Raw genomic sequence first — 115,343 nt, 5'->3', positions numbered from 1 at the left:
GTTTACTGACTCCTAAAACTATGTCTGAAGTTCTATCTTCTGCGATACCCTCACATACAACTGTGCACTCTTCAAGATTTGACACACCTTTAGAAGTTATAGCTTTCGACTCAAACATCACATCCACTAAGTTTTTAGACAATGTCTCTCCCGCACCATTCCCATTAATATTATTCTTGGTATAGCCAATACCAGTGCCTTTGGTTTCAGGGAAACGAGGACACAAGTCGTGAGCCTTTGACCTTTGATTGGTCCTGACTAGATTTAGCAGTTCATACATATACACATTTAAAGTTTTGTTAATGTTTGATATGTAAGAGTTTTCTTTATTTTGAGACAAACGATAAGAGTCTATAAACAACTTAGTATCTTTAGTTATGTCCAAATCGAAAAACTCAAAACCGTTCTCAGGCTCATTTAAGCCCATAGCTTCTGAAAATCTCATGTTTTTTACCTTTTGTTCATGAGGTTAAAATTCACGAAAATCCCCAGTCACTCAATTTTATTGAAAAACTGCTTATAATTAGTTAATATCATAGTCCGCCAAAGATGCTGATATTCCTAATTAGGGATATTTCGTATCGACTAGGGGTAGCTGTTTTAGTTACCCCTTTTTATTTCAACTAGTTCAAGGTTTTACCCTCCACTTCGTAGAAATCTTTGTATAACAACTCAAAAGTTTCAGTTGTTAAATCCAGTTCATTCAGTAAGTTGTCTAACTTACCTCCTGATAAATCTTTCAATAGCTTATTAATTCTATGTGGTTGCTCTAACTCAATAGGGTATGGTTCAACCTTTCTAAATCCATGCATAGCCATCTGCTTCCACAAACTTGTTGACTGATTTGGAGTAATACAACCTAGCGTTTTTGCTCTAAAAATTAAAGCTGCCATCGATACTTTCCAATACTTCTTCAATTCAGCATAGTCGATTAATCGTGTTGTATGTAAGCTAGACTTTAATTCGTCTTCTGGCATTAGTAATTCAGCAGCAAAACTATTTGCTTCATCTTCCATCTCTTTAGTACATATAGGCTCATTAGAATGCTTTAGATAATGACATAACTCATGGGCTAAGCTAAATCGATAGCGGTCACCAGGTTGATTTTTATTAATAAAAATCGCTTTTAATCCATTTCTACCTTTAGAAGTCACCCCGTCAACTTGTGCATCAGCAAAATCACAAAGAAAAATATCAATACCCATGTCTTCAATATGTTTTGTAAGGTTTGTAATAGGATTATTACCTATCTTCCAAAGCTTACGCAAACTATGAGCAAGCTCTTTATCCGTTAAACTTACATACTCTTTGAAATCTATAGTTTTTCGTTCTTCTCTATTTACTAATTTTTCTTGATGGTCTGTCTTAATAGTGATTTCTGCAAGAATCTTATTAACCTTATATATAGGAACAGAGGCCTTTTTACGATACGCATGGAAACTAAGGGCGGATACTCCACCAACGTGATTAGACGTCATCAAAAATGATTTGGGGAAACATAGTACCTTCATAATAGTAGTTAATGTGTCCTCAGATGGAATCAAATCACCCTTTTCAATTTTTGATAAAGATGATTGAGAAACACCCGTTTCTTCAGCTAATTTTTTTTGACTAAGACCTAGTAACTGTCTAGCTAAAACAAGCTTTTCGTAATTTAAATTGTTCATGAGCTCCCCCGCATAAAGCAGTGCCGCTATTATTATTCCCACAATATATTTAATGATAGTATCTGTCAAGTTATATCGTGATTTTTTACCATGAAATATTCCTAGATATTATACCTATCCCATATTTTAAAGTGATAATGACAAGGTTTGTAATTCAATCTCGTGGTTCAACTTATCTGTACCAAATGCTAGTTACACCTTCAATGTAATATACGTGACCTAATTGTTCTGTTAGCTTTTTACTCATAACTTTCTCCACTTCAATATAATTAATATTGCCTTATTGAGGAGTTTAGCCCCGATAGAAGCGGATATACTGCTGGGGTTAGCAAGTTGTGGACGCTTGGTATTGGGTGGCTCGCGAAGCAAGAGACACTCAATGGCTTAGCGCACCGCCTTGCTAAGACGAGCAGATAGTAGCGGATAGCGGGATTGGCTACTTATTATTCACTGGGTTTATGTTGTGAAAGTTTAGATGGCAACAAACCTCTGCTTACCCCCAAAACAACACCAGCACACAGACCACGGCCAACACGATACCTAGCATATTGAGCTTACTCAACGTCTCTTTAAACGCAAACACACCGACTAAGGTTGCTACCGCAATCACTCCGACATTCATACCGGTAAATACCACGCTTGGCGATTCAGCTAACAGTTGATGGGCTTTGATGTAGGCGTAAATATTGCCCATATTCAGTGCCCCTAACAGCAAACCTGAGGCCAATGCCTTGCCACTCCATTTGGTTTTATTAACCAGCAAATAGATAAATAGCAACCCGCCAGCCAAGCCAAATGCCAAAAATAAGGTCAAGGGAAAAGCAGCGCCTTGTTTGGCCACTTGCTTGAATAAGATATCAATCACCCCATAGCCAAGCCACACACTGATTAACCAGATGCCTACTGGTAACGGGGAAGGTTTGGTTGTGATGTGTTTGGCAATGACGTTTGGTGCGACAATCTTATTAGTTTCAGGCGTAGGTTGACGATAGACTAAGGCAATTAAAGCCAGAAAGCCGATAGCAATACCTATGGTGCGCTGTGTGGTCAGTACCTCGTTAAATAACACAAACGCTGCTACAATCGGGATAATCAGCGACAGACGCTGGGCGGCATCGGTGGCAATAATGCCAACACTTTCAATCGCTCGACCTAAAATAACAAACACTAACGGCAATAAGATGCCCAACAGTAGTATGATAAGCCAAGCACTGCCTAAGTCTGCAATCGTGCTGACGTCTGGCTTTAATAACACCCACGTCAGCAAAAATGCGACGGGGTAGCCTGCAACAATAGTCTGGCGGATATCAATGTGGTGTTGGCGCAAGACTTTAAGTAGCACCGATACGGCAACACTACAAAGTACTGCGATAATAAGATAGGTCATAGAGTATCGTCCAATGTTATACCAATGTTATAAAGGGAACCGCTGTTATAGATAGAGCCGAATATTAGGGGCTTTATATTATAGGATATCCGGTTGTTTCCAAAGTGAATTAGCCATTTATTAGAGCACACGTTATTTAATCGCCATTTTTTGAAGCACAAGTTTTAGAACACAATTTATGAGCGCCTATATATGGCGTCTTTTGAAAGACCTCTTACGCCGCAACTACCTTAGACCAAATCTTAACCCTATCATTAGCTAAATTATGACGTATCCTTTTGACTACCCAAATTCAATTCCCGCTTATCTTGCGTCGACGCCACGCTTTGATGGTTTGCTTTAGGCTGTCAATGCAATAAGTCCAACACCCATCGACTCGTTAGAACTATTAATAAGCCAGCCTGTTTCTGGGGGTGATATCAATGAGGCAAGTTTACTGACCCTTAATGACACCAAACAAGGCGATGTGCGGCTGTTTTTAAAACAAAACAGTCTTGATAAGTACCCTCTGCTACTGTCTGAAAGCATAGGACTGGCCGCACTACAACAGGCGGGAGTAAGGACTTGTCAGCCGCTTGCTGTCGGACGCGATACTGATATCGGCTGTGGATTTTTGCTACTGTCGGTGATTCACTCGACTAAAGGGTCAAAGTCTGCAACAGGCTCTGAGGACTTGGCAGGGCAACTGGCGACGTTACATCAAGCGCTACCACCCCAACCTAATATGACGAGTAACAAAGAGGAATTATCAGTCCCTGAGAAGTTTTCGACTCATAAAAACCAGACTCATTGGGTTGCTGGCTGGTTTGAAGACAACTATATTGGCAGTAGCCCGCAAAGCAATGACTGGACAGCCGACTGGCATGAGTTCTTTGCCTCTCAAAGGTTGGGACCCCAAACCAAAATGGCTTATGATCAGGGGTATTTAAACCGCCAAACGCTACAACGAATTGAACGCCTTCAGCACAAGCTTGATCACTATCTCCCGAGTTATTCGCAATTGGATAGTCAGGGTAATCCAAGACCAAGTCTGTTACACGGCGACTTATGGTCGGGCAATGCTATGATGGGCAATACCTCTATTACCTCTAAGGACTGCCATGAAACGCTGGGCTATTTGATTGATCCCGCAGTCTATGTCGGTCACCCTGAGACAGATCTGGCGATGACCCATTTATTTGGTGGCTTTACCCCTGAGTTTTATGAGGTCTATTTGGCACACTGCCCGGTTGCAGATGGGTTTACAGAGCGCATGGATGTGTATAATCTTTATCACTATTTGAATCATTTAAATTTATTTGGCACCGGCTATTTGACAGCGGTGCAGCGTATTGCACAGCGCTTTGGTGGATAACCGTTATGAATAAGCTTTTCAATTTCTTTGAAACTCGACTTACCGCCTTTCCTGAGAATAAAATCCCCCTACCCAAAGAAGGCTTGGTAAAGTTTTTGTGGGCGTGTACTTATGGCCTGCGCAAGTGGCTAGTGCTATTTATGATATTCACCGCTGGTATCGGGGTGTACGAGGCACTGCTCTATGCGTGGATTGGCGATCTTGTGGATTGGATGGGGATTTATACGCCTTCGACGCTATGGGCTGAGAAAAGCGGCACGTTGAAAATTATGTTTGCGGTGTTGATACTCAGTCCTTTCTGGGTAGCATTGGCCTCATTGGTACACTTTCAGGTCATCCAAGGGGTATTCCCGATGCAAATGCGCTGGCGGTTTCATAAGCGCATGTTGGGTCAGTCGATGGAATTTTATCAAAATGAATTCTCAGGCCGCGTATCTGCTAAGGTAATGCAAACGGCGCTAGCGGTGCGGGATACAGTGATTACCGTCGTCGATATGATGACCTATGTGCTGGTATTCTTTGTGACCAGTGGCATTATTTTATTCAAGCTCGATAGTTTGTTATTGATACCCTTTGCCATTTGGCTGGTGATGTTTGGCCTGACACTGTGGTACTTTTTACCGAAGCTTAGACAGACGGCCAGCACTCAGGCCAATGCGCGTGCCTTAATGACAGGGCGTATCACCGACGCCTATGCCAATATTATGACAGTCAAGCTATTTAGCCATTCACGGCGTGAATTGAGCTATGCCAAGTCGGCGATGAAGCAGTTTTTACAAACGGTTCATGGTCAGATGCGCTGGGTAACTGGTCTTGAATTTGTCAACCATTTGGTAAGTGTGTCCTTAATTGGTAGTACGGCTGCGATTGGGCTGTATTTATGGCAACGTGGTGATGTTGGGGTCGGCGCGCTTGCGATGGCGACAGCAATGGCGCTGCGCCTGAACAGCATGACCCACTGGATTATGTGGCAGATGGCGAGTCTATTTGAGAGTATCGGTACCGTGCAAGATGGTATCCGCACCTTATCGGCACCACAAAAGGTAGTGGATGCCCCAAATGCCAAGCAAATGGTCGTCACCCACGGTCATATTGCGTTTAAAAATGTTGACTTCGGTTATGAGGGCAAGGGTAAAACGGTGACCGGTCTAAAAGTCGCTACTGCCGATGATGCGCCAGAAGATTCGCTTAATACAGACACATCCTCTAAAAATCCTTCATCCAATCCGTCATCCAACCCTAATTATGTCAAACTGTTAGATAACTTTAATTTAGACATCAGACCAGGTGAGAAGATTGGCCTAGTTGGACGTTCAGGCGCTGGTAAATCGACCTTGGTCAATTTGCTATTGCGCTTTTATGATGTCGACTCCGGTAAGATCACGATTGATGATCAAGCCATTGATGACGTGACTCAAGAAAGCCTACGTCAGCAAATCGGCATGGTGACGCAAGACACCTCATTGCTACATCGCACCGTACGTGAAAACATCGCTTATGGTCGACCCACGGCCACCGATGAAGAGATTATCGCGGCTTGTAAAGAGGCGCAAGCGTGGGACTTTATTCAAGAGCTACATGATGCGAAGGGCAACAAGGGGCTTGATACCCAAGTTGGGGAGCGTGGGGTTAAGCTCTCTGGCGGTCAGCGCCAACGTATTGCCATTGCTCGGGTGATGCTAAAAAATGCGCCGATTCTATTGCTTGATGAGGCCACCAGTGCGCTCGACTCTGAGGTAGAGCACGCCATTACTGAGAGCTTAAACAGCATGATGACTGGCAAGACCGTTATCGCTATTGCGCATCGACTCTCAACGATTGCCGCACTTGATCGACTTGTGGTGATGGATAAAGGACGTATTATTGAGCAAGGCTCGCATGATGAACTCATTGAAAAACAAGGCGTGTATGCCGGACTGTGGCAACGTCAAAGTGGCGGCTTCTTGGGCGATGATGAATAAGAAGAATAACCACAAAAAGCATGGCCTCAGTATCGGTGCCCCTTAATCACTCACAAATCAGCGGGTCAAAGGCTTATGCTTTTAAAACACTCAGCTCGGTGCTCGTCCCTCGCACAACAACAGTTCACGTCTTGTTTTTCAATAAAGCTGTCTGTGATTTAGTCTATGTTGGGGACTATATTATTAAGGTCACTCTCACATTTATTTAAACCTATTAATGTAGTACAATGTACTACTATGTATAACATAAGAATACTCTTATAAGAGGCTGACACCATGAAATCGATGACGATAAGCACTCGTATTGACGAACCCACCAAAATTGCCTTTTCTCAAGTTTGTGAAGAAGTTGGGTTAAGCCCTTCTCAAGCAATACAACTATTCGCTAAAGCTGTGGTAAATTATGGCGGTATCCCTTTTGAGATAAAAGCACCAAAACCTAATGCCACCAGCATCAAGGCTATGCAGGCTTTTGATAACTCTGTTGTTGATGACTCAGATGCCAATCAAACTTTAGAATCCGCTGAAGACTTTCCTCAGCTTCTAAAAAATCTAGAGATAGATATCCAAACTCTTGAGACACAAGACAGTAAATCATTTGATAATCCCACTAAAGCCGAAGTTACCAAAAAAAGCAATGCTTAATGTATCCTATTGTTTATGAGAACCAATTTAAAAAAGACTTCAGAAAGCTTGTTAAACGCAACTTATTAGATGTTATTGAAACAGGCAATGTAATCGGTCAACTTCAACGCGCAGAAGTATTAGCGCCAAAATATGTTGATCATGCTTTAGTTGGAAACTTCAAGGGCTTTAGAGACTGTCATATTCGTCCAGACTTAGTTCTAATTTATCGCATTCACAATCAACAGTTGCAATTAGCTCGGATTGGTAGTCATGCGGAATTGTTTATCTAATAGCCTATAAATGGCTCTTTTAGCATAACCGTAGCTTGTGAATACAGGTGCGATACTATAGAGAAAATCATATGCAAATCCCTGAATTCGCCATAACCCTATCTGGTAAACAAGCCCGATATTACGATTTCAACCCCCTAAAAAACACCTTATCCGATACGCCTACCCAACAACCTATCGCACACTTTTATGGGGGTAATGGTTTCCCCGTTGGCGTTTATGAACCATTACTCACTGAGCTCAGTCAGCAATTTGAGGTTATCAGCTTGGCGATGCGAGGCTATTGGGTTGACTTACCAGCAAATAAGGTATTAACCCGTGAACAAGATGCAGATTACCTCATTGAGTTTTTAGAAAAAACGCAAGATAAACCGGTGATCGGTATCGGTCACTCACAAGGCGCCACAGCGACCGCGATGGCAGCAGCCCAACGTCCTGATTTATTCTCTGCGCTGTATTTGATTGATCCAGTGACGTTTACCAAAGCTCAATATCTGATTTACAGCCGCCTTCCGCGCAAGATATTATTAACTCAAGAACCCTTTAAGAGTACTCAGGTTAAACAGGCAGATTGGGCAAACGTGGACGACTACTATCAGTATTTACGTCAGCATCGTGCGTTTAAGCGTATCAGTGATGAGCATCTGATGATATTTGCCCAAAACAGTTTGATTGCAACAGAACAAGGGGACTTTACCTTACTGTTTCAACCCAAGTACGAACTTGCCAGCTACTTTGGCACGCCTTATATCACCTCAGCATTGAAAACGCTGAATAAAAACAACACACCTTATCATCTCATACTGGCAAAGCCCTCGGTATTTAACAGTGATAAAGTACGTCAAAGCTGGAAACATATCGTGCCAGATGACCACATCACTATTTTGCCAGAGTATGGCCATTTACTGCCGATGGAAGCGCCTGAAGCCTGTGCAAAGATTATTTTTGACCTGCAAACGAGCCGCTAAACCTCACGTCAAAAGGTAAATATGCCTGATTTATTTGCTCCCGCTCCGACCGATAACCTATTGCCATACGACGGTATCGTCAATGATCTCGGTTTCGTGATTGAAAACCCTACTGAGTTATATCAGCAGCTGCTTGATGAATTGCCGTGGCAGTCTGATAAGGTAACCTTATTTGGTAAAACCCATATCACCAGCCGCAAGATTGTGTGGATGGGCGGACGCAACTCAACAACTAATGCCAGTCACGAAACAGATAATGGCTTAAATAAACAGACAAATGACGCATTAGCGTATGCTTACTCAGGGCATACTCGAGCGATTCATCCTTGGCATGACACAGTGTTCCACGTGAAACAAGTGGTTGAACACAAGCTTGCAGACATAGGAGTCGATGTCAGCTTTAATACTTGTCTATTGAATTACTACCCGACGGGTATGGATGGTATGGGCTATCATGCTGATGATGAGTCTGTGCTTGGGCCACAGCCGATTATCGCATCCTTATCTCTCGGTGCGACGCGTAAATTTGTACTCAAACATCAAGCAAAGAAGACGAACGTTGAGCTGAACCTTGAATCAGGACAACTCATCGTCATGCGCGGTGTCACCCAACAGTACTGGAAGCACACCGTTACCAAAACCAAAGCGGTAAGTGATGGGCGAATTAGTTTAACCTTTCGGCAGATGCTAACTGCCAACCACAGGGCAGGTTAAAGCATTAACTTATCAAACGTCTTAGATGAATTTGAGCAACTATATTTGACCTGAATTCGGGATCAATAATCCTCTAATTCATTATTTTAATTGAGTTTATTGAATCCCTCCCCAGCCCTCCCTTTACAAAAGGGAGGGAGCTGACCTTTTAAAATATAAGGAAGAGTTGACTTATATATCTGAAAAGTTAAGGTAATTGTACGGGTTGTATTGAAGTCAAAGCTGGAACCGTGAGCGCGTTTTAGCCCTGACAGTAGCGGGTATCCTTGGAAAAGCACAGGGTTGCAGGCGCTTGGTTAGAGGCAGTCTCGTGATGCAGGAATGACGCTAGCCTTAGTGCCTGCCCCAGTGCAAGCCAAGATATGAGCGGATGGCAGGATGAGCTACACCTCAAGCACTATCTTGCCAAAGCTATCCCCTTTCTCAATCTCGCGGTGTGCTTGCTCGGCTTGCGCTAACGGATATATGTTTTGAAAGTGCAGCTTAATCTTGCCAGCGGCTATCATTGCCAGTACTTCGCTTAAGTCCTCGCCATCGGGATTGGCTTTAAATCCTTTGACCGTGATGTTTTTATCTGCGCCCGCTTGTTGTAATTTATCGACCCAGATTGAGGGCAATACCACCACTCGTCCTTGCTCTTTAAGCACCGACAATGCGCGCACGCCTGCCTCATTACCCACTAAGTCCATTAGCAAATCAGCTTGCAGCGGCGGGAAGTCATCCTCTTTGGTATAGTCAATCCAGCCAGCCAGTTTACTCGTGTCGATAAGGCTTTCCAGCTTTTTGTATTTCTCCGGGGAGCAAATAACCGTCAGCTTGATACCTTGTTCGTCAACTTTTTGTATCAGCATTTGCACCATGAGATGCCCAACACCACCGGCAGGCGCATTCATGACCACATGATCGCCAGACTTAATATCGGCCATGTCAAAGGCAAACTTGATAGACTGATAGGCGGTCAACCCTACACAAGGCAATGCACCCGCCGTTTTTAGGTCGACACTGTCAGGCACCTTAGCCAATAACTCGGCATCGATCGCAGTGTACTGTGCATAACATCCGCCACCAAAGCTGAGCGAGGCGACCTTATCCCCTGCTTCAAAGCCATCAACGTTGCTCGCCACGACTTCCCCTGCCATATCAAAGCCTAGTATGGCGGGCTTGCCGTTGGCAAATTCGTTATTCTTGATATTATCCGCACCCCAGCCGAGTCCTTGACGGGTTTTGTAATCGACAGGATTGACACTGGCATAGGCGATTTTCACCAGCACTTGCTTATCGCCCAGCTTAGGAACGTCGACGTCGGTTTGATAGTGTAATACCTCAGGCGCACCAAATTCTTTCAGGGTAACGGCGGCTTGGATCTTTGGTGGTTGAATATCGTGTGACATAACGGTCTCCTTGTTGTCGGTTTGCATGGGCGGTTTATTTATCGTTGTCGCTCGGTTTAATAGACCTCTTTCGAAACTAAATTAAAAGCCTTATATTTAGGACTAATGCATAAATGATCTTTAGCGACTGGTAATTATTTATATACGCTGGCTGTACAGTAGTTCCAGAGGCGCAATAAATAACTCCCAGTCGCTTGTCACTTGCTAAATATCGTGTTTTAAGTAAGTCCTAATACTGTTGTCGCTTACATTAAAATAGGGGTTTCGAAAGATATCTCATATTAATAAGATTTAAGCCTCTTTAAAATTTATAGATATTTATTCTTGAGGGGTTTTATTCTTGAGGACTATTGTTGCTTAACAAGTCCTTGTCACCCGACGCGTCGTTAATTTCTTCTTCCACTTTTTGCATTAGCTTAGGATCTGGGCGGGCATCGAGTACATCCACCGCATCCCGATCGCCGAGCACATGTTTAGCACGCTGCTTGGCGCGTTGCTTCTCCGCACTGTCAGGCTTATTGGAGGTTTTGTCAGTTGTGGTATCCGTGTCAGCCTTGTCAGAATTGTTACTGGAAATGACATTGACCCCAACAGCGGACTGCGATGAGCCGGTGTCTGTTAGCTGAGCGTTTGCCTTCTTAATAGCGTCCTCAACGCCGCCATCAAATCGTAACTTGTAGATAGGTTCGGGCAGGCTAAATCCGGTGTCCTCTAAGGCGTGCTTTGCTTCACGAATGGCAATACTACGCGCCTTGAATAAATCGGTGTCGGATTGATTGACCCACACCTGAAACTCTAACACGATATTTGAATCGCCCACTTCATCGATAATCGCCACCGCTTTAGGGTCTTTAAGAATGAAGTCCAGTTTATTGATGGCGTCCAATCCAACCTTGATGGCGGCAATGGGATCGTCATTGGCATCAACGCCAAGCTTAAAGTCAAAGCGGCGCTCTGGATTTTTGGTGTAATTTAAGATAGTCGCTTTGAAAACTTCAGAGTTTGGGATGCGTAACTGGTTACCGTCTTGGGTCATCAAGATCGTGGCACGACTGGTGAGTCTGACCACAATACCGCTCTTATCATTAATCTGCACAACGTCACGGGCTTGAAAGGGCTGGCGCACACTAAGCATCAGCGAGGCAATATAGTTCTCAATGGTGTCTTTCACCGCAAAACCGACGGCAATACCGACCACCCCTGCACCGCCCAATAAGGTACCGATAATGGCCTCAGCACCCAATAGACTAAGGGCCAATATTAAGCCAAGGATAATAAACACCACCTTCACTGATTGAGACAGAAGCTCCGCAACAAAAGGGTTTGGCGTGATGCGTAGCCACAGCTTATCCCGCCTTGCAAGCCAAGATCCAAACCACACCACGGCGGCAAACACCAGTATCGCTACTAGCAATAAAGGCAATGCTTGGATAAAGGCATGCACTTGTTGCTTAAGACTGGTAATCAAGGGAGTGACGTTGTCTTGTACATCCAAAGTACGACTGATTCGGTCTTCAACTGCGACCACATCGCTCACTCGGTTTGCCAAGCTGATGGCCTGTTGTGCTTTTTTCTCGTTCGGCGCCTCGCCGGTCAAGCTGACCACACCCTGATTAACACTGACGTTAACTGACTTTAAACCCTCAATCTCTGAGTAAATTCCGCTGATGCGCTTTTTGATATCTGCGTCATTGACCTGATTGGCACTGGTTTCGATGACTGTGTCTTTTTCAGTAATGTTGCCTGCTGCTGGGGCACTATTTGTCGCTTTATTAGTTGCCGCCTCATTAGTTGCTGCTTCATTAGACTGAAAGTTTGCTGGCGTGCTTTTAGTAGTGCCTTCTGCTTCTGTTGCAGAATTGGTAGGATTAGAGTCTTTGGGCGCCATATTGACCGATTCATCAGTGCCGACCGTTTGACCATTATTGATGATCGCCTTGCCAGCCGCCACCATATCTTCCGTCAGCGCTTGGGCTGGCAGACTTACCACCAACACCATACACCCTACCAATAGACCTTGCTTGAGCCAAGAGCTTCTAGGCTGGCGCTGCTGTCGGTACATAGAGTCTGCCATGATAAATCCTATGGTTTGTTTGTCTTAATCGGTTAGCCTCTAGATTATTCAATATCTAAAACGCTTACTCAAAGCATGCGTTGATTCTTTAGCTAATTACTTATTGGGTTATTAAAACGATTATCTATTCAATTACTTATCAAGATAAGCCTGCGCTTCTCTTAAATCAAGAGTCCCCTCGTAGATAGCACGACCAGTAATAATACCCTCTAGGCAGTCTCCATAAGGCTTTAGCAACTCTATATCTTTCATATTCGTCACGCCGCCTGAGGCAATCACACGAATGCCGCCTTCACGAGCCAGCGTCACCGTCTGCTCAACATTGACGCCCTGCATCATACCGTCTCGCGCAATATCCGTGTACACAATCGAAGACACGCCAGCATCGGCAAAGCGCTTAGCAAGTTCTACCGCTTTCACATCGGTCACATTGGCCCAGCCGTGCGTCGCGACCATGCCGTCTTTGGCATCAATCCCGACAATAATATGTCCGGCAAACTCACGGCACGCCTCTTCGACAAATTCAGGGTTTTCAACCGCCTTGGTGCCGATAATAATATAAGTCAATCCTGCCGTCAGATAATGCTCGATGGTCTGTAAGCTACGCACCCCGCCACCAAGCTGTACGGGTAATGTAGGATGAGCCGTCGCAATTTGGGTCACGACCTGTTTATGTACAGGCTCACCATCAAACGCACCGTTTAGATCGACTAAATGCAGACGGCGAGCGCCTTCTTCCACCCAGCGCGTGGCCACTGCTACGGGATCATCAGAAAACACCGTATCATCTTCCATACGACCTTGTTTTAATCGCACACATTTACCATCCTTTAAATCAATCGCTGGGATAAGCAATGGCGCAGCATGTACGCTTTGTGGGTCGCTTTGAGGGTTTGATGAGTTCGCTGAGTTGGGTGAAGATGGTGTCGTCATTGGTAAAGCCCTGATAATATAATGGTTGTCAAAAACGCGATGAGGGTAGCAAGAAGTGTCGTTAATTTAATAGATGTCATTTTTCATTTGCTGGTCTTTATTTATTTGCTGTTATGGTGCTAGCAGTATAATAAGGATAAACCGAGTTATTATCCACAATTATGCAATCAAAACCCTAAAGTTATGAAACATACTGGCAATTTTAGGGTAAATTAACGTATAATCCTAGGATATATTGTATATGTATTTTGGTAGCCAGTCGCCACTGTCTTCTATGTTAAGAGATTAGCACAGGTCTATAGGCGCGCAAGTTATTGTCTTTATTTTGCCTATATTTTGCGTGTTATTAGCTCTGTTGTGCGTTTTCTGTCGTACTGCTGCTACACTCTCTTTTATTCAGCACGTTCATATCACGGCCTCTTCGCCGTTCCTGATTTGAGCAAACCCGACGGGACGTCTGGCCTTTCTTCGCTTATGGAATAAGTTCGCTTATGATAACCATTAAAAAGGGGCTTGATTTGCCTATTGCTGGTGAACCCAGCAGTGAAATCACCCAGCATTCGCCAAAGCATGTTGCGCTTATCGGTTATGACTATGTCGGTATGAAACCTACGATGAACGTTAAGGTAGGAGATACTGTTGTTAAGGGTCAACCCGTTTTTGAAGATAAAAAAAGAGTTGGCGTTATTTACACGGCTCCTGCATCTGGCAAGGTCGTGGCCGTAAATCGTGGCGAGCGTCGTGTCTTTGAGAGCTTGGTCGTTGAAGTAGATCCTACTGTTGGCCCAGAAGCTAACGAGGTCACTTTTAATAAGTACAGCTCAAACGAACTGGCAGGTCTTGATTCAGAAGCAGTTGAAGCTCAGCTCGTCAAATCGGGTGAATGGACTGCTTTTCGTACGCGTCCCTATAGTCGTACACCAGAGATTGGATCGCGTCCGCAAGCCATATTCGTCACTGCCATGGATACCAATCCACTTGCCTATGACCCTATGGTAATCATTCAGCAAGAGGAGCAAGCCTTTAATGATGGTTTAGCGGTATTATCGACACTGTCGCCGAAGACATACGTCTGCCACCATGGCGATGCAAATATTCCTAAATCCACTAATACTGCCGCTGGCAATGTTACTGAATATCATGCTTTTACAGGCAAACATCCCGCAGGCTTAGCAGGGACTCATATTCACTTTTTGCATCCTGTTAGCCGTGAAGTAACGGTGTGGACTATTGGCTTTCAAGATGTGATCGCCATTGGTAAGTTATTTACATCCGGTCATATTTATACGCGTCGTCTTATTAGCTTAGCGGGTCCCGCGGCGAAAAATCCGCGTCTTATATTGACCGATCGTGGTGCTGACTTGACTGAGCTTACCAATGGTGAGCTCAATGGTACTGATGTGCGGGTCATTACAGGCTCTGTATTCTCGGGTCGTAAAACTATTGCTACAACAGCCTACCTTGGTCGCTTTCACAATCAAGTGAGCGTCTTAGCGGAAGGCCATGAGCGTCCTGCATTCCACTTCTTAAGTTTGGGTTTTAACCGCTTCTCAAAGCTGCCTATCTATATATCGCAGTTCTTTAAAACTAAAAAATACAATTTCACTACCACATCTAACGGCTCACCTCGTGCCATGGTGCCTATTGGTGTCTTTGAAGAGGTCATGCCACAAGACTATCTACCGACTCAGTTATTGCGTGCCCTTATTGTTGAAGATATTATTTCAGCAGTCGATCTTGGTGCCTTAGAGCTTGATGAAGAAGATTTGGCATTGTGTACCTTTGTGTCCCCCGGTAAATACGAGTTTGGTGACATCTTGCGTGATAACTTAACGCGCATCGAGCAGGAGGGCTAACGCTGATGAAATTTTTACATAATATGTTTGACCGCTTAGAGCCTAGCTTTACCAAAGGCGGTAAATTTGAAAAATACTATGCTGTCTTTGAGATGTTCGATACGTTCCTACGTCAGCCAGACAGTACCACACATTCAGCAGCGCACGTGCGTGATGGTATCGACTTAAAGCGCATCATGATTTTGGTTTGGCTTTGTACCTTTCCTGCGATGTTTTGGGGTATGTACAACGTCGGTCATCAAGCACTGATGGCCATTCAACAATTGGGCCTTCAGCCTGAAGGCTGGCGCACTGCCATTACCGCTATGGCAGGCTATGACCCAAATAGTATTTGGGCAGCCTTTGTCTATGGTGCAATGCAATTCTTACCTATCTATATTGTGACTTTCGCGGTAGGTATTGCGTGGGAAATCCTATTTGCTGTCGTGCGCGGACATGAAGTTAACGAAGGATTTTTCGTTACTTCTGTGCTTTTTGCCTTATGTTTACCACCCGATATTCCGTTATGGCAGGTGGCACTTGGTATCAGCTTTGGGGTAGTCGTTGCCAAAGAAGTATTCGGTGGTACGGGTAAAAACTTCCTTAACCCTGCCCTATCTGGTCGTGCCTTTTTATACTTTGCCTACCCCGCTTATATGTCAGGCGACACCGTTTGGACAGCAGTGGATGGCTTCTCAGGTGCAACACCACTTGGCTTAGCGGCTATTGGCGTCACCCCAGAAAAGTTTACCGATGTGTATGGCAACGCCATTACTTGGATGGATGCCTTCTTAGGTAACATGCAAGGCAGTATCGGTGAAGTCTCTACTTTGGCTATCTTAATCGGTATGGTGATCTTAATTTGGACACGCATTGCCTCTTGGCGCATCATCGCAGGCTGTGTGATCGGTTTGATTATCACCACATTGGTGTTTAATGCGATTGGGTCAGATGATAATCTGATGATGAACCTACCTTGGTATTGGCATCTAGTATTGGGTGGCTTTGCCTTTGGTGCGGTGTTTATGGCGACCGACCCTGTCTCAGCGGCGCATACGAATAAAGGACGCTGGGCTTACGGTCTGTTAATTGGCTTTATGACGGTTGTGATCCGTGTAATCAACCCTGCCTTCCCAGAAGGTATAATGCTCGCCATCTTATTTGCTAACTTGTTTGCGCCCTTATTTGACTATTTTGTCACTCAAGCAAACATCAAACGTCAAACGGCTCGGAGGTTGCGTCATGTCCCAGCAGACTAAAAAAAGCTCAAACTCTAACATGACCACCATTATGGTGGCGTTGGTCTTGTGTTTGGTATGCTCGGTATTAGTATCCGCAGTTGCCGTGGGCTTAAAGTCAGCTCAAGTTGACAACCAATTATTAGATCGTAATAAAAACATCTTAGTTGCCGCCGGTCTATTTGACCCAGAAACGGAAACCAATGAAGATGTTGAGCAAAAGTTCAAAGATTTCGAGGTCAAGCTGGTTGATTTAAAAACGGGCGAATACGCGACTGACGATCAGTTATCAGAAGCGGGCATCTCAGATATCAATGACTATGATGCCAATCAAGCTGCTAAGAACAAAGCCCTAAGTCAAGATTTAGGCAATGAAGACCCAGCGGGCATCGGCAGTGTGCCAAACTTTGCGAAAGTTTATGTTAAAAATGATGCCAATGGCAATCCTGAACTGGTTGTATTACCCGTACATGGCTATGGTCTATGGGGCACAATCTATGGTTTCTTAACCTTGGAGAGTGACCTAAATACCGTAAAAGGTATCAGTTGGTATGATCATAAAGAAACACCTGGCCTAGGCGCACGCATCGAAGAGAAAAAATGGCGTGACCAGTGGGAAGGTGTCAATGCTTATGACGATCAAGGTAACGTCTCGATCGGTGTGGGTAAAGGCAAACCCATTGATGGTATCAGTGGCGCAACTCTGACCAGTCGCGGCGTGAACAATCTTGTTCAGTTTTGGCTAAGCGATCGTGGATACAAACCCTATTTAGATCATTTACGTAGTGGTAAAGCAGATAGCCAAACTCAAGCTAGTAAAGCGAGTGGTACTAAGGGGCAAAAGTCCTTAACCGCTCACACAACTCATTTGGCTAACAGTAAAGCCACTGCGGGCGAGGAGGCATAACATGGCTACAGATACCAAAAAAATCTTAACCACGCCGATCTTTGATAACAACCCAATTGCCCTGCAAATCTTGGGTATCTGTTCGGCATTAGCGGTCACCACGAGTGTTAAAAATGCATTGGTTATGTGTATTGCATTAACGTTAGTGACCGCCTTTTCAAGCTTTTTTATCTCAACAATTCGAGACCGTATTCCATCAAGCATTCGTATTATCGTACAGATGACGATCATCGCCTCTTTGGTTATTATCGTTGACCAAATTCTAAAAGCGGTGGCTTACGACGTGAGTAAGTCCCTGTCCGTATTCGTCGGTCTGATTATTACCAACTGTATCGTGATGGGTCGCGCTGAAGCGTTTGCTATGAGTAATCCGCCTATTCCAAGCTTCTTAGATGGTATTGGTAATGGTCTTGGTTACTCAGCGGTATTGCTATTCGTCGCTTGTATTCGTGAGCTGCTTGGTAGTGGTAGTATCTTAGGTATTACCCTACTGAGTCCTGTCACTGATGGTGGCTGGTATGTGCCAAATGGTCTATTGTTGCTGCCTCCTTCTGCGTTCTTTATTATCGGCTTGTTTATTGCGATTATCCGCACTTGGAAACCAGAACAAGTTGAAGAGCCAGAGTTTGTGATGAAGCCTCAATCTAAAGGTATGGTTCATGGAGGAGGTCACTAATGGGACATTATCTTAGTCTATTTATAACGTCAGTATTTATCGAAAATATGGCGCTTGCCTATTTCTTGGGCATGTGTACCTTCTTGGCCGTCTCTAAAAAGGTCTCTACCGCTATAGGTCTTGGCATTGCCGTTATTGCGGTGATGACTATAACAGTACCTTTGAATAATTTGTTATATCAGTTTATTCTAAAAAATGGCGCTCTTGCGTGGGCTGGCTTCCCTGATATGGACCTAAGCTTTTTAGGGCTATTAAGTTATATTGCCCTTATTGCGGCAACCGTCCAGATTCTTGAAATGTTTTTGGATAAGTTTGTGCCATCGCTATACAATGCGCTAGGTGTGTTCTTACCCCTTATTACGGTGAACTGCGCTATTTTAGGTGGCGTCTTATTTATGGTAGAGCGTGACTATAATTTCACTGAGTCATTAACGTATGGTGTGGGTGCCGGTTTTGGTTGGGCTCTTGCCATTGCGCTTTTGGCAGGTATTCGTGAGAAGCTTAAGTATTCAGATGTCCCTGCCCCACTACGTGGTCTTGGTATCACCTTTATTACTGTCGGATTGATGTCGCTTGGGTTTATGTCATTCGGTGGTATGTCAATATAGCCGACCTACCCTATTTAGTTGACTTATATTGACGACTAAACAAGATTGTAAACATAGATAATAAAGAGACAACAAGCGATTTTAATATTTAAATAAGGACAAGTATCATGGGTTTGTTTGATACATTTGGTACCGCCATTGGCGGCGTCGCCATGTTTACCCTGATTATCATGAGCTTAGTCGCCATTATTTTGGTTGCCCGCTCACGATTGGTCAGTTCAGGGGATGTCACCATACATATTAATGACAATCCTGACAACGACATTGTCACCCCGGCTGGTGGTAAATTACTACAGACGCTTGCAAGCGAGGGGATCTTCTTATCTTCAGCGTGTGGCGGTGGTGGTACATGTGGTCAGTGCCGTTGTAAAGTCATTGAAGGTGGTGGCTCTATTCTACCTACTGAAGAAGGTCACTTCACCCAAGGTGAAATTCGCGATAACATGCGTCTTGCCTGTCAGGTTGCTGTCAAGCAAGACATGGAGATCGAAGTTGATCCTGAGTTCTTTGATGTACAGAAGTGGGAATGTGAGGTGGTGTCAAACCATAACGTTGCGACTTTCATTAAAGAGCTGGTGTTAAAAATACCGGAAGGCGAAGAAGTAAGATTCCGTGCCGGTGGTTATGTCCAGTTAGAGGCACCACCGCACGAAGTCCACTACAAAGACTTTGATATTGATGACGAATACAAAGAGGACTGGGAAAAATTCGACATGTACAGATATGTGTCGAAGGTCGATGAAGAAGTCATTCGTGCCTATTCTATGGCTAACTACCCTGATGAAAAAGGTATTATTAAATTTAATATCCGTATCGCCAGTCCACCACCTCGTGGTCCTGAAGGTATACCGCCAGGCAAAATGTCTTCTTGGGTATTTAGCTTAAAACCCGGTGATAAAGTGACTGTGTCTGGTCCGTATGGTGAATTCTTTGCCAAAGACACTAAAGCGGAAATGGTATTTGTGGGTGGCGGTGCCGGTATGGCTCCGATGCGCTCACACATCTTTGATCAGCTTAAGCGCTTACACTCAGACCGCAAGATTAGCTTTTGGTATGGCGCGCGCTCTGTTCGTGAAATGTTCTATGTCGAAGATTATGATATGCTGCAAGAGCAATTTGATAACTTTGAATGGCATGTGGCGTTGTCTGATCCGCTTCCTGATGACAACTGGGATGGCTATACTGGCTTCATTCACAATGTATTATATGAAGAGTATCTGAAAGACCATCCAAATCCAGAAGATTGCGAATACTATATGTGTGGGCCACCGGTCATGAATGCCGCCGTTATCAATATGCTTCATGAGCTCGGTGTTGAAGATGAAAACATCCTACTTGATGACTTTGGTGGTTAAAAGCAGGGTGGTTAAAAGCAGGGTGGCTAAAAGCAGGGTGGTTAAACTCAATGCGATTAATTGAGTTGGGTTTAATTGCCCTCATTTAATAAGTTAATTTATGCTAAATTAAGAGTCTCAGACGAGGCTCTTTTTTTTGGCTAATCATTTTAGTCCCCCTTCCCTACCCTCATTTATAGTCAGCGAGATACTAAACGGTTGCGGTGTTAACCTCGCTAAGCCTACACTTGTTGTACTTGCGCTCGGTTGCCTTGTCACCATTTTAGACTTCTCTGACTAAAGATAAATAAGAAAGGATGCTTATGAAAACTAAAATCAATATTAAAGATATCACGGTATGGATTACCGGTGCTTCAAGCGGCCTTGGTGAATCGTTAAGTATAGAGTTTGCTCGTCGCGGGGCGACGGTGATTTTAAGTGGCCGCAATACCGAAAAGCTTGAGCTTGTTAAAAGCCATTGCAAAAAGCCCAACAAACACTTTATCATTCCTTTCGATGTAACAGATGCTGAGCAAAGCAAAGAGGCGTATGCTTCAGTAATAGACAAAGCCGGTCATATTGATTGGCTCATTAACAATGCAGGCGTCAGTCAACGCTCTTTAATCATGGAGACCGTAGAGGAGGTTGAGCGACAACTGATGGAAATTAACTACTTTGCTCAGACTCGCCTGACTCGGTTGGTATTGCCGGACATGATCAAGCAAGGTGGTGGTAAAATAATCATGGTCTCAAGCGTCGCAGGCTTATTGGGTACGCAGTATCGCGGTGCTTATGGCGCGGCCAAAGCAGCTATTCATATGTGGGCAAACAGTTTACGGGCTGAATTAACGACCCACAATATTAAAGTTGCTACCGTCTTTCCAGGCTTTATACAAACCAATGTCTCGATCAATGCCTTAACCGGTGATGGCAGCACGCAAGGCACGATGGATGAGGCGACTGGCAAAGGGCTCACTGCGGCCACATTTGCCACACGAGTGGTCAACGCTTTACAGAAGGATGAGACTTACATTATTGCGGCTGGTCAAAAAGAAAAAATAGCGGCGTTACTTAATCGCCTCTCACCGCCGAAACTGTATCAAATCATACGCCAAGTAAAGGTTAAGTAAAGTAAAATAAGAGTCTCTGTTTAAACGTATGACGCTTTATGCTTATCCATTGTCAGTCATGATCAAATTTTGATCTAAATTCCATTCATTTTTTTAATCTTCTTTAATCTTGAAGTTGTGCTTATGGCTATCCCTACTCCCTCATCCTTATTTATCCGTTATAAATCCATTTGCGATAAATCCATCCGAGATAAACCTAACTTTTATAAAAAGCCAGCGCCTAATACATCCGTTTGTGGTTTACAATCACCCTTGTTGACTGGATTTTCTGGCCTCTCAGGATTGCTAATACTCACCTCTGCTATAACACTGACAGCCTGTCAGCCCTCACCTTCTTATGACTATATCGAAGGTGAAACTATGGGCACCAGCTATCATATTAGCTACCAGTTGCCTAAAGGTGTGGATAAAGCGCAGGTCAAACAATCTATCGATGCTGAATTAAAAAGCATTAATGACAGCATGTCGACTTACCAACCAGACTCAACCATTTCTAAATTCAATCGTTTAGATTCAGGTCAATCGATACAAGTTGACCCTCATTTCATTAAAGTCTTACAAGACTCAAAACAGGTCTATGCGCAGTCTGGCGGTGCTTTTGACCCCACGGTTATGCCTTTAGTCACCCTTTGGGGATTTGGGAATGTCATGACTATAGATAGATTACAAAATCCACCAGATGACACTCATATTCAGGCAGCAAAGACGCTCATTGACTTCGATAGTATTCAGCTATCAGGGCACACGTTGAGCAAAACCAAAGATGGGGTCGAACTGGACTTTTCAGCGGTTGCTAAAGGCTATGGGGTCGATACCATTGCCCATGTGCTGCATAACCATTATAAAATCAACAATTATATGGTTGAGATTGGCGGTGAAGTGGCGACCTCTGGTGTCAATCAAAACGCTCAGCCATGGCAGATTGCCATTGATGCCCCCATCCTCGATAGCAGTGTCAGCAATAGACTGACGCTTGCCGTTATCCGTCAGCCCCAATCTTCAAATAGGCTTAATCTGGCAACTTCTGGCAACTATCGTAACTCGGTTGTCTTTGATAATAAACGCTATAGCCATACCATTGACCCCACCACAGGACAGCCCATCGCAGGCGGTGCGCCTTCTGTCTCTGTGGCTGCAGACTCGGTGTCGATTGCTGATGCTTGGGCTACTGCTTTGACAGCCATGACTTATGAAAAGGCCTTAGAGACAGCGATCAAAAACAACATAGCTGCGCTATTTATCATTCCTAAAGATGGCAAGATACATGATGAAGTACCGTCTACGCAGGAGCTCGCCCGCAATAAAGAAGATCCTTTAGCCTATTGGCAAGTCGTTGAAACGCCTGCCATGCACACGTTACGTTCAGACTCTAAATAATATAAGATCCTGAACTCTATATAGATATTAAACAGTCCTCTTACCTACTGTTTAAAATAATTAAATTGCTATAGAATGGGGTATTTTTGTAACAGTGTGTATCCACACTAAGGGTAAGCAATGATTTACGCATTGATGGCAATTGTCTTTGTATTAGGTTATGTCGCGATTGCCCTAGAGCATAATCTTCATATTGACAAGGCAGCTTCAGCCTTACTGACGGCAATTATTATTTGGACCCTACTGGTGTTTGGTGCCGATACCTTACTGGCAGAGCACTTACTCTCAGGTCAGTTGGAACCGTCTCACAGTGTAGAGGTGACGCAGCTTATTAATACTGAGCTTCGACATCACCTTGCAGAAATTGCGGAGATTTTATTCTTCTTGATGGGCGCCATGGTGATCGTGGAGCTCATTGATGCACATGACGGGTTCTATGCTATTACTAGTCGTATTAAAACCACCAGTGCGGTCAAGCTATTATGGACCATTGGTATCCTTACTTTCTTTTTCTCAGCGCTGTTAGACAACCTGACCACCACTATCGTCATGGTCTCGTTACTGCGTAAACTCGTCGCTGATAAAGAAACGAGATGGTGGTATGTGGGCATGGTTGTCATCTGTGCTAATGCCGGTGGCGCTTGGTCTCCCATTGGCGATGTCACTACGACTATGCTGTGGATTGGCAACCAAGTAACCGCTAATAAAATTATAGTCGACTTGATCCTACCGAGTTTGATAGCCGCTATTATTCCGATGATCATATTGAGCGTCATATTTAAAGGCAAGCAGATAGCCCGTCCTAAACCTGCAAAACCTATTGTTCAAGCCTCTAGCAGCAACTATCTTGGTAACGAGGTGGCTTCAGCAAATAATAATGCAGCGCCTGCTGTCATTATGGAAGCCCCATCCTTAAAGGATTCGGAAACGATAACTGCGCATCCTACTGACCTAACTGCCATTGCACAACAAGCAATCACAAGTAAAATGCGTATCAGTGTTCTCGCGTTGGGTTTGTCCGCACTTGCCTTTGTGCCTATTTTTAAAACCGTCACCCATTTGCCGCCGTATATGGGTATTTTATTTGGCGTGGGCGTGCTTTGGATCTTTACCGAAGTAATGCACCGTCATCACGATTGGTACGTTAAGCAACATATGACAGTGGTTGGCGTACTGAGACGAGTTGATATGCCAAGTATTTTGTTCTTCTTAGGTATCCTATTGGCGGTAGCAGGGCTGGCGACAGCCGGCCACCTTACCGATGTGGCATTATGGCTAGACAATACATTGGGTAACTTATATGTCATTAACGTATTTATTGGGTTGTTGTCATCGCTAGTAGATAACGTGCCTTTGGTGGCGGGTGCGATGAAAATGTATCCCTTATTAACCGATGCCTCATTGGCAGGTATGAGTGGTGATGAGCTGGCTCGGCAAAGCTTATTCTTACAAGATGGGGCGTTTTGGCACTTTTTAGCCTACTGTGCGGGCACTGGGGGTAGCTGTTTAATTATTGGTTCAGCTGCAGGTGTGGCGGCGATGGGTATGGAAAAAGTTCCTTTTATGTGGTACTTAAAACGTATCAGCGGCTTAGCGGTGGTGGGGTACTTAGCAGGTGCAGCGGCATATTTTGCTATTCATGTCATCTAAGCTGCTCGTTTTTGGTAGTAACGTACTTTCGTGAATGACGGTTTTGATGCAAGCGTCGTAAAAACAATCCAAACCATCATTACAGTATTTATACTGCAGCGCCTTGAGCTGATACTAATCAAGGTGCGTAAGTATGGTAAAATCCAGTATGATAAAACACTGTTGATACATTGGTCTAAGACAATTTCAAATTAAGTTATAGATAATTTAGTTGTAGATAAAGAACGACAAAGTTATGACTTACCTTTATAAGACTCATTTTATCGTTTGTTAAGTAGTTAAACTTGTTCATCATAATTAAGTGAGGATATTATGCTCGCTCAACTCCTTCCCATTTTAGGCATTACCTTCGCCGTATTCGTGCTGTTCTTTTTGATGATGGGTATTGGTTATATGGTAAAAAAGGAACCGTTACGCGGTTCATGTGGCCGTGTTGCTAATTTAATGGGGGATGAAACGTGCCAATTTTGTGGTGATGATCCCAATAAATGTGAACAGATTAACGATGAAAAAGCTTTTGATAGCAAGAAAGCCGGTAAACTTGGTAAGTCGATTACCTAAGATGCTCAATATAGTTTAATAAGCTTAATCAAACAGTCTACTTAGTACCTCCCACGGCAGTCAACGCCATCCTATTGAATTAAATCTGCTTGTGCTAAATTCGACAATATCTGTAGTCGTTGTGAGCTTAACGCTGTCACACTTTAACAATGAATGGTTTGACCATATTATTTATATTATCCTATAGTCGAAGCCAGATAAAAGTAGTACAAGGCAATCGAGTGCAAGTAGTTCTCAAGTAGTCTTAGCGAGCTTAACACCGTAATTCTTTAGTCTGACTATATCGTGTCAGATTAGGTGATTTACTATGTCCTTGATTCCCTCTAATCATTCTAAAATCAGGTTAGCTCCAGCATTGATGCGACACCAGTGACATTATCAATCAATAGGAAGCCAAACTATAAGACGTTAATCAATAAGACATCAAGCAATCGAGCAATTAGACGCCAACATCACATACTGTGTTTTGGTTGGTGCTCATTGCCATCGTTTTGCTTTCTGCAAATATGCGATCGCCACTAGTAGCATTAGGGTCGATTGCGCCCGTGATACAAGAGTCTTTAAATATTAGTGAGTGGCATATCGGTTGGCTTGTTAGCACAAGCGGATAGTCATGATTTGGTGCATAGGATTTAAACCCTTATCTGTCCGTTATTGCGTCATTAACTGATGAAGTTGGCTAAAAGATAAAGATTGGCTCATTATAGATGAACAGCTGTAGTACACTGTAAAGAGCGCGATTCTCAACGCGAAGCCGTTAATTAGTGTGTTAAGTGAGTCATTATGTACGAAACACCCACTCATACCGCCGCAAATATTGGCGCTTCGAAACAAAGTAGCGCTCATCAAGGTAGCTCCGATAAAGTAAGTAATTCGCGCACCGTTTTTTGGCTGGTTCTAATTGCCATCGTGCTCATGGCCAGTAACATGCGCTCCCCTATCGTTGCCTTAGGATCTATTGCCCCCGTAGTAAAAGACGCTTTAGATATCAATGCCGCCCATATAGGATGGCTTGGCGCTATACCGATGCTCATGTTTGCACTCGGTGCTTTAATAGCGCCTAATATTGGCAAACGAGTTGGCATTGAAAATACGCTTATTGGGGTGGTTTTTTTTATTACCCTAGGTATTATTATGCGCTCTTGGTGGGTGAGCTGGACCGGCTTTTTCACAGGCACCCTTATACTCACGTTAGCAATAGGCTTCGCTAACACGCTAGTCGCGCCTGTGATTAAGCAGCGAACCCCGAACAATATTGCTTTGGTGACTAGCATATTTAGTTTGACGATGTCGGTGATGGCTGGTGTGGTATCTGGCTTGGTGTATCCCTTGACCGAAAAAGTCGGTTGGCAATGGGCGCTCGGCGGCTGGTCTGCGCTGGGTATGGCGGCGCTTGTGGCATGGATAGTTTTGCGACTCAAGCTTGGCTCCTCACATAAGCTACCCGTTGCCACTTTAACCACTGATGAGGCCACCCAAGAAGCGGTCTCTATATGGAAAGCGCCGCTTGCTTGGCAATTGGCCGTGTTTATGGGGTTACAGTCGCTACTATTTTATACCGTCGCTGCCTTTTTGCCTTCTATTTGGATGAGTAAAGGCCTTACTGAGGTTGAAGGTGGCAACATGGGCTCAATTTTTCAGTTTATGGCGCCTATCGCTATTATGGTGATGACATGGCTTATTCGCCGCGGCATTCAGATACAAACAGTGGCCCTGATTGCCTCTTCATTAAATGTCATTGGCTTAGTGGGTATTTGTTATTTATCCTCTTCATTCTCTTGGCTATGGTCGTCGATTATGGGACTAGGCTGTGCTAGTATCTTCACGTTATGTATTATGCTATTTTCACTGCGTACCTATAGTCCAAATCAAGCCAGTAAACTATCAGGCATGGTACAGACGGTTGCTTATCTAGTGGCTTTCGCAGGGCCGTTTGGCGCAGGTTGGCTACTTGAACAGACACAAAGCTGGGAAGTTCCCCTGCTATTTATATTAATTCTGACTGCATTAAATGTCATCATGTCTTGGCTCGCCAGTCGTCCTATAATGATTGACGGTAGGCCAGCTTAGGCATTACGCTAGTTTAATAATCCCTTGCTTAATATAATAAATCTTAAACCAAATCTAGAAATTTATATTTTCACAACTTAAACGGTACTAATATGAAGTTTTCAAAATACGGACAGCAGTTTACCAAACACAGCCCTATCTTACAGCTTATGGATGATTTGGGCGACGCTCTACGCAGTGAAACTCCTGTTAATTTACTAGGCGGTGGTAATCCTGCCCGTATCGATAAAATTAATGAGGCGTATTTGCAGTCTTATCAATCATTGGAAGACGGTGGTATTGAAGGGAGCGCCATAAACTCGGTGGGCAATTACTCGAACCCACAAGGTGATGCGACATTCATTGACACCCTTGTTGAATTTTTTAATCGTCATTATGATTGGCAATTAACCGCTGACAATATCGTTATTACCAATGGTTCGCAAAATGCTTTTTTCTTTTTATTTAACCTGTTTTCAGGTAAATTCGAAGATGATAACGGCTCAACCTTCACTAAGTCTATCTTATTGCCCTTAGCCCCTGAATACATGGGATATAGCGATGTACAAATTGATGGTCATCACTTTATCTCTCTCAAACCTGATATCGAAGAGGTGACTCATAACGATGCAGCCGGGTTTTTTAAATACACCATAGATTTTGAGGCATTAGAGAACTTACCTGCCCTAAAAAATGGAGAAGTCGGGGCAATTTGTTGCTCTCGTCCTACCAATCCAACAGGCAATGTGCTCACCGACGACGAAATGGCGCACCTTTCCCGTATTGCCAAACAGTATGACATTCCTTTAATCATTGATAATGCGTATGGCGAACCCTTTCCAAATATCATCCATCCGGAGGTGACTTTAAATTGGGATGCCAATACCATCTTATGTTTTAGCCTCTCAAAAATTGGTCTTCCCGGTGTGCGTACCGGCATTGTTATTGCCAATCCAGACGTTATCAGTGCTATGACCACCATGAATGCGGTGATCAACCTTGCCCCTTCCCGCTTTGGCCCCGCTATAGCCACCCCATTAGTAAAAGACGATACCTTAAAGCAGCTTTGCGATGATACGATTAAGCCTTTTTATGCGGCCAAGGCCGAGCTCGCCATCCGTTTGATAAAAAAAGAGCTTGGCGACTATCCTGTGCTGATTCACAAGCCTGAGGGGGCAATATTTTTATGGGTTTGGTTTAAAGACCTACCCATCACTACCCTTGAGCTTTATGATCATCTAAAAGCAAAAGCGACCTTGATCGTACCCAGCGAACACTTTTATCCCGGTTTAGATACTAGCACTTATCCCCATGCTCATGAGTGTGTGCGTATGAGTATTGCGGCCAGTGACGCAACCTTGGAGGCAGGGATTAAAGTCATTGGTGAGGTGGTGCGAGAGCTTTATGATAATGCCACAAGCTAACAAGCATCTAGCCTTATTAGATCCTATTTGATATTTACGAGATATGGCAGGATCATATCTTATATTCGTTGGTATTTTCAGAGGCTTAATCAATATTTGCAGAATAAGAGCGGTATACTTATTTAACCAATCTTGGACAAATAATAAAGGCTGATCCTGCTACTATAGGTTATGAAAAACTTTATATAGCAAGGTAATCAGAATGTCTCCCATATCAATAAAACCTCTTGTACTTACGTTATTCACCAGTCTAGCGATGCTAGGCTGTCAGCCCAACACTAAAGACAGCGCTTCAACTACCTCAGTTAACGAATCAAACTCTACCGTCTCAGATGAGTCAGTGCCCGTTACTCAAACGGCTATCACACCTGAGAACCATTCAACCGCTCAAGACAACACGCCAGCACAAACTATCGAACAACCCATCACTATCTTAGCACTCGGCGACTCTCTCACTGAAGGTCTCGGTGTCCCAGAAAATCAGGCATACCCTGCCCAATTAGAACAAGCCCTTAAGAGTGCAGGCTATGTTAATGCCAAAGTAGTTAATTCTGGCTTAAGTGGTGAGACCAGTAGTGGACTGGTAAATCGCCTTGACTGGGCACTAAAAACCAAACCTGATATTACTATTTTAACCATTGGGGCCAATGATGCGATGCGCGGTATCGATGTGGCCACTATTGAGAAGAATATCCGTACCGCCATCGAGCGCTTGCAAAGTGATGGTAGCATTGTGGTACTGGGCGGCATGCAAATCTATGACAACTTAGGTGATGAGTATGTCAAAGAGTTTTCAGCGATTTATCCCAAACTTGCTGAAGAATATGGCATTGCTTTTATTCCGTTCTTTTTAGAAGGCGTAGGTGGTGATCCCAAGTTAAACCAATCAGATGCCATTCATCCCACAGCTGAGGGATATACCAAGATAGTTCATGACAATATATTGCCCGTACTAAAGCCAACGCTTAAAAAATTTGTGGATAGTAAAGAGGCTGAGCCTAATGAGACCGTCCAATGAATAAGTCGATGCGTAAAACAGTGAGTGACACCCATTCGAATAAAACCAGCAAACCCCTATTGTACGCCAGCAATTTAAGCAAGAGCGTGATGATTGGCGAGACTAAGACGGACATTATCAAAAACGTCAATGTGAGTATTGGCGCTGGTGAGTTTGCGGTAATCATGGGTAAATCAGGGTCGGGCAAGTCTACTTTGCTTGGACTTCTTGCAGGACTGGATTATCCTGATAGCGGTGAGGTTTGGCTAAATGGTCAGAATTTAACGGATTTGAGCGAGGATGAACTGGCACAAAAACGTCAACAAGATATGGGCTTTGTATTCCAGTCCTTTCATTTGTTGCCGACGTTAACTGTTGCCGAAAACATTGCGTTTCCGCTTGATATTTCCCGTCAGCCAGACGCCAATCGAGTCGAAGAACTGCTGGTTGCAGTAGGCCTAACCCATCGCCGTGACAGCTTACCACATCAACTTTCAGGCGGTGAACAACAACGCACCGCATTGGCTCGGGCGCTAGTGGCTCGTCCAAAAATCATTTTTGCCGATGAGCCAACAGGTAACTTGGATGAGCAAAACGCCCAGCAGGTGATGAATTTATTGCTAGAGCTACAACAACAGTCCGGCACCGCTTTGGTGGTGGTGACACATGACCCTGCATTGACTGAAAATGCGGATCAGGTGATTACTATTCATGATGGGCGGGTTTTGGGTTGATAATCGTCGTCACTTTAAAACTGGTTATTGTGTGACTGGCGTTATTCTTATAGCTGAGACTAGAAAATCCATCCCCAGCCCTTCCTTTGGAAAAGGAAGGGAGCAATCTTTTCACATTCAGCTTAATATAAACGCTCTAGGCAAACTTTTTAAAAGTTAAAGACGACAATCCTTACGTGAATTTCTAAGGTTTTAGCCCCCCTTTCTCAAAGGGGGGTTGGGGGGATTATACGAGTCTGACTTTACGCTAAAATAAATAAGGACTTAGATGCTACCTGCAAACCCGAATTTAAAAGAGCCTGCCCGTCATCTACGCAGTAATCAAACCGAAGCAGAACTGTTGTTATGGTCCAAAATTCGTAGAAAGCAGGTTGCAGAGGTACAGTTTTATCGTCAACGTCCATTACTGAATTATATTGTTGATTTTTATTGTCCAAAAGCGAAGCTGGTTATTGAATGCGATGGTCGTCAGCATCATACATCACAAGGGCTTGAAAAAGATAACATTCGTGATAATTGCTTAGCTGAAATAGGGATACTGGTTTTACGATATGATAATAGACAGATATTAACGCAAATAGATACTGTTGTTGAGCAGGTTGGTGAGGTTGTGAAGGCTCGGTTGTTAGATTTTTGATGTAGTCTAATAACTCCATTCTCTGCCCTTAGAAGCGTTAATAAAAGCTCTGGGAGACATTTTTAGCTTCGCAAGAGTCAAGCTTGTTTGACCGATTGGAAAAGGAAGGGAGCAATCTTTTGACATTCAGCTTCCCGTGGCAATAGCGTGAATCTGATAATAAACCTGATGCTAGGGGTTAGTTTTTGATGGGTATGAATAATAGATTATTCTTGTTCTTTAAGGTGGCCCATTAATACAATCGTAGAGTAGCTTTGAGGTTGAGTAATCCGCAGAGCCCTTGTTTTCAAAAAAACTTTCTACCATAAAGCCGTATTTTTGAGTCGTGACAAGTAAATGTTCATTGTGATTATTAATACTATCTTTTGTGAGATAAAGCATCCTTGATGCAGGCGACTCGTAAACGGTGTAAGTTTGGTCATTCATAGTCAGACTTATAGAATGCGGATTCGTTAATTCAGTATATGAATAACCCAGCTTTACCGACTTGCCGCTAGCGTTTCTACACTCAACTTCACCCCTCTCATCATTTGACGATGCCGATGCTGACGCTATCTCAGACTCTAAACTGGATGAGGCTGGCTTTGAACATGCCACTAATGTCATACCTATAAAACCCAAACTCAACCCTTGGATTAGTTTATCTTTAACTTTCTTGTCCATGACAAACTACGCCTGTATGTTGAATTAAATTGATGTCAAATGTCTATCACTCTCTTAGTTTGACTTTGACTATAGCATTGTATGCGCTAAAACTTAAGTAGCTATTCCCGAGCTATTCCTGCCGTCCGCTATTATCTGCCTTGCAATGCCATGCAGACTATCGTGACTAGAGGCGTTCCAACATTCGAGCGACCCCCTCTAGCCACAGTCTGCAATGGCATTGACTTCGGCAGGATAACCGCTCCAGTCAGGGCTAGCGGTCACATCGTATCCTTGCCAGTATTTATCGTGTTATGTAATTTTCTATTTTAAACCCCATTCCCCAGATTATTAACGCTATCAAAAGTTGACCACTACCAAACGAAACATAACCCAATACAGAATGCAAAACAGGTAAAATAAAAACATCTATTATTTAACCTACTAAATATACGCCTATGATACCAAACACGATCACACACAAGCCTTCACCTACTTCAACTGCATCCTACCACAACCTAGGTAGTAAATCGCTTAACCGTAGCTGGTGGCGACATTGGGTGTATCCGTTGTTGTTTTTGTTGGCGATGGTATTGTCGTTATCGACCTATTTGACACTGGATTCGATTCAACAGTCGGTGCGCGACTATGTAACCGATAATCAGCGGGCGCTGGTTGGTGGTGATTTGATTTTAAGCAGTAAGCAAGCGTGGACGCCCGATGTGCTAGAGGCGGTACAGGCGTTTGAGTCGGTAACGGATTCAAAATCCGCTGGTTCTGCTAATAGGAATGTTGAATCAGGCGTGGTTTACGATTATCAATTTAATGCGATGGTGTCTAGCGTCAATGCTATTTCTAACGCTAACGCTAACAATGATTCAGACGTGAATACCCTGCTCGCCCGTGTAAAAGCAGTGTCTAACCAATATCCATTATATGGCGAGGTAGTGTTAGCGTCAGGTAAACCCTTATGGCAACAGATGCAGCGCAATACGGTGGTGGTGGAAACACAAGTGTTGACAGGGCTGAATCTTAAAGTAGGCAATAAGGTCAAAATTGGTGATGCGGTGTTTACCATCGCCGATGAACTGGTCACTGAGCCTGATCGTCCGTTGACTGCCTTTGGGTTTGGCGCACGGGTGCTTATGAGCGCAGATGACTTAGAAGCGACCAATTTAATGGGGCAACGTAGCCGAGTTAATTACCGTATTGAGTTGGCGGCTAGTCCTGACGCCATTGCCAGTGAGCAGACCAAACTTAAGCAAATTATCGATGCCCTGCCCGCCTCGCAAGATGTGGAGATGACGAAGGCGGATGAGTCGGATACGTCAGTGACTGAGGTATCGGATAATGTACTAATGTTCTTAAAACTGCTGGTGATTGCGGTGTTGTTTTTGTCGGCTGTGGCACTCTTAAGCGTGGTAAAGGCGTTTGTTGGCCTGCAACAAAAATCAAATGCCATTCGTCGTGCGCTCGGTGAGTCGGTACGTTCGATTAAGAGCAGTTATTATCTGCTATTTTTGGGGATGGCAGTGCTGGCATGTATTGCGTCTGGGCTGTTAAGTTTGGCAATGCTCAATATCGGAGCGCAGTATTTAACCGCTATTTTGCCACCTGATATTCAGCTATCTATTAAGTTGGTAAGTTTGGTCAAAATTAGTATCGTGGCGCTGGTGATAACTATATTAGTGGTACAACAAAGCTTATATGCGGTCACTCATACCAAGCCATCAGCGGTGCTCAAACAGTCTACTAGCAATACCCGCCAACATCCGCCTGTGTATTGGTATGGTTTGGTGTTATTAGCAAGTTATGGGTTACTCGCCTATGAGTTTGGCTCACTGTTGACAGGCTTACAGGTATTGGGCGGTATGCTGGTGCTGGCTGGCAGTTTTTGGTTGCTTGGTAAGGGGTGGTTGTGGCTACTGGCAAAACTTATAGAGCGTGGCTTGTTTGGTAAGAGGCTTGGGGGAAAACAGTCAGGCTGGATGGCACGTATTGCGTTGCATAACTTATCGCGTAAGGGCAATCAGTCGGGGCTATTCTTTGTGACCCTTGCCTTATCGGTCGCAGTCTTGACCATGATTACGCTCTTAAACCATAGCCTGAATAAACAGTTTGTACAGGCGTATCCCGAAGATGCGCCAAATCTGTTTTTGCTCGATGTACAAAGCGATCAGCATGACGCATTGAACACGATGATTGATGCGCCGATTACTTATTATCCTGTGGTACGTGCGAGAGTGACTGAGGCTGGCGGTGTGGCTGCTGACAAGATTGAGGTACCACAAAGTGAGGGCGATGACCCAACTCGAGTGTTTAACTTGAGCTATGCCGATAGCGTGATGGATACTGAATTTATAAAAGAATCGGTTGCGCCTGACCAGCTTTATGCACCGATTGTGGCTGACTCTCTTGCAAATAATAAAGGTGACAGCAAAGAAGAGATCGTGCCGTTATCGATATTAGACAGTGCGGCTGAACTGCTCAATGTGGGTATGGGCGATCAAGTTCGATTTAACATTCAAGGTATCGAAATTGTCGGGCAAATTACCAGTATTCGAGAACGCTACGAGCGTGGTCCTAGTCCATTTTTCTATTTCTTATTTGAGCCTGAAGTGTTGGCGGATGCACCACAAATTCAGTTTGCCACGACCAAAGTAGATGCCACTCAAATTCCACAATTACAAACCGATCTAGTGCGTGCGTTTCCTGCGATAACTACTATTGATGGTGGGGCGATTGCCAAGCAAGTTCAGGGCTTTGTGAGTCAGATGAGCCGCTTGGTGCAGGTGTTTACCCTACTTGCGATGATTACGGGCATTATGGTACTGATTACCTCGCTATTGTCCACTTCGCAAGATCGTTTGCGTGATAGTGCCTCGTTCCGCTTACTCGGTATGCAAAAGCGGGATTTGTATAAAATCAATATGTTGGAGATTGGCTTACTTGGCGTCAGTGCAGGGGCATTTGCGGTAGTGCTGGCGAGTGCTACGGCGTATGTACTGATTACCCAGTGGTTTAATCTGCGCTTTAGTATCCCTTGGGATCGCTTTGCGCTCGGTGCAGTGTTACTAATAGCGGTGTTGTTAATTATTGCGATTGGGTATGTGCGGTTGGTGATTGGGCGTGGGATTATGGCTAGGGTTCGAGGGATGGTTTAGGATGTTTGCTGTTGATAGGTTTGGGTGGGGGTTATGAGAAATTGCTAAAGCGATGGGTAAGGAATTGACGGTGGATTCGTTATATCGAAAACCTGCTTTTCGCTACTATGATTGAGATTTAAGATGATTGCAGTATTACTCATAAATTATTATTTAGCAAAATCGGTAGTTTGGATGATGAACCAAGAATTATACTATTTATAGGTCATCAATCTGATGTATCCACGCTACATTTAGTCATGTTATTTTCACTCAATTTCCGAGTAGATTTGTTACAGCAAATTTGCATTAATATACACATTACAACTTAATATGGCATTATAGATAACACTTAAAATTATTAGTAAGTATCTTCATGGTATAAATTGATGCTTTACACTATATAAGTTATTAAGAAATTTTAAAGGATTTTAAATTATGGACTATCAACAAGCACTAATAGCAGCTCGGAACGGTAACGCAGTATTATTCCTTGGAGCAGGTTTCTCAAGAGGCTTACATTCTGTACAAAACAATAAATTACCTTCTGGCTCTGAACTAGCTGAAATTTTATGCGATAAAGCTAAAGTCAAAATGACAACAGACCTTGGTTTAGCAACTAAACGCTATTTAAAGAACAAATCATCTGATTCTCTCATAGATATATTAAGATCCTATTTTTTAGTCAAAAATACACCTGAATCTTATTCAAGTATTTTCAAATGCCCATGGAGACAGGTGTATACAACAAACTATGATAATGTCTTTGAAGCTGGTGCGCAAAAACATGAAATGCTGTATCAATCTGTCGACTCTACAGATATCCCTAGAAATAGTGCTAACAAAAAAAGAGTCATACATATCAATGGGTTTATCAATAGCGTGAGTCCAGACAAACTGAATACTTCATTTAAGCTTACGAATCCAAGTTACTTAACTGCTCAGTTCAGAAACTCTGTTTGGTCTGAGGTGTTTAAAAGGGACATAAATTCTGCGCATGCTGTATTCTTTGTTGGTTATTCACTATATGATATTGATATACAGGAAATATTGTTTGAAAGTCCAGAACTGAAAGAAAAAACTTTTTTTATTGAACGAGAGGATATTACTGAGGATGAAATTGAGGAATTAGATTTAGATAGTTTTGGAACAGTACTCAATAAAGGTGCTAGCACCTTTGCCAAAGAATTAAGCAATGTTGATCCACTAGCCTTAGATGAAGAAGAATTAATTGTAACTAGCTTTTCACAGCCAGAATACAAAAGTAGGGAATTTATAATTCAGGATACTTTTATATTTAATTTATTATTAAATGGAGATTTAGATACTAATTTACTGTACAACGATCTCATATCAGAGAATTATCGTTATTGTATAACTCGTGAATCCTTCCCTGATATAATAGCTGGATTTAATAAAAATGAAAACTTGCTACTTCATTCAGGACTCGCTAATGGAAAGACTATTTTTGCTAAACAAGTATCAATGTATTTTTATAACAAAGGTTATAAGATTTTCGAAATAAATGATGACTACCTAGAAAAGTACGCATTTAATGAGGTTAATAAAATACTTGAAAAATATGAGAAAGTTTTATTTGTAGTAGAAAACTATACATCAAATCTCCACATCGTAAGTCATATAAACTCTAACAGACGCCCTCAAACAAAGTTAATCCTTACATCCAGAACTTATGAACATGAAAGAGTAGCTAATGAGGTATTTTATTCTAATAGAGTAATCGCTATCGAAGACACTTTGGAATTATCACTAGATAAATTAAGTAAAACTGACCTTGAAAAAATCTCAAGTTATTTTGACTTATATGGAATATGGGGAGACCTATACGCAAAGCATAATAAACAAAAAATGAAGTTTCTGACTGAGGCTGCAAATGGGGAGTTTCATGGTATATTGCTAGGTTTACTACAATCACCTCAAGTCAGGAGAAGATTGGATATATTCTTCGATACTATGCAAAACTCTAATGCATTATTAATTAATATTGTAGCTATTCTAACCTTATCTATGAGTAATATTACGGTTCCAACGTTACATATGGTTGCTGCGTTGACTGATTCAAATGAAATATTTAATAAATCTTTCAGGGAGACTGAGGCTTTTAAACAACTCACTACTAGAAATAATAGTACAGTTATCGCCAAGTCTTCTGCCCTAGCAGAATTTATATTAACTAACTTCCCCAACCCTACTTTACTAGTTGAAACACTTGTAAGTATAGCTAAAAATGCACGGGCAAAGAGTGATGGCAATGAATTTTATTTTCATTTTTATAAGGACTTGGCTAGTTTTAGATACATACAAAAAATGCTACCAAAAAAAGGGAAACGAGAGTCTTTAATCCTATTTTATCAGGGATTAAGAGAAATACCTGAAGAACGTAATAATCCTCATTTCTGGCTTCAATATGCCATAGCTCGACTTAGCCACCCAGATGAAGAAAACTTAAATCGAGCTAAAAGTTACCTCGAAAATGCCATGTCTCTTGCGAGAAATCGTTCTAACTATTGGACGGATGATATCGAAACTCAATTAGCACGTTACTACTTTCAAAGCTCTATTTCCGACTCTAACAGAGAATTAAATAACGCATTTTCTAATTTTGAACAAGGTATTAAACTAATAATAAAGATTTATCGTAATAACAACAGACCTCGTAAAGAGTTGTTTCGTCCTTTAAAACTTACTGATAATTTCTATTTTAAGTTCAAGAGTCAGTTAACACCATATCATTTAAATATAATAGAGAGTTATTTAGACCTATTAAACAACATAATCATTAAAGAGGATATAAAATATAGCCATGATATAAGATTTAGAATGGCTAGAGATGCCATACAAGACACATTGAAAGATATTCGCTTAACGCAACATGTGAAAGAAAACAACTAAAACTGACTGCCATTGATATGCACTTGAAATCTCCCTTATTTGCTACTATTTCAAAGTACTCTAGATTACGTCAAATGGAGATGCGGTTTAGCCCTGATTGAAGCGGATATACTGCCAGTCTGAACAGGATTCAGTGGTCAGATTTGGGGCGGCGCGCGAAGCAAGCGACGGCACAAACTGATACCACTGACCTGTTCAGACTGGCAGATAGTAGCAAAAAGCAGGATCAGCTACAAAATACTAACGACAGAATATACCTGTAAAGCAATCTGTTGAGCTTCCTGCTTGCCAAGGATTAGGGATTTGCAATACTTCATCAACCCGCTGTCTGGCAATATAAATATCTTGATAGTCATCACCATTGGGTTCAATCTCACCAAGGCGCTCAGCATCTGAGGTTTGCATAAACTGTAAGAATTTCTCAGCGTCTTTTGCCAGCTGACTGTTGGGCTGATGCGACAACTCAATCATTGCCAAATTATCTTCTGGTTCATAGAAGTAGTGCATGGCATCGTCTGTCCAATCTGTGTTATCAGAACCATAGATTACAGAGAACCGGTAGATGTTATACAGTTGCTGGGCTTCTTGCTTATGGCGTCCATTTGGATAACGCTTTAAATAATCTTCCCAAAACAAAGCGCGCTCTATAAGGTTTTCTAAAGAGACGGTAATGGATGCATCATTCCAAAAAATATCCTGATTGTCCTTTGCCATACGCTCAAAGAAGGCACGGTCTTGTTTGGTTAAATAAGGGGCAAACCGAGACACCATTGCTGATAAATCATGACTAAAAGTATAGTATCCCTCGCCTATGTGCTTAAGATAAACGTCTTCATCGCTCTGTGATAATGTGAGTAAGTATTTAAGATGTGGATTTAGCGTTGCCTGTTCAGTCTTTGAGAGGGTTTCGCCAGAGTCTACCTTGTATGCTAGATTACTAAAAACTCCGAGGTCATCCCCACCCCGTAAGCCGTTGTCTAAAAAGCGGTTATACATCTTATCGTATTGTGTGAGTAGCTTGAGCGCGGTTTTACTGTCCGTTTGTTTTAGACAAGCCGGAAGCGCTTCATTAACTTGTTTAATAGCTTCTATCTTACTGCTATTGCTGACTTGTGACATCATGGCGCTCACGGCATCGCAGTTCGCCTTAGTTGTATCGACGTTTATCGCGGTTACCGTGCCTTTTTCTACAATGTCTTCTTTTTCAATACTTTCTGCATCATCAGCAGTTTCTATAGGGTTTGACTCAGCTTGGCTGGCTTTTGTGGGCGTTGGTTTAGCGTGAGTTAGTTCGTCGGACTGTGTATCACAGGCGCTCATACTGATTAATAATAACGAGGTGATGAGGTATCGGTTTTTTAGAAGGGTCTTCATTAAATGTATCCAATCTGATTGATGGCTATGGGTTGAGAATAGTTTTAAGTAAGTAGCGTGGGTGTAACGAAGTGGAACCCACGAAGGTTAATACCCACACAGGTTATCACTTACACTCCCAACTTCTATGAGTATGTTATTTGTGTAGAGCCTTGCTTACTACTGCAAACGTCAATTGGAGGAGCGGTTTAGCCGTGTCAGTAGCGGATATACTTGGTTGACCACTGGGTTGCGGTGACTTAGCTAGGAGCGGTATCGAGACAACAGGAACGCAACTGGCTATTAGTCACCGCCCCAGTGAGTAATCAAGATAGTAGCGAATGGCGCGATCAGCTACTCAAAACCCAATCCCTGTGAACTCTGAATCGCACGAAGCAGCTCTAATTTTAAACTCTCTGAATAGTCACGTTGATACAGAATAAAATATATTGGCTTAGACCGTAGGTCTTTATCAATTATATGGGCAGCGACCCAAACGGCAATAGTCTCCATCTTTAACCCAATATAACCTATCAAATAACCACAGCCAGTTAATGGTTAACGTAAAGTGGACTGCCGTCATAGCTGGCGCAATACGCTGATGCAGAATCAAAGCCGATGCTTAGAAGCATGAGTGATAAACCATCATATTTTTATGACTGACCTTATTATTATACTTTGATTAAATTAGTATTTAATAGGTATTAATATAATACACAATCAATATTTAAGGTACTTGATTTAACACCATAAGCTGTTGGCTTTTAAATACGCCAAGATTTGGAACGATTTATAAGGGTAGAGCTAATAAAAATACAACTTACAAAAGTCTCTTCATACACACTATTAATTCATAGTTTACAGTCGTATACTTAAAGAGTAACCCTCAGCGTCTTTCATATGTTGTTTAGTTGCATCCATAAATATGACGGACTCTAATGCAACCAAGGAGAACACTATGAAGGAGCGTACGCAAAAAAATTCAATCAAAAGTGTCAGTAAAGACTGGACCGATGGTAATCAAGACAAAGATACTGGCAAACAGAGCAATGTTGCTCGCATCGATGAGACCTGTCAGCGTCTGCTACAAAATGTCAATGAGGCAATGTACAAGCTCAATGAGGACAAGCTGAATGCATTAACTCATTGTGAAGACAGCTTGGCAGGCTGTGGATGCGGCTCGTCATCTTCTGGCACGCCTAAAGTCGATTTGGTCATACTCATCGATGCCAGTGGCTCAATGTCATCGGCAGCTACTGCAGTTGCCGAAGCGGCTGATGAGGCGTTGCGCAAGGCCGCTGATGAATGTCCATCAGACTTGCGCGTTACATGGCTGGCTGTCGATGGTTCAAAATCTGGTGCCAATCCATCGGGGGATTTGGGAGATATTACCTCAACCCTTGCCGGCACCAATTTTACCCAAACTCATCAACAATACCTTGAGGGTATTGGCAGTTTAGGCCCTTTTAAACAAGATGAACCGCAGCCTGCAGGAGACTCTACCTACCCTGGCGAGGAGGGCGCCGATTCGATTGCTGATATTAGTAATTTTTATGATTGGCGAGACGGGGCGTGTAAAGCTATCTTCTATATTAGTGATACTGCCCTTGATGGTTATTCAGCATTCTACGATGCCTCTGCAACCAATGCGACTGCTGCTGCTTTAGCTAATGGGGTGGTGGTATTTGCTCATAAAATAACGCCCGGCAGTAATAATAGCCCTGCTGTTGTCGCCTCTTATGACAACATGACTGATCCAACTGGAGGCAGCACTTATCATGGCCCAGTCAGTGAGGAGCAATACGTCACCTTATTAATCAATGCTATTTGTAATGCTTGCGGCTCTGAGTGCAACGAGATAGACCTACCGACTATTGAGCCTTGTGTCTCTATCAAGTGGGGGGACAGTGACTGCGACTGCTTTGAGACAGATGATGTGGAAATTGCACTTATTTCGGTGTGTAATTGCTACTCGAACCTTACCTTAAGTAATGTCCACATCGCACAACTGCAAGTGACGATGGAGGATGGCTCAGCGGTCCCTACCCTGCCTGATGGTACGCCTTCTGTTGAAGTGATTCCCAGCGGTGGGATATGCTTTGGTGATATCGGACCCTGTGAGGAAGAAGGGGTTAATTGTGTGTCACGTGAGATAGTCATTCGAACTCGCGGCGCAAAAAGCGGTAAGTATCAGGTGCACGTTGTTGGGCTCTGTTATGACGTTATCTTGACTCAAGATTATAAGACTTGCTTTACTTTAGAATTATGTAAGGACTAAAGTTATATAAGGATTAGGAGTGGCTACCGGTTCTGATAGCCAGTGAATACGAAACTGGTTAATACGAAACTGGTTAATAAAAAGCTGGGTAGTTCCCCGATTCTTATTAACCAGTAAGCGTAGCGTGGGTGTAACGAAGTGGAACCCACGAAGGTAAATATTCACACAGGTTATCACCCACACTTTCATTTTACATAAGCATGTTTTTGATACGGAGCCTTGCTTACCACTACGAACGTCAACTGGAGGAGCGGTTTAGCCGTGACATGAGAACCGTTAAAAATTGCACTGCAATTTTAGGTTCGCAAGAGAAAATGCTTTAACGGGCATTTTCTGAGCGGATATACTTGGTGACGCATAGGGCTGCAGGCGCTTGGTAAGGGTCGTTATCGCTGAGTCAGGAACGACGCTTGCCAGTAGCGACTTTAGAAAATCATAGATTTTCTCATGCGTCGGGGTAAAGCAGTGCTTTACTTAATCCCTCCTCATAGGCAAGCCAAGATAGTAGCAAATGGCGCGATTAGCTACTCAAACGGCAATAGTCTCCATCACTAATACAAAATGACGCACCAAAAACCCACAGCTTTTAATAGTTAAAGGTAATGCCGTGGGTTTCGCCCATCTAAACCACACGCTAGCCTTTCTGCCTACTATGACTAATATATACATTCGACTATACACTCTCCTACTGCCTCTCGAAAATCTGACCATCAAAATAGCCCCGCATTCCGCAGTTCACTTTTGCATATTGGTTGTTAAGGTCTCTGACTAGCATTTGGGTTTTACCCTCTTGAGAGACCGGATAAAAGCGCAACTCGGTCGTTACGCCGTTGTAAACGTCCTTGATTTCCCAATGGTTCTGCGCCCAGCGTGCTAAAGTTTCATCGACGCTACAGGTATGTCCATTGGCAAAATCAAGCCACATATCAATGACGGCAAGATAAGGCCTTTCGTTGACTTTCATGATATGCAGTCTGTTGTTTTTGATAGGTGCCTCGTTGTTATTGACCTTGTTATTAACCTTGCCATCAAGAACGAGTGTTTCTGACGAGCCAACAAAGTTCCCAAAGGCTTCATCGTCAACGAGGTCGCCACGACCACGGTCATTACCACAATCAACCTGACACCCCAATCGTTCTTCATATTCACGCATAAGGCATGATTCATCTTGGCAAGTATTGCGCTGAAAGGTGAGCCACCTGTATTGCTCATAGCGAACACGATTGACAGTGTCGCTACTGTTTCGCTTTGCTTTTGCAAGCTCATCATTGTACTGCTTTGCCATCTTTTCATCTTGCTTAGACAATATTGGACTCGTACAAATTGAATTTTCGACTGTGCTACTGGCTTTGTTACAGTCAAAACTAGCTGAGTGTGCAGGTAGAGAATATAGGCTCGCGCTTAGAAAGGTAGAAAAGGCAATTGAAGTTAATGTCCAATTTTTCATAGCGTTTCTCCTAATGACGAAAGATAAGAAAGATAAGACGGATAAGACGTGTGTTTAAGATTATTCCACATCCTTTATGAACATTTGTGATGATAGTTATTATATTTACTTTAAATAAACATGAAAATTATAGTTTACAGGCGTATACTAAAAGTGTGGCACTTATTGGCTCTGATATCATTTTATGTGTCACGGCAACAATACTAATGGCTAGTACAATAGGAATAGCTAGTACGATAAGAATGGCTAGCAGAGCACAAACAAGGAGAATACTGTGATGGAACATAGTAATAAAAAGACGGCAAAGCGCGTCAGTAAAGATTGGACCGACGGCAATCAAGATAAAGATACCGGAAAGTATAGCGATAATAATAGAGCATACGACTCGTGTGATCGTGTTATTCAAGACATGAATGAGGCAGTGGATCAGCAACGTGAGTCGACGGATTGTGAAGATGATTAATCTCAATCCAGTTATAGTCTAGGTTTAATAACTCACAGGTGAGTTTGGTTTTATTGCTATTGCCAGATATTATATTGCCTTATAGCGTGAGGGTGGTCATGGTATCAAGGCTCGTTGTTTTGGTCATGGTGACAAACATAGGGTTATAAAGACAACTCACATTGTGCTTTCGTCTCATAAAAATAGGTAGCATTGCTATCGTGCGCACCATAGATACTGATGCTCGCTGTATTGTCTTCATAAACGTCTAACTTACACTGTGCATCTGCATAGTCTATTAAGTTCATGGGCTGACACTGTCGCTGATTAACATTGGTAGGTTCGATATCGTAGCCCCATCCTATTATATTTTTATCCAAAATCATTGAGCCAATATCATAGGATGAGCAGACATTTGCGAACGTATCAGACACTTTTACTTTAGAAAAATCATAGCGGTCTTCACATAATACCCCTGTTAAGCAGTCTCTATAATGACGAACGTCCCAAGGTGAGGGTATTTGCATAGCTTGGTCTAATTGCATCATCGCTATAGTACTCATGTGACGCTCATAGCCTTCTTCATCAATCGGATCAACAGGGTATTCATGCTGACGCACTATGTCTGGCGTCGCTAAAAAGGCTAAATACTTTTTGGCATCATTTGCCAGTTGGCTATTGGGTTTATTAGACAGGTCAATCATATCCCAATTGTATTGGAACTCAAGAAAGGTATGTATGGCATCATTTGTCCACTGCGTATTGTACGCACCAAAGAATATAAAATAACGATTAAGGGTATATAGTAATTTTGCATCACTGACATAGTGGCTGGTGGGATAAGCCTGTATATAGCGTTCCCAAAATAGGGCGCGTTCTATTAATTTGTTATAAGGAACCGTTATTGAGGCATCGCTCCAAAACGATTCCTGATTGTCTTTCGCCATACGCGTAATAAACACTGCCTCATCTTCAGGTAAATAAGGGGTAAACCTTGCTGCCATACGTGCTAAGTCATGACTAATCGTTAAATAACCCTCTCCTAAATCCTTTAGGTAAATCGTGTCATTGGTTTGTATAAGAGTAATAAGGTATTGCATGCGAGGAGGTAAGGCGTCTAATTGTGCTTGGCTTGGTGTTTCATCCATATACAGTTGATACATTACCTTGTTAAAAGATTCAGAATCTATATCAATACCACCCGTTAAAAAGCGTCCATACATAGATTGATATTGTTTTAGGAGTGACGTTACTACTTCACTATCTGACGCCTTTAAACAAGTAGGTAATGTGTTGTCGATACGGTAAATGTCTTCTATCTTACTGCTCGCACCTATCTGTGCCATTTTATTGCGTACGACGTCGCATTTGTACTGATTGCTATGACTGCTAGCATTTTTGATTATATTGCTAGTTGTACTAGCATAGTCTGTTTGGGCATAACAAACAGGCGCGCTAAATAGCAGAAAGATACCAATAAAATATAGGTTTGAAGTAGAAAGTATCTTAAGAGTAACTAACATTTGTTATCCGTGTTTTATTGTCTTAATGAATACCTTTTATACCATAAACATGGAACAATTAGATTATTACTTTATACGCATCATATTTTTTGAATACATATTCAAAGAAGTCTAAAATGGTTACAAGTCAACCGAGTGCAAGTACTACTTGATTAGGCTTAACGAGGTTTACACTGTAACCGTTTAGTAGTTCGCTGACTATAGATATAAATAACGCCTTCTAAATCAATAGAGGGCACCTTTTAGTGATAAGAATAGTCATCTCTAAAACTTGTAACATTACTTAACCTAATCAGAAATTATGCTAAATTCAACCTAGTTTTTTTCGACAAATTTATTAATCTGCTTGGTAACAAGCTTCCACAGCTTAACTTACAATGCTCGGCTGCCAGCACTCATATACGGACTCAAGACGACACGATAATGACCGTCTTTAGCAAGCTGGACAATCGGGTCGTTTTGTCTGACAGGCTCAAGCTCAAAAACGTCAGTGGTTTAGCCCAATATTTGCCCCTCTTTAATCACCTCAGCCAACGCTTGGGTATCGACGACATTATTAAGAGCAACGTTTACCAGTAATCGTTACGTGTTAACTGTGGTAATATTTATAATATGAACGTTGGTTCAAAATGAATGTTTAAAGTTGTGATATTAGGTTAGTATAAAGATCAATACGTGACTGTCGTCAATTCACTTTATACCTATTAAGGTGTTGACAATGCTAGATGTACTATCACCAGTCGATCGCCATGTAACAGGATAAAATAAAACGCTTATTTTTGTCATACATAGATTATCCCAGACAAGATCAACAAATAACGCTAACTAATGAGCTTATATGAGTAAATTAATATGGTCATTGACTATATCCGCTTTCTTAGTAGGTTGTAGTCAATCAAATGTTTACCCTAAAGTTATCATTGAAAGTCCTAATAAACAGGATAAGCAATCGCTATATGGTGAGAAAAAACCAAAGGAAGACATTATTCAAGATGAAATAGACGATTTGTTTGCAAACAATAGAGCAAAGTGTTCTACAAGCAATAAAGCAGTCACTAATTTCAATAACAAGATAGAGATTTGGGATGTTTGTCACTTGAACGATGGCGGTCTAATTTTAACGATAGAATCCTATAAAGATAGTGTCTACTATCAAGAAATTTACTTTGAAACTAATGGCAATCTAACTTTTGCCAATGAGATCAAGAACTATACACCAATGAACCATTATGCCCAAATCCCTCTATATATTAATTATTATATAAAGAATAATAAGGTGTCGACCCGCTTTTCAGGACTTGGGAAAATGCAAAATTTTTATTGGGATCCAAGCGAGATTTTTGATAGGTATGATAAAAGGCTAGATGAACTGGTAAAAATAAAGGATATAGAACCAAGTCCATACAACTAATCCAACCATAGTCTTTTAAACTTAATTAGATAGTTATTTAGCCTTAATTAGTATGTAAAATGAAGTTGACTATTAGCAATTAAAATGTCCATTTTTTTATAGTGTTTATCCTAATTAAGACAGATACGAAAGATACGGGAAAGTATAGCGATAATAATAGAGCATACGACTCTTGTGATCGTGTTATTCAAAACATTAATGAGGGAATGGATCAGCAACGTGAGTCGACGGATTGTGAAGAGGGTGAGGAAGGATGCTGATAAAGCTTGGCGTGATACGCTATTGAGATAAGGCTTAGAGCTTTTAAACCACAAGTTCGTTAGCCGAATTAGTACATTCTAAATTTCGGGTACTCAATCGGGACGACGGGATAATCTAAAATTCTAACCAATAAAAAACTGGACATATAGCCCAGTTTTTATTATAGATTAAAGTTCAGCTTGTCATTTTATATAGCTACTTTATATAGCTACTTTATATAGCTACTTTATATAGCTACTTTATATAGCTACTTTATATAGCTACTTTATATTGTTACCTTATATTATAATTTCCTATTAAAGATGATCGGTATCAACATAAGGTTGTTCACTTAAAGAGGGTGTCGATGGCAACACTCTTTCTTGTTTAAAGAATTTAGAATGCCCTTCTAATATTTTATTCACATCATTAATTAAGTCTTCGATCACATCATCATATATACCAAGATGTAACTCTCTATCAAAGCCTGTATAAGCATGCTTACGAGCAGCTGAGCGGACATCAGTAATACCATGCTTTTGGAAAAATATATCCACACGCCCATCACTATTTAAGACACAGCTTAAGATACCATCATCAATTTCTAAGTCATATCGCTCAGGGATAAAAATGTAATCATCCACGTCCATCAATTCTTTTTCAACAGATCTTGTTAGTAAAGATTTTATATCAAACACAAAGATACTCCTTTTAAAAAATAAATGTCATTAACCACATAAAATGTATTGTTCTTTATAACTTATACTACAAGAACTTATCTGAATTTAAAGTTATCAAGTGTAAAACTACGTTTAGGGTCTGTTGAATATTCAGATGTGTAACTGGCGTACACCCTAACGATGATTAGCCGTTGTCAAACCTTTTCTACAAAATAATCTATGATAAATAATTCAGTTACGCAAAATCTTGCTGCAAAATATAACTCATATTGCGCTCAGCCAATCCGGTAATAAACACGTAGGGATTGACGCCCGCACTGCCTGGAATTAGCGCCCCATCTTGTACATAGATATTTTCATGACCTATGACCCGTCCCACCTGATCCGTTGCTAGACCCAATACGCAGCCCCCTAAAGGATGATAGCAAAAGTCATCGCCAAAGCCTTTGGTGAATAACAAGCTTGATGTGGCGCCCCCATTGGTTTCGGCAAGTTTTTCAATCAAGGCTTTGGCCGCATTAACCGAATATTCGTTTTGCGAACGCTTCCAGTTGAGCTTGACCGTTTGTGAGGCTTTATCATAATAATAGTTGCCGCGCTCAGGGTTGTCAGTAATGGCAAGATATAAGGTCGTCCATGTCTCAAGACCTAGGGGTAACGGAGCAATTTCAGCGAATATTTTATAAGGCGATCCGCCTCTATCGCCATCCCACATATTGATGCCTTTGACAGGTATGGTGGACTGAATCTTGCCAGCCGCATGCACAAAGTTACGCCCTGTCATGATATTGCCATTGGGTCCCCAGTGCTGACCAACATGCTCATTTAGGTGGTTTAACTTACCTTGAGCTTGGCTTTTTAGTAGTAGCTCTGAGGTGCCAGTGCTGCCTGCATTTAAAAACAGCTTATCGCAGGTGTAGTGCTCAATGGCGTCAATACCGCCATTTTCATTGATCACATGAACCTCCAATCTAAGCGGACTTTGTGCATTCTCATTATTTGAAGGGCTATCTAAAGTGTTATCAATATCAACACTACTGTCTAGCTGCTCAATAGAATTGACTTTTCGTAGTGTTTTGACGCTGACATTACCTGTGGCTTCCGCTGCTTTAAGATAGGTAAGATCAAGCGAAAACTTACCGGCATTATTGCCATAAATAACCTCGCCACCTAAGGCGGAAGGGTAGACCTCACCTTTGGCTTCTCGCTGCATATAATCAAAGTCATAGCTGTTAGCAAAAAACTCGGTTTTAAGCCCTGATTTCTCAGCTTGACGTTCTGCTGCTCGAGTGAACTCATAATGCTCGGACTGATTAAAAAAGTCTTCTGGTATTTGACTCACCTTAAGCTCACGCATGGCCCGCGGAAAGAAGGTGTCATACATCTCATCACTGTCAATCCAAGGGAAGGTCTGCTCAAAGTGCGCCCGCTTCGGCTTGATCGCGATGGCGCCGTTGACGATAGATCCCCCTCCATAAGCACGCCCTGCATAGACTTTCATCTCATCATATTCGATTAAATCGAGAACACCCGGATATTTCCTGATGGGTATAGGAATCGGAATAGGCGCATTGGGCCAGTTGCTAAACCAACTTGAGCGCTTGTCGGCATGAATCATTTTGCAAAAAGTATTATGCTCGGGTGTTCTGTCCCAGCGCTTGCCCATCTCCAAAATCAACACCTGATGACCTTTCTCGCTTAATCTAAGCGCACATACGGCGCCGCCATAACCACTTCCCACAATAATATTGCTAACATGTCCTGCCTGTCTAACAGGGGTGTTCGTAGTGCCAGCAGTGCTACTTTTTGCAAAGGTTTGACAGCCGGTAACGCTTGCCGACGCACCGACAGCGCCTAGTCCTAAGCCCATAGATTTAATAAATTTGCGTCGCTTCATAAGAGTCCTAATGTTGAATCAGATACTACCAAAGGTTGGTATTATTTAACCCTAGTCTAACAATATCGACCTTCTGTATCCTAAAGCTTACGTAAATTATTAGATAAATAAACCATCATCTCTTATACTAGCGTTATAACTGTCTGTGAAAACAGGGGTTTAGCGCACTTTTATTACGCTAAACTGCTACCCAATCTAAAAAACCAACTTATCTAGGAATACTTGTCGAAACGCTATACATTAAACAAGACAAATAGTAGGTTCACTAATTCTCATTTATATAATTGAAATAGATAAGTTATTATTAAATTATTTATACACAAACCCTTATTGTGGTGTGCAAAATGTGTAGCGTGTGGTGTAGCCCAGAGAAACTCACGTATGAATCTTTAGACGTATTAATGTGCATATTTTAATGTAGGGTTGACTATATTATATTGATCTCAATAAGGCCTATCCATGAACGTTTCCACCCCAAACTTTAAGACAGACGATTTTTTTAATCTTAAGGATAACTGGATTGAGACTGCGCCTCACGAGATGACTCATTATTATGATCAGGGTCATGGCGTCCCGATGTTGATGTTACATGGGTCAGGTTTGGGCGCCTCTGCTGCCTTAAACTGGTGGTTGAATATACCTGAGCTGAGTAAAGTTGCGCGTACGCTGGCTTTTGATTTGATTGGCTATGGTGAGACGATATGTGCACCTGATACAACCTATGGCATTAAACAATGGGGCGCCCAAACCATACGCTTAATGGATGCGCTGCATATCGATAAGGCATGGCTGGTCGGTAGTTCACTGGGTGGCTGGATTGCATTGCAGTTAGCGTTAGATTATCCTGAGCGTATTCTTGGTGTGGTATCTATCGGTACCGGCGGCGCAAAAAGTAACGATACCTTATCCAATACTAATGATCAGATGCCACCTCCCCTATCTTCTCAAACAGGTAGTGACGATACTCAGCCAACAGACACTAAACCTATCGCCACCAAACACAAGTCGCCTTTATCTGCTGCTGTTATCCGCAAAGACTTTCAAAAGAACATAAGAAATGAGGCGGTTATTAACGACAACTTGGTCAATATACGCCTTAAAGCAGCCTTAAAGGAACAAAAGACTGGATTAAGGTCATTATTACTGGCGGCTCGAGATCGAGATCGTGAAGATTTACCGTTAGACGTAACCGCTTTAGGTCAGCTCTCTTTACCTGTCCTCTTAGTTCATGGCATGAATGATAAGGTGGTGCCTTTGTCCCGTACCCTACAGTTATTGAATGCGATGCCGACAGCCGATGCTCATATCTTTAGCGAAAGTGGGCACTGGCCCCATCTGGGCAAGTCAGATGAATTCAATTCGTTAGTGCGCAACTTTGTAAGTTTCCATAGCGATTAAGTCGTGCTTAAAGAGCTCTTCCGGCTCAACCACTCACTCTCTGTTAACCATGCTTATTAGGTCATGATCAATTGACCCTAAAACACTGTTATTAAAGCGTCCCTTCGTTATTCACCTTTTCATCATTTATTCATATAAACTCATTATGATACCGGCGTGTTATTTGACAATCGTATTGACTGGTTTTACTCAATAATGCTACCCTTTCGCCTTTTTAAATTCCCTTAAATCACCTGTAAGATTAAGGGGCGCTTACTATCCTTCCTGCCAACTAATGACAAAACATTCTAACCAGATGCAAAACGACCAAACCAGAGCGTATGTCTGCCTTGTAGCTATAAACGGCCAAGACTGTAGAAATAAGACTGTAGAAGCTTAGATGTCCACTGACCAACCTTATCCCCATTAGTTTTAACTCCATTACTGTAGATTGTCATACTCCGCTCACAACTAAAGTGGCGACTATTATTCTTAACGGGTTAATTAACGTTTAACTAAAAATTATAAGAGAGAGTATTATGAAAAAACACGTTGTAATTTTTGAGGCGCGCGGTGGATCTGATAAAAGCAAGTATGGTTGCCGACGTGATACCTACCCCATCATTGAGTCTTTAAAAGCGCGAGGCTGGACCGCTGAGGTTATTTTTTATACCGATGAAAACCGTGGCGAAATTTACCGTTATACCTTAGATAAAGCCGACGCCTATGTCAGCCGTATTAACCCCGGTAATCTAAAAGATGAGACTGGCTATTTTCAGATGCTCCGTGAATTAGTACATCAAGGTATCAAAGGGCTGCCTCATCCAGATGTGATGGTAAATTATGGGGCCAAAGATGTGGTTGAGCGCTTAAAGGGAACGACATTAGTACCCGAAGATGTCTACTGCTACTATGAATACGAAGAACTTAAAACTCAATTTCCAATCACTTTAGCCAAGGGGCAACGGGTGTTAAAGCAAAACCGTGGCTCAACGGGTGAAGGTATCTGGCGTGTTCAATTAAAAGAGCCTGAACGTTATCAAGGTTTTGATGCAATCCCAGAAGATGCGTTACTAAAGCTTACCGAGGCCCGTGACAACCACAGCGAAGAGAAAACACTCGCTGAATTTATTGAGTTTTGTTATCAATACCTCGAAGGCGATAACGGTCTGATACTAGACATGCCTTTTCTACCGCGTATTAAGGAGGGTGAAATTCGGGTATTGATGTTAAGGGATAGCGCCGTATCTGTGGTGCATAAGAAGCCTGCTGACAGTGAAGATGCCTTTTCAGCCACCTTATTTTCAGGGGCAACTTACCGCTATGACAAACCTGAGCAGTGGCAAGACATGGTGGATATGGTAGAAGCCAATGTACCTATGTTGCAGACGCGGTTGGGCGGATATGCCTTGCCTCTACTTTGGACAGCGGACTTCATTCTAGACACCGATGATCAGGGTAATGACACTTATATGCTCGGTGAGATTAATGCCTCATGTGTTGGATTTACCACCCATCTTGAGCTGTCGGAGAATATTGCCGATGAGATCATGAACTTAATTGAGGCCGAAAGCGTCATTAACAGTCGCTTTCCGGCATTTAGGGTTTAGAGCTTAGAATGTAGAGCAACAATTTACATGCCCTTGAGCCCATGTTTTGATGCTATCGAGAGCTATGAATAATACAGGATGGCCCCCTTAATGATTAAGGGGGCTTTTTGATAGGGTGTTAGAGGACTTTATCCATATATAGTCAGCTAAGTACTAAACGGTTACCGTGTTAACCTCGTTAAGCCTACTCCAGTAGTCCTTGCACTCGGTTGCCTTGTGACCATTTTATACTTCTTTGACTATAGTTGCTCGCGGGCGTGCCTCAGTGCGTCAATTATAGGCTCACGCTTAGGAGAATCGGGTAAATTGCTTTCCGCAAACGTGCTATCGATCTGAAAGTTCAACTGCTCAGAGTAAAAGCAACTTCTTATAGTAACTCACTCTATTATTGAATAGTGAAAGTGAAAATAAAAGTAAAAGTCACCTTGTATTAAATGCCTATTAAATGTCGCTTAGATTTAAAGCTCGATGAGTTATTAACAGTATTAAAATATAGTATGTCACCTGAATGCATAAGTAACCTCAAATCAAGTGCACCACTACCCAGTATTTACCACGATAAATACTGGCAAGGACACTATGTAGCCGCTAGCCATGATTGAAGCGGATATACTTGGCAAAGCACACGGCTTAAAGCGCTTGCATTAGCCAGTTATCGCGAAGCAGGAACTGCCTAATGCCTAGCGATTGTCGTGTGCTTTGCCAAGATAGTAGCGAAAAGCATGAATAGCTACCGGTATTAACGCTATTTGTTAAGTCACGAATACTATTGTTTAAGTGTCAAAAGAATCCCTATTTATAAAGCTAAACTTTATTAAGACCTGCTTTAATAAACTTTAAATTAACAGTGTTTCTTTTTGTTTCAGATGTTTGTAAAAGTTTACATGATGATTTCTATACAGAAGTAATATGCTAAATTAACCTTACTAGTGTGTCCGTCGATATGGGCATTAAAAGCTATTTAGCTCTGCGTATTGCGTATTAAGTTATTCGTTGCATTGATTCGTATTCTAAATCCATTACATTGAGAAACTACCATGAAAATTAGCAAACAAAAGAAAAACTTGATATTACTTGTAGGGGCGGCCAGTTTATTGTCGGCATGTGCCACTCAAAGCACCTCACAACAAGGTCCTTATAATACCCTTCCCTCGTCTGATATGGCAGCAGATATGATCGTTACTAATGCCAAAGTAGCAGTAATGGATGACAATCGAACCACTGCCGAAGCCATAGCTATTAAAGACGGCAAGGTGTTGCGTACCGGTAGTGATGAAGATATTTTACGTCTGCGTAATGCAGGTACTAAGGTCATTGACGCCCATGGTCGGACTCTGATTCCAGGTCTGAATGACTCACACCTTCACATCACTCGTGGTGGACGCTTTTATAATACGGAACTACGCTGGGATGGCGTAACCTCGTTAAAAGAAGCCTTGCGTATGCTAAAAGAGCAAGCGGATCGCACGCCTGAAGGTCAATGGGTACGTGTTATCGGTGGTTGGTCGCCTTATCAGTTTGAAGAGAAAAGACTGCCCACTATCGAAGAGATTAATGAGGCGACAGGTGACACGCCTGCCTTTGTCCTGTATTTATACAGCCGTGGTTGGCTCAATCAAGCAGGCTTAAAAGCGTTAAATATTGATAGAAATACTCAGCCACCTAATGACGATAGCCGTTATGAAAAAGATGAAAACGGTGACCCAACAGGGGTATTATTGGCGGAACCAAATGCCATGATTTTGTATCAAGTCATTGGGAAATTGCCACCATTATCTGAGCAAGAAATGGTTAACTCTACCAAACAATTCTATCATGAGTTAAATCGCTTTGGTCTAACCAGTGCTATTGACGCCGGCGGCGGCGGACACACTTATCCGCAAGATTATGAAGCGTCTGAAACTCTAGCGACGAGTGGCGATTTATCAATGCGCATCTCCTACTACCTCTTCCCTCAAAAAGCAGGAGAAGAGCGTAAGCAGTTTGAGCAGTGGATGGCAAATAACGAAGCGTCAGTGAACAAAGCGCATGCCCTATCACACGGCTATGAGCTAAAAGGTGGCGGTGAATACATGACTTGGGCAGCTGGCGACTTTGAAAACTTCTTAGCCCCTAAACCTTTTATTAAAGATAATGAAGGTTGGCGTGAGAGTACTAAAGAAGTGATCCAAATGCATGTTAATGAAGGCTGGCCGTTTAGACAGCACTCAACTTATGGTGAGAATACTAAGTTAATTGTGGACTTGGTTGATGAGATTGACCGTGAAAATAACGGTAAAATCAAAAATGACATGCGCTGGGCTATTGACCATGCGGAAACCATTGACGATGAGACACTCAGAGAAATCAAACGTCTGAATGGTGGTATCTCAGTACAGGATCGTATGGCATACGCTGGTGAATACTTTGTAGAACGCTATGGTGCAGAAGCAGCTAGTACTGCTCCGCCGTTTAAAAAGATTTATGATATGGGCATCCCTTTAGGATCTGGAACTGACGGTACCCGTGTGGCAAGCTATAACCCATGGATTTCATTGTACTGGATGACTACGGGTAAAACGGTTGGCGGTACTCAGCTGTATGGTAAAGATAATACTTTAGACCGTGATGATGCGCTAGAAGTCTATACCAGTGGTAGTGCATGGTTCTCAAGCGAAGAGGATGTCAAAGGTACGCTTGAGCCAGGTAAATATGCCGACTTTGTGCTGCTATCAGATGACTACTTCACGGTACCAGAAGAGAAAATCAAAACAATTGAATCTGTGTTAACGGTTCTTGATGGTAAGGTGGTCTATGGTGCAGGTGAATACAGCAAGCTTGATCCTAAACTACCAGAAGTCATTCCAAGCTGGTCACCAGTGAAGTATTATGGTGGTTATCATAATCCGACCAAACCAGCTGCTAAGCATTAATTAGCTAAGCACTAATAAGCAATGATGCGTTAAGCATTAAAAAATCGGTCTAATCTTTAGGCCGATTTTTTATTTCCGATTTACAATAATAAGTGGCTATTAATGACGTAATAGCTCAATAAATGACGTAACAGCTAAGTTGTTAGCAAGGATATTAAAGCGCATTTTTGGGGGTTTATCATGACAGAATATCTAGTACATACTATCGACATTATCGCTAAAGTAGTGGAGTTTATTGGGGTTATGATTATGTTTTTGGGACTTGCAGTGGCCTTTTATAAAGCCGCAGTCTCCTCTAAGAAATTTAGTCAGCATACCTATCTAGATATTCGACAAGACGTTGGCAAATCTATCTTATTAGGTTTAGAGGTATTGATAGCCGCCGATATTATGGCCACCGTTGTTACCGAGCCGACGCTACGCAGTGTCTTGGTACTCGGTGTGATTGTGCTGATTCGTACATTCTTAAGCTTATCTTTGCAAGTAGAGCTTGAAGGACGCTTTCCTTGGCAAAAGAAACAGTCTGTGACTGAAGAGGTAACAACCACCTCTAAAATGAGAGAAAATGAATAATATAGTCGGCGAACTTATAAAGAGTCACGGCGTTAACCTCGTTAAGCCTACTCCAGTAGTACTTGCACTCGGTTGCCTTGTGACTACTTTAAAGTTCTTTGACTATAGCTTTCTTTAAAATAGCTGTCTTTAAAATAAGGGTCCCACTAATCGGTTAGCACCTTTACTTGTTACGATTTACCCACGATGAATCGACAACTTGGTCTTAATAAATGTCCCAATTTTTGGTATGTTATAAGATGAATTATAAAAATAAATAAACTTGCTCGATAAATAGCTATACTGATTAAAAATGCTTGATAACTCTATAATGCTCGATAACTCAATAATGCTCGATAACTCTATAATGATAACTATATAATATAGATAAGCTCGATAAATAGCTTCATTAATAGAATATTTGAGTCGTTCTATCAAACTTGTTCCACAACATTTGTTCCATTAAATACAGCCACCTACTTATCAATCTAACTAACAATGAGAGAAGGAAGCCAATATGAGTGATATATTCAATGTAAAAGACAGTTTAACTGTCGCTGGCAAAGCACACGCCTATTATAGTTTGCCAAAGCTTGCCGAAAAATATGACAATATTAATCGTCTGCCTTATAGCATGAAGATTGTGCTAGAAAACTTACTACGTAACGAAGATGGTGGACAATCCGTCGGTGAAAACCACATTGAAGCGGTTGCTAATTGGGATGCCAAAGCGACGCCTTCACAAGAAATTGCCTTTATGCCGGCCCGTGTAGTACTGCAAGATTTTACCGGTGTTCCCTCAGTTGTTGACTTAGCGGCAATGCGGGATGCCATTGTAAAACTGGGCGGCGATGCCGAGCAAATCAATCCGTTTATCCCAAGTGAGCTTGTCGTTGACCACTCTGTACAGGTCGACGTCTATGGTCGTGCAGATGCGCTTGACTTAAACAAAAAGATCGAATTTAAGCGTAACAACGAGCGTTATGAGTTTCTGCATTGGGGCAAGCAAGCCTTTGAAAACTTTGTGGTAGTCCCTCCTGCAACGGGTATTGTGCATCAAGTCAACCTTGAGTATCTAGCCCGTGTTGTGATGGCCAGTGAGCAAAATGGTGAATTAACCGCTTATCCTGATACCGTATTTGGTACCGATAGCCACACGACAATGATTAATGGCGTTGGTGTATTAGGTTGGGGTGTCGGTGGTATCGAAGCAGAAGCGGCGATGCTGGGTCAGCCCTCTTCTATGCTCATTCCAGAAGTGGTTGGCTTTGAGCTAACTGGTAAATTATCAGAAGGCGTTACTGCTACTGACTTAGTGCTACGTGTGGTCGAAATGCTACGCGCTCATGGCGTGGTCGGTAAGTTCGTTGAATTCTATGGTGAAGGTCTACAAAGCTTGCCACTCGCTGATCGTGCAACGATTGCAAACATGGCACCTGAATATGGCGCCACTTGTGGTATTTTCCCAATTGACCAAATCGCTGTTGATTATTTACGTCTGTCTGGCCGCGAAGAGTCACAAATTGAATTGGTTGAACAATACGCCAAAGCGCAAGGGTTATGGCACGATGCCAATACGCCTCATGGGACTTATTCTAGCAATTTGACGCTTGATCTTAGTACTGTTGAGCCATCTCTTGCTGGTCCAAAACTTCCGCATCAACGCATTGCTTTGTCAGACATGTATGACAGCTTCGGTACAACCTTGACCGAGATGACCAAAGATCGTAAAGCTGAAGTCGTTGGTAAAGTGCGCTTCGATCAAGAAGGCGGTGAGCAAGAGCAAGCTGATGAACTAGCTGCTGAGCCTGATATCGATGTATCGACCAGTGATGAGGAATCAACCTCAGACAGACAACCTGCTGCGAATAGCATTTACTCAACGGTTTGTATCGACGATAAAGAGCATCACTTAAGTGATGGTTCTGTCGTTATTGCCGCTATTACCTCGTGTACCAATACCTCAAACCCTGCGGTAATGATCGGCGCTGGTCTGGTTGCTAAAAATGCTGCCGCCAAAGGTCTAAAAGCTAAGCCTTGGGTTAAGACCTCATTAGCACCAGGCTCTAAAGTTGTGACTGACTATCTTGAAAAAACCAACTTGATGGATGAGCTTGAAAAAATCGGCTTCTACCTTGTCGGTTACGGCTGTACTACCTGTATCGGTAACTCAGGTCCGTTACCAGACGTTATTGAAAAAGGTATCGAAGAAAAAGACTTAGTTGTGGCATCTGTGTTATCAGGTAACCGTAACTTTGAAGGTCGTATCCACTCTCATGTCAAAACAAACTATCTTGCCTCTCCGCCATTGGTGGTGGCGTATGCACTAGCAGGTACGGTAGATATAGACTTGACCAAACATCCGCTGGGTCAAGATCAAGATGGCAATGATGTATTCTTAAAAGATATCTGGCCTACTACGGCTCAAATTGATGAATTGATCACCCAAAATATCAATGCTGAGATGTTCCTTAAAAACTATGGGGAAGTCTTCGATGGTAGCTCGGAGTGGAATGCCATTAGCTCAGCAGATAGCCAGCTATATCCTTGGAGCGATGAGTCAACTTATATCAAGAACCCGCCTTTCTTCGAGGGTATGACCATGGAAGCTGAAGGGATTAAAGATATCGAAAATGCCCGTATCTTAGGTCTATTCGGCGATTCAATTACCACTGACCATATCTCTCCTGCCGGTAATATCGATGCCAACTCGCCAGCGGGTCAATATCTACAGCAGCGTGGTGTACTAGAAGCGGACTTCAACAGCTATGGCTCACGTCGTGGTAACGATGCGGTAATGACACGCGGTACATTCGCCAACATCCGTATCAAAAACTTGATGATGGGTGGTAAGGAAGGCGGCTATACTTACTACTTCAAAGACGACAAAGCAACCTTACAAGATGGCGAAGAGATGCCTATCTATGATGCGGCAATGAAGTATAAGGAAGATGGTCGTACGCTAGTGGTCCTTGGTGGTGAGCAATATGGTACTGGCTCAAGCCGTGACTGGGCTGCTAAAGGCACTATCTTACTTGGCGTCAAAGCGGTATTAGCAGGTTCTTTTGAGCGTATTCACCGTTCAAACCTAGTCGGTATGGGCGTGTTGCCATTGACCTTTAAAGAAGGTGAAAGTATCCAGTCTCATAACCTTGATGGGTCAGAAGTACTTAGCATTACTGGCTTAAATAATGGCGAAAGTAAAACGGCAACCGTTACCGCCACACGTGCCGATGGAAGCACGGAAACCTTTGAGGTGAATGTGATGCTACAAACGCCTAAAGAACGTGAATATGTCCGTCATGGTGGTGTGCTTCACTATGTACTACGTGAATTGGCGACTGAAAACCAGGCCTAAGTTTAATGGTTAATTCGGTTTAGCTTATTTGGTTAAATCGCCTTAATTCATAAAGTCTTATTCTAAAATGCCCGACCATAATTGGTCGGGCATTTTTTATGACTTCAGGTAATACCAAATCTGGAAATTAATACCTGTTAATGCCAACCAAATTCATCGGCTGACCATTGACTCTTATGCGTTGGCAAATAGTGCCCATCATCGTCTCCTGTTACTTCTTTCTCTAACAAGGCGTTCAGTTTGGCATTCATGTTCAATAATAAATTTTTATATTGTTCAGGCTGATTCGCTAGATTATTCATCTCATCTGGATCATTCTGCAAATCAAAGAGTTCAACATCATTAAACGCGAATATTTCCTCTAAGCTCTCAGGTCGATTATGCTGTTTAGGCGAGAAGTAACGTGTGTATTTATAGCGGCCATCAAAGACGCTACGGATTGCACCACGTTTATCGAAATCTATCTCAAACTCTGCATCAGCATCGTCATCATGCGGATTATTTAAAAACCTCTGCACGCTGTTGAGTAGGTTGCTATCAAGATAAGCAAACATATTAAAACAGTATAAACTGCCGCCGCGTACCTCGTTTATGCCCGCCTTTTTACCTAACTTGAGCAGCGGTGATAAGTCTTTACCCGCTAGATTATTAGCAGCTTCAGTGCGCTCTCCTGCCCACGCTAGTAATGTTGGGGCAATATCAAGATGTGATGTTAAGGCTGGGCACTGTTGACCATAAGTGTCGCGATAATCCGGATGTGAAATTATCAATGGCACATGGTTTTGTTCTTGATAAGCGGTTGCGCCCTTGCCATGATTGCCATGACTGCCCCCAAGTTCGCCATGGTCTGAGGTGAACACAATAATAGTAGTGTCTGCCAGACCCAATGCCTCTAATTCATCAAGAAGCGTTTCCACCATTTTATCGGTAGACAGAATGCAATTATGGTAATAATTAAGCAGACGTTGCCAACGCGCATCCTCATTTGGGAAGCCGCCGACCTGCGTATCACGGGCACGCTGATACTCTAAATGCGCTTGAGGACGACCTGCTTTATCAAACGGCTCCTGACGGCTTTTTGGGAGTTCAAAATCCCACTGTTGTTTATAAAAGGGGGTATTGGGCTCACGACTAAGGCCTATCAAAGGCGTTGGCGTATCCTGAACGTGCTCATCAAGCTCATCGGTGTTATAAAACATCACATCATGCGGGTTGACCAAATTGACTGCCAAAAACCATGGTTTATTTTGCTCGCTAAGCGGATTGCCCTGTACTCTTAACCAACGGCACGCCTGCGCTGCGATTAAATCATCGTTAATCCAGCCGCCTTGTACCATACCGATGACATCACCGATACCAACGTAATCTTTAAAACCATAGCGCTCAATAATTTTGGTCAGCTCGGGATCAGGCAGCGCCTGCTCGCCCAAATCACCTAAATCGGATAGATGCCACTTGCCTTTGTACGCCGTGTAATAACCGGCATCGCTTAGCATATGCCCTACAGTGCCAACCTCTGGGTCGAGGTCGTTGGTCCATGGAAAATCCAAATTATCAAACATATGCGTCTGCTGAATATGCTTTCCTGTATAAATAACCGAACGTGAGGACGTACAAACCGCTGAGTTAATATGGTGATTGGTGAAGGTGACGCCGCGTTGTCTTAAACGCTCTCTACCAGGCAAGTGAATGCCATGTGGTAAGGCCGTATCATCAATATAGCGCTCTTGATCGGTTAAGATAAATAGAATGTTATAAGGCGTATTTGTATCAGAAGCTTTGCCTTGCCGTTTACTGGCAGCAGCTAAGCCTTCATTGCGTGACGAGGTGGGTATGCCAAGATTATTGGCAGGCTTGTTATTATTAGAATGATTGACATTGCTCATAGACATAACCTGTATTTATCGATGATAAAACTTAAATCGTGATATACAGAATATACTAAAGCAAATTATTCCATCAGTATGATTAACGAATGTAAACAGCGCGGCTAAACAATATTTGTGTGACTTTGCAATTTACGTGACTTTGCATAGATTCAGAGCAATAAGCTTTATTCTGGAACAGGGAAAATCTTGTCGTAAGCGATGTTATAAATAAAGGCATATATTAGATAAAATGCCGCCATGCCAATATCCATAATAAAGGCTTGCCATAGCGTAATATCCAAATACCAAGCAATGATCGGCATAAACATCAGTAACAGTGCACACTCAAAGAGTACAGCGTGTAACACCCGTATCTCTAACGTCTTTTGCACGTTATTACGAAGCTTTAGCATTGCTTTATCGAATAATACGTTATAGAAATAATTCCAGATTGTGGCGACTATTGAAGCAGCAACGGCAATAACCCCCATGGCATGTATCTGATAGCCAAACACCCAGCTTGCCAGCGGGGGAAAAAGTATGAGCCCGATGATCTCAAAAGCTAGGGCATGACGAATTCGGTCTGCTTTACTTCGCATACAGCCCCTTCCCTAATTGCTTTCTTATCTACCCACTTTAATCTTTTTTTATCATTTGTTTATTAGAATCTATGACATCGCTAATCTTTAAAGCATAATTAAGCGTTAAATAGCCCTCAAAACCACCCCATGCTTACTCGAACGCTGACAAGGTGGATGTTCATCAGTCCCTAAACACCTTTGTCCAACGAATGACAATGTACAACACCACCGGCCAAAAGCTGGTATTGATAATATCGTGAATACTGTCTCTTAAGTTATCGCCGGTAATGTGCGGGTAATTAACCCTTAAGTCCAAATACTCGCCTAATAATGCAAAAAGTATTGCCAGCAGTAATGCCATATTTAAGCGACTAATATGACGTTTAATGATGACTCGAGACATTAAAAGAGTAAGTAGAAACACCCCAATACCTACGTAAATATGCAGGGCATCTCTTTCAAGACCCGTGATAGTCATGACGTGTAGTTTAAAAGTTTGAAAATCCAATGTGGTACTTTCCAATGTAGTTCTTTCCAATATGGTTCTGTTCGAAGCAGATAGGTGATAATTAACCAGTCAATAGCTTACTGAATTTATGTCACGCATTTTTGTAGGATATGTACAGAAAATAATACATCAGGTGTATAAAAAGTGCGATGAAGGTGTGATGACTATTTCATAAAGGTTATGTGAATTCAATGCGTTAGTAACTACGCAAATAACAATGTATTGAAACATTTATAAGCGGCTGGGGATTATTTATTAAACATCTGGCTCTACCTTTCAGATAGTGCAAACAAATAACTACCAGACGCTATACTTGTTTATTCTGATTAAGCTCAAAGAATTACCCTTAAGATTCGGCCTGAATGAACAGCTTTGTAAGGAGAAGGCGAAAGCGATACTCGGGTACTAAGTATTTATACTTAGCATAGCACTGGGTCTGATGAGCTAATCCATAATTTTACGATTCATAACAGCGTTGTATTGAGACAGTCGTTCGAACTGAGTATTTAGCATTAGGCTATACAACCTTTATGTTTTAAAACGATTGCTACGATTTGGGAACGACTTAACCCTCTGTGATAGAGGGTCGCATTAGGATGCGGTTTAGCCCCGATTGCAGCGGTTATACTTGACATTGCACTAAGGCGGAGGCGCCCGCTTTAAATCGGTCTCGCGAAGCAGGAACGAGGTAAAGCTTGGCGCATCACCTAGTGCAAGCCAAGATAATAGCGAAAGCGGGAATAGCTTAAAACTATTTAGCGCTTAGTTAAATAGCGACTCACTAAATAGCTGACTATTAAAAGGATCTAAACCTTGGCAATAAAAAGACGATTAGAAAACAGGGGATATTGACGTAAATATCATAGGGGGTCGGTTCAAACCCTGAAAAAAAAGTATCATACGTCAATAGTGCTAAAAATATAATACCAATGCTCACTGTCGCATACTGCTTGTGTTTGGGCCGTGCTGGAAAGGATGAAAATATAAAGATAACTTGTAATATCGCCAATGCAATATATAAATACATTACTTTCATAACCGCATCCCCTTAACAACCTTAATTCAGGTGATGTAAATCACACCTTCCACTCAACGAAGTTTTTAAGCAGTTGTAAGCCGTCTTTATGGCTTTTTTCGGGATGGAACTGGGTCGCAAACAGGTTGTCTTTGATAACGCTGGCACAAAATGGCTGACCATAATCACAGACAGCAGCGGTCACCGATTTATCTTCAGGATCACAGTAATAACTATGCACAAAGTAGAAATGAGCATGTTCATCAATACCTTGCCACAGCGGATGTGATAAATCCATGCCCGATATGGTATTCCAGCCCATGTGCGGGATTTTAATCGTTGCGCCCTGCTCATCTGTCCAGTCGGCATCGAACTTTTTGACTTGCCCTGAGATAATATCGAGACATTGGGTGCGCTCAAACTCTAAAGACTCAGTAAATAAGGCTTGCATACCGACACAAATCGCCATAACGGGCTTGTTAAATACTGCCTCGCATACCGCCTTATCAATACCCTCTTCGCGCATATGCGCCATACAGTCGCGCATCGCACCGACCCCTGGAAAGACAATTTTGTCAGCGGCACGAATGATTTTGGCATCATTGGTGATGGACACCTCTGCGCCGACGGCTGCTAAGGCTTTACTGGCTGAGTGTAGGTTGCCCATGCCATAGTCGAGTAGTGCAATTTTGGTCATATTACAAAGCTTCTTTGGTTGACGGTAGTGTATTTAAAGCCCTCTCATCATATTCACAGGCCATACGTAGTGCGCGAGCGAAAGCTTTAAAGGTGCTCTCAATCTGGTGGTGACTATTCACCCCTTTTAAGTTGTCCAAATGCACCGTCATCCAAGCATGATTGACAAAACCAAAGAAAAATTCGCTAAATAAATCCACATCAAATTTACCGACATAAGCACGGGTAAACGGGATATCCATGTGTAGACCCGGACGACCTGAGATGTCAACCACCGCACGAGATAATGATTCATCAAGCGGCGCATAAAAATGTCCATAACGGCGAATGCCTTTTTTATCACCCAGCGCTTTAGCAAAAGCTTGACCCAACGTAATCCCTGTATCTTCAACGCTATGATGGTCGTCAATATCGACGTCGCCTTTGCAGGTAATATCGAGATCAAATAATCCATGACGCTTAATTTGGTCAAGCATATGGTCTAAAAAAGGGACACCCGTATCAATGGTGCCTTGGCCGGTGCCGTCAAGATTAACCGTTACGCTAATTTTAGTCTCGGCGGTATCACGGGTAACACTGGCGATACGTGCAGGACGCTCGGCTGGGTTCGGGCTGATTTGAGTAGTCATGGCTAATTGGCTCACTAATAATTGGCTTATTTGTAGAAGTTTATAACAATAAAGTGTCTGTTTTTAACAGCAATGTCATGATAATAGCAAACGTACTGAATTTAAGCCATATTCGCACACTACCGATGAGTAATGTTTGTTAAAATATTGCCATTCATTAAACTTATTGAAGCCTTATTCGCTATCTATTGAGCGGTAGTACAAATGCCTATAAATTAGACCTATAAGTTAGGACCTTTAAACTGATACTGAAAAATTGATGCTTATAAACTAGGATCTATAAACTAAGACTTATAAAGAGAGATAAAAATGCCCTTAGAAGCTGTTGCGATTAATTCCTTTGACGCACCAATTATGCGAGAGGTGACTCACGATAACGAACTGCGGGAGCGTATTGCCAAACTATATGAGACTGACAACGCTGATAAAGGCGATCTAGCAGACAGCGATGCGGTTATGGCACTATTTGAGCGTGCCTTTAAACGTGGCAACCTGATGTATGTGGGGATGTTCAATGACAAGCCTATCGCTGTGGTAGGCTGCTTTGATGATGGGCAAACCGATACCAAACGTTTGCAATATCTTGCCATCCATCCTGAAAATGTAGATCGTGGTATTGATGCTAAATTTATTAAACTGGTGTATGACGCTGAGGTCAAAAAAGGCGTACGTCAATTTATGCCCGTTGATAGTAACATTCATCGTATTATGAGTGATTACGAGCTTATTCGGGTAAAATTTTAACGTGCTGCTAAGTTAACAGGGTAGTCATAAGCCAAAGTTCGAGGATATGACTCAAAAAGGCCCAATGTTGGTCGGATACCGGTTGTTATCCCTTAATAAGGTTTAATTTGGCTTTTTTTGACTTATTTTAGGAAAAAAGGTTGACAGAACATCGAATATTTAGTTTAATAGCGACCTCATAAAGACGGCTCGATAGCTCAGTTGGTAGAGCAAAGGATTGAAAATCCTTGTGTCGGCAGTTCGATTCTGCCTCGAGCCACCATCTTTATTACGAATACTGCTTTACAGCATAATTAACCCTCAAACTACTTTAGTTTGGGGGTTTTTTTATGGTCGATTGTTTATTCAATTACTATTTGTCAAAAGTATCTGATAATAGTTTATTACCCGCTTTCTCTAGTTTTTTCATAGCAGGTGATTTACTCATACTCTCTCTTAACGTTTTTTCTAGAGTAGTTAATTGCTCTATTCTTAATTTCTGTGGCATACCTTGGTTAATTAATATTGAATTATGAAGTTCTAAATTAGCAACAATTGCATTATCTAATACGCTTCCATGATCTCTCTGATTACCATCTAGATTAGGGTTTTCATCTTTCCATTCTTTATGTGTTTTACGAAAAACGACCATGTTAATTAGATCTGCTTCGTCAGCATATATAAATCTATGATTACTTTGTTTAATATCTTGTAGTAAGTTTAGTTGAATTGCATCTGTTTGAATTCTATTATTTACTTTTGCTAATTCTCTTTTAACTTGCCATTCTATGGAATCTCGTTCCGATTCTTGCTCTTTTAAACGTTGAAACTCTTTAATTAAATAGAGTTTGAACTCTGGACTTAGCCAAGCACCAAATTCAAACGCAATGTCCTTATGAGCGTAAGTACCACCATAACGTCCTGCTTTGGCTCTTATACCAATCACATTAGCCTGTTCAATAAGCTCTTTGACACTCACTTTAAAACTATTTAAACCTGATTTAGTTTTAATTGTGGCGAATTCGCCATAATTAAAATCAGGATTATTGATTTTCTCCCAAACCCCTATAAACTCTAGCGTATTGCGATTTCTCAACCAATCTGCAATAAAAAAATCACCATCTTTCGCCTTTAACATATCGGTTAGACTGATATAATCCTCGTCTTCAATTTTTGATACAGTGATAACGATATCATTAACAGTAATTTTTCTATTGTTCTTAGCCATTTCATATCCTATGTAGGTAAAATTAACTTTTAAGTGTTATTCGTATCATATCAATTATTAACTTATTAAAGTGAAGTTTCAAAACGGCTCATATATCTATTTGTGTACTGATTACTGTAATAACGCCCACGTATTAGCAACTCATATGACCCCTTTCCAGTGAGGTTTTAAACGGTTGCTCAAAAAAAAGTTATTCATAAAGCCTACCGTTATTCAGCATACAACTTAAGCACCTGTTACAGAGACCATATTTATTGTAGAGCGATAACGCTTATACTAAGGACAACTTTTCCATTCTTATAACCACTATGCGTGAATTTGACTACAACTTGGACTATAAAAACTTAAACCTAAGGGAGCATCCTGAGCTATATCGTGTTGGGCGCGGTGAGCAGGGTGTGCTATTGGTTGAGCCTTATAAGTCTGAGATTCTGCCACATTGGCGCTTTGCGACCCCTGATATTGCTCAACAAAGCAGTGACACTATCTACCAGATGTTTTTGGATTATTTAGATAATGGCGACTTTGTCGGTGCCGATATGGCGCGCAAGTTTTTGCAAATGGGCTATACTCGAGCACGTCGCTATGCCAATCATAAAGGGGGCAAGAAGTATAAAGGCCCAGTGCCTGATGATAAAAAAGGTCAAAGTGGCGCGCATGGTCGTGAGGAGTTACCCCGAGACGAAGAAGATCCTATCAAAGCAGAATCAGCGCGTATTTTTAAACAAAAATGGGATTTATGCCGAGAAAACAAAACGTATCTTGCCATGAAAAAAGCGCATCGTGACAAATATAAAGACGTCGAGTAATTTTCAAAAACTAATTTCAAAAACTAATTTCAAAAAAAGATACTGTCTATATAAAACCAAAGTACATAAAGCACTTGTATTAAAAAAACTGATTTATATAAAAAAACTACCTATAAATAATAAAACTTTGAGACCCTTATGACGCCTTTGAAAAAACAACTTCTGATCTTTGATTTTGATGGGACTTTAATAGACAGCGTGCCAGACTTGGCCGATGCCGTGAATAATATGCTGGCTACCTTGGGCAAACCGACCTACCCTATTGATACCATCCGTAACTGGGTCGGCAATGGCTCAAGGATGCTGGTAGAGCGTGCGCTGGTTGGCGATGTTAACGTCACTGAAGGGCAATTAAGCCAAAATGAGGCTGACCATGCGGAAACGGTATTCTTTGATGCCTACGCCAAATCCAGTGGCGCTAAGACGGTTGCCTATGATCAGGTTGACACGGGTTTGGAACAGCTTAAATCAGCAGGTTTTACACTGGCATTGGTGACCAACAAACCTATTCGCTTTGTGCCAAAGATTTTGCACTCGTTTGGTTGGCAGGATTTATTTGATGAGGTATTAGGCGGCGATAGTCTACCGACCAAAAAACCTGACCCCGCTCCCCTACTGCACGTTTGTGCGTCGCTAAATATTACTCCAGAGCAATCCGTTATGATTGGCGACTCAAAAAACGATATTTTGGCGGGACAAAATGCCAATATGGATACTTTAGGACTGTCTTACGGGTATAATTATGGCAAAGATATTCGTGACTTTCATCCAACTGCCGCTTTTGATGATTTTCAAAGCATGGTTGACTGGATAATCGCTCACTATTCATAATTTTTATATTTTTACAGTGCGCATATCCTCATATCAAACCAAGACTTTAGGCCAAATTATGACCCATAGACCTCCTGCTGACTTACTTCAAAAAGCCCAACAATGGCGTGAAGACATTACCTTTACTCAAGACGTACTTGGAACACCGATGCACTTCACCACCACTTGGGGCATCTTTTCACCAGAAAAGCTGGATGCGGGTAGCTTAATGCTACTGGATTACATAGACTTTCAGCTTGATGACGATTCGATAGATTTGGGCTGTGGTTATGGCGTACTCGGCATGGCTGCCGCGCGTGAATGTCCACAAGGTCAGCACACGTTGATCGATAAAGATTTTATGGCGGTAGAATATGCCAAACGCAATTGTGAGAAGAATGGGTTAACCAATGTCGATGTGCATCTGTCTAATGGCTTTAATCAAGTAGATCCCAATAAAGACTTTAGCCTGGTTATGACTAACTTGCCTGCTAAAGTGGGTAAGGAACAACATTATCTGTATTTATTGGATGCCTATAGCAAGCTGCGGACTGGCGGGCGTTTTTATGTCGTCACTATTAATGGCTTACGCCAGTTTATGAAACGGGCATGCACCGAAGTGTTTGGTAATGCTGATAAGGTCAAACAGGGTAAAACCTATACCGTCACTTTAGCAATTAAAGAGTAATAGTTTTTCTATATAACAACCTTTCTGTTCAGGCTTGGTCAGGATCGGTCACGCTAAGTGAACCTACTATCTGTCGCGTTTGATTTTGACGTTTGGACTTGCCTTATTCGATAGGTTACTGTCTAAATTTGGTATCATTATCGGTCATAAATTAGAGTCAATAAGCAAGTAAAAAGTCCCGCTCAATGAAGAACGGGACTTTTTTTTATTAATTCTTGTCGCTGGCAATTTTTCTAGCGACCTATCCTTGCCGTTTAATTAAGTAAAATCCAAGAGCTGCGCTGCCTATAATAGGAATTAAGACCATTAATAGAGGCGCTGCGCCGGTTGCCAATGAGACAAAGCTGGTTAAGTCTTGAATATAGCTAAATAACAAGCCGAATATCAGTGCCACGACAATGCGCAAACCAAGACTGTGCGTGCGCAGAGAACCAAATACAAAAGAGCACGCCACGATCACTAACGATAAGATGGCAAAGGGCGAAAGTAGCTTTTGCCAAAACGCCACTTCATGCTCAAGTGAGCGTGTGCCCTGTGACGCATTAAACCGCTTGTGTTCATACAGCTGAGTCAATGATAAATCTTCAGCACTGCGCGTCAACAAATATACTGAGCTTGGCGATATCGGCAAGTTAATAATGTCACTCGATTCGGTTTGTCTTGCAACCATTGGTTCATTATTCAATATCATACTATTTGACTGCTCTGGCTTTGAATCAATAATAGTAGCTTTATCAGCCAGATTTAGGGTCGTCACGTTTTGAAGCTGCCATTGATAGTTGGCCGATCCCTTATCAGACTGCTCAATATTTATACTATCTGAGTTGGCCGAGTTTGCGGCACTAGGGTCTTGACTGCCATTCGCTTGAGGTAAGTAAGTACCGCCGGTTGCTTTTGAGACTGCGGTGAGGTTATTGTTCTTATCAAGATGCCAACGTTTCACCTCCCCAACATTACCATTTTCGTCAGCATAATCAATAAACACGATATTATGCTCTGGCGTATTGCCCTCGGCAGCAGAACCCGAACTAGAGTCATAGCTTGGCACATCTTGCAGGGTCCAGTAGCCATTGACTGATGCCAATAATGGAGTGTCTGGCTTGCGAATTTGACTGGCCTTTAAGTTACTGGCAGGCAAAACGAACTGATTGATTGCCAGCGCCACTATGACAAATATAAAAGCTGGTTGTAACACCCAACCGACAATACGATAGATACTTAAACCAGACGCCCGCATAATAATAAGTTCAGAATTGTTAGCAAGTAATCCTAAACCAATAACAGCACCTAATAACGCCCCTGTCGGTGTAAACTGCTCAAAGAAATAAGGCGAACGATAAGCAATGTATTTTAATGCGTCAAAATAGGTATAACTGTCAGAGATACTGTCTAACTCTCCAAGATAAGCAAATACTATCTGTAAGGCCCATAATCCTAAAACAGCAAACAACATCGCAAACAATGCGTTTTTTTTGACATATCGTGACAGTATTTTGCCAGAGTTTACCTGTCTAAAGGCAGTGGAGTGGCCTGATTGTAACTTTCTCACGACCGACCTCCTTTATTCGGATGGCTATTACTTGAATGGCTGTTTTGCTGTTTTTGTATGGCACGCTGACCCAAACTAAACCGAACCCTGTGATGAATACGGCTTGCCCAGTTCAAATACAGTGCTAAGATCATGAAGCTTACTAACGTTATGGGATAGCTTAGAGCCGATAGCGTACCACTGCTCACAGCGTTCTTTAATGAAATAATCACCAACGCACAACTGGTAAAAATTAAAATAGCAGGTAATAGTCTTATCCAGCGCCCTTGTCTAGGACGAACTTGTGCTAAGGGTACGGCTAGCATAGGCGCAATGATAATAAGCCAAGGCAGTGCCAAACGATAGCCAAGTTCAGCTTGAGCAGCAAGCATTTGCTGTTTATTTGGCTTAGATAAAGGCATATTATTAGCGTCACCCTGTGGATTGCTTGAGGGCGCCTCAATAATTGGGGGTAGAGAATGACCGGTAGCTGCGCGCCACAATACGGGCAAGGTTTGAGTTGCCACATTATCATCAGTAATCACATCTGCAGGGGGCTTATTAATACTAATGCGATAACGCTCGAAGCTTACTTGATTGTAGACTAGACTGTCAGCACCCACTTCATAGCGCCGACCTTGATATAAGTCTAGCTGAGTCCGATCCTCCTCCTCACCATCCATCACCTGTTCAGCGCGTTTTGCTAACACAATGACGTCACGTTCACTAGAGCTAGGCTTGCTCAAGGGACTAGGTGACGATGTTACGGCTTTAGAGTCATTCCCATCATTTTGAGCGGCAGTGACAGGATCCGTCAGTGCCGTGATCCGTTTGTCGTCGTCCAATGACGGTTTCTCGACTGAGGTTTGCTGCTCAGAGTAGGGTTGACCTTGTTGTAATACGTCTGAACCAATACTTTCACTGCCACTGCTCTCATTAACAATCCCATCATTAGAAGATGCAGTAGTATCTGAATTGCCTGATGCTCCACCATTCTCTAACTTAAGCTCACTTGTATTGTTACGACTGCTATCACCCGTTTGAATCAAGATAACATTTTGAAGCTCAGTTCTGTCTTCATTCATGCTGCCCACATACAGATGATAGTCATCACTACTAATAAAAGACTGAGGCCGAATCAGATCAAAAGCACTACTAAGCGATTGCTCTTTCCAAATACTTTCTGAGTGTCGCACGCCCCAAGGCTTACCATATAAAGACAGCCCTGCCTCGATAACAAACAGTAATAAAATCAGCGGTATCATAAGGCGTGCCAGCCTTCCTCTTGAGACACCACTGCCGTTCAGCACCGCCATTTCATGATCGACGTATAAGCGCCCAAAAACCAGCATTAAGCCAATAAAGAAAGATAAGGGCAATACCAGCTCTAAGAAATAGGGCAAATTATAGCCAATAATGGCAAATAACAGACCCACATCAAGACGACCTTCTGCAGCAATACCAAAATAGCGGATCAATCGTCCGCCTAACAATAATACCACCAAAAACCCCAATACTAATGCGGTCGTTGAAGCAACTTGACGGGTCATATATCGGCGTAAAATCACAGGCAAACTCAAATTATTGAAGGGTTGATGATGGAATAATTAATTGACATGATTCAATGTAAGGTAAATAAATTTAAGACATCTAAATTTAAGACATATAATATAGAGTGGTTTCAGCACATTAATCAGCACATTAAATAGCGATACTCACAAAGACTATACAGCAAAATGAGAAAGCTTAGCATTTAGAAATAACGAGTACCGCGACGTATTATAATCGTAAGCAGTAGCACGATGATAGTGTTATTAGGTGTAAGATATTAAGCAATATCCTAGCATGTTTTTAAAAACCTGTAATCAAAAGCGACGGCTATGATATTTTTTAGCATAAAATGAGACAATACTAGGTACTATTTATATAAGGTACTATTTGTAGAAGGTACTATTGATATTAGGTGCTATTGATTTGATGCGCTCGCCCTTACTTTCCTCAATAGGCCTCAATAGGTTAGTTTCTAAGTTTGGTATTAATCAGTAATAGCGGATATTATATTGACCCTTTCAATATAAAATAGGCGTTTATAACCATTATGTATCATCTATAAACAATCAAAAAATTAGCTATCCTAGCTGTATAAAAAGCTGTATAAAAATATAGTCAAAAATCATACACAACATTTAATTCACAAGTAACAAGTAAACATAGGAATAAATATGAGCTTAAGTATCTCTGTTAGCAAAACTCTACCCAAACTGGCAGCCACTAAATTGCTTAAAAAAACACCAACGACTGCCCTTCAGGCCCAGAGTCTAGCAGTATTGGTCGATAATAATAAAACTGTATTAGCCGGCGGCAACAAAGGTTTGGAGGCATATCAACAGCGTATCGAAGATTTAATGTCTGCCTCTGACTTCTCTGGCAAGCAAGGCGAAACCGTTGCAGATTACGCCTTAGCCCCCGCTGCTAAGAAGGCGCCTTTACCGTTGATATTAGTGGGTGTGGGACAGGTTGATAAATTAAGCGCTAGCAAAATTCAAAAAATTGCCAATGCCCTGTACAAAAACAGCCACAAGCGTGTGAGCGACTTGTCCGTTGTCATCCCCCAAGAATTATCTGAAAATCAAGTACATCAGTTGGTGTTAGAGCTGCAAAATGCCAGCTACCGCTTTGACAAATATAAATCAGAGCGTACAGAGTCTCGCCTTAGCAACATCACCTTGGTTACAAACCAAGTCGATCAAGCGGCGGTCGATTATGCCACTGCAATACATAACGGTCAGTCATTGGCGCGCGATGTGGCGAATGAGCCTGGTAATGTCTGCTTCCCTGAATACATGTCCGATCAAGCAAGGGCTTTAGAAAAACAATATCCAGACCTTTTAAAAGTGACGGTATTGGGCGAAAACGAGATGGAAGAGCTTGGTATGAACTGCTTTTTAGCGGTATCCCGTGGTTCTGCGCGCGAAGGTCAATTGGTCATTCTTGAGTATCAAGGTAAAGACCAAGTTTCTACCACTTCTCGTAGCGGCGCGGGCTTAGCAGACAACCTTACTAATAACCTTGCCAACAACCTAGCTGCTAACTTAAAGGTTGTGACCGATAAATTGCCTAAAAAATCTAACAAAGCTAAAACAGCAAAATCTGCCCTAGAAAATACCTCAGATGCACCGATCGTCTTAGTTGGTAAAGGCGTTACCTTTGATTCAGGCGGTATTTCAATTAAGCCGGGCGCTGCAATGGACGAAATGAAGTTTGATATGGGCGGCTCTGCTTCTGTATTAGGAACTATCAAGGCGTTATGTGAAGCCCGTTTGCCTATCAATGTCGTGGGCGCTTTAGCCTGCGCTGAAAATATGCCGTCAGGCGACGCCACTCGCCCTGGCGATATCGTAAAAGCTATGAATGGTAAGAGTGTCGAGATACTAAACACAGATGCGGAAGGTCGTCTGGTATTGGCAGACACACTCTGCTATATCCAGCGCTATAACCCTCGTGCCATCATCGATGTGGCTACCTTGACTGGCGCCTGTGTTATTGCGTTAGGTCATGTACGCTCTGCGGTATTTAGTAACGATGAAGATGTATTATTTGAGCTTGAAAACGCCAGCGAACAGTCAGGCGATCTTATCTGGCATATGCCACTTGATGATGACTACCAAAGCCAGTTAGATTCGCCCGCCGCTGATATGCAAAACATAGGTGGTCGTGCCGCTGGTGCGATAACGGCTGCTTGCTTCTTGTCACGCTTTGTCGAAGAGGGTCAAGCATGGGCTCATTTAGACGTTGCTGGTACAGCGTGGGTATCGGGTAAAGAAAAAGGTGCCACTGGTCGACCTGTTCCTTTATTTATGCAATACTTAAAAAACATGTCCAATCAATAAAACTGACGCTTTATGCAAATTAGCTTTTACGTCCTCGGTGAGCGTTATATGAGTTATGACGCCACCGCTGAAAACACCGCCCCCGCTGTGAATGCTGAGGCGGTGCTTAATTTTGTGTGTCGATTGACCGAAACCGTGCTCAAAAAAAGTGACAATAGCTTAGTGATTGTTGATGACAAATTAGATCGGTTGCAGCGACTTGACGCTCAGCTGTGGACCTTTAATCCGACCAGCTTTATTCCACATAACCTAATTTTGGATAAGTCTTTATTATCAGATAACTTAGTCTCAGAAGAGAGTTTAGTTTCAGAAGAGAGCTTAGATTTAGACGAGCGCGCAAATTCAGCGAATAGCTCTGATTTAGCAAAAAGCACAGATTCTGAGACCCTATTATCTGCCCCTGTGACGCTATTGCCTGTGCAACCCAAAGGGTTTGATGGTGTGGTGCTCAATCTTGCAAAAGACCCTCTCCCCTTATCAAATGATGGGGTACTTCCTGAACGCGTGCTTGAGATTATTACCCCAGACGAAATCAGTAAAGAGCAAGGACGTACTAAATATCGTGCCTATCGTGATCTCGGGTTTGAACTTGTCTATTTTCCTATAGATTAAACCTATCTGAATGTTCACATCCATTAAGCCTTATTATTTAACCTCTACACTAAATTCTATTATCGAGATTCTATTACCGAAATGCTATTCGTTAACCTCTCCTTGTTAACGCCTATCACGCACATCCAGATAACACACATCTAGTAAAAAATCTCTCAAACAAAGCGAGTGCAAACGCGACCAATAGTAGGTTTAATGAGCCTAACCGAGTCTAAAAAATAGACAAGTCACGTTATAGAAAAGGTTGAATATCTCTATCTCTATCCGTTACCTCGTTTTAAGACCCACTTTATTCTTAAAAACATCGTGTCAGTAAAGTTTCTACATGAAGTGGCAATAGTTATTGGTTGCAGTTGACGGTCAGTTTTGTATAATCACGGGATAATTTTTTTATGTAGACCAAATCTGGAAAAGATATCATATTTTTATATCATTGCTTCCAAAGTAAGGTAAGGGCTTTCTCTAAATTACTGGAGTTTTTACCCTGTTTTGTTTTAACTTATTTTTATACTCAATTAACGTGATGCCTCTTTTGCAGTTTGAAATAACAACCAAATATTGGTTGGTCAACAGACTATCAATGAGATGACACCACTGAGTATGACACGTGCATGGAGTGCTTATGAGAGCCATTATTGACATGTATCAACGTATCGGTTTGGTACCCCTAATTATCCTCGGACTAGTACTGGGCACTCTAATAGGATGGCTAGTACCTTCAGTGGGTATCGCCCTAGGTTTGTTAGGCACTTTATTTGTCGGTGCCCTTAAAGCAGTGGCTCCTATTTTAGTGTTTGTATTGGTAATGGCAGCGGTCAGTCAGCACCAAAGCGTAGAAAAAGTTCATGTTAAGCCGGTGCTTATTATGTACATTTTTGGTACTTTTTTGGCCGCTTTGACCGCTGTTTCTGCCAGTTACTTGTTCCCAACCTATTTAAAAAATCTTGATTCAATTCAGGCGGCGGCCGACCATACCCCGCCCTCCGGCCTTAAAGAAGTATTGACAACACAGCTAATGAATTTGGTTGCTAATCCAGTGAGTGCTATCGCTGACGCAAACTATATGGGGATATTGGCTTGGGCCCTTATTATTGGATTTGCTCTACGAAAAGCGTCACAATCTACTCGCACTATGGTGGCAGATTTGTCTGATGCTATCTCAAACGTGGTCCGGTTTGTCATTGCTTTTGCGCCACTCGGTATATTAGGTTTAGTCGCTAATACGGTGGCAGAAACAGGTTTTGAGGCCTTACAAGACTATTTCCGTCTGCTTGGTATCTTAGTGGGCTGTATGTTGTTTATTGCATTGGTGGTTAACCCTATTATTGTCGCTTTTAATATCCGTAGAAACCCTTATCCTCTGGTATTCACCTGCCTGCGCGAATCAGGAATTACTGCTTTTTTCACCCGCTCATCGGCGGCAAATATTCCAGTGAATATGAACTTAGCCGCCAAACTTGGCCTGCATGAAGATACCTACTCTGTGACGCTACCTTTGGGGGCGACGATCAATATGGCAGGCGCTGCGATTACTATTAATGTATTGACCTTAGCCGCGGCGCATACCTTAGGGATAAACGTTGACTTTGGCTCAGCGTTATTACTTAGTGTCGTCGCCACAGTTAGTGCTTGCGGGGCATCTGGCGTGCCTGGGGGATCACTGTTGCTGATTCCGCTAGCTTGTAGCTTATTTAATATCTCCAATGATGTGGCAATGCAAGTCGTGGCTATTGGTCTCATTATTAGTGTCATCCAAGATTCGGCAGAAACGGCACTCAACTCATCAACAGACGTATTGTTTACTGCTGCCGCAGATCCTATTATGAAAAAAAAGCCTGTTTAACTGTTTAAGTCTTTATATTTAATTCGCTTTATATAATGCTCTACATCAAAAAACACCACATTCTAAGAATGCGGTGTTTTTTTAGTTCTTACTGCGAGTAAGCGTGTTAATAGAGACCCTAGTCTTTTTGAATATCTACTTCAATCGTCTGAATAGTCTGCATAATCGATTCTTGTTGACGCTTAAACTGACGTAATTGTTCTACCTCTTCTAATAGCTCTAAGATCAATCCAATAGCTGGGATACTGGCATCAAAGTCACGGCTTAAACGCGACGCTCGGCGCACTGTCGCCAGTTGATAGCCGGTAAACTGCTGTGTTTCAGGAATGTCATAGGTGATCACATTTTCTTCGATTAAATCAATGACCCAATCACGCTCTACACCACAAACCGTAATAAGCTCATCTAAGGTCAAGATTATATCGTTAAATTCATCAGAATGTTTCATGATATCTATCCTATTATTCTTATATTTTTATTGGCTGTTATTAAAAATAACTGAAATTTAACCTGAGTGTTAGTCGATCCATAGTTTTAGTCAATCCTTAGTCATGTAAGGAGCATATAAGGACTAGAAGCGAACCATTTCAAGACTTTCAACCATTAACGTTTAATATCAGCACTTGAAAAGCTTTCTTTTAAAGCAGTAAACGCTTCTCGCTGAGCTTCGGTCGTAACATCCGGATTAACGATATTTAAGGTTAGGTACAAGTCCCCGGGCTGCTTTGCAGGAATACCTCTGCCTTTAACTCGTAAATGACTGCCAGACTTACTATTTTTGGGTATCGTGACCCCTAAGGTGCCCGCTGGTGTATCCACATTTACCTTTTCGCCCAATGCCGCTTCCCAAGGGGTGATATTTACGGTTTGATAGACATCAGCGCCTTCTAGTCGAATATTGTCATCATGACTGATCAGCACTTTTAAGAATAAATCGCCATTTTTCCCACCACCCATGCTGGCAGCACCCTGACCACTTAAGCGAATTTGTTTGCCTTCGGTTATGCCTTTTGGGATTTTAATTTTTAATGTTTTTTGTTCATGGGTGACACTGCCATTCGACTGACGAACGGGCACATTCAATTTAATACTATAGTCATCACCGTTATACACCGAATCTAAAGTAACATTAATCTCAGCGTGCTGATCCTGACCTGGCGCAGGACCTGGATCTTTAAAAGCACCTCCAAAATGGTCATAGCCTGACTGACCTGATTGGCGATTTGTCTGACCACCGCCAAAAGCTGAGAAGATATCGTCAAAGCGGAAGCTACCACTACCAAAGGGCGCTCCTTCACCAAATTGATCTTTGACATCTTCCCATCTAAATCCGCCTTGACCGCCTGCACCACTGAAGCTAGAAGCGCCTTCAAAGCCGCCACCTCCTGTAAAGGGATTAGCAGTCATGGCATCATACTTCGCACGCTTTTCAGGATCTCGTAAAGTCTCGTAAGCATTGTTGATCTCCGCAATCTTTTCGTCAGCATTAGGGGCATCGCTGACATCAGGGTGATACTTACGCACAAGCTTTCGGTATGCCTTTTTGATATCTTTGTCTGTGGCGTCTTTACTGACACCTAAAGTATCGTAGAAACTCTTTTCTGCCATTATTATTATCCTTTTATGGGTCTAAATACTCATCTCATATCTTACTATATAAGGGCTATTACCCTGAATTTCACTACCTAAACGTTCCCTTTTCAATGTCATACTCTAAGCTTATCGTCATAGATTAAGCTAAAGTATGTTCTACAGTTTAAAAAAAAGAGCAAAACTTAGTATGCTCTTTTAATGTTAAAAAGTTTGATTTATAAAGGGTTTAATTTAAAAGAGATAACTCGCCTTAAGTCTCTAGGGGCTGTATAAAATAACCTACACTTGATATAACTTTAATTTTCATAACCTTCAAGCTCTGTCATCGCCGTGATTAATGTCTCTTCTAATTCATTTTGCTGCTGCTGTAGCTGGGCCTGTGTTTCAAGCAGCGTTAACAACTCATCCTTACGAGCGTCCTCATACAAAGAGGTATCGGCAAGCTGTTGTTCAAGATCTGCTAAGTCAGTGGCCACTTTATCCAGCTTCTTTTCAGCTTGCTCAATACGCTTTCGGATGGGCGCGGTCAATTTGCGCTGCTCTGCCGCGAGCTTACGACGCTCTTCTTTGGTTAATTGCGAATCATCCTCCTTTGCTTTTGCTTCAGCTGCTTTCTTGGCTTCTTCGGCTTGCTTGGCAGCGCTTAGGGCAACAGCTTTGGCATCACGTGTCTCTTTTGCCGCCTCTTTGGCGTCGGACTTGCGCTGTTCTGATAGCCATTTGCCATAGTCTGACACATCGCCATCAAATTCCTGTAGCTTGCCATCATGTACCAGATATAGCTCATCACAAACGTTGGCAATGAGTTCGCGATCATGCGACACCAGTACCACTGCCCCAGCAAACCCTTGTAACGCCATGGTCAACGCCTGACGCATTTGCAAATCTAAGTGGTTCGTAGGCTCATCGAGTACCAACACATTTGGTTTTTGCCAGACAATGAGTGCCAGTGTCAGACGCGCACGCTCTCCCCCTGAAAATAGCTTACTAGGCGTATCGATACGATCGCCACGGAAGTCAAAGCTACCCAAAAATGAGCGCAGCTCTGCATCAGAGGTCTTGCCTGCCAAACGACGCATCATGATCATCGGAGTGGCCTCAGCATCTAAACTGTCCATCTGATGCTGATTGAAATAACCAATATGAAGCGTATCAGACACCTTATACGTACCCGTTAAAGGCGTCAGCTCACCAACTAAGCATTTAATTAATGTCGATTTACCAGCACCATTCATACCCAACAGACCGATGCGGGTATCTGGTGTCACTTGCAGACTGACATTAGACAATATGGGCGTATCACCATAACCGATGTCTGCTGATTTAAGTGAAATCAGCGGTGAGCTCATGTGACTGGGCTCATAAAACTGAAAGGTAAAGGGGTTGTCTGCCATCACAGGTGATAAGTCTGCCATCCGTTCAAGCTGTTTTAAGCGGCTTTGGGCTTGCTTCGCTTTTGAGGCCTTTGCACGAAAACGACGCACAAAGTCTTCTAAATGCGCTTTGGTGGTTTGCTGCTTTTCAAACGCTTGCTGTTGTTGAGCTAAGCGCTCGCTACGAGTACGCACAAACTGTGAATAGTTACCCGTATATAGGGTCATACTCTGGTTTTCGACGTGTAAGATATAACCAATAGTGGCATCTAAGAAGGTTTGATCATGCGAGATTAGCAGGACAGTGCCATCAAACTTCGCAATCCACTCTTCTAACCATAATATTGCATCCAAGTCTAAGTGGTTGGTAGGCTCATCAAGCAATAGTAAATCGGCACGGCTCATCAATGTCTTCGCCAGATTCAAGCGCATACGCCAACCACCCGAAAAGTCATTTACTGGAAGTTCGTGCTGATTGGCTTTAAAGCCGAGACCTGCCATAATTTGCGCTGCAGTAGTGGGCGTCCGATAGCCATCGATGTCATCAAATCGTTGATATAACTGAGCGATCTGATTATCACTGAGCGTATCAGGATTCATCATCTTTTGGTTAATCTCATACCATTCTTTATCACCGCTTAAGACATAGTCGATGGCAGGCTGACTGGTCCCTTCGACTTCTTGTGCCATATGCGCCACATCCCATCCGCTAGGAATACTGACACTACCAGCATCGACCGTTAATTCATCTGTGCTACGTTCACCCATATGCGTTAATAACACACCAAATAAAGTTGATTTACCGGTACCATTGTTCCCGGTTAACCCCACCTTTTGTCCTGGATGTATCTGGAAGGTCGCATCTGAAAAGAGTACTCTACCATCACGGCGGACACTAACTTTGTTAAATTCAATCATGGATACTAATCACTTTTGGTTATGTCTGAGCAGGTTATAAAATTAATGCGTGTCAGAAATTAAAAAACTATGACAAGGAAACAACGCTTGGCACAATTACAACATTGAAAATCAAGCATTATGCCTCATTATGCTATAATGAATGGCTAAAATTTTAAATAATTCATTCAGGAGCTGTATAGAATTATTTATTGAATTGATAAATGTATTCTAAATAGCCTCTAATAAGGATGTCATTGTACTGGCATCCCCTTTCCAAATATCAATTGTTTTTAAAAATAATAGTTTTTAAAATTGTTTAAATAATTAATGTAAATTTTGCTTTGTCTATTTTTATGGCCCATTTTATAGCCCATTTTTCATAGCACTTAATGATAGTGACAATAATTTAAATGACATTAAACTCATATTATTTCAACAACGTTCTTTACATTGATTTTGCGTTCAGTGAAGTTACACACTTTACGAGGATATTATGACAACCATTACCTTAACTGACAGTGCCGCTAATAAAGTTCGCAGATTGCGCGAAGAAGAAGGCGACAACTCTTTAATGCTACGTGTCTACGTCACTGGTGGAGGCTGCTCCGGCTTCTCTTATGGCTTTAACTTTGCTGATGAAATTGGCGAAGATGATGCCAACTTTGAAAACGATGACGTCACCTTATTGGTTGACTCCTTAAGCTATCAATACTTACAAGGATCAACGGTTGACTATACCGAAGGGTTAGAAGGGGCACGTTTCGTCGTGACCAATCCGAATGCCACTACCACGTGTGGTTGCGGGTCTTCATTCTCGATTTAGTGGCTTTAATTTTACCTGTTTTTTAAAGGGTCATTTTTAATACGGATTTGACGCTAGGATCATTTGTAAACGCACATGATTTTTTTATAGGTTTAGGCTACACTACTTTGATATTTAAGCAATATGCATTCTTGCTAAGTTGTTGATAATACCTCCTACGCTTCACGTTATACGTTGACAGATATATGGATAAACGGTCTTAATTGACGGTTTTGACAGATAGTCTTGTCAGCGAGTGATGCCTCTAATTGATTTTGAGATTATAGTATGACTGACGTTACCCCTCATTCCCCCCGTTCTCATATACCCTCTTGGTTAACAAGCCAGCTCTTATCTGGTATGTTACGTGGTATTGAAAAAGAGGGGTTAAGAATGCAGTCTGATGGCTTCCTTGCCCAAACCCCGCATCCAAAATCTTTAGGGTCAAAGCTGACCCACCCTTACATCACTACTGACTACTCTGAGAGCTTACTTGAGCTTATCACCTCACCGAAGTCTACGGTGGCAGAGACGTTAAGTATGCTGCGTGAGTTGCATATTTTGGTTTATCACTCATTAGAGGAAGGAGAGCTGATTTGGCCCTTATCGATGCCTTGTATGCTGTCCTCCGATGACAATGATATCCCGTTGGCCGACTATGGCAGCTCCAATGTCGGACGTCTTAAAACCTTATATCGCAGTGGTTTAGGGGTTCGTTATGGCCGGCGTATGCAGACCATCGCTGGGCTTCATTACAATTTATCTTTTGGTGATGATTTATTCCGTGTTTGGCGCGATAACTCTCCAAAACAAGACCAAGCCAACTCACTTACCGAATTTAAAAATGCGAAGTATCTTGGGCTTATCCGCAACTTTAAGCGGATGAGTAGTCTGGTGCTGTATCTCACAGGTGCTAGTCCTACGGTTTGTCCCTGTTTCTTAATCGGTCGTGAACATAGCTTAGAGCAGTTGAATAAGACGACTTACTATAAGCCAAATGCCACAAGCTTACGCATGAGCAAGCTTGGGTATACCAATAGTGTGCAAGATCAGCTTGATATTCGCTATAACACCCTGCCTGAATATGTGGACGGTCTGCGCCGTGCCATTAACACCCCATTCTCAGGCTTTAGTAAGTTGGGCCTTGATGATGAGAATGGTGAACCGATACAGATTAATGATCATATCCTGCAAATTGAAAATGAGTACTACAGCCCTATCCGTCCGAAGCAAATCGCGGAGTCAGAAGAGACACCGAGTCACGCTTTAGAGGCTCGTGGCATTGCTTATGTAGAGTTTAGAGCGGTAGATTTAGATCCTTATAGTGATATTGGCATTCGTCTCTCCACCGCTTGCTTCTTAGAAGTATTAGCGTTGTATTGCTTACTGACTGACTCTCCTGATTTGTTGCCAGAGGAGGATGACCTATTGGCTGAAAACCTTGAGCGGGTTGTCAATAATGGTCGTGAGCCGAACTTAAGCATTAAAACATGCGACGGTGAAGTCAAATTAAGTCAGTGGATGCAAAAGCATTTAGAAGCCATGTTACCCATCGCTACTTTATTAGATGATCAATATGGGGGTAATAATTACCGAGTCGCTGTGACTTTAATGCTTGGCAAGGCCGTCTATCCCGATGCGACGTTGTCTGCTCAAGTGCTTTCTGATACGGAAAAATTTGGCAGCACTTGGAAGCTTGGCTATGCTCTAGCGCAGCAGCACCGTGACGCTATCATGCGTAATACCCTAAGTCCCAATACTCAGGCAAAATACGAAGTATTGGCAGAAAAATCATGGATACAACAACAAGATCTTGAGAGCAACCAGACTCAAAGTTTTTATGATTATATACAACAATATCGTTAGGCTTATTTAACGTGACTTTTTAGGGTGCTGTTAGTGATAAGCATATCGGTTTAATATGGATTTTAGTTGCCAAGGAGCAACCCCATGCAGCGTTTACTTTCCTATCGTACGCTTAATATCATATTAGTATTTTTTGCTGTGGTTGGCATGGCTTTTGCTATTTTATTTTTACAAAACGCCAAAGGTTTGGAGCCATGCCCTCTTTGTATTTTTCAGCGCATTGGGCTTATTGTCATGGGTATCTTTTCCCTTATTGCAGCCCTTGGTAATCCCAAAATTACCGCTATTCGACTGTTGTTATGGTTGGGCTCAATGTTAGGACTCTTATGGTCAGCTGGTGTGGCGGCGCGCCATGTCTGGATTCAACATCTACCCCCAGACCAAGTGCCGAGTTGTGGTCCGGGTTTGGATTATTGGCTCGAAGCGCTTCCAATGAGACAGGTTATCAACCAAGTACTATCAGGCTCTGGCGAATGCGCTGAGATTAGCTGGCGCTTTTTAGGACTTAGTATTCCCGAGCAAGCCCTTATCTTGTTTACCTTTCTAATTTTGGTTAACTTAATGGTATTATGGCGTATTATTAAATCGCGTCCTGTTAAAGCTCGAGCCTTTTAATGTTTAGAGTCTTTAAGTCCTAAGCGCTATTTAATCGTTACACTTTTTCTTTATTTAGATAAAAACCAGAGGTTGCATGCACGTTCATATTTTAGGTATCTGTGGCACATTTATGGGGTCACTTGCATTATTAGCTCGAGATCTTGGTCATACTGTTACTGGCTCAGATACCGGCATCTATCCACCGATGTCAACTCAATTAGAACGTGCGGGTGTCGAAATTTTAGAAGGTTATCACGCCAGTCACTTGCAGCCTGCCCCTGACCTAGTGATCGTGGGCAATGCCATGAAAAGGGGTATTGAGGCAGTTGAATATATGCTAGATGAAGGTATTCCCTATACCTCAGGTCCTCAGTTTTTATCGGAGCAGGTGTTGCAACATCGTCACGTATTAGCGGTTGCCGGTACTCATGGTAAGACCACAACGACGACCATGCTGGCATGGATACTACATTATTGCGGCATTGATACTGGGTTTTTGATCGGCGGTGTGCCTTTGGTAGACAGTGATAATAATGCTTTAAACAGACCCTTTGCCCACAGTAGCTATTTAGGCTCTGATACTAGCAAAGACGGCAAACAAGGCTATTTCGTTATTGAAGCAGATGAATATGACTCCGCATTTTTTGATAAACGATCTAAGTTCGTCCATTACCGTCCTCGCACTGCTATATTAAATAACCTTGAGTTTGATCACGCTGATATTTTTAAAGATTTAGACGCCATTCAAACTCAGTTCCACCACATGATTCGGATGATTCCAAGTCATGGTCAGATCATTATGCCGGCGCACACACCAAGTTTAGAGGCGACGATAGACAAAGGATGTTGGACGCCGATATGGCGTACTGAAATTATAGAGCCTAGCAGCTTACAAGGTACGGTAGAGTGCGTGTGGAAAGCAGAATTAATTGAAGAGGACGGCAGCCGATTTTTGGTACATTATCACGATGACGAGCATACCCAGATGGTAACCGGAGAAGTTGATTGGGGTATGAGTGGTCGTCATAATGTAGAAAATGCGATGGTAGCGGTTGCTGCTGCTTATGATATCGGCATTGGTGTTGAACAAGCTTGCGCAGCCTTGTCTAACTTCTCAGGTATTAAGCGTCGCATGGAACTGATCGCTGATGTGGAATACAAATTGGGCGACTCAAATAATAAAGTACAAGTGTACGATGACTTTGCCCATCATCCCACCGCGATTACCACCACCCTAGATGGGGCAAAAAAGAAGCTAAAAAATCACAAAATCTGGGCAATTATTGAGCCGCGCAGTAACACAATGAAACTTGGGGTTCATAAAGACAGTTTAGCAGCTTCTGCGCAACTGGCTGACGAAGTCATTTGGTATGAGCCCGCAGGTTTAGAGTGGGGGCTGAATGAGGCTATTACCGCGCAGTCCAACACTGTTCGCAATTCTCAATATGTAATGACGGATACTCAAAGTATCATTGATCATCTTGTCTCTAAAATAGGCGATACCGGCAAAGATGATGCCATCATCATTATGTCTAATGGCGGCTTTGAAAACATTCATCAGCGCCTAATTAAGGCTTTAAACCCATAAAGGATGTCGTCTTTTTTTAATTTCATTAAGTCTTACTCCAAAGGCTTTATCCTAATGGATAAGGCTTTAAATTTAAGCCCTTCAGACTATATTTCTTTATTAACTACCAATATCTCTTTTTCAACTGCCAATAAATGCTCTATGTCCTCTCTTTAGGTTTTAATAAACAGACCATTACGTACTTAACCTTGAAACAGTGATGCAAATGCAACAAAAGTTAAAATAAACGATACAATTAGTTAACTTATTATTATCAATCTCTATTAATACTCCAACTATGGTCACATAGCCTGTACAAGGTTAACAATTCAATCTTACTACTAGTCTTTTTTAGCCGTTAAAATTCAATTTGGACGAGTATTGAAGTCTCTTCTTTTATCATTAGGTTAGAATAAATTTATTTCGTTTACTCTCTACTGTGGTTTAACGCTCTTTATGGTTTATTGCTCATCGCTTATCATTCTCTAATCATAAGTTTGACTTTAAACCTATTAGACTTATCCCTACTAGAGGATGTATGACCAAGTCATTTGAAGCGAAATTATTTAAGAAGTTACTTTATAACAAGTTATTTAAAATAACTTAAACTTCTCAATTTAATCTACCTGTATAAATACATGCATAAAGGATAAGGCGCTTCAATAACGATACTTTATTAATCATATAAATATATAAACTTAGCTAAAGTTATAGCGACTGCCAAATTTAAAATTAGCTTATTGAACAAGACGCGTATTAATAAGCAGTAGACAGTGCGAGTCTAATAAAGATAAGTTTTTTTTATAAACGGTACAATAATTAATTGATAGGGAGAGAAATAATATGAGCATTATTTGGACAATTGCTGTAGGTTTTATTGCAGGGTTATTAGCACGTGCTATTAAACCGGGTAACGATGCCATGGGCTGGATTATGACCATCATACTGGGTATCGCAGGCTCTTTTTTGGGTGGTTTTATTGCCAGTTTAATAGGCTTAGCAGATAGCGGTAGATTTATTAGCCTAGCATTCTCAGTCATTGGTGCCATTATTTTACTGTTTATTTATGAACTAATTGCTAATAAACGTACTTAACCCTTTATAATACTTTTCTTAAGACCTTTATAATTCTTTTCTTAAGATACGTATATTAATAGCAATATCATCGAAAATATGTAACTAATTTAGCGACGAAACGGACTTTTATAGTCCGTTTTTTTATGTTGCTAACTCAAATACTCGTAACAGTACCAAATATATAAGTTAACCTATGTATGAAGGACATCCAAGAAGACGAATGTAAATACGACAAATGCTTAGCTCAGTAAATCTGACCGAATATGACAAGGACAGGTAATTTTATAGAAAAGGCATGACACGATGTATCGGATGATTGCCTAAATTAGCTTGAAATTAAGGCTAATGCCCCTCATTCAGTGATATATAATATATTATTAACTTTTATTTTTTAAAGTTTATCGATTGCATAAACTCAGATATAGTAGACATGAGTTAGCCCATAAACTTTAACTAACATACAACGTGATCTCTTATGGCAAAATTACAAATACTTAATTATCCTGACCCTCGTTTACGTACCATTGCAGAGCCCGTGAAAACGGTAGATGATGACATCAAACAACTAATAGATGATATGCTTGAAACCATGTACGATGCCAAAGGCATTGGACTGGCAGCTACCCAAGTAGATCGTCATATTCAGCTAATCGTCATGGACTTATCTGAAAATAATGATCAGCCTCGTGTGTTCATTAATCCGAAGATTACGCCACTTGTAGAAGATAAAAAGCCTTATGAAGAAGGCTGTCTGTCAGTACCTGATGTGTTTGATTCGGTCGAGCGTCCGACAAAAGTGAAGATTGAAGCGCTAGATCGAGACGGCAATGCTTTTGAAGAGATTGCCGAGGGACTACTTGCGGTCTGTATTCAGCACGAGATGGATCATTTAAATGGGGTGCTATTCGTTGATTATTTATCGCGTTTAAAACAGACTCGTGCGCGTGATAAGGTACGTAAAGTCGTTAAACTGCGTGAAAAACAGCTTGATAACGCCAGAGCTTAACCTAACCAGTCCCCTATTTAACTTTTAAAAGTCGATAGGGGGCGATTAAACGCCCGTCAAACCTAATACATCTTGCATATCATAACGACCAGCTGACTGTGTAACCACCCATACGGCCGCTCGTACTGCGCCTGCTGCAAAGGTCATACGCTCACGGGCATGGTGTTTGATTTCGACCATTTCACCATCAGCGATAAACATCACACTGTGATCACCAATGATTTCACCGCCGCGAATGGCATGAATGCCGATGCTACCCTCTTGACGCTCACCCGTTTTTCCTTCACGTCCGTATAGTGCCACTTGTTTTAAATCTTGACCACGTGCTGTTGCTGCTGCATCCGCCATCATAAAGGCGGTACCAGAAGGCGCATCTACTTTGTGCTTATGATGTGCTTCAATGACCTCAATATCTGCCGTTTGCCCAAATGCTTTAGCAGCCATTTCTATCAACTTCAAAGACACATTAACACCAGTAGAGTAGTTGCCAGCATAGACGATTGGGATTTGCTGACTGGCTTCATTTAATTGTTGTTCTTGAGCGTCACTCAATCCTGTAGTGCCTATGACCATAGCGACGTTATGTTTGGCACACAGTTGTACATTATTTTCAGTAGAGTCTGGTAAGCTAAAGTCGATCAGTACATCGATGCCGTCTAGCTCTGCTTCAAGATTGTCCGTTAAAGCCACCCCATTTTTACCCAGTGCGACCAGCTCACCCGCATCAACGCCTATTAAACTGGAGCCACTGCGCTCTATCGCTGCTGCTAGCTGCGTTTGCTCATTGTTATGAACCGCTTCTATTAACATACGGCCCATTCGGCCACCGGCACCAATAATGCCTACTTTAATTATTTGAAAATGCACTTGCGTCATGATTATTTCCTTAATTTAGCTGAATACGCATAATATTCGTTTAAGAATAATGCTTTTCTCTATCTACTATGCAATTGTAAATAATGATAGCATGATTTTTTTGATTTCTCTTTTGTAGAGAGTGAGGTTAGCGCAGTCCCTCTTTCATTTATCTAAAACGAGACAATCCTTAATTACATAAGAAAAGCCCATACGTTTCACGTGAAACTTATGGGCTTTCAATATAACGATTTTTATTATATTCGACTCATAACACTGATTTAACCCAGCTGATTTTATTAGACTACTTTATTTAAATCAATGTGATCAAACTTCGTTAACTGAATGCTTTAATCAAACGCTTTAGTCAAACGCTTTAGTCAAACGCTTTAGTCAAACGCTTTAGTCGAACGCTTTAGTCGAATAGGTCACCAAGTTTTTCAAAGAAAGACTTTTTCTTAGGAGACTGATGATGCTTGCTATCGCCATCTAAAGTATCTTGGAACTGACGTAACAGCTCTTTTTGCTCACGGGTTAAATTGACGGGCGTCTCAACCATAATACGGCATATTAAGTCACCTTTCATCGTGGTACGCACGGGAGTCACCCCTTTTCCACGGACGCGCAGTAGCTTACCACTTTGAGTGCCTTCGGCAACCTTAATCTTGACTTTACCATCTAAAGTCGGAATCTCAACTTCTTTACCAAGCGCTGCATCGGTGATGCTTACGGGCACATCCATATACAAGTCAGCGCCTTGACGTTTAAATACCGGGTGTTCTTTAACGCGGACTTCTACGTACAAGTCGCCATTTTGTACACCTGCACCACCGGCTTCACCTTCACCGGCTAAACGTACTCTATCCCCATCATCTACCCCTGCTGGGATTGAGACTTCAAGAGTGCGAGATTTATCTTTGACACCGCTACCATGACAGTCTGGGCAAGGATTTTTAATTTCTTTACCAGAGCCGCCACAATTAGGACAGGTTTGTTGTACGGCAAAGAATCCTTGCTGCATACGAACTTGACCATGACCGCCACAGGTCTGACAGGTAACAATATCAGAAGCATCTTTAGCGCCTTTACCATCACAGGTCTCACAAGGGGCAGGCGCGGTAAAACTAATCTCTTTTTTACAGCCTCGTACCGCCTCTTCTAAAGTTAGCTCAATCACATATCGCAAATCTGAACCACGGCGCTGACGACCACCGCCACGAGACTGACCAAAGATGTCGCCAAAGTTGCCAAAAATGTCGCCAAAGATGTCCTGGAAATTACCAGCACCAGCGCCACCAAAGCCGCCACCGCCCATACCATTTTCAAAGGCAGCATGTCCCATACGGTCATAGGCAGAACGTTTTTCTTTATCGCTCAATACCTCATAAGCCATTGAGGCTTCTTTGAACTTCTCTTCAGCATCGGGGTCATCTGAGTTACGATCAGGATGGTATTTCATGGCCAATTTACGGTAGGCCTTTTTAATCTCACGCTCATCGGCGTTTTTATCAACGCCTAGAACGTCGTAAAAATCTCGCTTACTCATGGAGGCTCCTATCAACATGCCATTATTATTCCTAATGTTTCATGTGAAACATTATGAACGATGGCATTCAAATTTAATCAAAATAATCACAGTGACTATTGTCTGTAAAATTGTCTATAAATAGCCATATATAAATGACTGGCATAAAATACTGCAAAATTAATCAATACTTTTCCTGTTTAATGGTGACAATCACCTCGATTATCAAGCAATTATGCTAAAATCTATTTATTATTATGCTTATGTTTTAATAACCTTCTTATTTATTGGTCTTCTGAACCCTGTTTCTACAAACTGTCTAACGTTACCTATGATATGCAAATCTTAAAGTAACACTGATCTCATCTAACCCTTATAGACTCACAGGCCCTTACCTTTTATGAAATTCTTAAAGTTTTTAGTCATCACACTTATCATTGTGGCTATTGCTGTCTTTGCAGGCTCTCCCTACTATACGGCTTATCAAATAAAAGAGGCTTATGATGCACACGACGGCGAGTCTCTCGTCAGCTATATTGACATCAATCAACTGCAACCAAATATCGAGTCACAGTTAATGGCTAAGTTTTCTAATACGTTATTACAGTACCCATTGGTCGCAAAACTTGGTGGTGAACCTCTAAACCAAGCCGCTAATGACTTTATTTCAAGCTCAGTATCTAACGCCATTACTGCCGACAATATTAGTAGCCTAGTTAAGACTCAAGGTCAAGCCAATCAAGCGACTAAGGAGCTCGCAGCCGCATGGGCCATTGCTAGTAATAAAGTCAATCTGCGCAAATTAATTCAGGACATTATCGTTCAGCGTGGAGATATTAATACGGTGATCAAAACCCAAGTGCAGCAGGTGATGGACAGTCAAGCCTCGGATCTTGAAGCCCATGCTGAAGCAGGAGAGGACAGCAAAAAATTTAAGTTAAACTACTGTGGTATCAATTGCTTCACAGTATCTGGGGATATTAAAGGATATCCAGTCACAGTTGAGATGACACGGGAAGGGTTTGTTGATTGGAAAATAGTTAACGTGGTATTGCCATAACCGTCTGTGTTAATCAATTAAGCCCTCTCTATTTTCAGTGAGTTAAGCCGTATCTCGTATTGTCTCAAGTATTCAGCTACGGCATCTCACTCGCCTGTCTCCAAGCCTATCTCTAAACCTAGCACTAAACTTTCTAAGGTTGCACTTACGCATGTCAGCCTTATCCCTCTGTTAGTTGCCTAAGACTATTCAAAGTTAAAATACGCTCTTCTTATCTTTCTTAAGCTATTCACCTTTTTAACCTACTCAACGTTATCCATTTTTTATTAACTCAATTTGCTCACCTTTTTAACCTACTCAACTTACTCAATGAGCATCTAGGCTAATCCCTTTAGCCTAAACACGTTTATGCCAGTTTAGTAAAAGCTGGGCTATCCCTATAGCCTTGTATCAAGATTTAAATCTAGGATTTTAATGAAAATTTTTCATTAATCATGAAAATAATTATCATTAATACAAGTTGACCCCTGTTAAGTATTTGTTTACTATGTTTTAAATTTTAATCATTATGTAATAGATATAACAAAGACATTTACGGGGTTATCCATATCCCTATTGTTAAAGACTTTTGAGGTCCTTTTAAGGTAAGGGTATCTAATAACAACATTTAGGCTATTTAGGGTAATAACGCTCTGGTAGCAGAATTTGACGACCTTGATAGATTGTCATCTCTATATGGCAAATTATCCAAATATTTTATGAAAATCAAATATGTAAAGAAGCTTAAATAGTTAAAGAAGCTTAAATAGTCAAAGCCACTTAATACAGCCGTATAACAAACTTTATAATTGATAACTATACTAAAAAGGATCAAAGCAAAGCATGAAACATCTAGCATTTAATGGAAAAGGTAGTGAGTATTTTAAAATATGGATTGTTAATGTTTTATTATGCGTTATCACGCTTGGCATTTATTATCCTTGGGCAAAAGTACGTACACGTCGATACTTTTATGCCAATACCGAATACTCAGACCGATTTTTTGATTATCATGCGACAGGCAAACAACTCTTTTTAGGCTATCTCATTGGTATGTTCATATTGATAGCCATTATTATTATCAACCAAGTCTATCCAGCGGCTGGGTTGATTATACCTATTATTATTTTCGCAGTTATGCCATGGGTAATCTGGCGCAGCTTAAAGTTTAATATGCGAATGACCAGCTTTAGTAATGTACGCTTTAGCTTCAACGGTGGGCTAAAAACGTCGTACTTTATCTATATGTTAATCCCTGTCGTGGGCTATTTGGCCGTTGTATTACTTCTCATAGGTAGCCTAATCCCACTGATGCAAACGATCCAAGGCGCTGGATCTATCTCTATGACCACTAGCCTTATCATCGCAGTGGTGGGCGGCATTACTACCCTTGCACTCGCCATCTATCTGGGTGGTTTATTTACTAAAAAAGCCGCTGAATATCAGGTGGGTCAGACCAAATATGGTCAAGGGAACTTCTTTATTGATGTGAAAACAGGCACATTTATAAAAATTGCGTTTAAAACGGCGCTAGTCGCCATTGGGTGTTATTTGGTACTGGCTGCGTTATTTGCGGTTATATTTTCGTCTACGATGTCAGGTGGCTTTGATCCTGAAACGATGGCCAATGAGATGGCGACTGCTAGCGCAAATCCACTGTTAGCCATAGGGCTGGTGTTGGTATATTTCGGCTTTATCGCTGCTGCTTTGTTGGTCGCGGCCTACTCTTATAGTCGCCAACGTCAATATATATACGACAATACCACATTAGATAAAGCGATCAGCTTTAAGTCGACGGTTAGTGCCAAACGGTATTTCATCGTATTGCTGACTAATATGTTACTGACTATTGTTACCCTAGGGTTGGCGCTACCTTGGGCTCAAGTACGTGTGGCACGCTACCTTGCTGAAAATACATGGATAGAAGCTTCAGATGTGGACGTTAATAGCTATTTGACTCAAAAAGAGAAAGAACAGTCTGCTATTGGGGAAGAGATTGGGGATGTGTTAGACATCGATATGGACATCGCGCTATAAGCTAATAACAAATCTAGAAATTAACCAATCGAGAATGGCTCACTAAACCCCAATAATAGTAGGTTTAGTGAGCCTAACTGAGTCTAACCGTATCTTAAAAGGATAGGTTGTTTTCTAAAAAAGGTATCTTTTATATTGAGCACTTAGAGTGAGCAATTGTTTTTGAGTAAATATGGTTTTAAGTCATTATATTGAGTATAAAAAATGAGAACATCAACCCCAAAGCCTTTAAACACAAATTACTCAAAAGATGGCACAGGGATAACGGGTAAATGGTATCCCAAAGACATCTCAACTCAATACCCTGCTCAACTTATCGTCGATAAAACACGCTATGAGGTACATATTGTGCCTCATGAGCACAATACTACTCTCAAAGATCATGTTGAAGATAATTCAAAACCGAATTTCAAAGGTAATACGCAAAAAGACCATAAGCTAACGGGTCAGTGGTCTCAAGTCAGTATCAACGAGCGCTTAGGCAATACCGAACGTAAATTGATCTTGGCGGACGGCTCACTGTTTACCACTTTGGACAACGATGCTATAGATATCTTGATTCGTCGTGATACTAATAGCAGTGCAGGTTCAAAATGGAATCTACGCTTACACCAATATGAAACAAAAATGAGCAGTGTCTTAATGATGCTGGTCTTAACGGTCGTGTTTGCTATTGGCTTTATAAAATGGGGCATACCGTGGACCAGCCAAGCCGTGGCTCATGCCCTACCCCAATCGACGGGAGAGTATATTGGCAAACAGTCACTAGAGGTTATCGACCGTTATTTTTTACAACCTACTAAACTAAGTGACGCGGAACAACAAAAGATTATCTCTCGTTTTGAAACCCGCTTAAAACCGTTGGGTGGCAATGACAATATCCATTATCAGCTCCATTTTAGAGAGATGAACATAGGGGGCATGAGTCTGCCAAACGCATTTGCGCTACCCTCTGGTGATATTGTATTGACCGATAAATTTGTCCAGTTAAGTCATAATGACGATGAAATAGATGCGGTACTATTGCATGAAATGGGGCATGTGGTTGAACGTCATAGTTTAGAGATGCTGACCCAAAACTCATTCACCACTATGATTGTCATGTTAGTCTTGGGTAACCCTGATGGTATCAGTGAACTTGCTACCGGCTTGGGAACAGCGCTGGTATCAAATCACTATTCACGTCAATATGAAACGGAAGCGGATGAGTTTGCGTTCAAAAAGATGCTTAAAGCAGGTATTAATCCGCAGGCTTTTGTCGCTATTCTAAGCCGCATGGAGGATTACTCTACAAGTGAGCTCAATACAGACGGAGGGGATGGCTCTGAGCATGAACACGATGAGGATCACACTCATGCCAATGCAGATGACAATGTAGACGAGCCTGAAGATGATATAAACGAGACAAGAGTGGAAGAAGGTAGCCTATCTGACTTTTTATCAACTCATCCTAACACCCAATTGCGCATTGAAATGGCAAATAAATATAGCAAATGCTTCGAGCAGGGTCTAACCGTTTGCGACTAGTCATTTAAGAGTAGCGGGTTAATTTGTAGTGGTCAAGTTTAATTATACCAAATCAAGAAATTAACCTATCGAGGAAGGCGAGTGCAAACGCTACCAATAGTAGGTTTAGAGAGCTTAAGAAGATAACCTGAATTCGGGATAAGCGTTTTTGTAAGTCATTATTTTTATTGGGTTGAAAAAATCCATCCCCAACCCTTCCTTTGGAAAAGGAAGGGAGTAAAACTGGTAACTTCTATAGTCAAAACTCTATTTTAATGAGTAATAGTTGTAGCGTGTGGTGAAACGAAGTGTCACCCACGGTTTTTTAGATGCCTCTTTTCATACAGGTAACCCTCTATTTGCAACATAGGCTATTAGTTGACAAGTATTTAAATCACGATAAATCGTGGCAAGCAGAGGATGTAACCGCTAGCCCTGACAGGAGCGGATATACTTGCTTACCCACTGAGAATAGCGGGGCTAGGCTGAGGGCAGTATCGAGACAACAGGAATGTCCTCAGCCTATAGTCACCGCCTCAGTGGGCAAGCAAGATAATAGCGGATGGCAGGATGAGCTACTCTAATTTATTCGCTTAGAATTGAGTTTAAAAACTGGCGACTTCTTCTTCGGTGAGAAAACGACTCTCGCCTTTCTCTAATCCCTCAAGCGTCACCATGCCAATACTGGCACGATGTAGGTCGACGACTTTGTTACCGAAGTAGCCCATCATCCGCTTCACTTGATGGTACTTGCCTTCGGTCAGAGTCAAACGGGCATGCGTGTCATCTAAAAACTCTAGAGTAGCAGGCTTAGTGGGCTCATTATCGTCCTCTAATAAGATACCTTCAGCGACCTTTTGGATGGCATTTTGTTGAGCCGCCTCGTCCATAGGATCAGCAAGCGTCATCTCATACACCTTAGCATGTTGATGACGGGGACTGGTGACACGATGCAACCAACCGCCATCATCACTCAATATCAGCGCGCCAGTGGTATCAACATCTAAGCGCCCTGCGATACGCAAGCTGCCTAGCTCGGGAACCGCGATAAGCTCGGTGACAATCGGGTACTCTTTTGGCTTTAGGGTACACTCAAAACCTTCGGGCTTGTATAGTAAAATATAACGATTGCCAGCGGCGACAGATAAAGGCTCGCCTGCCCACATCACATCATCGTTGAGCACATCGACATGCAAGCTGCCATCTTTGACGACTTGATCGTTGACGGTGATTTCGCTGGCGTGCAGTACTTTTTTGGCTTCTTTGCGCGACAATTCTGTCGCCTTACTGATAAATTTGTCTAACCGCATTTATGGTATCCTTTGTGTATTACTGATATATAGTATGAGTTCATAATAACTCACAGTTTAACACACCCATAAATGATGCATTTTATCACTTTAGTATTTTTGACTGAATTCAACTATGACTTATCAAACATTATCCAAGCCTGTCACTGCCCAACTAGAGATTAAAAAATCGCAGTTTATTACTTACGCCTATCCGGTACTCAGTCGTGAAAAAGCGATGTTTCATGTGGAACAATTGCGTGAAAAATATCCTGATGCCCGTCATCACTGCTGGGCCTACATTATCGGCAATCCAAATAATACCACCAGTGCTGGGTTTGATGATGATGGAGAACCTAGTGGCACAGCAGGCAAACCGATATTAAATGTACTTCAGCATAAAAGCATTGGTAATGTTATTGTCATCGTCGTGCGCTACTTTGGCGGTATAAAACTCGGTGCGGGCGGTCTAACAAGGGCGTATGCGGGATCTGCTCAGGCAGCCGTTGATCAGGCTCATGAACAAAACAGGCTGACCGCTTTTGTACCGATGACCCATAGACAAATTGAAGCCGACTTTGCCAATGAATCGCAGGTACGCTATGTGGTGGAGGATGTGGGAGGCACAATTGATGAGGTAGCATACAGTAAGGTTGTGACTCTAGGCGTGATCCTGCCAGAAGCTGATGTAGAGACGCTAAAAGAGCGGTTGGGGATGGACGGTCGTGTACTTGATGATGAATCAGAATTTCAATCTGACGGTTCTAATTTGCATAATTGAGACATAACAAGATGAATAATAAGAAGCAGGACTTGGACCCGTATGATTTTGAAGTAGCTGATTTTAAACCGCCCGTATGGTTAAGAAACCCACACTTACAAACCATATTGCCTAGATTTATTATGCCAGAGTCGCCCCCTTATCGACGCGAATTGGTATTGGATTCGCTGGAGGAAAGCGAAGTCGCCTATGATTTCTGGGATGGCATAGAGGTTCGAGAAAGCGAAGTTCGAGGTAAACAGATTGATGATAAGCAAATTAGTGAAAAAGAAGTTATTGTCAAAGAAGTTGCAACGAAAGAGACTAATGCCGGCTCAAACACCAATCCGTCAGACACAAACCCATCAAATAGATTAAACACGCCTTTGGTGGTGCTATTTCACGGTATGGAAGGCAGTAGCCAGAGCCACTATGCCCGAACACTGGCGCATTACGTGCATGATCAAGGCTGGCACTTTGTCGTGGTGCATACTCGAAGTTGTGGCGGTGTGGCGGTAAAAGGGGAGCGGCTTTATAGTGCAGGCGATACCCCAGAGGTGCATCATGCCTTGCAACAATTGACAGCGCGTTATAACACCATTTATTGCGTAGGCGTGTCGCTTGGTGGTAATACGCTTGCTAAATATATGGGTGAATATGGTGATCAAGCCCAATGCCAGGCGGCCGCTATTTTCTCAGCGCCCCTAGATTTATCCTCTGCCGCTACTGCTATGGAGAATTTTTTGGGTCGTAAGATTTATACTCCCTATTTGCTCAACCCTATTGCAACCAAAGCGCTTCAACTGACGCTTAGCGAAGCACAAATACAAGCGATTAAGACCAGTCGTAATATTGGTGAATTTGATAGCGTGTTTACCGCACCCTGCTATGGCTATCGTTCAGAAAATGATTATTATCACCAAGCGTCTGCCATGCCGTATTTGCATTTAATCACTAAACCGACCTTAATTGTGATTGCCAAAGACGATCCCTTCTTAGGAGTGTTGCCTTCTCAAGGAGATGTATCAAAACAGGTGACGCTGTATACTCCCGAATATGGCGGACATATTGGTTTTTTGCGTTGGAAGAATAAGCAGCTTGATGCTAATTGGGTGCCTGAAACCGCGTTTAAATTCTTTGACACCGTTACCTCTGCATAATCGCTTGATGTTATTCATCCGCTATCAATGCGCTTATACCGATACCTTTTCATCAAATCATCGATCTTTTTAGGCACCCTGAACCTACTATTTGTTGCGTTTGGTCTTGCTTTCCTCGATAGACGGCTTTTTAGGTTTGGAATGACCAAATAGGGCAGATTTAATTTAATGCAGTAGAGTTAATATAGAGTGTTTAACAGAGCATTAGTAAGCTAAATGACTAAAAACTAGATGACTAAAAACTAGATTAATAAAAGATGGGTGAATAAAACGATTTAGACTTATACAGTACAATCAACATTGACATGTTCAGTAACCAAATGTTCACTGAAATTAATTGTACATATAGGATATTATTTTGCTCATATTTTAGTCCTTAACTTATAGTCCTTAACTAATAATCCCTAACTTATAGTCACTAACTCTTATACTGAGCGCACTCTTATGGTCGATACCACTACCCACACCCAAGCCATTGACTTTCATCCTCAACCCTTTAATCCGCCCTTTTGGCTAACTAATCCGCACATTCAAACCATCCTACCTAAGTTCTTTGCTCCCAAAACACCAAATTACAGACGTGAAATATATCGCGACTCGCTTAGTGAAAGCGATGTGGCCTATGACTTTTATGATGCAGAGTCTGTATCTCCAGTGAACAGTGACAACAAAGAGACCACGCCGATAGTCGTATTGTTTCATGGCATGGAGGGCAGTAGTGACAGTCATTATGCGCGTGCTTTGGCACATCATATTCATGCCCAAGGTTGGCATTTTGTGGTTGCACACTTTCGCAGTTGTGGCGGTATTCCGACCCGAGGTCGTGTCTTTTATAACGCGGGGGACACCAAAGAAATACACCATATGCTACAAACCTTAAAACAAGATTATGCCAACATTTATGCCGTTGGCGTATCGCTAGGAGGCAATGCGTTGGCTAAATATATGGGTGAATATGGTGATGAGGCGCTGTGTCATGCAGCCGTTGCCATTTCAGCCCCAGTGGATATGTCGTCAGCAGCGATGAATATGCAGCGCTTTTTGGGACAAAAGATTTACACCCCTTACTTACTGACGCCCATTATCAAAAAAGCATTGGCAAATGAAATCAGTAAAGAGGAGCTAAACGCCATAAAATCAGTGGACAGTATTAGTGAGTTTGACCATATCTTTACCGCGCCCCGACACGGTTATCGCTCAAGCAATGACTACTACCGCCGTGCCTCTGCCCTACCTTATTTGAGTGAGGTTACCCATCCCCTTTTACTCATCAGTGCCAAAGATGACCCCTTTATTGGCTTTACCGCGACTGACAATGATGTGTCCGAGTCAGTAACTATTTTGGACACAGCGCACGGTGGTCATATTGGCTATCTTCGCTACCATTCTATCAAAGCTCAATCTAATAAACATCAATCTAATAAAGCCCAATCCAGTCACGCTTTAGCGCAAGCTGACCGTGACGATAACCATCCTACTCAGGCAACACCACAAAAATACAGTAAGTTTGATATCAACTGGATACCTGAAACGGTCAGCGCCTACTTCACTTCGGTAGGTATCGATAAGGCCATCTAGCCAAACTGATTGAGCTAATTATATAAAATACGACCTATCATCAGATACGACGTTTATTGAGAGCTTTCACTATTGCATAGCGCTGTCAGTCTGGTCATATCGTCTTAATGACGGGTTAGACACGTCTGCTACTTTGCAACCGTCCATGTTTTGAGCATAATCGAAGCACTATTTCTATTTCGAGGCGTGACTATGTATCCCTTTTATCGTTATACCAAGGCTATCGTCAAAGCGGTTAATGCCACTCGCAAAGGCGAGACCATTGACCTTGAGGACACCGCAGAGATTCAGATACGCTGTAGCCTGACTGATATTGATAACTTTATCGAGATGAATAATGGACGGGTTCTCACGTTATACGACTTTGGCCGTACCGACTTTGCCATCCGCACTGGACTGGGTAAGAAACTACTTGAAAAGCGTTGGGGTTTGGTGGTTGCGGGCAGCACCATTCAATATCGCAAACGTATTCGTCCGTTTGATCTGGTCACGATTAAGACGCACATCGCTGCTATTGACGAGCGCTGGATCTATGTCGAACAATCTATGTGGGTAAAAGGCAAACCGTGCTCAACTGCTTTATTGCGTACTGGTGTGACCAAAGGCGGAAAGGTGATAGACACTCAAAAGATCTTAGATGCGCTGGGTCAATCTGATTTAAAATTGCCTGCTACGGGATATGTGGCAGAGTGGATTGAGAGTGAGGCGGATAGACCTTGGCCACCTAAAGGGTAGGAGGATATTGATTGTAAATTGACTGAGTAGCCAATCTCGCCATTCGCTTGTATCTACTGATATGAGCGAGGCGGTGACACAAGATAAGTTGTTGCTGTTACCTCGACACCCCCTCATCTTTAGCCACCGCAACTCGCTCAAACCAGTAGGATACCGCTACTGTCAAGGCTAAACCGCTTCTCGGAGTGGGGTTAGAGACAATATATAAACATTTTGCGTTCATTTGCGCTTAGTTCTTATCGACACTCGATAAGAACTAAACAACAGCTCTACTCTGACCTTTCTTATGTATAAGACCTAGTTCGATTAATTTAGACAACTTTTGATGCGTTTTACTTCTACCCTCATTAATATATTCTTGAATCTCATTACGTGAAAGCTCTTTATTTAATTTTAGCAGATACTGTATGTATGAGCTTTGATAACAAATGGAAACTTGGTATCACCTGCAAAGACTTCCACTAAGGAGGTGCGTAAGCTGGAGGTGAGTGCATAATGTTTGAAAGGCTAAAGTTGCATTTACTAAGCATAAAAAGGTGAGGTATTTTCACACCGTGTCAAAGTATAAAAATAACTCACCCTTTTCTTTATTTAAAGTCTTATAAGCAGTATCTACAATGCTTCAAAACGTTCATCTTTTTCAAGCTCACGTATTATGTTCTCCCACTCTTTTAAGGCACGGTCAAGGTTATCAACCAGCGTAGCGTGGGTTAGATTTTTCAAACCTCAAAGAGGTGCAGAAAAAACGTAACCTACGTCTATTTATGGCAACAAGCTATTCTGTTGCTAAGATGGTAGTCCATAATGGCTCACAGAATCGATTTTATGGGCTTGCTCGTGGCTTTATTATCACAAAAAACACCGCAATCGCTAATGTGTCTTCCGATAAGTAAGCGAGGCTGGGCTTGTAGTAAACATAGCGTGGACATGAAACCGCTTATGAAAGGTTTGGTGTTTAGATATGAGATTTTGGCATAATATATTCGTGGGTTACGCTATCGCTAACCCACGCTACGCTTGCTTAAAAAATATCTACAATGCCTCAAAACGCTCATCTTTTTCAAGCTCACGCATTATATTCTCCCACTCCTTTAAAGCACGGTTATCAGGACTAAAGCTATTACCAGAGGCTTTAAAATGATCAAGTGCTTTAACCATAGCCCTATATATATGATTAAACTCGGATGAAGTTAACTCTTCAAAACTAACGATATCCAATCCTGAATCCATTGAGAGAAAAAACTTAAAGTACAAATCAGGTGAATTAACGAATGGTTTGACATACTCAAAAATATGATACAAATCTATTTGATATAAAGTTATTATAGTTTCTTTATTAATTACGACGGTTCCTGGCATGTCTAATACTCCTTAAAATATCGATTAAGCTTAAAAAATATCTACAGCGGTTGAAAACGTTCATATTTTTCAAGCTCACGTATTGTATTCTTCCACTCTTTTAAAGCACGGTTATCATGCCTAAAGCTTTTCCCGACTCTTTAAAATGCTCAAGTGCTCTGACCATAGCTCTATATATTTCATTAAATTCTGATAAGGTTAACTCCTGAAAACTAACACTATCTAAACCTGAATCCATTAGGAGAAAAAACTTAAAGTACAAATCAGGTGAATTAACGAATGGTCTGACATATTCGAAAATGTCATAAAAGTCTTCCTGATACAATAATATTGAATTATTTTGACTCATCATTGCTGAAGCTGGCATGTCTAATACTCCTTAATTCATAAATATAACTTTGGGGCTGTCCTAGATAAGTAGAATTATTTAGGATAGTACCATGAGAAAGCCAGCGTAGCGTGGGTTAGATTTTTCAAACCTCAAAGAGGTGCAGAAAAAACGTAACCCACGTCTATTTATGGCAACAAACTATTCTGTTGCTAAGATGGTAGTCCATAATGGCTCACAGAATCGACTTTATGGGCTTGCTCGTGGCTTTATTATCACAAAAAACACCGCAATCGCTAATGTGTCTTCCGATAAGTAAGCGAGGCTGGGCTTGTAGCAAACATAGCGTGGACACGAAACAGCTTATAAAAGGTTTGGTGTTTAGATATGAGATTTAGGCATAATATATTCGTGGGTTACGCTATCGCTAACCCACGCTACGCTTGCTATTTTGGGTAAAACTGTCCTACAACTCCATCTCTCAACCTTAAAACGTATCTTTTTCCATTATATAAGCCTTCAATCTGACCATTTCTCTTACCTGAACGTAAAAGGGCTGAATTTTGACCTAAAACAGATTTAATACCATTTTCTATATCATTAACACTCATTGACTTATCTAAGAATGTTTGATTAGTTTTAACAGAGTCATCCCAATAATTAGGATGGTGACGCTCTAAAATATGCTTTATACCAGACTTATCAATGGTAATAACATTAGAGCCATAGCTAAGTTTTTGACCTTTATAACCTTTTAAAAGGTTATCAGCACAACTATTATGCACCCAAACCCCAAACTCACCGATATGATAAGTATGGAACTCATCGACTTCAAAATTATAAACGGTATCGGTTTTATTTAGCTTGGTTTAGCTAACAACTTTAAGCGTTTGCTCATTGTCACAGTTAACCAACGTCATTCCTGTCTGTAACATCTTAGCAGAATGAACTTCTTACCGATCACTTTTCGCAATATATGCTACGAATTAATAAGATTATCATACTCTAGTATAAAACCTTCAAAAAAGTCTATTAGTGAATTCAGTTTTACCGTAAAGTCTAATCCGAAATTATACCCTGCGATCTTTGAGTTGGTATAAATACCAACAGGTACTCTAAAGTTGACGAATAAATACTCGTTATTTTTTTTAAAGATATCCATAGTAAAAAACATATCAATGGGATATATAGAGATTAATAACTCATCTTCATTAAAATCATTTACATTGTTTAACTTCACAATCTCTTTTTTCAAGTAACTCATATTATTGTGAGACATATATCTATCTGTTTCACTCACATCTTTAAAATCTAAAACTATTAAATCAGTCTCAATTTGAAGCAAACACAGCACCCCAAAATCATCACAAGATATTGGGCTAAGTTTGATAAGTAGGTTATCTTGATCATTTTTTATATTACTCATAGTATTCCTCAATAATCTAGTGGGATGCCACTAAACCCACCATTGTTATTTAACATAGTCATTACCGCTCTACGATTTGGTAAACTTTCTTTAGTACCACCAATAGCAGAAACTATTTGATTATCACTATTAACAATAAGAACATCGTAATTACCATTTGATTGTTTTTTTGTGTACACAGTTAAACCGCCCGGTTGATACCCTTTCTCTGAATAGTTAGTTACAATCTCTGCTATTTTATTTTGATTGAATCCTCTTTCTGTAACTCTTCGTGCACCGTGTGCAGTCGCATTAGTTATATCTGGTACACAAGCATTATGCACCCAAACCCCAAACTCACCGATATGATAAGTATGGAACTCATCGACTTCAAAATTATAAACGGTATCGGTTTTATTTAGCTTGGTTTGGCTAACGACGGTTAATTTATCATTATTTCTATCAACAAGTTTCATTCCAGCAATTAAAGTATTTGCAGGTACCCAACCACTACCATCTACCCAAAACGGATGTTCTTCGGTAGTTTCAAAAGTTTCTGTTTTACCACCGCTGTCCTGAACAACAACCTCATATATTTCTTTCTCTTTAAAGCTTGACGTAGCTATAACTGGCTTATACCCATATGCTAAAGTATCTTCATGGCGAGACCAAACTAGCCAGCGTAGCGTGGGTTAGATTTTTCAAACCTCAAATAGGTGCAGAAAAAACGTAACCCACGTCTATTTATGGCAACAAACTATTCTGTTGCTAAGATGGTAGTCCATAATGGCTCACAGAATCGACTTTATGGGCTTGCTCGTGGCTTAATTATCACAAAAAAACACCGCAATCGCTAATGTGTCTTCCGATAAGTAAGCGAGGTCGGGCTTGTAGTAAACATAGCGTGGACATGAAACCGCTTATGAAAGGTTTGGTGTTTAGATATGAGATTTTGGCATAATATATTCGTGGGTTACGCTATCGCTAACCCACGCTACGCCTGCTATTTTTGGCGTTTAAGTTCAGTCTTGATACGTCAGTTTTATTATATTGAAGTCATATTAGAATTGTATAATTTATAAATGTTCAACAGGCTCTAATATTTTGAAGGAATCTCACTCGAATTTGACCTATAAGGTGGTTTAAAATCGTATGGTTCTGGTGGAGTATAGTCATCAGTTATAGGTGGCCAATTATAACTTTTATCATCTTGATGTAATAACTTCAAATCTTCAGTGATTCCGTGCAAGGTATTATTTAAAACTTGAAATTGAATAATTAAATACATCATATAAAATGATAAAGCTCTAAAGTCCTTATCTTTTATAGCTATATTTGCTTGCATGACATAGTAATTAATATCCGTTATTATTTCATTGGCATCTTCCTGCCAATCAAAACTATAATCTGCATGTAAAGAGTCATAATCCTTAATGTTTTTAAATATAGTTAATTCATCAATTAACTTACGAAGTTGATTAAAGTCTATATTTGACATATGCATTATATCCTCACTATTTGACATTGATTCTTCTTCCTGCACTTGATTTAGTTTTTGCCTCATTTAAAGTACCATCTAGATTCAATGCTTGCCTAAAATTACCCATACCATCAAATACTTCTAAATGGTCTTTATGAAGAACATCTAAATAGTAAATATCTCCTTTTCTAAGTTTAGAGTTTGTATCTTTAACTGTAACTCGGTACATGGTTTGACCTTGATACTGCTTACCAGTGCTGACAGTTTTATTTTTAATTCGTTTACCAAAATCAAATTTTGAAAAAAAGGTAGACATATTATTAACTACACAGCTATTACGTACCCAAACGCCATAAGTCGTTCCCCTACCTATGACAAAATAAGTATGGTCATTATTAACCGTGAGATTACAAGCATTTTTATACTGATTTAGTACTGTTTGGAAACTAACAGCCAGCGTAGCGTGGGTTAGATTTTTCAAACCTCAATGAGGTGCAGAAAAAACGTAACCCACGTCTATTTATGGCAACAAACTATTCTGTTGCTAAGATGGTAGTCCATAATGGCTCACAGAATCGACTTTGTGGGCTTGCTCGTGGCTTTATTATCACAAAAAACACCGCAATCGCTAATGTATCTCCCGATAAGTAAGCGAGGCTGGGCTTGTAGTAAACATAGCTTGGACATGAAACCGCTTATGAAAGGTTTGGTGTTTAGATATGAGATTTTGGCACAATATATTCGCAGGTTACGCTATCGCTAACCCACGCTACGCTTGCTAATTACACATGATTCTACAATTTGGAAATATGATAAGGTAGGGATTTTAAGGGCTTAATAGTAAATCAAGGTTGTAAGACAGTCAGGTTATAAAAGCATCAGGTTATTAAAACAATTGACACAACTAGTCTTCATTACCCTCAAACAAAGGCATTCCCTGAAACTCTTCCTTTTCAAAATTGACAATCTCAATAGGCAGGCTTAATTTAGTTACAATTTTGATAATTTCTTTATCAGTGGTATATAGCTTAGGGATGCTGTTTGCTAGAGTAATAGCGATAATTTGAAGGTCAACTTTGATAACTTGTCGATTTGCATTATTCTCTTTTATATAGCCTTCATCTATAAGGTCACGAAACAAGTTTGCACAGATTTGAGCAGATTTTAAATCGAAGTTAAAAATTTGGGTAAAGTTATTCACCTTTCCTAAAAAATCAGAACGACCTCGGTTATCATCTTTTACTAAAAACTCACTAATCACTGGGGTACAAAGCCCCAGTGTCACTTCTTTTCGTTCTAATACTTGATTAAAAACTCGATAAGCCTGCTTATCATCAATCAGTTTAATTAAAAAATTATTATCCGCCATTATTATCATGTATGACGTTCCTCAAGCCATGTATTTACTGGATCGTCACTGTCTTGCCAGCCACTCTCACCATACGATAGAAACTCATCTATCCAAGATTTTGCAGACGTTTCATTTTTGATAATACTAAAACCAGTAGCCTCAAAACGCTTCAATACGAGCTTGTATTTGTCTTGCAGTTCATAATTTGCTTTACCTGTAAACTCAATTAAGCTATCAAACTTCCATAAGGATTCGAGATGAGAGGCTAAATCTAGGGATATTTGCTTTGGTACTGAGACAGATATAATGTTGTCATTGAGCAACTCAATGGTAAAGTGGTCAGTCGCATCCTTACCATGGGCAGGCTTAATAAGCTTACCTGTAAAAGTTTCTACCTGAGTAAAGGTATTTGAGTTAGGCTTACGATAATCAATCTGATGTACTAATTCCATATCTTCATCATTCACTGCCGTACGACTGGCAAAAATTGAAGCATCAATGTCACTAAAATTTTTGGAATAACTGCGTAACACCTTATTAATATCATCAAGAGCATTCGCCTGCTTGGCTATATTGCTATTGAGTATCTCAAGCTTCTCATAGTAATGTTCGGTGTCTGTACTTACTTTTAAAACCGCAGATCCTGAGTAGATGGCATCAAAAAATAAGTACTCATCACCCAAAAGCTTACAAAAGTCATTGAGCAGACGACCAATATCGCCAGCGTTAATATTTTCTAAGCCAATACCAGATAATTTAAGGACGAACTTTGATTTCTCAGTCATAACGCCCTCCTATCAGTTAGCGAAACTCTATAAATTTGGTCGTATATTCTTATACGGATAAGACTATTTTATCAAATTAATTGACCTTGTAGGTAAATATATGAACACCTACTATCAATTCATACCCCATTCACCAACTAAATAGCCCCTATTAATCCTCTCTTTGCCAAAACCCTGCTACAGTAAGTAATAACAAAACCTAATCATCGTAATAGGAAACCCTTAAGCAGGAGACAGCCATGACGTTAATTACTGATTTAAATCTACCATACCCCATCGTGCAATCTCCAATGGCGGGCGGAGCAACCACGCCTGAATTAATCTCAGCCGTCAGTAACTTTGGTGGACTAGGTAGCCTTGGCGCAGGGATGACAGCGCCCGACACACTATATAAGCAAATCAGCCAGATTAAAGCGTTAACCGACAAGCCTTTTGCGGTTAACCTAATGGTACTAAGTGAATCAGAATCAAGTACTTTTGATACTCCTATTCCCGACTGGCTACAAGCCTATTACGATGAGCATGGTATAGAGTTAGCGTTACCTGAAACGCCAGCGCAGTCCTTTAGAGCACAATTTCAAGTATTGCTAGACAACCCTGTGCCTGTGGCAAGTTTTACTTTTGGCATTATCAGCAAAACACGAGTGGACGCCTTGCATCAGGTCGGTACGAAAGTCATCGGAACGGCTAACCATCCGCTAGAGGCCAAAGCGTGGGCAAATATCGGTGCAGATGCGGTATGCGTGCAAGGCGTTGAGGCAGGCGGACATCGAGGCGGTTGGCTTGAGGCAAGCGAGCAAGACCCGCTCGGTTTGTTGACCTTGATTAGTCAAACCAAAGCCGTCACTGATATTCCGTTGATTGCCGCAGGTGGCATAATGACAGGTCAAGACATCAAAGCGGTGCAAACTGCTGGCGCCCAGATGGCACAGTTGGGTACGGCATTTTTAACCACCCATGAGAGTGGTATTAACCCAACCTATAAAGCAGAACTATTAAAAGTGGCGCAAGCTAAAAGAGAGAACATCACACGTTTAACCCGTCTGTTTTCAGGCAAACCAGCACGAGGGTTGGTGAATGAGTATTTAACTCGTTATGCTGAATATGATAACGATAATGCTTTGCCACCCTATCCGCAGTTAAACGCTATGACAAAACCGATGCGAGCGGCAGCGGCCAAAGCCAGTAATCCAGAACATATGTCACTATGGGCAGGACAAGGGGTCAGCCGAGTTCGAGATGAATCGGCTAAAGCATTGATGCGACGGTTGATCGCTGAATGTGAGTGGTAGACCTAAGTCATAGAGCTACCACTTGATGACGTTGTTTTAATCTTTCTTTAGTCCCTCTCGAAATGACTTATAATCATCAGCCGATTGATTCACTGCTTCTAATACGGGCACATGCCCAATGTCTGGCATTATAATCACTTTCGCTTGCGGTATAATTTGAGCGATGCGAGAGGCGGTTTCAGGCTTAATCACTCGATCTTTATCGCCCCATACAACCAAAGTAGGAATGTTATATTGAGCGATGATCTTAGCACGCTCCTCAACATTATCTTCAACGATTTGTTTCAGGATAACAGCCTCAAGTTTTTGATTATCAATCCTTTCTTGAGCCAATACTGCTTTTAATGTTTTGGGAATATAGGGCGGTTTATTCATCACTAAATCTAACAAGTTATAGAAATCTTCATAATCTTTAATCAATAGTGGGTTGTTCTCAAGCGTTGTACCTTCAAAGGTCTCAGACCTACCCACTGACCAAAACCCAGCACTGTCTATCAGCCATACGCTGGCTACTTCTTCTGGGTACATTGCTGCATATGCCACCGAAATAGACCCACCCATCGAGTTACCACCCACATGCAAATTAGGCGTCATACCTTTGGCTTGCATCAGCTCATGCAACCGCTTGGCTTGGGCATCGGCACGGTAATCTGCAAGCATCGGTTTGTCAGAGCCTCCAAATCCTAATAGATCTGGAATAATCACGTGGTAACCTTTGAACTCATCAGCGATACGCACGAAGTTGTCCATATTACCGCCAAAGCCATGAATCAGTAGTAAGGGCTCGGCAGTAACGTTGTTATTGTCAGCATAGACCAGTGTCTCGCCAGTCGACAACACAAAAGACTTAACCTCTAAACCTGATTTAGTACGCTCATGCTGTAACAGCTTTTGAGTGGTGGCGACCGTTACGGCATTAGGGGTTGTACAGCCGATAACAGATACGGCAAGCAACATGGCAATCACTTTTCGCAATTGTTTTTTGATCGGGGTCATTTAAGCCTCTCTTATATAGAGTATAGTTATAGAGTATGATTATAGAGTATAGATATCAAGTATGAGCGATAATGAAATGGGGTGTCCTAATTATGTGGGACCTTTAGATAAGGTAAATCAGTTAAATCAATAATACACTTAAATTAACTATTCAACCAACCTAATTTAATGCAGTCAATAATGGCAAAAGTGCTTATAGGGCGTGTGGAAACATAAAGGGGATGTCATATCCTGACATTTTTATGCAAAAATTTTACAGAGCTCATAAATAGCATTTGTTATGATAATCTAAATCAAGAGGTTAAGATTAAATAGAGACAGAATGATTACCTCATGATTACTTCGTGATAAACGCGCCAAGCTTTCAAAAAGCAAAAGCCTCTCCTAAATAAGAGAGGCTTTTTGAATGGAGGATAAGAATTAATCCTTCCAAAAACCGAGTTTGACCCAGGTGGGTTAATTCTTAGAAATGATATTATGAATTTAATACGCCTTATGGAGTCACATAAACCCATGACCGAATCTTCTCAAAACCAAAAGCCCTCACCTAAAATACGTATTCATCAAAAATATTATCGTCTGATATTTACAGGACTGATGGCCTCGCTGATGTCGATAATTATTTCTGGCGCATTAATACTGATTAAAGAGGGCTATAGTGATGCTTATTTTGAGCATCTTATCAGTTCGTGGCTCTTGGCTTTTGCATTTGCGTGGCCAAGTGCTTATGTGTGTGCGTATGTGATACAAACCCACATTTTAAGCCGTATCAATTTTTACACTGACCAAGACCAATAAGATTAAATAACAAACTTACACCAGCGGCTCAAGATTTTGAGTGTATAACGTACGACCGTACAGGTCTTTTAGCATCACCGTCATTAAGGCTTTAGGATAAATTTATTAAGAGTCAGTGATAGGGTTAACAAGTCATGCCAAGTTTTGAAATTAGGGGATGAATAAAAAAAGTGTTTTTTATGGAAAGGTATAGTTTCAACGTTAAATAGTTTTGACGTTAAATAGTTTTGACGTTAAATAGTTTAGACATTAAAAGTTTTGACGTTAAATAGTTTAGACATTAAATAGTTTAGACATTAAATAGTTTTGACGTAAAAAAACCGCTGTCAATACAGCGGTCTTTTAAATTAGGGTCTGAGACTGACTTCTTAATTCAACTTTAATTGGCAATAGCGTCCAATATTTGGAACGGAAAAGTAACCACATCGAATGCCAAGGCGAACGGCAATAGCACTAATTTTTCACCCGCATTATTACCACTTCGAGTCGTCGTTTGACTATTAGATTGGGTGTAAATAACAACAGGATACGGTTTGGTTAACGCGTTGTATTTAGACTGAATCATACTTAAGTTGCTAACCGCAGGATACACCCCACCTTTGATAGGCACATTAAAGCAGAAGCGCTGTGCGCCAATACGCTCGTCACTGGCATTGGTACACTCTTTACCTCCATTTTGTAAAAAGAACTGATAGTCACTGCGCTTAAACTCATCCCTTAGTTTCGCGTAAGACATCTTCATCTCACCTTGGAAATAGCCATCATTATTAGGTGAGTAAAAAGTCATATCACTGTCGACTTGGATATTTTTGGGGGTAAGATTGGTCAATATATTGACCATTTCAGGACCCCCTTGACTGAGTACGTAGCTGTTCTTTTCACCAACGATAACCACGCTACTGCCTGGCATATTGGGTAGCGGCTGCGCGGGACGACCGAACGCCACCAACTGATCTTCTACCAGTATTTGCTTACTAGATGTCGTACTTGTTGTGGTACGGCTACCCGAATCGAGTAATTCAGATGTGGCACAGCCTGAGGTAAATAAAAGGGCAGATAGCGATGCGCCACCGACAATAACTTTTAGACAGGTAGACTTCTTCAGGGCAGATCGAGTTAGATATGACTGGGTTAAATTTGACATGATAACGTCCTTGTTTATGTTAATTGATAAAATTGAGCATCTACTAGGATCTCTTTTTCTTAACTATAACGCCTTCTATAACGAATAACATACTAAATATGTAGTAAATCTTACTGTTATCTTACTGCTTTAAAACTACAGTTTACTATCTATGGGCGGTACAATAGGCTAGGCTACCTCACCTCCGTCACCTTCAACACCTCTAAGTATAGGCACTCTATTTTTAATACAGGCTACTTGATGATCACTGCGACCTTCAAGTACTGGCTTTGTTTGAGCACAGCCATCATCCGCAATAGGACACCGAGTACGAAACACGCAGCCAGAAGGCGGATTAATAGGACTTGGCAGATCACCTTCTAAGAGCTCGATGGTTTTATTGCGCTCAATTTGAGGATCTGGAATAGGCACCGCTGACATTAAAGCTTTGGTATAAGGGTGGGTAGGATGGCTATACACCGCCTTATCGACGCCAAGCTCAACCGCATTGCCCAAATACATCACCAGTACACGATCAGATATATGCTTTACCACTGACAGATCATGGGCAATGAATATCAGTGCCAGCCCCATCTCTTTTTGCACTTCTTGCAATAGGTTAATCACCTGTGCCTGAATGGAGACGTCCAGTGCTGATACTGGCTCATCACAAATAATCAGCTTCGGCTTTAAGATAAGCGCACGTGCAATACCGATACGTTGACACTGACCGCCAGAGAACTCATGCGGATAACGGTTAACTTGGTTGGCGAGCAGACCCACCTTTTGCATCATCGCCCGCACCTCTTGCTCGACTTCAGCTTTCGGCATCTTAGGATAATAAGTCCTTAGTGGCTCGGCAATGATATCACCCACTGTCATGCGTGGATTTAACGACGCTAAGGGGTCTTGGAATATCATTTGGATATCTTTACGTTTAAGGCGCATCTGTTTTTTAGTGGCGCCAACCATCTCCTCGCCATTAAATTTAATACTGCCTGAACGGGCTTTGACTAAGCCAATAATAGTACGAGCCAGGGTAGACTTACCACAACCCGACTCACCAACCACTCCCAAGGTCTCGCCAGCGAACAAGTCAAATGATACCCCATTGACCGCTTTTAAGGTGGCTGGCTTTTGCCAAAAATAACTGCCTTTTTGCTTAATATCAAAAGTGGTTACCACCTCTTTGACTTGCAACAATGGGCTCTCATTGATCCCATTCATTGGGTTACTTGTGGTCTGTGTCATGGCTTATCCCTCCATCCCTGTCACAATTTGATCTTGCGCATCTTGTGGCTCAGTATTGGCAACGTCTTCAGGTTTCCAGTGACATGCCCGCTGTCTATCGTGAGGTAAAAACTTAAGAGGGGGCGGCACATCGTGACAGATGTCCATCGCATAAGGACAACGCTCATAGAAGGGGCAGCCGGGTGGTAGGCTGAGTAAGTTTGGCGGACTTCCCGGTATCGTCTCAAGCTTACCGCTGTTATTATCCAATCGCGGAATGGCTCTTAGTAGCCCTTTGGTATAAGGGTGAGTAGGGTTATAAAAGATATCTTCCGTCTCGCCATAGGCCATGGTGCGACCTGCATACATCACCAACACTCTATCACAGATACCTGCCACCACGCCTAAGTCATGGGTAATCATAATAATCGTCGTACCGAAGTCGCGCTTAAGCTCATTCATTAAGGTCATGATTTGCGCTTGTACCGTCACATCGAGCGCGGTCGTCGGCTCATCAGCAATCAACAGCTTAGGACGACATAACAGCGCCATCGCAATCATCACCCGTTGCCGCATACCGCCTGAGAACTCATGCGGATACATGCCAATACGCTTACGTGCTTCAGGTATCTTTACTGCATCAAGCATGTTGACCGCTTCATTCCACGCGTCTTTTTTGCTCATGCCTTTATGCAATATCAGCACTTCTGCCAGCTGATCCCCGATTTTCATATAGGGATTTAGAGAAGTCATTGGATCTTGGAAGATCATAGACACTTGTTCGGCGCGTAGCTTATTTAGCTCTTTTTCAGACAAGCCAAGTAGCTCACGTCCTTCAAATAATACCGATCCTTTGGCATGACCATTTTTAGCCAATAACCCCATTATAGCGAATGCGGTCTGCGATTTACCTGAGCCTGACTCACCGACAATACCCAGAGTTTCACCCTGATGTAAATTGAAATTGAGTCCATTTACAGCGGTCACCAACCCATCTTCGGTACTAAATTGCACCGATAGATCCTTTACTTGCAGTAGGTCTGGTGCATTACTGACCTCGATTTCTGGTTTTAGGTTGTCTTTTAATACTGTCATAACGGTGTTACCTGTATTGGCTATCAGATAATTTGTTTATTCGGTTAGATGATGTCTAAGCTAGAATCTGTGGTGCTTTCGTCCTACTATACTCAGACTAAGGGCTAGTTAACGGTCTTTAGGATCAAATGCATCACGTAAGCCATCACCGATAAAGTTAAAGCAGAACAAGGTCACTACCAAAAATACCGAGGGAATTAATATCTGCCACGGTGCAACCTGCATGGTCTGTGAGCCTTCTTGTAATAAAGCCCCCCAACTGGTCATGGGCTCTTGTACCCCTAAGCCTAAAAAGCTTAAGAAAGATTCGAACAAAATCATACTCGGTACCAGTAGCGAGGCATACACTACCACGACACCAAGTACGTTAGGCACGATATGACGCATGATAATATTAAAACCTGACACCCCGCCTACATGCGCCGCTTCAATAAATTCTTTACTCTTCAAACTTAAGGTTTGTCCACGTACAATACGGGCTACATCAAGCCATGACACCAAGCCAATGGCAACGAAGATCAGCATCAAATTACGACCGAAAATAGTCACTAGCAAGATCACGAAGAACATAAACGGGAAGGCGTTTAAGATCTCTAAAAAGCGCATCATGACCGCATCGATCTTACCACCCAAATAGCCAGAAGTTGCCCCATACACCGTGCCGAATATCACCGCCACCGTTGCTCCCGCAATCCCGACCAACAGTGAAATGCGACCACCAATAGCCGTACGTACCAGCAAATCACGGCCTAACGAGTCGGTGCCAAAGTAATGCTTATTATCAAAGGACGGTGCCCCCTGCATATACCCCCAGTCGGTTTCTGCATAACCAAATGGAGCCAGCATAGGCACGAATATCACAAACAATGTGACCAATAACAAGGTAACCAAACTGGCAATAGCGGCCTTGTTCTGATAAAAACGGCGCCACGCATCTTGCCATAAGCTACGACCCTTGATGGCAGGTGTCGTCGGCTCATCTATATCAATTGCTTTATCAGTGATAACACTCATAGTCATCCTTATTACTATATAGTCAACGAACTACAGAGTTCTTCGATTATAGCGTGTGATGTTTAAGGGTTTTATTAGGGTCTAATACTTAATTTGAGGATCAATAACCGCATATAAAATATCGACAATGGCGTTAAAGGCAATGGTTAATACACCCACCAAAATGGTTAAGCTAAGCACCATGCCATAGTCGCGGTTAAGCGCACCATTGACGAATAACTGACCGATACCGGGCAGACCAAAGATGGTCTCAATGACGATAGAGCCGGTAATAATACCCACAAACGCAGGGCCTAAATAAGAAATAACTGGCAGCATCGCTGGACGTAAGGCATGTTTAAAGACAATCCGCTGCATCGGCAGACCTTTGGCGCGGGCGGTACGAATATATTGACTGTTCATCACCTCAATCATTGAGCCACGCATAATACGCGCAATACTTGCCGTATAAGCCAGCGCCAACGCCGTCACCGGAAGGATTAAATTCTGTATCGCCCCATCATTCCAGCCTCCGCCTGGCAACCACTTTAAGGTAATGGCGAAGATAAGCACCAAAAGCGGTGCTTTTACAAAGCTGGGAATAACCACCCCGATATTGGCAAAGGCCATCACCACATAATCAATCCAAGAGTTTTGCTTTAAGGCGGCCACAATACCAAAGATAAGCCCTAACACCACTGCCAAAATAAAAGCATATAAGCCAAGCTCGATAGACACAGGTAAGGCTTGCGCGAGTAGCTCATTGACGGTGTAGTCTTTGTATTTAAAGGACGGCCCAAAGTCGCCCACTGCAATTTGCTTCAGATAATTGACATATTGTAGCCACATCGGATCATTGAGATGATATTTGGCTTCAATATTAGCCATAACCGCAGGTGAGAAACTACGCTCCCCACTAAACGGACTGCCCGGCGCCAAGCGCATCATAAAAAATGACACGGTTATGAGGATAAACATGGTCGGAATGGCTTCTAATATTCGCCGAAATATAAGCTTTAACATAAACCCTCTGTTGTCAATAAAGCTACTTGTATTGTCTTGCGGTTAAATGGTCATAAGTTAAAATTGTACCAAACGCCAATTAATGTTTGGCTATAGTGACATCCTTAACTTGCCAAACATCTAATGGATCTTGGTCTGGAAAACCTATTACATACGGCTTAACCAAACGTACCCCCACATAGTGGTAGATATTTAAATTGGGCATGTCCGCATCTAGCTGGGCCTCTGCTTGTTGATACAGGTTAGCACGCTGCTGAGCAGTCACGCCTTCTTGTAACGTTTGATTCATCAGAGTATCGAACTTAAGACTGCTGTATTTACCATGATTATTGGTATTATCAGACTTTAAAGTATTTAAAAAAGAGGACGGCTCATTATAATCCCCACACCAGCTTGAGCGTGCAATATCATAATTGCCGTTACGTCGAGTATCCAAGTAGGTTTTCCATTCTTTATTTACTAAGCTAATATCTACCACATCATTGCCTAGCGCCTCTTTGATTAATGAGCTAAAGGCCACGGCAATCTTTTTATGGTTATCACTGGTGTTGTATAGCAGCTCAAACTTAAGGGGGTTGTTGGCGTTGTAACCGGCCTGCTCTACTAGACGTTTGGCTTCTGCAATTCGACGCTCTTTACTCCATGCTTGCCACTCTGGAGTAAAATTAGTCATGCCATTAGTGGCGGGCGGCGTCAATTGATAGGCAGACACCTGCCCTTGTCCCATCACCTTTTCAGCGATGACATCACGATCTAGTGCCAACGCTAAAGCACGGCGAACTCGCACATCATCGAAGGGAGGTCGGACAGTATTATACTTATAATAGTAAGTACAGAGTCTCGGGGCGACTCTTAACTCCTCACCCATCTGACTTTTTAATGAGTCAAACTGCTCAGGAGGCACCTCTGCACTGACATCCACTTCCCCTGCTTGATAACGGGCAACGTCTGTCGTCGGCGAGGTGATGGGGAGTAAGGTAACCTTATCAATGACCGTATGGGCGTTATCAAAATAGCGGGGATTACGGACTAAGACTATCTTATCGTTTACCCGCCATTCTTCCAGTGTATAAGGACCATTAACTACAATA

At 41.9% G+C, this 115,343-nt stretch carries 100 protein-coding genes and 1 tRNA gene (2 of these 101 cut by a window edge); 58 read left to right on the top strand and 43 right to left on the bottom strand.

The window, feature by feature from the left end:
• The 3 genes from AC21OG_RS05380 to AC21OG_RS05370 form a co-directional block, all read right to left on the bottom strand.
• A protein-coding gene (locus AC21OG_RS05380) for a DUF8370 family protein (RefSeq protein WP_487376312.1) crosses the window boundary here: on the bottom strand, nt 1–445 show its beginning. It extends 464 nt beyond the left edge of the window; the window shows 445 of its 909 coding nt (coding positions 1–445); its start codon is at nt 443–445; its stop codon lies off the left edge, out of view.
• 178 nt (nt 446–623) lie between these two features.
• Nucleotides 624–1,736: an ImmA/IrrE family metallo-endopeptidase gene (locus tag AC21OG_RS05375; RefSeq protein ID WP_487376311.1), complete on the bottom strand. Its 1,113-nt coding sequence runs from the start codon at nt 1,734–1,736 to the stop codon at nt 624–626.
• Between the two features lie 424 nt (nt 1,737–2,160).
• Nucleotides 2,161–3,054 carry an EamA/RhaT family transporter gene (locus tag AC21OG_RS05370; RefSeq protein ID WP_487376309.1) on the bottom strand — a complete coding sequence of 298 codons (894 nt, stop codon included), beginning with the start codon at nt 3,052–3,054 and terminating at the stop codon, nt 2,161–2,163.
• Nucleotides 3,055–3,409: 355 nt separating this feature from the next.
• Between AC21OG_RS05370 and AC21OG_RS05365 the strand changes: the two genes are divergently transcribed.
• From AC21OG_RS05365 to AC21OG_RS05340, 6 genes are all read left to right on the top strand, one after another.
• On the top strand, nt 3,410–4,408 hold the full coding sequence (locus tag AC21OG_RS05365; RefSeq protein WP_487376446.1) for a fructosamine kinase family protein: 999 nt from the start codon (nt 3,410–3,412) through the stop codon (nt 4,406–4,408).
• 5 nt (nt 4,409–4,413) lie between these two features.
• Nucleotides 4,414–6,369, top strand: a complete 1,956-nt coding sequence (locus AC21OG_RS05360) for an ABC transporter ATP-binding protein (RefSeq protein ID WP_487376308.1) — start codon at nt 4,414–4,416, stop codon at nt 6,367–6,369.
• 276 nt (nt 6,370–6,645) lie between these two features.
• Nucleotides 6,646–7,014 carry a type II toxin-antitoxin system RelB/DinJ family antitoxin gene (locus tag AC21OG_RS05355; RefSeq protein WP_487376307.1) on the top strand — a complete coding sequence of 123 codons (369 nt, stop codon included), beginning with the start codon at nt 6,646–6,648 and terminating at the stop codon, nt 7,012–7,014.
• Nucleotides 7,014–7,286 carry a type II toxin-antitoxin system YafQ family toxin gene (locus AC21OG_RS05350; RefSeq protein WP_486545542.1) on the top strand — a complete coding sequence of 91 codons (273 nt, stop codon included), beginning with the start codon at nt 7,014–7,016 and terminating at the stop codon, nt 7,284–7,286. The genes AC21OG_RS05355 and AC21OG_RS05350 overlap by 1 nt, the downstream gene beginning before the upstream one ends.
• 71 nt (nt 7,287–7,357) lie before the next feature.
• Nucleotides 7,358–8,254: an alpha/beta fold hydrolase gene (locus tag AC21OG_RS05345; RefSeq protein WP_487376305.1), complete on the top strand. Its 897-nt coding sequence runs from the start codon at nt 7,358–7,360 to the stop codon at nt 8,252–8,254.
• Between the two features lie 21 nt (nt 8,255–8,275).
• The gene (locus tag AC21OG_RS05340; RefSeq protein WP_487376304.1) at nt 8,276–8,968 is read left to right on the top strand and encodes an alpha-ketoglutarate-dependent dioxygenase AlkB family protein; all 693 of its coding nucleotides are present in this window, start codon (nt 8,276–8,278) and stop codon (nt 8,966–8,968) included.
• A gap of 383 nt (nt 8,969–9,351) precedes the next feature.
• Here AC21OG_RS05340 and AC21OG_RS05335 read toward each other — a convergent pair whose 3' ends face one another.
• The 3 genes from AC21OG_RS05335 to hisA all read right to left on the bottom strand — a co-directional run bounded on the left by AC21OG_RS05335 (nt 9,352) and on the right by hisA (nt 13,366).
• A complete protein-coding gene (locus tag AC21OG_RS05335) occupies nt 9,352–10,359 on the bottom strand; it encodes an NADP-dependent oxidoreductase (protein WP_487376303.1) in 1,008 nt (335 codons plus the stop codon).
• Nucleotides 10,360–10,693: 334 nt separating this feature from the next.
• Nucleotides 10,694–12,433 (bottom strand): mechanosensitive ion channel domain-containing protein, encoded by a 1,740-nt coding sequence (locus AC21OG_RS05330; RefSeq protein WP_487376301.1) that lies wholly within the window; start codon nt 12,431–12,433, stop codon nt 10,694–10,696.
• Nucleotides 12,434–12,565: 132 nt separating this feature from the next.
• A complete protein-coding gene (gene hisA, locus AC21OG_RS05325; protein WP_487376300.1) occupies nt 12,566–13,366 on the bottom strand; it encodes a 1-(5-phosphoribosyl)-5-[(5-phosphoribosylamino)methylideneamino]imidazole-4-carboxamide isomerase in 801 nt (266 codons plus the stop codon).
• A gap of 491 nt (nt 13,367–13,857) precedes the next feature.
• Between hisA and AC21OG_RS05320 the strand changes: the two genes are divergently transcribed.
• The 10 genes from AC21OG_RS05320 to nqrM all read left to right on the top strand — a co-directional run bounded on the left by AC21OG_RS05320 (nt 13,858) and on the right by nqrM (nt 24,682).
• Nucleotides 13,858–15,222, top strand: a complete 1,365-nt coding sequence (locus tag AC21OG_RS05320) for a Na(+)-translocating NADH-quinone reductase subunit A (RefSeq protein WP_487376298.1) — start codon at nt 13,858–13,860, stop codon at nt 15,220–15,222.
• Nucleotides 15,223–15,227: 5 nt separating this feature from the next.
• Nucleotides 15,228–16,460: an NADH:ubiquinone reductase (Na(+)-transporting) subunit B gene (locus AC21OG_RS05315; protein ID WP_487376297.1), complete on the top strand. Its 1,233-nt coding sequence runs from the start codon at nt 15,228–15,230 to the stop codon at nt 16,458–16,460.
• Complete coding sequence (locus AC21OG_RS05310) at nt 16,444–17,346, top strand: Na(+)-translocating NADH-quinone reductase subunit C (RefSeq protein ID WP_487376296.1); 903 nt, start codon at nt 16,444–16,446, stop codon at nt 17,344–17,346. Before AC21OG_RS05315 ends, AC21OG_RS05310 begins: the two co-directional genes overlap by 17 nt.
• Before the next feature lies 1 nt (nt 17,347).
• Complete coding sequence (locus tag AC21OG_RS05305; RefSeq protein ID WP_486545527.1) at nt 17,348–18,022, top strand: NADH:ubiquinone reductase (Na(+)-transporting) subunit D; 675 nt, start codon at nt 17,348–17,350, stop codon at nt 18,020–18,022.
• Complete coding sequence (gene nqrE / locus AC21OG_RS05300) at nt 18,022–18,630, top strand: NADH:ubiquinone reductase (Na(+)-transporting) subunit E (RefSeq protein WP_486545526.1); 609 nt, start codon at nt 18,022–18,024, stop codon at nt 18,628–18,630. The genes AC21OG_RS05305 and nqrE overlap by 1 nt, the downstream gene beginning before the upstream one ends.
• Before the next feature lie 107 nt (nt 18,631–18,737).
• Complete coding sequence (gene nqrF / locus AC21OG_RS05295) at nt 18,738–19,985, top strand: NADH:ubiquinone reductase (Na(+)-transporting) subunit F (protein WP_487376294.1); 1,248 nt, start codon at nt 18,738–18,740, stop codon at nt 19,983–19,985.
• A 302-nt stretch (nt 19,986–20,287) separates the two neighbouring features.
• Entirely contained in the window at nt 20,288–21,094 is an 807-nt protein-coding gene (locus tag AC21OG_RS05290) for an SDR family NAD(P)-dependent oxidoreductase (protein ID WP_487376293.1), read from the top strand.
• A gap of 123 nt (nt 21,095–21,217) precedes the next feature.
• Nucleotides 21,218–22,471, top strand: coding sequence for an FAD:protein FMN transferase (locus AC21OG_RS05285; RefSeq protein ID WP_487376292.1), 1,254 nt, complete (start codon nt 21,218–21,220; stop codon nt 22,469–22,471).
• 120 nt (nt 22,472–22,591) lie between these two features.
• Nucleotides 22,592–24,121, top strand: a complete 1,530-nt coding sequence (nhaD, locus tag AC21OG_RS05280; protein ID WP_487376290.1) for a sodium:proton antiporter NhaD — start codon at nt 22,592–22,594, stop codon at nt 24,119–24,121.
• A gap of 312 nt (nt 24,122–24,433) precedes the next feature.
• Nucleotides 24,434–24,682 (top strand): (Na+)-NQR maturation NqrM, encoded by a 249-nt coding sequence (nqrM, locus tag AC21OG_RS05275; protein WP_487376288.1) that lies wholly within the window; start codon nt 24,434–24,436, stop codon nt 24,680–24,682.
• Between the two features lie 439 nt (nt 24,683–25,121).
• Here the strand turns inward: nqrM and AC21OG_RS05270 are convergent, their stop codons facing one another.
• Nucleotides 25,122–25,283, bottom strand: coding sequence for a hypothetical protein (locus tag AC21OG_RS05270; RefSeq protein WP_487376287.1), 162 nt, complete (start codon nt 25,281–25,283; stop codon nt 25,122–25,124).
• Nucleotides 25,284–25,465: 182 nt separating this feature from the next.
• On the opposite strand from AC21OG_RS05270, the gene AC21OG_RS05265 reads away from it, so the two are divergent.
• The 5 genes from AC21OG_RS05265 to AC21OG_RS05245 all read left to right on the top strand — a co-directional run bounded on the left by AC21OG_RS05265 (nt 25,466) and on the right by AC21OG_RS05245 (nt 30,523).
• A complete protein-coding gene (locus AC21OG_RS05265) occupies nt 25,466–26,752 on the top strand; it encodes an MFS transporter (RefSeq protein WP_487376286.1) in 1,287 nt (428 codons plus the stop codon).
• A 92-nt stretch (nt 26,753–26,844) separates the two neighbouring features.
• Nucleotides 26,845–28,155, top strand: coding sequence for a valine--pyruvate transaminase (locus AC21OG_RS05260; RefSeq protein WP_487376284.1), 1,311 nt, complete (start codon nt 26,845–26,847; stop codon nt 28,153–28,155).
• 202 nt (nt 28,156–28,357) lie between these two features.
• A complete protein-coding gene (locus AC21OG_RS05255; protein WP_487376283.1) occupies nt 28,358–29,173 on the top strand; it encodes an arylesterase in 816 nt (271 codons plus the stop codon).
• On the top strand, nt 29,170–29,886 hold the full coding sequence (locus tag AC21OG_RS05250) for an ABC transporter ATP-binding protein (RefSeq protein ID WP_487376282.1): 717 nt from the start codon (nt 29,170–29,172) through the stop codon (nt 29,884–29,886). The genes AC21OG_RS05255 and AC21OG_RS05250 overlap by 4 nt, the downstream gene beginning before the upstream one ends.
• A gap of 268 nt (nt 29,887–30,154) precedes the next feature.
• Nucleotides 30,155–30,523, top strand: coding sequence for an endonuclease domain-containing protein (locus AC21OG_RS05245; RefSeq protein ID WP_487376281.1), 369 nt, complete (start codon nt 30,155–30,157; stop codon nt 30,521–30,523).
• Between the two features lie 219 nt (nt 30,524–30,742).
• On the opposite strand, the gene AC21OG_RS05240 is transcribed toward AC21OG_RS05245, so the two are convergent.
• Entirely contained in the window at nt 30,743–31,186 is a 444-nt protein-coding gene (locus AC21OG_RS05240; RefSeq protein WP_487376280.1) for a hypothetical protein, read from the bottom strand.
• Nucleotides 31,187–31,623: 437 nt separating this feature from the next.
• Here AC21OG_RS05240 and AC21OG_RS05235 point away from each other — a divergent pair, with 437 nt between their 5' ends.
• On the top strand, nt 31,624–34,329 hold the full coding sequence (locus AC21OG_RS05235) for an ABC transporter permease (RefSeq protein ID WP_487376279.1): 2,706 nt from the start codon (nt 31,624–31,626) through the stop codon (nt 34,327–34,329).
• Between the two features lie 417 nt (nt 34,330–34,746).
• Nucleotides 34,747–37,221: an SIR2 family protein gene (locus AC21OG_RS05230; protein WP_487376278.1), complete on the top strand. Its 2,475-nt coding sequence runs from the start codon at nt 34,747–34,749 to the stop codon at nt 37,219–37,221.
• 240 nt (nt 37,222–37,461) lie between these two features.
• On the opposite strand, the gene AC21OG_RS05225 is transcribed toward AC21OG_RS05230, so the two are convergent.
• Nucleotides 37,462–38,595: a hypothetical protein gene (locus AC21OG_RS05225; protein WP_487376277.1), complete on the bottom strand. Its 1,134-nt coding sequence runs from the start codon at nt 38,593–38,595 to the stop codon at nt 37,462–37,464.
• Nucleotides 38,596–39,532: 937 nt separating this feature from the next.
• Between AC21OG_RS05225 and AC21OG_RS05220 the strand changes: the two genes are divergently transcribed.
• Complete coding sequence (locus AC21OG_RS05220; RefSeq protein ID WP_487376275.1) at nt 39,533–40,852, top strand: hypothetical protein; 1,320 nt, start codon at nt 39,533–39,535, stop codon at nt 40,850–40,852.
• A gap of 685 nt (nt 40,853–41,537) precedes the next feature.
• Here the strand turns inward: AC21OG_RS05220 and AC21OG_RS05215 are convergent.
• Nucleotides 41,538–42,299: a lysozyme inhibitor LprI family protein gene (locus AC21OG_RS05215; RefSeq protein WP_487376273.1), complete on the bottom strand. Its 762-nt coding sequence runs from the start codon at nt 42,297–42,299 to the stop codon at nt 41,538–41,540.
• A gap of 274 nt (nt 42,300–42,573) precedes the next feature.
• On the opposite strand from AC21OG_RS05215, the gene AC21OG_RS05210 reads away from it, so the two are divergent.
• On the top strand, nt 42,574–42,762 hold the full coding sequence (locus AC21OG_RS05210; protein ID WP_487376272.1) for a hypothetical protein: 189 nt from the start codon (nt 42,574–42,576) through the stop codon (nt 42,760–42,762).
• Nucleotides 42,763–42,905: 143 nt separating this feature from the next.
• Here AC21OG_RS05210 and AC21OG_RS05205 read toward each other — a convergent pair whose 3' ends face one another.
• Nucleotides 42,906–44,264, bottom strand: coding sequence for a hypothetical protein (locus AC21OG_RS05205; protein WP_487376270.1), 1,359 nt, complete (start codon nt 44,262–44,264; stop codon nt 42,906–42,908).
• Between the two features lie 838 nt (nt 44,265–45,102).
• Here AC21OG_RS05205 and AC21OG_RS05200 point away from each other — a divergent pair.
• Nucleotides 45,103–45,675: a hypothetical protein gene (locus AC21OG_RS05200; RefSeq protein ID WP_487376268.1), complete on the top strand. Its 573-nt coding sequence runs from the start codon at nt 45,103–45,105 to the stop codon at nt 45,673–45,675.
• Between the two features lie 557 nt (nt 45,676–46,232).
• Here the strand turns inward: AC21OG_RS05200 and AC21OG_RS05195 are convergent.
• Both AC21OG_RS05195 and AC21OG_RS05190 read right to left on the bottom strand, forming a co-directional pair.
• Nucleotides 46,233–46,565, bottom strand: a complete 333-nt coding sequence (locus AC21OG_RS05195; RefSeq protein ID WP_491185073.1) for a hypothetical protein — start codon at nt 46,563–46,565, stop codon at nt 46,233–46,235.
• 265 nt (nt 46,566–46,830) lie between these two features.
• Nucleotides 46,831–48,492, bottom strand: a complete 1,662-nt coding sequence (locus tag AC21OG_RS05190; RefSeq protein ID WP_487376266.1) for a GMC oxidoreductase — start codon at nt 48,490–48,492, stop codon at nt 46,831–46,833.
• 459 nt (nt 48,493–48,951) lie between these two features.
• Between AC21OG_RS05190 and AC21OG_RS05185 the strand changes: the two genes are divergently transcribed.
• The 5 genes from AC21OG_RS05185 (at nt 48,952) to AC21OG_RS05165 (ending at nt 58,301) form a co-directional block, all read left to right on the top strand.
• Complete coding sequence (locus AC21OG_RS05185; protein WP_487376264.1) at nt 48,952–49,890, top strand: alpha/beta fold hydrolase; 939 nt, start codon at nt 48,952–48,954, stop codon at nt 49,888–49,890.
• 518 nt (nt 49,891–50,408) lie between these two features.
• The gene (locus AC21OG_RS05180; protein WP_487376263.1) at nt 50,409–51,479 is read left to right on the top strand and encodes a Cj0069 family protein; all 1,071 of its coding nucleotides are present in this window, start codon (nt 50,409–50,411) and stop codon (nt 51,477–51,479) included.
• A gap of 1,037 nt (nt 51,480–52,516) precedes the next feature.
• Nucleotides 52,517–54,391 (top strand): amidohydrolase, encoded by a 1,875-nt coding sequence (locus tag AC21OG_RS05175; protein WP_487376261.1) that lies wholly within the window; start codon nt 52,517–52,519, stop codon nt 54,389–54,391.
• A 180-nt stretch (nt 54,392–54,571) separates the two neighbouring features.
• Nucleotides 54,572–54,964: a DUF1622 domain-containing protein gene (locus AC21OG_RS05170; RefSeq protein WP_487376259.1), complete on the top strand. Its 393-nt coding sequence runs from the start codon at nt 54,572–54,574 to the stop codon at nt 54,962–54,964.
• Between the two features lie 496 nt (nt 54,965–55,460).
• Complete coding sequence (locus tag AC21OG_RS05165) at nt 55,461–58,301, top strand: aconitate hydratase (protein WP_487376258.1); 2,841 nt, start codon at nt 55,461–55,463, stop codon at nt 58,299–58,301.
• Between the two features lie 137 nt (nt 58,302–58,438).
• Here AC21OG_RS05165 and AC21OG_RS05160 read toward each other — a convergent pair whose 3' ends face one another.
• The 5 genes from AC21OG_RS05160 to hisB form a co-directional block, all read right to left on the bottom strand.
• Nucleotides 58,439–60,187 carry a sulfatase family protein gene (locus tag AC21OG_RS05160; RefSeq protein WP_487376256.1) on the bottom strand — a complete coding sequence of 583 codons (1,749 nt, stop codon included), beginning with the start codon at nt 60,185–60,187 and terminating at the stop codon, nt 58,439–58,441.
• A 167-nt stretch (nt 60,188–60,354) separates the two neighbouring features.
• Nucleotides 60,355–60,768, bottom strand: coding sequence for a PACE efflux transporter (locus AC21OG_RS05155; protein WP_487376254.1), 414 nt, complete (start codon nt 60,766–60,768; stop codon nt 60,355–60,357).
• Between the two features lie 163 nt (nt 60,769–60,931).
• On the bottom strand, nt 60,932–61,273 hold the full coding sequence (locus tag AC21OG_RS05150) for a hypothetical protein (protein WP_487376252.1): 342 nt from the start codon (nt 61,271–61,273) through the stop codon (nt 60,932–60,934).
• A gap of 1,061 nt (nt 61,274–62,334) precedes the next feature.
• Nucleotides 62,335–62,970 carry an imidazole glycerol phosphate synthase subunit HisH gene (hisH, locus tag AC21OG_RS05145; RefSeq protein WP_487376250.1) on the bottom strand — a complete coding sequence of 212 codons (636 nt, stop codon included), beginning with the start codon at nt 62,968–62,970 and terminating at the stop codon, nt 62,335–62,337.
• Between the two features lies 1 nt (nt 62,971).
• The gene (gene hisB / locus AC21OG_RS05140) at nt 62,972–63,598 is read right to left on the bottom strand and encodes an imidazoleglycerol-phosphate dehydratase HisB (RefSeq protein ID WP_486539897.1); all 627 of its coding nucleotides are present in this window, start codon (nt 63,596–63,598) and stop codon (nt 62,972–62,974) included.
• 309 nt (nt 63,599–63,907) lie between these two features.
• Between hisB and AC21OG_RS05135 the strand changes: the two genes are divergently transcribed.
• Both AC21OG_RS05135 and AC21OG_RS05130 read left to right on the top strand, forming a co-directional pair.
• Nucleotides 63,908–64,342, top strand: a complete 435-nt coding sequence (locus tag AC21OG_RS05135; protein ID WP_487376248.1) for a hypothetical protein — start codon at nt 63,908–63,910, stop codon at nt 64,340–64,342.
• A gap of 186 nt (nt 64,343–64,528) precedes the next feature.
• Nucleotides 64,529–64,604, top strand: a tRNA-Phe gene (locus AC21OG_RS05130).
• A gap of 90 nt (nt 64,605–64,694) precedes the next feature.
• Here AC21OG_RS05130 and AC21OG_RS05125 read toward each other — a convergent pair.
• On the bottom strand, nt 64,695–65,549 hold the full coding sequence (locus tag AC21OG_RS05125) for a KilA-N domain-containing protein (protein WP_487376246.1): 855 nt from the start codon (nt 65,547–65,549) through the stop codon (nt 64,695–64,697).
• A gap of 308 nt (nt 65,550–65,857) precedes the next feature.
• Here AC21OG_RS05125 and AC21OG_RS05120 point away from each other — a divergent pair, with 308 nt between their 5' ends.
• The 3 genes from AC21OG_RS05120 to AC21OG_RS05110 all read left to right on the top strand — a co-directional run bounded on the left by AC21OG_RS05120 (nt 65,858) and on the right by AC21OG_RS05110 (nt 67,856).
• Nucleotides 65,858–66,358: a DUF4385 domain-containing protein gene (locus tag AC21OG_RS05120; RefSeq protein ID WP_487376244.1), complete on the top strand. Its 501-nt coding sequence runs from the start codon at nt 65,858–65,860 to the stop codon at nt 66,356–66,358.
• Between the two features lie 138 nt (nt 66,359–66,496).
• Nucleotides 66,497–67,189, top strand: a complete 693-nt coding sequence (locus AC21OG_RS05115) for a phosphoglycolate phosphatase (protein ID WP_486545445.1) — start codon at nt 66,497–66,499, stop codon at nt 67,187–67,189.
• A 58-nt stretch (nt 67,190–67,247) separates the two neighbouring features.
• Nucleotides 67,248–67,856, top strand: a complete 609-nt coding sequence (locus AC21OG_RS05110) for a class I SAM-dependent methyltransferase (protein WP_487376242.1) — start codon at nt 67,248–67,250, stop codon at nt 67,854–67,856.
• Nucleotides 67,857–68,097: 241 nt separating this feature from the next.
• Here AC21OG_RS05110 and AC21OG_RS05105 read toward each other — a convergent pair whose 3' ends face one another.
• Together AC21OG_RS05105 and AC21OG_RS05100 are read right to left on the bottom strand one after the other, a co-directional pair.
• Entirely contained in the window at nt 68,098–69,309 is a 1,212-nt protein-coding gene (locus AC21OG_RS05105; RefSeq protein ID WP_487376445.1) for an LptF/LptG family permease, read from the bottom strand.
• 92 nt (nt 69,310–69,401) lie between these two features.
• Nucleotides 69,402–70,934, bottom strand: a complete 1,533-nt coding sequence (locus tag AC21OG_RS05100) for an LptF/LptG family permease (RefSeq protein WP_487376240.1) — start codon at nt 70,932–70,934, stop codon at nt 69,402–69,404.
• A gap of 672 nt (nt 70,935–71,606) precedes the next feature.
• On the opposite strand from AC21OG_RS05100, the gene AC21OG_RS05095 reads away from it, so the two are divergent.
• The 3 genes from AC21OG_RS05095 (at nt 71,607) to sstT (ending at nt 75,729) form a co-directional block, all read left to right on the top strand.
• Nucleotides 71,607–73,274 (top strand): leucyl aminopeptidase, encoded by a 1,668-nt coding sequence (locus AC21OG_RS05095; RefSeq protein WP_487376239.1) that lies wholly within the window; start codon nt 71,607–71,609, stop codon nt 73,272–73,274.
• Nucleotides 73,275–73,286: 12 nt separating this feature from the next.
• Entirely contained in the window at nt 73,287–73,886 is a 600-nt protein-coding gene (locus AC21OG_RS05090; RefSeq protein ID WP_487376237.1) for a DNA polymerase III subunit chi, read from the top strand.
• Nucleotides 73,887–74,508: 622 nt separating this feature from the next.
• Nucleotides 74,509–75,729: a serine/threonine transporter SstT gene (gene sstT, locus AC21OG_RS05085; RefSeq protein ID WP_487376236.1), complete on the top strand. Its 1,221-nt coding sequence runs from the start codon at nt 74,509–74,511 to the stop codon at nt 75,727–75,729.
• A gap of 118 nt (nt 75,730–75,847) precedes the next feature.
• Here sstT and AC21OG_RS05080 read toward each other — a convergent pair whose 3' ends face one another.
• The 3 genes from AC21OG_RS05080 to AC21OG_RS05070 all read right to left on the bottom strand — a co-directional run bounded on the left by AC21OG_RS05080 (nt 75,848) and on the right by AC21OG_RS05070 (nt 79,613).
• Nucleotides 75,848–76,177, bottom strand: a complete 330-nt coding sequence (locus AC21OG_RS05080; protein WP_487376235.1) for a chaperone modulator CbpM — start codon at nt 76,175–76,177, stop codon at nt 75,848–75,850.
• A gap of 155 nt (nt 76,178–76,332) precedes the next feature.
• Nucleotides 76,333–77,337, bottom strand: coding sequence for a DnaJ C-terminal domain-containing protein (locus AC21OG_RS05075; RefSeq protein WP_486545435.1), 1,005 nt, complete (start codon nt 77,335–77,337; stop codon nt 76,333–76,335).
• 281 nt (nt 77,338–77,618) lie between these two features.
• A complete protein-coding gene (locus AC21OG_RS05070) occupies nt 77,619–79,613 on the bottom strand; it encodes an ABC-F family ATP-binding cassette domain-containing protein (RefSeq protein WP_487376233.1) in 1,995 nt (664 codons plus the stop codon).
• A 475-nt stretch (nt 79,614–80,088) separates the two neighbouring features.
• On the opposite strand from AC21OG_RS05070, the gene erpA reads away from it, so the two are divergent.
• The 6 genes from erpA to def all read left to right on the top strand — a co-directional run bounded on the left by erpA (nt 80,089) and on the right by def (nt 86,510).
• On the top strand, nt 80,089–80,418 hold the full coding sequence (erpA, locus tag AC21OG_RS05065) for an iron-sulfur cluster insertion protein ErpA (protein WP_486545431.1): 330 nt from the start codon (nt 80,089–80,091) through the stop codon (nt 80,416–80,418).
• 267 nt (nt 80,419–80,685) lie between these two features.
• Nucleotides 80,686–82,263 (top strand): glutamate--cysteine ligase, encoded by a 1,578-nt coding sequence (gene gshA / locus AC21OG_RS05060; RefSeq protein WP_487376232.1) that lies wholly within the window; start codon nt 80,686–80,688, stop codon nt 82,261–82,263.
• Nucleotides 82,264–82,347: 84 nt separating this feature from the next.
• Nucleotides 82,348–82,878, top strand: a complete 531-nt coding sequence (locus AC21OG_RS05055; RefSeq protein ID WP_487376230.1) for a disulfide bond formation protein B — start codon at nt 82,348–82,350, stop codon at nt 82,876–82,878.
• A 76-nt stretch (nt 82,879–82,954) separates the two neighbouring features.
• Nucleotides 82,955–84,448, top strand: coding sequence for a UDP-N-acetylmuramate:L-alanyl-gamma-D-glutamyl-meso-diaminopimelate ligase (gene mpl / locus AC21OG_RS05050; protein ID WP_487376229.1), 1,494 nt, complete (start codon nt 82,955–82,957; stop codon nt 84,446–84,448).
• Nucleotides 84,449–85,270: 822 nt separating this feature from the next.
• Entirely contained in the window at nt 85,271–85,522 is a 252-nt protein-coding gene (locus tag AC21OG_RS05045; RefSeq protein WP_486545425.1) for a GlsB/YeaQ/YmgE family stress response membrane protein, read from the top strand.
• Between the two features lie 457 nt (nt 85,523–85,979).
• On the top strand, nt 85,980–86,510 hold the full coding sequence (gene def, locus AC21OG_RS05040) for a peptide deformylase (protein WP_487376227.1): 531 nt from the start codon (nt 85,980–85,982) through the stop codon (nt 86,508–86,510).
• 45 nt (nt 86,511–86,555) lie between these two features.
• On the opposite strand, the gene dapB is transcribed toward def, so the two are convergent.
• Together dapB and dnaJ are read right to left on the bottom strand one after the other, a co-directional pair.
• Nucleotides 86,556–87,386 carry a 4-hydroxy-tetrahydrodipicolinate reductase gene (gene dapB / locus AC21OG_RS05035; RefSeq protein WP_487376226.1) on the bottom strand — a complete coding sequence of 277 codons (831 nt, stop codon included), beginning with the start codon at nt 87,384–87,386 and terminating at the stop codon, nt 86,556–86,558.
• 394 nt (nt 87,387–87,780) lie between these two features.
• Nucleotides 87,781–88,911, bottom strand: coding sequence for a molecular chaperone DnaJ (dnaJ, locus tag AC21OG_RS05030; RefSeq protein WP_487376224.1), 1,131 nt, complete (start codon nt 88,909–88,911; stop codon nt 87,781–87,783).
• 379 nt (nt 88,912–89,290) lie between these two features.
• Here dnaJ and AC21OG_RS05025 point away from each other — a divergent pair, with 379 nt between their 5' ends.
• The 4 genes from AC21OG_RS05025 to AC21OG_RS05010 all read left to right on the top strand — a co-directional run bounded on the left by AC21OG_RS05025 (nt 89,291) and on the right by AC21OG_RS05010 (nt 94,056).
• Nucleotides 89,291–89,950, top strand: a complete 660-nt coding sequence (locus AC21OG_RS05025; RefSeq protein ID WP_487376223.1) for a DUF2939 domain-containing protein — start codon at nt 89,291–89,293, stop codon at nt 89,948–89,950.
• A gap of 822 nt (nt 89,951–90,772) precedes the next feature.
• Nucleotides 90,773–91,966, top strand: a complete 1,194-nt coding sequence (locus AC21OG_RS05020; protein ID WP_487376221.1) for a YjgN family protein — start codon at nt 90,773–90,775, stop codon at nt 91,964–91,966.
• 204 nt (nt 91,967–92,170) lie between these two features.
• Nucleotides 92,171–93,493, top strand: a complete 1,323-nt coding sequence (locus tag AC21OG_RS05015; protein ID WP_487376219.1) for a M48 family metallopeptidase — start codon at nt 92,171–92,173, stop codon at nt 93,491–93,493.
• A 308-nt stretch (nt 93,494–93,801) separates the two neighbouring features.
• Complete coding sequence (locus AC21OG_RS05010; RefSeq protein ID WP_486545414.1) at nt 93,802–94,056, top strand: hypothetical protein; 255 nt, start codon at nt 93,802–93,804, stop codon at nt 94,054–94,056.
• Between the two features lie 21 nt (nt 94,057–94,077).
• Here the strand turns inward: AC21OG_RS05010 and AC21OG_RS05005 are convergent, their stop codons facing one another.
• On the bottom strand, nt 94,078–94,782 hold the full coding sequence (locus tag AC21OG_RS05005; RefSeq protein WP_487376218.1) for a pseudouridine synthase: 705 nt from the start codon (nt 94,780–94,782) through the stop codon (nt 94,078–94,080).
• A gap of 115 nt (nt 94,783–94,897) precedes the next feature.
• On the opposite strand from AC21OG_RS05005, the gene AC21OG_RS05000 reads away from it, so the two are divergent.
• From AC21OG_RS05000 to AC21OG_RS04980, 5 genes are all read left to right on the top strand, one after another.
• On the top strand, nt 94,898–95,542 hold the full coding sequence (locus AC21OG_RS05000; RefSeq protein ID WP_487376217.1) for a YigZ family protein: 645 nt from the start codon (nt 94,898–94,900) through the stop codon (nt 95,540–95,542).
• A gap of 11 nt (nt 95,543–95,553) precedes the next feature.
• Nucleotides 95,554–96,681: a YheT family hydrolase gene (locus AC21OG_RS04995; protein WP_487376215.1), complete on the top strand. Its 1,128-nt coding sequence runs from the start codon at nt 95,554–95,556 to the stop codon at nt 96,679–96,681.
• A 444-nt stretch (nt 96,682–97,125) separates the two neighbouring features.
• On the top strand, nt 97,126–98,259 hold the full coding sequence (locus AC21OG_RS04990; protein ID WP_487376214.1) for a YheT family hydrolase: 1,134 nt from the start codon (nt 97,126–97,128) through the stop codon (nt 98,257–98,259).
• 192 nt (nt 98,260–98,451) lie between these two features.
• Entirely contained in the window at nt 98,452–98,994 is a 543-nt protein-coding gene (locus AC21OG_RS04985) for an acyl-CoA thioesterase (RefSeq protein WP_487376212.1), read from the top strand.
• Nucleotides 98,995–99,758: 764 nt separating this feature from the next.
• Nucleotides 99,759–99,887 carry a hypothetical protein gene (locus tag AC21OG_RS04980; RefSeq protein WP_487376210.1) on the top strand — a complete coding sequence of 43 codons (129 nt, stop codon included), beginning with the start codon at nt 99,759–99,761 and terminating at the stop codon, nt 99,885–99,887.
• Nucleotides 99,888–100,026: 139 nt separating this feature from the next.
• Here AC21OG_RS04980 and AC21OG_RS04975 read toward each other — a convergent pair whose 3' ends face one another.
• A complete protein-coding gene (locus AC21OG_RS04975) occupies nt 100,027–100,353 on the bottom strand; it encodes a hypothetical protein (protein WP_487376209.1) in 327 nt (108 codons plus the stop codon).
• Between the two features lie 100 nt (nt 100,354–100,453).
• A complete protein-coding gene (locus AC21OG_RS04970; protein ID WP_487376208.1) occupies nt 100,454–100,720 on the bottom strand; it encodes a hypothetical protein in 267 nt (88 codons plus the stop codon).
• A 151-nt stretch (nt 100,721–100,871) separates the two neighbouring features.
• On the opposite strand from AC21OG_RS04970, the gene AC21OG_RS04965 reads away from it, so the two are divergent.
• Nucleotides 100,872–101,000: a hypothetical protein gene (locus AC21OG_RS04965; RefSeq protein ID WP_487376206.1), complete on the top strand. Its 129-nt coding sequence runs from the start codon at nt 100,872–100,874 to the stop codon at nt 100,998–101,000.
• Between the two features lie 127 nt (nt 101,001–101,127).
• Here the strand turns inward: AC21OG_RS04965 and AC21OG_RS04960 are convergent, their stop codons facing one another.
• The 5 genes from AC21OG_RS04960 to AC21OG_RS04940 form a co-directional block, all read right to left on the bottom strand.
• Nucleotides 101,128–101,466 (bottom strand): hypothetical protein, encoded by a 339-nt coding sequence (locus AC21OG_RS04960; RefSeq protein ID WP_487376205.1) that lies wholly within the window; start codon nt 101,464–101,466, stop codon nt 101,128–101,130.
• 194 nt (nt 101,467–101,660) lie between these two features.
• The gene (locus AC21OG_RS04955; protein WP_487376204.1) at nt 101,661–102,107 is read right to left on the bottom strand and encodes a hypothetical protein; all 447 of its coding nucleotides are present in this window, start codon (nt 102,105–102,107) and stop codon (nt 101,661–101,663) included.
• A gap of 8 nt (nt 102,108–102,115) precedes the next feature.
• Nucleotides 102,116–102,712 (bottom strand): polymorphic toxin-type HINT domain-containing protein, encoded by a 597-nt coding sequence (locus tag AC21OG_RS04950; RefSeq protein ID WP_491185072.1) that lies wholly within the window; start codon nt 102,710–102,712, stop codon nt 102,116–102,118.
• Nucleotides 102,713–103,182: 470 nt separating this feature from the next.
• Nucleotides 103,183–103,584, bottom strand: a complete 402-nt coding sequence (locus AC21OG_RS04945) for a hypothetical protein (protein ID WP_487376202.1) — start codon at nt 103,582–103,584, stop codon at nt 103,183–103,185.
• A 16-nt stretch (nt 103,585–103,600) separates the two neighbouring features.
• Nucleotides 103,601–104,047 (bottom strand): hypothetical protein, encoded by a 447-nt coding sequence (locus AC21OG_RS04940; protein ID WP_487376200.1) that lies wholly within the window; start codon nt 104,045–104,047, stop codon nt 103,601–103,603.
• A 41-nt stretch (nt 104,048–104,088) separates the two neighbouring features.
• Here AC21OG_RS04940 and AC21OG_RS04935 point away from each other — a divergent pair, with 41 nt between their 5' ends.
• Nucleotides 104,089–104,217, top strand: a complete 129-nt coding sequence (locus tag AC21OG_RS04935; protein ID WP_487376198.1) for a hypothetical protein — start codon at nt 104,089–104,091, stop codon at nt 104,215–104,217.
• A gap of 253 nt (nt 104,218–104,470) precedes the next feature.
• Here AC21OG_RS04935 and AC21OG_RS04930 read toward each other — a convergent pair whose 3' ends face one another.
• Together AC21OG_RS04930 and AC21OG_RS04925 are read right to left on the bottom strand one after the other, a co-directional pair.
• Nucleotides 104,471–104,935, bottom strand: coding sequence for a PIN domain-containing protein (locus AC21OG_RS04930; RefSeq protein ID WP_487376196.1), 465 nt, complete (start codon nt 104,933–104,935; stop codon nt 104,471–104,473).
• Between the two features lie 5 nt (nt 104,936–104,940).
• On the bottom strand, nt 104,941–105,702 hold the full coding sequence (locus AC21OG_RS04925) for a hypothetical protein (protein ID WP_487376195.1): 762 nt from the start codon (nt 105,700–105,702) through the stop codon (nt 104,941–104,943).
• 239 nt (nt 105,703–105,941) lie between these two features.
• On the opposite strand from AC21OG_RS04925, the gene AC21OG_RS04920 reads away from it, so the two are divergent.
• Nucleotides 105,942–106,994 carry an NAD(P)H-dependent flavin oxidoreductase gene (locus AC21OG_RS04920; protein ID WP_487376193.1) on the top strand — a complete coding sequence of 351 codons (1,053 nt, stop codon included), beginning with the start codon at nt 105,942–105,944 and terminating at the stop codon, nt 106,992–106,994.
• A 36-nt stretch (nt 106,995–107,030) separates the two neighbouring features.
• Here AC21OG_RS04920 and AC21OG_RS04915 read toward each other — a convergent pair whose 3' ends face one another.
• Nucleotides 107,031–107,990, bottom strand: a complete 960-nt coding sequence (locus AC21OG_RS04915) for an alpha/beta hydrolase (RefSeq protein WP_487376191.1) — start codon at nt 107,988–107,990, stop codon at nt 107,031–107,033.
• 513 nt (nt 107,991–108,503) lie between these two features.
• Between AC21OG_RS04915 and AC21OG_RS04910 the strand changes: the two genes are divergently transcribed.
• The gene (locus tag AC21OG_RS04910; RefSeq protein ID WP_487376190.1) at nt 108,504–108,788 is read left to right on the top strand and encodes a DUF2798 domain-containing protein; all 285 of its coding nucleotides are present in this window, start codon (nt 108,504–108,506) and stop codon (nt 108,786–108,788) included.
• Nucleotides 108,789–109,167: 379 nt separating this feature from the next.
• Here AC21OG_RS04910 and AC21OG_RS04905 read toward each other — a convergent pair whose 3' ends face one another.
• The 6 genes from AC21OG_RS04905 to AC21OG_RS04880 all read right to left on the bottom strand — a co-directional run.
• Nucleotides 109,168–109,932 (bottom strand): YidX family protein, encoded by a 765-nt coding sequence (locus AC21OG_RS04905; protein ID WP_487376188.1) that lies wholly within the window; start codon nt 109,930–109,932, stop codon nt 109,168–109,170.
• A 168-nt stretch (nt 109,933–110,100) separates the two neighbouring features.
• A complete protein-coding gene (gene oppF / locus AC21OG_RS04900) occupies nt 110,101–111,162 on the bottom strand; it encodes a murein tripeptide/oligopeptide ABC transporter ATP binding protein OppF (RefSeq protein ID WP_487376187.1) in 1,062 nt (353 codons plus the stop codon).
• A 3-nt stretch (nt 111,163–111,165) separates the two neighbouring features.
• Nucleotides 111,166–112,236: an oligopeptide ABC transporter ATP-binding protein OppD gene (oppD, locus tag AC21OG_RS04895; protein WP_487376185.1), complete on the bottom strand. Its 1,071-nt coding sequence runs from the start codon at nt 112,234–112,236 to the stop codon at nt 111,166–111,168.
• A gap of 108 nt (nt 112,237–112,344) precedes the next feature.
• Complete coding sequence (gene oppC / locus AC21OG_RS04890; RefSeq protein ID WP_487376184.1) at nt 112,345–113,250, bottom strand: oligopeptide ABC transporter permease OppC; 906 nt, start codon at nt 113,248–113,250, stop codon at nt 112,345–112,347.
• Between the two features lie 81 nt (nt 113,251–113,331).
• Nucleotides 113,332–114,252, bottom strand: a complete 921-nt coding sequence (gene oppB / locus AC21OG_RS04885) for an oligopeptide ABC transporter permease OppB (RefSeq protein WP_487376182.1) — start codon at nt 114,250–114,252, stop codon at nt 113,332–113,334.
• A 79-nt stretch (nt 114,253–114,331) separates the two neighbouring features.
• Nucleotides 114,332–115,343 carry the 3' portion of an ABC transporter substrate-binding protein gene (locus AC21OG_RS04880; RefSeq protein WP_487376180.1) on the bottom strand. 659 nt of this gene lie beyond the right edge of the window, so the window shows 1,012 of its 1,671 coding nt (coding positions 660–1,671); its start codon lies beyond the right edge, outside the window — the gene reads right to left on this strand; it ends in the stop codon at nt 114,332–114,334.

It is taken from the genome of Psychrobacter sp. CX5 (assembly GCF_057621535.2).
This window is presented reverse-complemented; position numbering and strand designations above follow the sequence as displayed.

Excerpts from the sequence above, each read along its gene's own strand:
- AC21OG_RS05370 (WP_487376309.1), bottom strand. The coding sequence starts at position 3,054 with ATGACCTATCTTATTATCGCAGTACTTTGTAGTGTTGCCGTATCGGTG.
- AC21OG_RS05360 (WP_487376308.1), top strand. The coding sequence starts at position 4,414 with ATGAATAAGCTTTTCAATTTCTTTGAAACTCGACTTACCGCCTTTCCT.
- AC21OG_RS05355 (WP_487376307.1), top strand. The coding sequence starts at position 6,646 with ATGAAATCGATGACGATAAGCACTCGTATTGACGAACCCACCAAAATT.
- AC21OG_RS05350 (WP_486545542.1), top strand. The coding sequence starts at position 7,014 with ATGTATCCTATTGTTTATGAGAACCAATTTAAAAAAGACTTCAGAAAG.
- AC21OG_RS05345 (WP_487376305.1), top strand. The coding sequence starts at position 7,358 with ATGCAAATCCCTGAATTCGCCATAACCCTATCTGGTAAACAAGCCCGA.
- AC21OG_RS05340 (WP_487376304.1), top strand. The coding sequence starts at position 8,276 with ATGCCTGATTTATTTGCTCCCGCTCCGACCGATAACCTATTGCCATAC.
- AC21OG_RS05335 (WP_487376303.1), bottom strand. The coding sequence starts at position 10,359 with ATGTCACACGATATTCAACCACCAAAGATCCAAGCCGCCGTTACCCTG.
- AC21OG_RS05330 (WP_487376301.1), bottom strand. The coding sequence starts at position 12,433 with ATGGCAGACTCTATGTACCGACAGCAGCGCCAGCCTAGAAGCTCTTGG.
- hisA (WP_487376300.1), bottom strand. The coding sequence starts at position 13,366 with ATGACGACACCATCTTCACCCAACTCAGCGAACTCATCAAACCCTCAA.
- AC21OG_RS05320 (WP_487376298.1), top strand. The coding sequence starts at position 13,858 with ATGATAACCATTAAAAAGGGGCTTGATTTGCCTATTGCTGGTGAACCC.
- AC21OG_RS05315 (WP_487376297.1), top strand. The coding sequence starts at position 15,228 with ATGAAATTTTTACATAATATGTTTGACCGCTTAGAGCCTAGCTTTACC.
- AC21OG_RS05310 (WP_487376296.1), top strand. The coding sequence starts at position 16,444 with ATGTCCCAGCAGACTAAAAAAAGCTCAAACTCTAACATGACCACCATT.
- AC21OG_RS05305 (WP_486545527.1), top strand. The coding sequence starts at position 17,348 with ATGGCTACAGATACCAAAAAAATCTTAACCACGCCGATCTTTGATAAC.
- nqrE (WP_486545526.1), top strand. The coding sequence starts at position 18,022 with ATGGGACATTATCTTAGTCTATTTATAACGTCAGTATTTATCGAAAAT.
- nqrF (WP_487376294.1), top strand. The coding sequence starts at position 18,738 with ATGGGTTTGTTTGATACATTTGGTACCGCCATTGGCGGCGTCGCCATG.
- AC21OG_RS05290 (WP_487376293.1), top strand. The coding sequence starts at position 20,288 with ATGAAAACTAAAATCAATATTAAAGATATCACGGTATGGATTACCGGT.
- AC21OG_RS05285 (WP_487376292.1), top strand. The coding sequence starts at position 21,218 with ATGGCTATCCCTACTCCCTCATCCTTATTTATCCGTTATAAATCCATT.
- nhaD (WP_487376290.1), top strand. The coding sequence starts at position 22,592 with ATGATTTACGCATTGATGGCAATTGTCTTTGTATTAGGTTATGTCGCG.
- nqrM (WP_487376288.1), top strand. The coding sequence starts at position 24,434 with ATGCTCGCTCAACTCCTTCCCATTTTAGGCATTACCTTCGCCGTATTC.
- AC21OG_RS05265 (WP_487376286.1), top strand. The coding sequence starts at position 25,466 with ATGTACGAAACACCCACTCATACCGCCGCAAATATTGGCGCTTCGAAA.
- AC21OG_RS05260 (WP_487376284.1), top strand. The coding sequence starts at position 26,845 with ATGAAGTTTTCAAAATACGGACAGCAGTTTACCAAACACAGCCCTATC.
- AC21OG_RS05255 (WP_487376283.1), top strand. The coding sequence starts at position 28,358 with ATGTCTCCCATATCAATAAAACCTCTTGTACTTACGTTATTCACCAGT.
- AC21OG_RS05250 (WP_487376282.1), top strand. The coding sequence starts at position 29,170 with ATGAATAAGTCGATGCGTAAAACAGTGAGTGACACCCATTCGAATAAA.
- AC21OG_RS05245 (WP_487376281.1), top strand. The coding sequence starts at position 30,155 with ATGCTACCTGCAAACCCGAATTTAAAAGAGCCTGCCCGTCATCTACGC.
- AC21OG_RS05240 (WP_487376280.1), bottom strand. The coding sequence starts at position 31,186 with ATGGACAAGAAAGTTAAAGATAAACTAATCCAAGGGTTGAGTTTGGGT.
- AC21OG_RS05235 (WP_487376279.1), top strand. The coding sequence starts at position 31,624 with ATGATACCAAACACGATCACACACAAGCCTTCACCTACTTCAACTGCA.
- AC21OG_RS05230 (WP_487376278.1), top strand. The coding sequence starts at position 34,747 with ATGGACTATCAACAAGCACTAATAGCAGCTCGGAACGGTAACGCAGTA.
- AC21OG_RS05225 (WP_487376277.1), bottom strand. The coding sequence starts at position 38,595 with ATGAAGACCCTTCTAAAAAACCGATACCTCATCACCTCGTTATTATTA.
- AC21OG_RS05220 (WP_487376275.1), top strand. The coding sequence starts at position 39,533 with ATGAAGGAGCGTACGCAAAAAAATTCAATCAAAAGTGTCAGTAAAGAC.
- AC21OG_RS05215 (WP_487376273.1), bottom strand. The coding sequence starts at position 42,299 with ATGAAAAATTGGACATTAACTTCAATTGCCTTTTCTACCTTTCTAAGC.
- AC21OG_RS05205 (WP_487376270.1), bottom strand. The coding sequence starts at position 44,264 with ATGTTAGTTACTCTTAAGATACTTTCTACTTCAAACCTATATTTTATT.
- AC21OG_RS05200 (WP_487376268.1), top strand. The coding sequence starts at position 45,103 with ATGAGTAAATTAATATGGTCATTGACTATATCCGCTTTCTTAGTAGGT.
- AC21OG_RS05195 (WP_491185073.1), bottom strand. The coding sequence starts at position 46,565 with ATGGACGTGGATGATTACATTTTTATCCCTGAGCGATATGACTTAGAA.
- AC21OG_RS05190 (WP_487376266.1), bottom strand. The coding sequence starts at position 48,492 with ATGAAGCGACGCAAATTTATTAAATCTATGGGCTTAGGACTAGGCGCT.
- AC21OG_RS05185 (WP_487376264.1), top strand. The coding sequence starts at position 48,952 with ATGAACGTTTCCACCCCAAACTTTAAGACAGACGATTTTTTTAATCTT.
- AC21OG_RS05180 (WP_487376263.1), top strand. The coding sequence starts at position 50,409 with ATGAAAAAACACGTTGTAATTTTTGAGGCGCGCGGTGGATCTGATAAA.
- AC21OG_RS05175 (WP_487376261.1), top strand. The coding sequence starts at position 52,517 with ATGAAAATTAGCAAACAAAAGAAAAACTTGATATTACTTGTAGGGGCG.
- AC21OG_RS05170 (WP_487376259.1), top strand. The coding sequence starts at position 54,572 with ATGACAGAATATCTAGTACATACTATCGACATTATCGCTAAAGTAGTG.
- AC21OG_RS05165 (WP_487376258.1), top strand. The coding sequence starts at position 55,461 with ATGAGTGATATATTCAATGTAAAAGACAGTTTAACTGTCGCTGGCAAA.
- AC21OG_RS05160 (WP_487376256.1), bottom strand. The coding sequence starts at position 60,187 with ATGAGCAATGTCAATCATTCTAATAATAACAAGCCTGCCAATAATCTT.
- AC21OG_RS05155 (WP_487376254.1), bottom strand. The coding sequence starts at position 60,768 with ATGCGAAGTAAAGCAGACCGAATTCGTCATGCCCTAGCTTTTGAGATC.
- hisH (WP_487376250.1), bottom strand. The coding sequence starts at position 62,970 with ATGACCAAAATTGCACTACTCGACTATGGCATGGGCAACCTACACTCA.
- hisB (WP_486539897.1), bottom strand. The coding sequence starts at position 63,598 with ATGACTACTCAAATCAGCCCGAACCCAGCCGAGCGTCCTGCACGTATC.
- AC21OG_RS05135 (WP_487376248.1), top strand. The coding sequence starts at position 63,908 with ATGCCCTTAGAAGCTGTTGCGATTAATTCCTTTGACGCACCAATTATG.
- AC21OG_RS05125 (WP_487376246.1), bottom strand. The coding sequence starts at position 65,549 with ATGGCTAAGAACAATAGAAAAATTACTGTTAATGATATCGTTATCACT.
- AC21OG_RS05120 (WP_487376244.1), top strand. The coding sequence starts at position 65,858 with ATGCGTGAATTTGACTACAACTTGGACTATAAAAACTTAAACCTAAGG.
- AC21OG_RS05115 (WP_486545445.1), top strand. The coding sequence starts at position 66,497 with ATGACGCCTTTGAAAAAACAACTTCTGATCTTTGATTTTGATGGGACT.
- AC21OG_RS05110 (WP_487376242.1), top strand. The coding sequence starts at position 67,248 with ATGACCCATAGACCTCCTGCTGACTTACTTCAAAAAGCCCAACAATGG.
- AC21OG_RS05105 (WP_487376445.1), bottom strand. The coding sequence starts at position 69,309 with ATGTTGTTTGCTGTTTTAGGATTATGGGCCTTACAGATAGTATTTGCT.
- AC21OG_RS05100 (WP_487376240.1), bottom strand. The coding sequence starts at position 70,934 with ATGACCCGTCAAGTTGCTTCAACGACCGCATTAGTATTGGGGTTTTTG.
- AC21OG_RS05095 (WP_487376239.1), top strand. The coding sequence starts at position 71,607 with ATGAGCTTAAGTATCTCTGTTAGCAAAACTCTACCCAAACTGGCAGCC.
- AC21OG_RS05090 (WP_487376237.1), top strand. The coding sequence starts at position 73,287 with ATGCAAATTAGCTTTTACGTCCTCGGTGAGCGTTATATGAGTTATGAC.
- sstT (WP_487376236.1), top strand. The coding sequence starts at position 74,509 with ATGAGAGCCATTATTGACATGTATCAACGTATCGGTTTGGTACCCCTA.
- AC21OG_RS05080 (WP_487376235.1), bottom strand. The coding sequence starts at position 76,177 with ATGAAACATTCTGATGAATTTAACGATATAATCTTGACCTTAGATGAG.
- AC21OG_RS05075 (WP_486545435.1), bottom strand. The coding sequence starts at position 77,337 with ATGGCAGAAAAGAGTTTCTACGATACTTTAGGTGTCAGTAAAGACGCC.
- AC21OG_RS05070 (WP_487376233.1), bottom strand. The coding sequence starts at position 79,613 with ATGATTGAATTTAACAAAGTTAGTGTCCGCCGTGATGGTAGAGTACTC.
- erpA (WP_486545431.1), top strand. The coding sequence starts at position 80,089 with ATGACAACCATTACCTTAACTGACAGTGCCGCTAATAAAGTTCGCAGA.
- gshA (WP_487376232.1), top strand. The coding sequence starts at position 80,686 with ATGACTGACGTTACCCCTCATTCCCCCCGTTCTCATATACCCTCTTGG.
- AC21OG_RS05055 (WP_487376230.1), top strand. The coding sequence starts at position 82,348 with ATGCAGCGTTTACTTTCCTATCGTACGCTTAATATCATATTAGTATTT.
- mpl (WP_487376229.1), top strand. The coding sequence starts at position 82,955 with ATGCACGTTCATATTTTAGGTATCTGTGGCACATTTATGGGGTCACTT.
- AC21OG_RS05045 (WP_486545425.1), top strand. The coding sequence starts at position 85,271 with ATGAGCATTATTTGGACAATTGCTGTAGGTTTTATTGCAGGGTTATTA.
- def (WP_487376227.1), top strand. The coding sequence starts at position 85,980 with ATGGCAAAATTACAAATACTTAATTATCCTGACCCTCGTTTACGTACC.
- dapB (WP_487376226.1), bottom strand. The coding sequence starts at position 87,386 with ATGACGCAAGTGCATTTTCAAATAATTAAAGTAGGCATTATTGGTGCC.
- dnaJ (WP_487376224.1), bottom strand. The coding sequence starts at position 88,911 with ATGAGTAAGCGAGATTTTTACGACGTTCTAGGCGTTGATAAAAACGCC.
- AC21OG_RS05025 (WP_487376223.1), top strand. The coding sequence starts at position 89,291 with ATGAAATTCTTAAAGTTTTTAGTCATCACACTTATCATTGTGGCTATT.
- AC21OG_RS05020 (WP_487376221.1), top strand. The coding sequence starts at position 90,773 with ATGAAACATCTAGCATTTAATGGAAAAGGTAGTGAGTATTTTAAAATA.
- AC21OG_RS05015 (WP_487376219.1), top strand. The coding sequence starts at position 92,171 with ATGAGAACATCAACCCCAAAGCCTTTAAACACAAATTACTCAAAAGAT.
- AC21OG_RS05010 (WP_486545414.1), top strand. The coding sequence starts at position 93,802 with ATGCCTCTTTTCATACAGGTAACCCTCTATTTGCAACATAGGCTATTA.
- AC21OG_RS05005 (WP_487376218.1), bottom strand. The coding sequence starts at position 94,782 with ATGCGGTTAGACAAATTTATCAGTAAGGCGACAGAATTGTCGCGCAAA.
- AC21OG_RS05000 (WP_487376217.1), top strand. The coding sequence starts at position 94,898 with ATGACTTATCAAACATTATCCAAGCCTGTCACTGCCCAACTAGAGATT.
- AC21OG_RS04995 (WP_487376215.1), top strand. The coding sequence starts at position 95,554 with ATGAATAATAAGAAGCAGGACTTGGACCCGTATGATTTTGAAGTAGCT.
- AC21OG_RS04990 (WP_487376214.1), top strand. The coding sequence starts at position 97,126 with ATGGTCGATACCACTACCCACACCCAAGCCATTGACTTTCATCCTCAA.
- AC21OG_RS04985 (WP_487376212.1), top strand. The coding sequence starts at position 98,452 with ATGTATCCCTTTTATCGTTATACCAAGGCTATCGTCAAAGCGGTTAAT.
- AC21OG_RS04980 (WP_487376210.1), top strand. The coding sequence starts at position 99,759 with ATGGCAACAAGCTATTCTGTTGCTAAGATGGTAGTCCATAATGGCTCA.
- AC21OG_RS04975 (WP_487376209.1), bottom strand. The coding sequence starts at position 100,353 with ATGCCAGGAACCGTCGTAATTAATAAAGAAACTATAATAACTTTATAT.
- AC21OG_RS04970 (WP_487376208.1), bottom strand. The coding sequence starts at position 100,720 with ATGCCAGCTTCAGCAATGATGAGTCAAAATAATTCAATATTATTGTAT.
- AC21OG_RS04965 (WP_487376206.1), top strand. The coding sequence starts at position 100,872 with ATGGCAACAAACTATTCTGTTGCTAAGATGGTAGTCCATAATGGCTCA.
- AC21OG_RS04955 (WP_487376204.1), bottom strand. The coding sequence starts at position 102,107 with ATGAGTAATATAAAAAATGATCAAGATAACCTACTTATCAAACTTAGC.
- AC21OG_RS04945 (WP_487376202.1), bottom strand. The coding sequence starts at position 103,584 with ATGTCAAATATAGACTTTAATCAACTTCGTAAGTTAATTGATGAATTA.
- AC21OG_RS04935 (WP_487376198.1), top strand. The coding sequence starts at position 104,089 with ATGGCAACAAACTATTCTGTTGCTAAGATGGTAGTCCATAATGGCTCA.
- AC21OG_RS04930 (WP_487376196.1), bottom strand. The coding sequence starts at position 104,935 with ATGGCGGATAATAATTTTTTAATTAAACTGATTGATGATAAGCAGGCT.
- AC21OG_RS04925 (WP_487376195.1), bottom strand. The coding sequence starts at position 105,702 with ATGACTGAGAAATCAAAGTTCGTCCTTAAATTATCTGGTATTGGCTTA.
- AC21OG_RS04920 (WP_487376193.1), top strand. The coding sequence starts at position 105,942 with ATGACGTTAATTACTGATTTAAATCTACCATACCCCATCGTGCAATCT.
- AC21OG_RS04915 (WP_487376191.1), bottom strand. The coding sequence starts at position 107,990 with ATGACCCCGATCAAAAAACAATTGCGAAAAGTGATTGCCATGTTGCTT.
- AC21OG_RS04910 (WP_487376190.1), top strand. The coding sequence starts at position 108,504 with ATGACCGAATCTTCTCAAAACCAAAAGCCCTCACCTAAAATACGTATT.
- AC21OG_RS04905 (WP_487376188.1), bottom strand. The coding sequence starts at position 109,932 with ATGTCAAATTTAACCCAGTCATATCTAACTCGATCTGCCCTGAAGAAG.
- oppF (WP_487376187.1), bottom strand. The coding sequence starts at position 111,162 with ATGACACAGACCACAAGTAACCCAATGAATGGGATCAATGAGAGCCCA.
- oppD (WP_487376185.1), bottom strand. The coding sequence starts at position 112,236 with ATGACAGTATTAAAAGACAACCTAAAACCAGAAATCGAGGTCAGTAAT.
- oppC (WP_487376184.1), bottom strand. The coding sequence starts at position 113,250 with ATGAGTGTTATCACTGATAAAGCAATTGATATAGATGAGCCGACGACA.
- oppB (WP_487376182.1), bottom strand. The coding sequence starts at position 114,252 with ATGTTAAAGCTTATATTTCGGCGAATATTAGAAGCCATTCCGACCATG.